The sequence below is a fragment of the Demequina sp. TMPB413 genome (genome assembly GCF_020447105.2).
Lineage (GTDB): Bacteria > Actinomycetota > Actinomycetes > Actinomycetales > Demequinaceae > Demequina.
In genome coordinates, this window is record NZ_CP096184.1 from 787,918 (window position 1) to 903,260 (window position 115,343).

Annotated in this window: 103 protein-coding genes, 1 tRNA gene and 1 other RNA gene (2 of these 105 only partly in view); 50 read left to right on the plus strand and 55 right to left on the minus strand. The window is 64.7% G+C overall.

All coding sequences use genetic code 11. The features are described from left to right. Positions 1-1,718, minus strand: the 5' portion of a protein-coding gene (aceE, locus tag LGT36_RS03875; RefSeq protein ID WP_226264716.1) for a pyruvate dehydrogenase (acetyl-transferring), homodimeric type. 997 nt of this gene lie to the left of the window's left edge; the window shows 1,718 of its 2,715 coding nt (coding positions 1-1,718); the start codon lies at positions 1,716-1,718; its stop codon lies beyond the left edge, outside the window. A gap of 255 nt (positions 1,719-1,973) precedes the next feature. Here aceE and LGT36_RS03880 point away from each other — a divergent pair, with 255 nt between their 5' ends. The 8 genes from LGT36_RS03880 to LGT36_RS03915 all read left to right on the plus strand — a co-directional run bounded on the left by LGT36_RS03880 (position 1,974) and on the right by LGT36_RS03915 (position 6,666). Continuing rightward, positions 1,974-2,402, plus strand: a complete 429-nt coding sequence (locus LGT36_RS03880) for a DUF3052 domain-containing protein (RefSeq protein ID WP_226094511.1) — start codon at positions 1,974-1,976, stop codon at positions 2,400-2,402. Further along, a complete protein-coding gene (locus tag LGT36_RS03885; protein ID WP_226264715.1) occupies positions 2,399-2,854 on the plus strand; it encodes a redoxin domain-containing protein in 456 nt (151 codons plus the stop codon). The genes LGT36_RS03880 and LGT36_RS03885 overlap by 4 nt, the downstream gene beginning before the upstream one ends. A gap of 60 nt (positions 2,855-2,914) precedes the next feature. After that, positions 2,915-2,988: transfer RNA gene (locus LGT36_RS03890), tRNA-Val, on the plus strand. Positions 2,989-3,002: 14 nt separating this feature from the next. After that, a complete protein-coding gene (locus LGT36_RS03895) occupies positions 3,003-3,773 on the plus strand; it encodes a potassium channel family protein (RefSeq protein WP_226095005.1) in 771 nt (256 codons plus the stop codon). 2 nt (positions 3,774-3,775) lie between these two features. Then, positions 3,776-4,609, plus strand: coding sequence for a Nif3-like dinuclear metal center hexameric protein (locus LGT36_RS03900; RefSeq protein WP_226095006.1), 834 nt, complete (start codon positions 3,776-3,778; stop codon positions 4,607-4,609). Positions 4,610-4,612: 3 nt separating this feature from the next. Further along, positions 4,613-5,353 (plus strand): zinc ribbon domain-containing protein, encoded by a 741-nt coding sequence (locus LGT36_RS03905; RefSeq protein WP_226095007.1) that lies wholly within the window; start codon positions 4,613-4,615, stop codon positions 5,351-5,353. Next, positions 5,350-6,138: a histidine phosphatase family protein gene (locus tag LGT36_RS03910; RefSeq protein ID WP_226095008.1), complete on the plus strand. Its 789-nt coding sequence runs from the start codon at positions 5,350-5,352 to the stop codon at positions 6,136-6,138. The genes LGT36_RS03905 and LGT36_RS03910 overlap by 4 nt, the downstream gene beginning before the upstream one ends. 21 nt (positions 6,139-6,159) lie before the next feature. Then, positions 6,160-6,666, plus strand: coding sequence for a hypothetical protein (locus LGT36_RS03915; protein WP_226095009.1), 507 nt, complete (start codon positions 6,160-6,162; stop codon positions 6,664-6,666). Here the strand turns inward: LGT36_RS03915 and LGT36_RS03920 are convergent. Continuing rightward, positions 6,663-7,436: a YaaA family protein gene (locus tag LGT36_RS03920; RefSeq protein WP_226095011.1), complete on the minus strand. Its 774-nt coding sequence runs from the start codon at positions 7,434-7,436 to the stop codon at positions 6,663-6,665. The two genes, LGT36_RS03915 and LGT36_RS03920, sit on opposite strands and share 4 nt — an antisense overlap. Before the next feature lie 28 nt (positions 7,437-7,464). On the opposite strand from LGT36_RS03920, the gene rnpB reads away from it, so the two are divergent. The 5 genes from rnpB to pntB all read left to right on the plus strand — a co-directional run bounded on the left by rnpB (position 7,465) and on the right by pntB (position 12,315). Continuing rightward, an RNA gene (rnpB, locus tag LGT36_RS03925) (RNase P RNA component class A) lies at positions 7,465-7,834 on the plus strand. A gap of 54 nt (positions 7,835-7,888) precedes the next feature. Next, complete coding sequence (locus tag LGT36_RS03930; RefSeq protein ID WP_226097385.1) at positions 7,889-8,647, plus strand: SDR family NAD(P)-dependent oxidoreductase; 759 nt, start codon at positions 7,889-7,891, stop codon at positions 8,645-8,647. Positions 8,648-8,736: 89 nt separating this feature from the next. Beyond that, positions 8,737-9,120: a PilZ domain-containing protein gene (locus tag LGT36_RS03935; protein WP_226097386.1), complete on the plus strand. Its 384-nt coding sequence runs from the start codon at positions 8,737-8,739 to the stop codon at positions 9,118-9,120. A 175-nt stretch (positions 9,121-9,295) separates the two neighbouring features. Then, positions 9,296-10,864 (plus strand): Re/Si-specific NAD(P)(+) transhydrogenase subunit alpha, encoded by a 1,569-nt coding sequence (locus tag LGT36_RS03940; protein WP_226097416.1) that lies wholly within the window; start codon positions 9,296-9,298, stop codon positions 10,862-10,864. Positions 10,865-10,869: 5 nt separating this feature from the next. Continuing rightward, positions 10,870-12,315 carry a Re/Si-specific NAD(P)(+) transhydrogenase subunit beta gene (pntB, locus tag LGT36_RS03945; protein ID WP_226097387.1) on the plus strand — a complete coding sequence of 482 codons (1,446 nt, stop codon included), beginning with the start codon at positions 10,870-10,872 and terminating at the stop codon, positions 12,313-12,315. A 16-nt stretch (positions 12,316-12,331) separates the two neighbouring features. On the opposite strand, the gene LGT36_RS03950 is transcribed toward pntB, so the two are convergent. After that, positions 12,332-13,210 (minus strand): formate/nitrite transporter family protein, encoded by an 879-nt coding sequence (locus tag LGT36_RS03950; RefSeq protein WP_226097388.1) that lies wholly within the window; start codon positions 13,208-13,210, stop codon positions 12,332-12,334. 343 nt (positions 13,211-13,553) lie between these two features. Between LGT36_RS03950 and LGT36_RS03955 the strand changes: the two genes are divergently transcribed. Beyond that, on the plus strand, positions 13,554-14,549 hold the full coding sequence (locus LGT36_RS03955) for an LCP family protein (protein WP_226097389.1): 996 nt from the start codon (positions 13,554-13,556) through the stop codon (positions 14,547-14,549). 31 nt (positions 14,550-14,580) lie between these two features. Here the strand turns inward: LGT36_RS03955 and LGT36_RS03960 are convergent, their stop codons facing one another. From LGT36_RS03960 to map, 12 genes are all read right to left on the minus strand, one after another. After that, on the minus strand, positions 14,581-15,450 hold the full coding sequence (locus tag LGT36_RS03960; protein WP_226097390.1) for an oxygenase MpaB family protein: 870 nt from the start codon (positions 15,448-15,450) through the stop codon (positions 14,581-14,583). Positions 15,451-15,494: 44 nt separating this feature from the next. Then, complete coding sequence (locus LGT36_RS03965; protein ID WP_226097391.1) at positions 15,495-17,969, minus strand: glycogen/starch/alpha-glucan phosphorylase; 2,475 nt, start codon at positions 17,967-17,969, stop codon at positions 15,495-15,497. A 128-nt stretch (positions 17,970-18,097) separates the two neighbouring features. Further along, positions 18,098-18,682, minus strand: coding sequence for a GNAT family N-acetyltransferase (locus tag LGT36_RS03970; protein WP_226097392.1), 585 nt, complete (start codon positions 18,680-18,682; stop codon positions 18,098-18,100). A 46-nt stretch (positions 18,683-18,728) separates the two neighbouring features. Then, entirely contained in the window at positions 18,729-20,534 is a 1,806-nt protein-coding gene (locus LGT36_RS03975) for a long-chain fatty acid--CoA ligase (protein ID WP_226097393.1), read from the minus strand. A 130-nt stretch (positions 20,535-20,664) separates the two neighbouring features. After that, positions 20,665-22,557 carry an ABC transporter permease gene (locus LGT36_RS03980; RefSeq protein ID WP_226097417.1) on the minus strand — a complete coding sequence of 631 codons (1,893 nt, stop codon included), beginning with the start codon at positions 22,555-22,557 and terminating at the stop codon, positions 20,665-20,667. Positions 22,558-22,562: 5 nt separating this feature from the next. Next, positions 22,563-23,318 (minus strand): ABC transporter ATP-binding protein, encoded by a 756-nt coding sequence (locus tag LGT36_RS03985; RefSeq protein WP_226097394.1) that lies wholly within the window; start codon positions 23,316-23,318, stop codon positions 22,563-22,565. Positions 23,319-23,464: 146 nt separating this feature from the next. After that, a complete protein-coding gene (locus LGT36_RS03990) occupies positions 23,465-24,781 on the minus strand; it encodes a phosphotransferase (RefSeq protein ID WP_226097395.1) in 1,317 nt (438 codons plus the stop codon). Continuing rightward, positions 24,778-26,472 carry a maltose alpha-D-glucosyltransferase gene (treS, locus tag LGT36_RS03995; RefSeq protein ID WP_226097396.1) on the minus strand — a complete coding sequence of 565 codons (1,695 nt, stop codon included), beginning with the start codon at positions 26,470-26,472 and terminating at the stop codon, positions 24,778-24,780. Before treS ends, LGT36_RS03990 begins: the two co-directional genes overlap by 4 nt. Before the next feature lie 68 nt (positions 26,473-26,540). Continuing rightward, positions 26,541-27,206 (minus strand): response regulator transcription factor, encoded by a 666-nt coding sequence (locus LGT36_RS04000; protein WP_226097397.1) that lies wholly within the window; start codon positions 27,204-27,206, stop codon positions 26,541-26,543. Further along, positions 27,203-28,483, minus strand: a complete 1,281-nt coding sequence (locus LGT36_RS04005) for a sensor histidine kinase (RefSeq protein WP_226097398.1) — start codon at positions 28,481-28,483, stop codon at positions 27,203-27,205. The genes LGT36_RS04000 and LGT36_RS04005 overlap by 4 nt, the downstream gene beginning before the upstream one ends. Further along, the gene (ppgK, locus tag LGT36_RS04010; RefSeq protein ID WP_226097399.1) at positions 28,480-29,343 is read right to left on the minus strand and encodes a polyphosphate--glucose phosphotransferase; all 864 of its coding nucleotides are present in this window, start codon (positions 29,341-29,343) and stop codon (positions 28,480-28,482) included. Before ppgK ends, LGT36_RS04005 begins: the two co-directional genes overlap by 4 nt. Continuing rightward, positions 29,340-30,221, minus strand: coding sequence for a type I methionyl aminopeptidase (gene map / locus LGT36_RS04015; RefSeq protein WP_226097400.1), 882 nt, complete (start codon positions 30,219-30,221; stop codon positions 29,340-29,342). Before map ends, ppgK begins: the two co-directional genes overlap by 4 nt. Before the next feature lie 32 nt (positions 30,222-30,253). Here map and LGT36_RS04020 point away from each other — a divergent pair, with 32 nt between their 5' ends. Continuing rightward, positions 30,254-30,451: a hypothetical protein gene (locus LGT36_RS04020; RefSeq protein WP_226097401.1), complete on the plus strand. Its 198-nt coding sequence runs from the start codon at positions 30,254-30,256 to the stop codon at positions 30,449-30,451. Then, positions 30,420-31,007 (plus strand): hypothetical protein, encoded by a 588-nt coding sequence (locus tag LGT36_RS04025; protein ID WP_226097402.1) that lies wholly within the window; start codon positions 30,420-30,422, stop codon positions 31,005-31,007. Before LGT36_RS04020 ends, LGT36_RS04025 begins: the two co-directional genes overlap by 32 nt. Here the strand turns inward: LGT36_RS04025 and LGT36_RS04030 are convergent. The 4 genes from LGT36_RS04030 to LGT36_RS04045 are packed head-to-tail and all read right to left on the minus strand — an operon-like array spanning position 30,961 to position 34,822. Next, positions 30,961-31,452 (minus strand): hypothetical protein, encoded by a 492-nt coding sequence (locus tag LGT36_RS04030; protein ID WP_226097403.1) that lies wholly within the window; start codon positions 31,450-31,452, stop codon positions 30,961-30,963. The two genes, LGT36_RS04025 and LGT36_RS04030, sit on opposite strands and share 47 nt — an antisense overlap. Positions 31,453-31,498: 46 nt before the next feature. Beyond that, complete coding sequence (locus LGT36_RS04035) at positions 31,499-32,347, minus strand: NAD(P)-dependent oxidoreductase (RefSeq protein ID WP_226097404.1); 849 nt, start codon at positions 32,345-32,347, stop codon at positions 31,499-31,501. Positions 32,348-32,366: 19 nt separating this feature from the next. Then, the gene (gene panB, locus LGT36_RS04040; RefSeq protein WP_226097405.1) at positions 32,367-33,176 is read right to left on the minus strand and encodes a 3-methyl-2-oxobutanoate hydroxymethyltransferase; all 810 of its coding nucleotides are present in this window, start codon (positions 33,174-33,176) and stop codon (positions 32,367-32,369) included. Then, positions 33,173-34,822, minus strand: a complete 1,650-nt coding sequence (locus tag LGT36_RS04045) for an NAD+ synthase (RefSeq protein ID WP_226097406.1) — start codon at positions 34,820-34,822, stop codon at positions 33,173-33,175. The genes panB and LGT36_RS04045 overlap by 4 nt, the downstream gene beginning before the upstream one ends. A 74-nt stretch (positions 34,823-34,896) precedes the next feature. Between LGT36_RS04045 and LGT36_RS04050 the strand changes: the two genes are divergently transcribed. From LGT36_RS04050 to LGT36_RS04060, 3 genes are read left to right on the plus strand one after another with little or no spacing between them, the layout of a single operon-like run. Continuing rightward, positions 34,897-36,231 (plus strand): glutamine synthetase family protein, encoded by a 1,335-nt coding sequence (locus tag LGT36_RS04050; protein WP_226097407.1) that lies wholly within the window; start codon positions 34,897-34,899, stop codon positions 36,229-36,231. A 41-nt stretch (positions 36,232-36,272) separates the two neighbouring features. Next, the gene (locus tag LGT36_RS04055) at positions 36,273-39,275 is read left to right on the plus strand and encodes a bifunctional [glutamine synthetase] adenylyltransferase/[glutamine synthetase]-adenylyl-L-tyrosine phosphorylase (protein ID WP_226097408.1); all 3,003 of its coding nucleotides are present in this window, start codon (positions 36,273-36,275) and stop codon (positions 39,273-39,275) included. Continuing rightward, positions 39,272-40,147, plus strand: coding sequence for a hypothetical protein (locus LGT36_RS04060; protein WP_226097409.1), 876 nt, complete (start codon positions 39,272-39,274; stop codon positions 40,145-40,147). The genes LGT36_RS04055 and LGT36_RS04060 overlap by 4 nt, the downstream gene beginning before the upstream one ends. Positions 40,148-40,158: 11 nt before the next feature. On the opposite strand, the gene LGT36_RS04065 is transcribed toward LGT36_RS04060, so the two are convergent. The 8 genes from LGT36_RS04065 to glnA form a co-directional block, all read right to left on the minus strand. Then, a complete protein-coding gene (locus LGT36_RS04065) occupies positions 40,159-42,810 on the minus strand; it encodes a cation-transporting P-type ATPase (RefSeq protein WP_226097410.1) in 2,652 nt (883 codons plus the stop codon). 145 nt (positions 42,811-42,955) lie between these two features. Further along, positions 42,956-44,605, minus strand: a complete 1,650-nt coding sequence (locus LGT36_RS04070; protein WP_226097411.1) for a glycoside hydrolase family 13 protein — start codon at positions 44,603-44,605, stop codon at positions 42,956-42,958. A gap of 62 nt (positions 44,606-44,667) precedes the next feature. Beyond that, entirely contained in the window at positions 44,668-45,561 is an 894-nt protein-coding gene (locus tag LGT36_RS04075; RefSeq protein WP_226097412.1) for a sugar ABC transporter permease, read from the minus strand. Next, on the minus strand, positions 45,561-47,117 hold the full coding sequence (locus tag LGT36_RS04080; RefSeq protein WP_226097413.1) for an ABC transporter permease subunit: 1,557 nt from the start codon (positions 47,115-47,117) through the stop codon (positions 45,561-45,563). Before LGT36_RS04080 ends, LGT36_RS04075 begins: the two co-directional genes overlap by 1 nt. A gap of 97 nt (positions 47,118-47,214) precedes the next feature. Beyond that, on the minus strand, positions 47,215-48,462 hold the full coding sequence (locus tag LGT36_RS04085; RefSeq protein ID WP_226097414.1) for a maltose ABC transporter substrate-binding protein: 1,248 nt from the start codon (positions 48,460-48,462) through the stop codon (positions 47,215-47,217). Between the two features lie 376 nt (positions 48,463-48,838). After that, the gene (locus LGT36_RS04090) at positions 48,839-49,873 is read right to left on the minus strand and encodes a LacI family DNA-binding transcriptional regulator (RefSeq protein ID WP_226264713.1); all 1,035 of its coding nucleotides are present in this window, start codon (positions 49,871-49,873) and stop codon (positions 48,839-48,841) included. A 63-nt stretch (positions 49,874-49,936) separates the two neighbouring features. After that, positions 49,937-51,607 carry a glycoside hydrolase family 13 protein gene (locus LGT36_RS04095; RefSeq protein ID WP_226095992.1) on the minus strand — a complete coding sequence of 557 codons (1,671 nt, stop codon included), beginning with the start codon at positions 51,605-51,607 and terminating at the stop codon, positions 49,937-49,939. Positions 51,608-51,791: 184 nt separating this feature from the next. Further along, positions 51,792-53,225: a type I glutamate--ammonia ligase gene (gene glnA / locus LGT36_RS04100; RefSeq protein WP_226095991.1), complete on the minus strand. Its 1,434-nt coding sequence runs from the start codon at positions 53,223-53,225 to the stop codon at positions 51,792-51,794. Between the two features lie 187 nt (positions 53,226-53,412). Between glnA and LGT36_RS04105 the strand changes: the two genes are divergently transcribed. Then, positions 53,413-54,069, plus strand: a complete 657-nt coding sequence (locus tag LGT36_RS04105; RefSeq protein ID WP_226095990.1) for an HAD-IA family hydrolase — start codon at positions 53,413-53,415, stop codon at positions 54,067-54,069. A gap of 3 nt (positions 54,070-54,072) precedes the next feature. On the opposite strand, the gene LGT36_RS04110 is transcribed toward LGT36_RS04105, so the two are convergent. Continuing rightward, entirely contained in the window at positions 54,073-54,801 is a 729-nt protein-coding gene (locus LGT36_RS04110) for a DUF4191 family protein (RefSeq protein WP_226095989.1), read from the minus strand. A gap of 165 nt (positions 54,802-54,966) precedes the next feature. Between LGT36_RS04110 and LGT36_RS04115 the strand changes: the two genes are divergently transcribed. Together LGT36_RS04115 and LGT36_RS04120 are read left to right on the plus strand one after the other, a co-directional pair. After that, complete coding sequence (locus tag LGT36_RS04115; RefSeq protein WP_226095988.1) at positions 54,967-55,902, plus strand: hypothetical protein; 936 nt, start codon at positions 54,967-54,969, stop codon at positions 55,900-55,902. 54 nt (positions 55,903-55,956) lie between these two features. After that, complete coding sequence (locus LGT36_RS04120; protein ID WP_226095987.1) at positions 55,957-56,151, plus strand: DUF6199 family natural product biosynthesis protein; 195 nt, start codon at positions 55,957-55,959, stop codon at positions 56,149-56,151. Positions 56,152-56,158: 7 nt separating this feature from the next. Here LGT36_RS04120 and lipA read toward each other — a convergent pair whose 3' ends face one another. Together lipA and lipB are read right to left on the minus strand one after the other, a co-directional pair. Next, the gene (gene lipA / locus LGT36_RS04125) at positions 56,159-57,160 is read right to left on the minus strand and encodes a lipoyl synthase (RefSeq protein WP_226095986.1); all 1,002 of its coding nucleotides are present in this window, start codon (positions 57,158-57,160) and stop codon (positions 56,159-56,161) included. Continuing rightward, positions 57,157-57,861: a lipoyl(octanoyl) transferase LipB gene (gene lipB, locus LGT36_RS04130; RefSeq protein WP_226095985.1), complete on the minus strand. Its 705-nt coding sequence runs from the start codon at positions 57,859-57,861 to the stop codon at positions 57,157-57,159. Before lipB ends, lipA begins: the two co-directional genes overlap by 4 nt. Before the next feature lie 52 nt (positions 57,862-57,913). Between lipB and LGT36_RS04135 the strand changes: the two genes are divergently transcribed. After that, complete coding sequence (locus LGT36_RS04135) at positions 57,914-60,088, plus strand: MMPL family transporter (protein ID WP_226095984.1); 2,175 nt, start codon at positions 57,914-57,916, stop codon at positions 60,086-60,088. Between the two features lie 70 nt (positions 60,089-60,158). Continuing rightward, the gene (locus LGT36_RS04140; protein WP_226095983.1) at positions 60,159-61,358 is read left to right on the plus strand and encodes a hypothetical protein; all 1,200 of its coding nucleotides are present in this window, start codon (positions 60,159-60,161) and stop codon (positions 61,356-61,358) included. A gap of 35 nt (positions 61,359-61,393) precedes the next feature. Here the strand turns inward: LGT36_RS04140 and LGT36_RS04145 are convergent, their stop codons facing one another. The 3 genes from LGT36_RS04145 to lpdA are packed head-to-tail and all read right to left on the minus strand — an operon-like array spanning position 61,394 to position 65,653. Further along, positions 61,394-62,287: a TIGR01777 family oxidoreductase gene (locus tag LGT36_RS04145; protein WP_226095982.1), complete on the minus strand. Its 894-nt coding sequence runs from the start codon at positions 62,285-62,287 to the stop codon at positions 61,394-61,396. A gap of 3 nt (positions 62,288-62,290) precedes the next feature. Continuing rightward, complete coding sequence (sucB, locus tag LGT36_RS04150; RefSeq protein WP_248642169.1) at positions 62,291-64,249, minus strand: 2-oxoglutarate dehydrogenase, E2 component, dihydrolipoamide succinyltransferase; 1,959 nt, start codon at positions 64,247-64,249, stop codon at positions 62,291-62,293. A gap of 18 nt (positions 64,250-64,267) precedes the next feature. After that, the gene (gene lpdA / locus LGT36_RS04155; protein WP_226094772.1) at positions 64,268-65,653 is read right to left on the minus strand and encodes a dihydrolipoyl dehydrogenase; all 1,386 of its coding nucleotides are present in this window, start codon (positions 65,651-65,653) and stop codon (positions 64,268-64,270) included. Positions 65,654-65,684: 31 nt separating this feature from the next. Here lpdA and LGT36_RS04160 point away from each other — a divergent pair, with 31 nt between their 5' ends. Next, the gene (locus tag LGT36_RS04160) at positions 65,685-66,083 is read left to right on the plus strand and encodes an oxidoreductase (RefSeq protein ID WP_226094774.1); all 399 of its coding nucleotides are present in this window, start codon (positions 65,685-65,687) and stop codon (positions 66,081-66,083) included. A 50-nt stretch (positions 66,084-66,133) separates the two neighbouring features. On the opposite strand, the gene LGT36_RS04165 is transcribed toward LGT36_RS04160, so the two are convergent. Further along, complete coding sequence (locus LGT36_RS04165; RefSeq protein ID WP_226264693.1) at positions 66,134-67,585, minus strand: leucyl aminopeptidase; 1,452 nt, start codon at positions 67,583-67,585, stop codon at positions 66,134-66,136. A gap of 31 nt (positions 67,586-67,616) precedes the next feature. Here LGT36_RS04165 and LGT36_RS04170 point away from each other — a divergent pair, with 31 nt between their 5' ends. Continuing rightward, positions 67,617-68,633 (plus strand): quinone-dependent dihydroorotate dehydrogenase, encoded by a 1,017-nt coding sequence (locus LGT36_RS04170; RefSeq protein WP_226094715.1) that lies wholly within the window; start codon positions 67,617-67,619, stop codon positions 68,631-68,633. A 174-nt stretch (positions 68,634-68,807) separates the two neighbouring features. Here the strand turns inward: LGT36_RS04170 and LGT36_RS04175 are convergent, their stop codons facing one another. Beyond that, positions 68,808-69,824: an aldo/keto reductase family protein gene (locus LGT36_RS04175; RefSeq protein WP_226094717.1), complete on the minus strand. Its 1,017-nt coding sequence runs from the start codon at positions 69,822-69,824 to the stop codon at positions 68,808-68,810. 209 nt (positions 69,825-70,033) lie between these two features. On the opposite strand from LGT36_RS04175, the gene LGT36_RS04180 reads away from it, so the two are divergent. Together LGT36_RS04180 and LGT36_RS04185 are read left to right on the plus strand one after the other, a co-directional pair. Next, the gene (locus tag LGT36_RS04180; protein ID WP_226264694.1) at positions 70,034-70,525 is read left to right on the plus strand and encodes a GyrI-like domain-containing protein; all 492 of its coding nucleotides are present in this window, start codon (positions 70,034-70,036) and stop codon (positions 70,523-70,525) included. Continuing rightward, entirely contained in the window at positions 70,522-71,328 is an 807-nt protein-coding gene (locus LGT36_RS04185; RefSeq protein WP_226096765.1) for a MerR family transcriptional regulator, read from the plus strand. Before LGT36_RS04180 ends, LGT36_RS04185 begins: the two co-directional genes overlap by 4 nt. A 57-nt stretch (positions 71,329-71,385) precedes the next feature. Here LGT36_RS04185 and LGT36_RS04190 read toward each other — a convergent pair whose 3' ends face one another. Then, entirely contained in the window at positions 71,386-71,952 is a 567-nt protein-coding gene (locus tag LGT36_RS04190; RefSeq protein ID WP_226096766.1) for a DUF3043 domain-containing protein, read from the minus strand. Positions 71,953-71,998: 46 nt separating this feature from the next. Continuing rightward, complete coding sequence (nadA, locus tag LGT36_RS04195) at positions 71,999-73,204, minus strand: quinolinate synthase NadA (RefSeq protein WP_226096767.1); 1,206 nt, start codon at positions 73,202-73,204, stop codon at positions 71,999-72,001. Between the two features lie 73 nt (positions 73,205-73,277). Between nadA and LGT36_RS04200 the strand changes: the two genes are divergently transcribed. After that, complete coding sequence (locus LGT36_RS04200) at positions 73,278-74,252, plus strand: glycerate kinase (RefSeq protein WP_226096768.1); 975 nt, start codon at positions 73,278-73,280, stop codon at positions 74,250-74,252. 93 nt (positions 74,253-74,345) lie between these two features. Then, positions 74,346-74,699 carry an iron-sulfur cluster insertion protein ErpA gene (erpA, locus tag LGT36_RS04205; RefSeq protein ID WP_226096769.1) on the plus strand — a complete coding sequence of 118 codons (354 nt, stop codon included), beginning with the start codon at positions 74,346-74,348 and terminating at the stop codon, positions 74,697-74,699. Between the two features lie 5 nt (positions 74,700-74,704). Here erpA and LGT36_RS04210 read toward each other — a convergent pair whose 3' ends face one another. Further along, on the minus strand, positions 74,705-74,953 hold the full coding sequence (locus LGT36_RS04210; RefSeq protein ID WP_226096770.1) for a sulfurtransferase TusA family protein: 249 nt from the start codon (positions 74,951-74,953) through the stop codon (positions 74,705-74,707). Continuing rightward, positions 74,950-76,086, minus strand: a complete 1,137-nt coding sequence (locus LGT36_RS04215; RefSeq protein ID WP_226096771.1) for a cysteine desulfurase family protein — start codon at positions 76,084-76,086, stop codon at positions 74,950-74,952. The genes LGT36_RS04210 and LGT36_RS04215 overlap by 4 nt, the downstream gene beginning before the upstream one ends. 32 nt (positions 76,087-76,118) lie before the next feature. Between LGT36_RS04215 and coxB the strand changes: the two genes are divergently transcribed. Genes coxB through LGT36_RS04230 form a run of 3 tightly spaced genes read left to right on the plus strand, consistent with a single transcriptional unit; the run spans position 76,119 to position 79,106 of the window. Further along, positions 76,119-76,982, plus strand: coding sequence for a cytochrome c oxidase subunit II (gene coxB / locus LGT36_RS04220; RefSeq protein ID WP_226096772.1), 864 nt, complete (start codon positions 76,119-76,121; stop codon positions 76,980-76,982). Between the two features lie 53 nt (positions 76,983-77,035). After that, positions 77,036-78,694 (plus strand): cytochrome c oxidase subunit I, encoded by a 1,659-nt coding sequence (ctaD, locus tag LGT36_RS04225; protein WP_226096790.1) that lies wholly within the window; start codon positions 77,036-77,038, stop codon positions 78,692-78,694. Between the two features lie 10 nt (positions 78,695-78,704). Next, entirely contained in the window at positions 78,705-79,106 is a 402-nt protein-coding gene (locus LGT36_RS04230) for a cytochrome c oxidase subunit 4 (protein WP_226096773.1), read from the plus strand. A 93-nt stretch (positions 79,107-79,199) separates the two neighbouring features. Here LGT36_RS04230 and LGT36_RS04235 read toward each other — a convergent pair whose 3' ends face one another. Then, positions 79,200-79,559, minus strand: coding sequence for a hypothetical protein (locus LGT36_RS04235; RefSeq protein ID WP_226096774.1), 360 nt, complete (start codon positions 79,557-79,559; stop codon positions 79,200-79,202). Between the two features lie 335 nt (positions 79,560-79,894). Between LGT36_RS04235 and LGT36_RS04240 the strand changes: the two genes are divergently transcribed. After that, positions 79,895-80,371, plus strand: a complete 477-nt coding sequence (locus LGT36_RS04240) for a GNAT family N-acetyltransferase (protein ID WP_226096775.1) — start codon at positions 79,895-79,897, stop codon at positions 80,369-80,371. An 18-nt stretch (positions 80,372-80,389) separates the two neighbouring features. Here LGT36_RS04240 and LGT36_RS04245 read toward each other — a convergent pair whose 3' ends face one another. Continuing rightward, positions 80,390-81,373 carry a quinone oxidoreductase gene (locus LGT36_RS04245; protein WP_226096776.1) on the minus strand — a complete coding sequence of 328 codons (984 nt, stop codon included), beginning with the start codon at positions 81,371-81,373 and terminating at the stop codon, positions 80,390-80,392. 40 nt (positions 81,374-81,413) lie between these two features. Beyond that, complete coding sequence (locus LGT36_RS04250; RefSeq protein WP_226264696.1) at positions 81,414-83,813, minus strand: excinuclease ABC subunit UvrA; 2,400 nt, start codon at positions 83,811-83,813, stop codon at positions 81,414-81,416. Positions 83,814-83,917: 104 nt separating this feature from the next. On the opposite strand from LGT36_RS04250, the gene LGT36_RS04255 reads away from it, so the two are divergent. Beyond that, positions 83,918-84,343: a pyridoxamine 5'-phosphate oxidase family protein gene (locus LGT36_RS04255; RefSeq protein ID WP_226096778.1), complete on the plus strand. Its 426-nt coding sequence runs from the start codon at positions 83,918-83,920 to the stop codon at positions 84,341-84,343. 64 nt (positions 84,344-84,407) lie between these two features. Here LGT36_RS04255 and LGT36_RS04260 read toward each other — a convergent pair whose 3' ends face one another. The 7 genes from LGT36_RS04260 to LGT36_RS04290 all read right to left on the minus strand — a co-directional run bounded on the left by LGT36_RS04260 (position 84,408) and on the right by LGT36_RS04290 (position 91,667). Beyond that, on the minus strand, positions 84,408-85,649 hold the full coding sequence (locus LGT36_RS04260; protein ID WP_226096779.1) for an alkaline phosphatase PhoX: 1,242 nt from the start codon (positions 85,647-85,649) through the stop codon (positions 84,408-84,410). A 177-nt stretch (positions 85,650-85,826) separates the two neighbouring features. Then, on the minus strand, positions 85,827-86,423 hold the full coding sequence (locus LGT36_RS04265; protein ID WP_226096780.1) for a hypothetical protein: 597 nt from the start codon (positions 86,421-86,423) through the stop codon (positions 85,827-85,829). Positions 86,424-86,784: 361 nt separating this feature from the next. Continuing rightward, on the minus strand, positions 86,785-87,402 hold the full coding sequence (locus tag LGT36_RS04270; RefSeq protein ID WP_226096781.1) for a superoxide dismutase: 618 nt from the start codon (positions 87,400-87,402) through the stop codon (positions 86,785-86,787). A 139-nt stretch (positions 87,403-87,541) separates the two neighbouring features. Next, on the minus strand, positions 87,542-89,215 hold the full coding sequence (locus LGT36_RS04275; RefSeq protein WP_370634349.1) for a cytochrome bc complex cytochrome b subunit: 1,674 nt from the start codon (positions 89,213-89,215) through the stop codon (positions 87,542-87,544). 5 nt (positions 89,216-89,220) lie between these two features. Beyond that, positions 89,221-90,246 carry a ubiquinol-cytochrome c reductase iron-sulfur subunit gene (locus LGT36_RS04280; RefSeq protein ID WP_226096783.1) on the minus strand — a complete coding sequence of 342 codons (1,026 nt, stop codon included), beginning with the start codon at positions 90,244-90,246 and terminating at the stop codon, positions 89,221-89,223. Beyond that, positions 90,243-91,025, minus strand: coding sequence for a c-type cytochrome (locus LGT36_RS04285; protein WP_226096784.1), 783 nt, complete (start codon positions 91,023-91,025; stop codon positions 90,243-90,245). The genes LGT36_RS04280 and LGT36_RS04285 overlap by 4 nt, the downstream gene beginning before the upstream one ends. A gap of 9 nt (positions 91,026-91,034) precedes the next feature. Next, entirely contained in the window at positions 91,035-91,667 is a 633-nt protein-coding gene (locus LGT36_RS04290) for a heme-copper oxidase subunit III (protein WP_226096785.1), read from the minus strand. A 112-nt stretch (positions 91,668-91,779) separates the two neighbouring features. Here LGT36_RS04290 and LGT36_RS04295 point away from each other — a divergent pair, with 112 nt between their 5' ends. After that, positions 91,780-92,208, plus strand: coding sequence for a hypothetical protein (locus LGT36_RS04295; RefSeq protein ID WP_226096786.1), 429 nt, complete (start codon positions 91,780-91,782; stop codon positions 92,206-92,208). A 40-nt stretch (positions 92,209-92,248) separates the two neighbouring features. Then, positions 92,249-93,289 (plus strand): anthranilate phosphoribosyltransferase, encoded by a 1,041-nt coding sequence (gene trpD / locus LGT36_RS04300; RefSeq protein ID WP_226096787.1) that lies wholly within the window; start codon positions 92,249-92,251, stop codon positions 93,287-93,289. A 13-nt stretch (positions 93,290-93,302) separates the two neighbouring features. On the opposite strand, the gene LGT36_RS04305 is transcribed toward trpD, so the two are convergent. Next, positions 93,303-95,018 (minus strand): DEDD exonuclease domain-containing protein, encoded by a 1,716-nt coding sequence (locus LGT36_RS04305; protein WP_226096788.1) that lies wholly within the window; start codon positions 95,016-95,018, stop codon positions 93,303-93,305. A 274-nt stretch (positions 95,019-95,292) separates the two neighbouring features. Then, positions 95,293-97,092: a long-chain fatty acid--CoA ligase gene (locus tag LGT36_RS04310; protein WP_248642171.1), complete on the minus strand. Its 1,800-nt coding sequence runs from the start codon at positions 97,090-97,092 to the stop codon at positions 95,293-95,295. An 81-nt stretch (positions 97,093-97,173) separates the two neighbouring features. Between LGT36_RS04310 and LGT36_RS04315 the strand changes: the two genes are divergently transcribed. The 4 genes from LGT36_RS04315 (at position 97,174) to LGT36_RS04330 (ending at position 101,559) form a co-directional block, all read left to right on the plus strand. Continuing rightward, positions 97,174-98,148 (plus strand): ROK family glucokinase, encoded by a 975-nt coding sequence (locus LGT36_RS04315; RefSeq protein WP_226264698.1) that lies wholly within the window; start codon positions 97,174-97,176, stop codon positions 98,146-98,148. 19 nt (positions 98,149-98,167) lie between these two features. Then, positions 98,168-98,878, plus strand: a complete 711-nt coding sequence (locus tag LGT36_RS04320; RefSeq protein WP_226096570.1) for a 1-acyl-sn-glycerol-3-phosphate acyltransferase — start codon at positions 98,168-98,170, stop codon at positions 98,876-98,878. Between the two features lie 96 nt (positions 98,879-98,974). Further along, positions 98,975-100,174: a pyrophosphate--fructose-6-phosphate 1-phosphotransferase gene (locus LGT36_RS04325; RefSeq protein ID WP_226096571.1), complete on the plus strand. Its 1,200-nt coding sequence runs from the start codon at positions 98,975-98,977 to the stop codon at positions 100,172-100,174. After that, positions 100,171-101,559, plus strand: coding sequence for a class II 3-deoxy-7-phosphoheptulonate synthase (locus LGT36_RS04330; RefSeq protein WP_226096572.1), 1,389 nt, complete (start codon positions 100,171-100,173; stop codon positions 101,557-101,559). The genes LGT36_RS04325 and LGT36_RS04330 overlap by 4 nt, the downstream gene beginning before the upstream one ends. Positions 101,560-101,566: 7 nt before the next feature. Here the strand turns inward: LGT36_RS04330 and pknB are convergent, their stop codons facing one another. Further along, entirely contained in the window at positions 101,567-103,525 is a 1,959-nt protein-coding gene (gene pknB / locus LGT36_RS04335) for a Stk1 family PASTA domain-containing Ser/Thr kinase (protein ID WP_226096573.1), read from the minus strand. Between the two features lie 57 nt (positions 103,526-103,582). After that, positions 103,583-104,875: a lytic transglycosylase domain-containing protein gene (locus LGT36_RS04340; RefSeq protein ID WP_226096574.1), complete on the minus strand. Its 1,293-nt coding sequence runs from the start codon at positions 104,873-104,875 to the stop codon at positions 103,583-103,585. Between the two features lie 127 nt (positions 104,876-105,002). Here LGT36_RS04340 and LGT36_RS04345 point away from each other — a divergent pair, with 127 nt between their 5' ends. After that, on the plus strand, positions 105,003-105,344 hold the full coding sequence (locus tag LGT36_RS04345) for an Rv2175c family DNA-binding protein (protein WP_226096575.1): 342 nt from the start codon (positions 105,003-105,005) through the stop codon (positions 105,342-105,344). Positions 105,345-105,397: 53 nt separating this feature from the next. Here LGT36_RS04345 and LGT36_RS04350 read toward each other — a convergent pair whose 3' ends face one another. Next, positions 105,398-106,468 carry a polyprenyl synthetase family protein gene (locus LGT36_RS04350; RefSeq protein WP_226096576.1) on the minus strand — a complete coding sequence of 357 codons (1,071 nt, stop codon included), beginning with the start codon at positions 106,466-106,468 and terminating at the stop codon, positions 105,398-105,400. Positions 106,469-106,576: 108 nt separating this feature from the next. Here LGT36_RS04350 and LGT36_RS04355 point away from each other — a divergent pair, with 108 nt between their 5' ends. The 8 genes from LGT36_RS04355 (at position 106,577) to LGT36_RS04390 (ending at position 115,303) form a co-directional block, all read left to right on the plus strand. Continuing rightward, entirely contained in the window at positions 106,577-107,611 is a 1,035-nt protein-coding gene (locus LGT36_RS04355; protein WP_226096577.1) for a DUF4192 domain-containing protein, read from the plus strand. 38 nt (positions 107,612-107,649) lie between these two features. Continuing rightward, complete coding sequence (locus LGT36_RS04360; protein WP_370634350.1) at positions 107,650-109,032, plus strand: RNA polymerase sigma factor; 1,383 nt, start codon at positions 107,650-107,652, stop codon at positions 109,030-109,032. Between the two features lie 121 nt (positions 109,033-109,153). After that, complete coding sequence (locus tag LGT36_RS04365) at positions 109,154-110,446, plus strand: EAL domain-containing protein (RefSeq protein WP_226096579.1); 1,293 nt, start codon at positions 109,154-109,156, stop codon at positions 110,444-110,446. 111 nt (positions 110,447-110,557) lie between these two features. After that, complete coding sequence (locus tag LGT36_RS04370; protein WP_226096580.1) at positions 110,558-110,905, plus strand: hypothetical protein; 348 nt, start codon at positions 110,558-110,560, stop codon at positions 110,903-110,905. 3 nt (positions 110,906-110,908) lie between these two features. Beyond that, entirely contained in the window at positions 110,909-111,400 is a 492-nt protein-coding gene (locus tag LGT36_RS04375; RefSeq protein ID WP_226096581.1) for a GNAT family N-acetyltransferase, read from the plus strand. Positions 111,401-111,455: 55 nt separating this feature from the next. Then, positions 111,456-113,552 carry a type IIA DNA topoisomerase subunit B gene (locus LGT36_RS04380; protein ID WP_226096582.1) on the plus strand — a complete coding sequence of 699 codons (2,097 nt, stop codon included), beginning with the start codon at positions 111,456-111,458 and terminating at the stop codon, positions 113,550-113,552. Between the two features lie 35 nt (positions 113,553-113,587). Next, on the plus strand, positions 113,588-113,965 hold the full coding sequence (locus tag LGT36_RS04385) for a hypothetical protein (protein WP_226096583.1): 378 nt from the start codon (positions 113,588-113,590) through the stop codon (positions 113,963-113,965). A gap of 69 nt (positions 113,966-114,034) precedes the next feature. After that, positions 114,035-115,303 carry a threonine/serine exporter ThrE family protein gene (locus tag LGT36_RS04390; RefSeq protein WP_226096584.1) on the plus strand — a complete coding sequence of 423 codons (1,269 nt, stop codon included), beginning with the start codon at positions 114,035-114,037 and terminating at the stop codon, positions 115,301-115,303. A 26-nt stretch (positions 115,304-115,329) separates the two neighbouring features. Here LGT36_RS04390 and LGT36_RS04395 read toward each other — a convergent pair whose 3' ends face one another. Continuing rightward, positions 115,330-115,343 carry the end of a DNA topoisomerase (ATP-hydrolyzing) subunit A gene (locus LGT36_RS04395; protein ID WP_226096585.1) on the minus strand. Its footprint extends 2,449 nt past the window's final position, so only the last 14 of its 2,463 coding nucleotides appear in the window; its start codon lies off the right edge, out of view; it ends in the stop codon at positions 115,330-115,332.

Consider the following 115,343-nt stretch of genomic DNA (forward strand, 5'->3'; position numbering starts at 1 on the left):
TGCATGATCTGGCCGGACTCTGACTCCTTGTAGCTGAGCATCAGTTCGCGGTCTACCGGCAGGTAGTTCTGCCCCTGGGTGTTGAAGATCTTTGCCGACGGGAAGATCGCGTCGAGTCCAAAGGTGCGCGCCTCGTCGGGAATGATCGGCACAATCCGGTGCCCGAAGCTCTTGTCCTTGATGAGGTCCTTGAGCAGGCGGACGAAGGCCATCGTCGTCGCAACTTCTTGCTTGCCAGATCCCTTGGCCAACAACTCGTAGACGGAGGCATCCGGCAATTCGATCGGATCGAAAGACCCACTTCGCTCGGGTACGAAACCGCCGAGCTCTTCGCGGCGCCCCAGCATGTACTTGATCGCCGGGTTGTCGAAGCCTGGGTGGTAGTAGGGCGGGTTGTACGGGTCCTCGTCGATCTGCTCGTCAGTGAACGGGATGTCAAACGTGTCCCTGAGCACCTTGAGGTCCGCGGCCGCCAGTTTCTTCATCTGGTGGGTGGAGTTGCGGGCGGCGAAGTTGGTGCCGAGACCGTAACCCTTGATGGTCTTCGCGAGGATGACGGTGGGCTTGCCATTCTTCTCATGAACGGCGCGGGCGTAGGCGGCGTACAACTTGCGGTAGTCGTGACCACCACGCTTGAGCGCCCAGATCTCGTCGTCGGTCATGTCGTTGACGAGTTCCTTGGCACGCGGGTCGCCACCAAAGAACTGGTCGCGAATGAATGCGCCAGACTCGGCCCTGAACGTCTGGAAGTCGCCGTCGGGCACCGTGTTCATCAAATTGATGAGCGCACCGTCGTGGTCGCGGGCGAGCAGCGGGTCCCAGTTGCGGCCCCAGATCACCTTGATGACGTTCCAGCCAGCACCCCTGAAGAAGGCCTCGAGTTCTTGGATGATCTTGCCGTTGCCTCGCACGGGCCCGTCAAGACGCTGAAGGTTCGCGTTGACGACGAACGTCAGGTTGTCGAGCCGTTGATTGGCCGCGAGCTGGAGCATTCCGCGCGACTCCGGCTCATCCATCTCGCCGTCGCCGAGGAACGCCCAGGTGTGCTGTTGCGACGTGTCCTTGATTCCACGCAAGTGGAGGTAGCGGTCGGTCCACGCCTGGTAAATGGCCGACGCGGGGCCGAGACCCATCGACACGGTCGGGAACTCCCACAGTTCCGGCATGAGACGCGGGTGAGGGTAGGAAGAGAGCCCACGGCCGGCAGCTGACTTCTCTTGGCGGAACGAGTCGAGGTCCTCTTCGCTGAAGCGGCCCTCGACCAGGCCGCGGGCGTACACGCCTGGCGCAGCGTGACCTTGGAAGTAGATGTGGTCGCCACCGCCCGGGTGGTTCCTGCCTTTGAAGAAGTGGTTGAGGCCCACTTCGTACAGGGTGGCGACGGAGGCGTAGGAAGAGATGTGTCCGCCCACGCCTTTGCCCGCGGCCTGGGCGCGCGTGACCATGACCGCTGCGTTCCAGCGGATCCAACCGCGGTAGCGACGCTCGATCTCTTCGTCACCGGGGAACTCGGGTTCCTCGTCGGCATGGATGGTGTTGACGTAAGGAGTATTGAGGCTCAAGGGCACCATGAGCTGCTTCGACGCCGCGTGTTCGACCATGCGATCGATGACGTACTCGGCGCGGGTAGCGCCGCCCTCTTCGATCATGCCATCGAGCGATTCGAGCCACTCGCTGGTCTCTTCTGGATCCTTGTCGATCGCGCCGTGCTGTGCCACAGGGGACCTTCCGTTTCGGCGCGAGGTGTCGCGCTCATGTCACATATCGGGGGGTTGCGGGGGTGCCGCTTACCAGATCATTCTTGCCTCATCCCGGTCCAATGTCACGCCAGGGGGCTTCGCTAGCAGCGTGATCGCGACGGCGGCGACGCGGGCGGGGTGGGGCTGCGCCGTTGCGACGTGCATGCCGGGACCCGTACTGTGGTCCAATCGAGCGCGAACCGTGCGCTCTTGGACGAAAGGAGCAGGCGGGCCGTGGCCACGACAGAGGGCTCGGAAGCGCTCGACATCGCAATGGTGTCTCGCCTGGGGTTGACCCGGGAAATGGTTGTACAGGAATTCGGTTACGACAACGATGTGTGCGACGCGCTTCGCAGAGCGATCATGTCCGTTACAGGTGAAGACCTGGTGGACGAAGACTACGGTGACGTCACCGACGCGGCGATTGTGTGGTTCCGCGACGGGGATGACGATCTGGCTGACCTGCTGATGGACGTCCAGTCCCTGCTTGATGGCAGTGCGCAGGTGGTGCTTCTCACCCCGAAGGCTGGCCGACCGGGACACGTGTTGCCCCGCGACGTCGAAGAAGCGTCCTCGCTTGCGGGGCTGCACGCGACATCGACTTTTGTGGTTGACGAGTCGTGGACGGCTACGCAGCTCGGAGAAAAGGGCCGCTCGAAGTGACCCACCCCTTGGTGGGTCACACCGCTCCTGAGTTCACGCTCAGCGACCAAGACGGGATCAACGTCTCGCTGTCGTCGTTGCGGGGGAGCGACGTTCTGCTCGTGTTTGTGCCATGGGCTTTCTCGCCAGTGTGCACTTATGAGTTGGAGCAGTTGCGCGACGCCGACGACTTGCTCAAGTCCGACGCCAAGGTGATGGTGGTCAATTGCGACTCGAAGTTCGTCAACCAAGAGTGGGCTTACCAGAACGAGTTCGCTGGCACCCTGCTCAGCGACTTCTGGCCTCACGGGTCGGTGAGTCGCGAGTACGGAGTCTTTGACGAGGAACTGGGCCGTTCCAGGCGCGGCACGTTCCACATCAACGCGGAGGGCGTCATCGACTGGGCACTCGTGAACCCGACTGGCGATGCGCGCGACCTCGACCAGTACCGCAAGGTGTTGGGACTCATCTAGACCGCTCGCACCATGTGCTGCGTCGCGTGGACCCCTTGTTGATAGGGAACAATGGGGCAAGGGCCCTTAGCTCAGTTGGTTAGAGCACTGCGTTTACACCGCAGGTGTCATCGGTTCGAGTCCGGTAGGGCCCACGGAGGGAGTCACGATGGCGTTGGGGCAGGTCCGTGAGTTGTTCAGCGGCAGCAAGTACGACGCCTACGCCAAGCGCACCGACGCCATCTTGCTCGCGCTGGGGCTTCTGTTCCTGGTGCTGTGGACGCTCGAGACCGTGCAGCCAGGGCTGCCAAGCCCTGTTCCCGGCCTGATCGGGTCGCTGCTGGGTGTGATCTGGCTCGTGTTTCTTGTCGACGTGGCGATCAGAATCTCGCTAGCCCGCAGCTCGTGGCGATTCGTCGTGCGACACCCAATCGACGTCCTTGCAGTGTTCGTCCCTGCGCTCCGCCCGCTCAAGATACTGTCCGTCTTCACCAACGGCTCCAAGATGCTGCGCGGCCGCGGGGCATTGAACGCGACGCGAGCTGTCGTGCTCTCGGCTGCGTTGCTGATCTGGATCGCGGCCGTCGCAATCTTGGGCTTTGAACGTGGCGCTCCAGGCGCGAACGTCGAGAACTTTGGCGACGCACTGTGGTGGGCTCTCGTGACCACGACGACCGTCGGCTACGGCGATTTCTACCCGGTGACGCTTGAAGGACGCGTCGTGTCTTCGGCGCTCATGGTCCTCGGTATCTCCCTCATCGGCGTGGTCACCGCATCCGTGGCCGCATGGTTTGTGCGCCTCACCACGGCGGAGTCGGACGAACGCGACGAAGCCTCCATCGCCAAGAATGAGCAGGAAATCAAGCGGCTCCACGACAAGATCGACGCGCTCGAGACCAAGATTGACCGCGCGCTCAAAGCGCGAGAATCGGGGGACTGACCATGACCACTGTCGCCGACGTCGTCGCTTGGCTTGAAAGACGCTACCCGCCGCGCCTTGCCGAAGCATGGGACGCCCCAGGCCTGGCGGTGGGGGACCCCGCCAGGGACGTCCGGCACGTGCGCTTCGCCGTCGATCCCACGCTTGAGGTCATTCGCGAGGCGATCGCGGCGGGAGCCGACCTGCTGATCACTCATCATCCGCTGATGCTGCGCGGCGTCACCTCCGTCGCGGCCAACACCGTCAAGGGTGCCGCCGTTCACGCACTGGTGAAGGGGGGTTGCGCGCAGCTGGCCGCTCACACCAACGCCGACGCTGCCGCCGACGGTGTGGCCGACGCTCTCGCCCAGGCTCTCGGAGTGCGGGTGGAAGGCCCCTTGGTAGCCGCGAGTGGCGAGCCACACCCCGTCGGTTCTGGGAGGGTCGGCACGATCGAGCCGACCTCCTTGAAGGATTTCGCGGCCGTCGTGGCCGCTGCGCTGCCGGCAACGGCTGCTGGAGTGCTGTACTCAGGGGACGCCGATGGCGTCATCACCACGGTGGCGGTCGTGGGTGGCTCAGGAGATGCGTATCTTGCCGACGCGGCGGCGGCAGGCGTCGACGCCTACGTCACCGCCGACCTCCGTCACCACCCTGCGTCGGAGGCGCGCGAGGCCGCGCTCCTCGACGATGGCAGGCCGTACCTGATCAACGTCTCCCACGCGGCCTCCGAGTCTTTGTGGCTTGCCGCCGCCGCGAGCGAGCTCGCCGAGGCGTTCTCGGTGACCACTTCGGTGAGTACGCTGAACACCGACCCCTGGACCGGCCGCGCGCCGTCACCCTCGTTCAAGGAGTAAACAGTGCCTCAGGCCCCCGTGGCTGACCAGCTCACGCTGCTGACAGTGCAAGACCTCGACACCAAGGTCGACCAGGCGCGGCACAGGCTCGCGAGTCTTCCTGTGCGTCAGGAACTGGCCGAGTTGACTGCCAGGCTCGCTTCGCTTGAGGAGAGCCGCGTGGAGGCCGCGACGGCGGTGACGGATGTGCGCCGCGAGGTCACCAAGGCAGAAGACGACGTGGCTACGGTCCGCGCGAGAGCCGACAGGGACAATCAGCGCATGCTGTCTGGCGCGGGCCTGGCCTCCAAGGAGTTGCAGGCGCTACAGAGTGAACTCGAGGTCCTTGCGAAACGCCAAGGTGCCCTCGAGGAGATCGAGTTGGAGGCGATGCAGCGGCTTGAGGACGCCGAGGCCGAGGCCGCTCGCGTCGCCGCGGAACTCGACCAGGTGGGCGCGCAAGTGGCAGATGCGCAAGCTCGACTCGACGACGAGGCCGCCACTATCGAAGCCGAGATCGTCTCGCTCAGTGCTGGTCGCGCGAACGCGGCGGCTGGGCTCGATGAGGCGCTCCTCGCACTCTACGAGAAGCTGCGCGCCGCCCAAGGTGGCACGGGAGCCGCCGCCCTCAAGCACGGCGCCTGCCAGGGATGTCACATGAGCCTCAACCCAGGTGACCTGGCGCGCATCGAGGCGGCGCCCGCCGATCAGGTGGTCCGCTGTGAAGAATGCGGAAGGATTCTGGTGCGCGGAGCCACATCGTGACCGATCCTGATGCCGCCGTCGTCGGGGACACACCCGTCGCCCGCAACACACCGAGCGCCCTCCCTCGACCGTCGTCTCCGCTCTTCCAGGTGGCGGGCGTCGAACTGCTGAACCCCTTGACGCTCGTCCTGGTGCGGCACGGGGTGACGGACATGACCGTCACCCACCAGCTGTCGGGTTCTGGCGTCCCAGGCCCTTCCCTGAACGCCGTCGGACGCGTCCAGGCCGCGAAGGCCGCCGATGCTATCCATGCGATCGGTCGACGCCGGTGGCCCTCCGTCGCGAAGGTGAGCAGGGTGATGGCTTCGCCGTTGGTGCGTACTCAAGAGACGGCGGCCGCTATTGGCAGGCGACTCGGGATGCATCCAGAGACGGAAGGCCGTCTAAGGGAGATCCACTTTGGCGCCTGGGAGGGTCGGACCGCGGAGGAGATCGCGGCCGAGGATCGCGACATCATGCACCGCTGGCGCTTTGGCGAGATTCCGGCCGAGGGCGGCGAGTCCTTCGCTGACGTGGCCGACAGGGTCGACGCCCTTCTCGTGGATCTCGCTTCCCAGCACGCGCAAGCGGCGTCCGCAGGCGAGGACGCCGCGCGAACGTGGGTGGCTGTCTCGCACGCCGTGGCCATCAAGTGCGCAGTAGGCGTGTCGATGGGAATGCCGATGGACAGGTGGGGGGCGATCTGGCCCGTTCCCGCCTCGTTGACCGTCTTGCAATTGCGCGTGTCACGTGAAGGCAGAATCGTCGAAAGGCATCTGATGTCCGTAGGCTCACCCACGGATTAGGGTCAGCCGCTAAGGAGGCACATGATGTCCAATGCTTGGAATGGGCCGGTGACGGTGTGGACGGAGCCGACGCTGGCGTCGGTGGTGCGCGTCGCGGGCAGGGGCCTCCTTGCGGCGGTGTGGGGAACCGCGGCCATGCTCGTGCCATGGGCGCTGCTATCGACGCTGTTCTGGGTCTTCTCTGCGGTCGCGTTCCTCCATGCCGTGCTCGCCATCGTCAACCTCGTTCGCAATGGCGGAGTCTTGCTGAGACTCACCAGCGAGGGAACCCTTGAGTGGCCGCAGTCCTATCAGGAAACCTGGTTGCGCAGGCCGCGCGAATGGGTGGACGGAAAGGTGATCACGGTCGTGGAGCACCCCACGCTGCCCGTGAAGTCACACGTGGAGCCGCGCGTGACGCTCAAGGGCGAGACGCATGACTTGCTGAACCTTCCGCTCCACCGAGCCAGCCCCATTGACTTTGCGAAGACTGTCAACGAGATCGTTGCCGAGCAAGGCATCGTCCTGAAGGCCTACGGCAAGCCTTAAGCGCCGACCACCAGGGTCAGTTGATCGGGGCCCTTGCTCCGCTCCTCCAGGACGACGTCCACGAGAGCTGCGCCGATGAGGCCAGCGGCTGCGTCGGCAACGTCTTGGGGTGTCTGTGGGGCGGTCTCGTAGCTCATGAGGTGAGCCGTGAGCAGTCCGCGGGTGTGCTTGGCCATGTGACTGACCACGGTGCGGCGCCCGTCGAGTTCACGCAGCACGCGCACCGCGACCCACGGCGTGTCGCGGGGAGTCCAGGCCGCCGCGTTGGAGCTCGAACGGCAGTCCACCACCACGGAGCCGGCGGCCAGGGCGGTGAGATGAGGGTCGAGGCGCTTCTTCCAGAGGGTCGCCAAGCCGCCGACGCGGGGGAGGGACGTCGACATCGACAGCCGGTAGGCGGGGATGAGGTCGGCGGGGGAGACGGCTCCCCAGAGCGCCGAGATGATCCTGATGCGTTGCTGGGCGCGCAGCATTGTGGCGTCGTCCCACTCCGACATGTGTGCCGCGTCGTAGAGAACCCCCGAGTACACGGCGGCTGCGGGGGCTGCAGGCTCTGACCATAGGCGGGTATTGCGCGCCACGTCGTCGGCGAGCGAGGGGCCCACGTCGAGAACCTTCAGCGCGTTTCTTTGGCCGCTGACCTTGGCGAGGGTGTCGCCGACCCGGCGCCTCGCATCGGCGAGTCCTGCGTGGCTGAGCGCGCTCAGATCGACGGGCTTGCCCACAGTGGCTGGGGTCTTGCCTTCGGAGGGAGGGAGCAGCACGAGCACGCGCTACACCCTATGCTTGAGCCGCGGATGAGTTGGCCAGGCGGTCGCGTTGTGGGGAAACCCGCACCGAGGAACGTCCGGGCTCCGTAGAGCAGGGTGATGGCTAATGACCACCCGGGGCGACCCGCGGGAAAGTGCCACAGAAAACAACCGCCTCCGGCCTCGGCCGGCGGTAAGGGTGAAAAGGTGAGGTAAGAGCTCACCGCGGCGCTGGTGACAGCGTCGGTCAGGGTAAACCCCACCCGGAGCAAGACCAGACAGGATGCGTTTGAGGGCTGCTCGCCCGAGCATCCGGGTAGGTTGCTAGAGGCGTGCGGCAACGTACGTCGTAGATGGATGGCCGCCCGTTACCTCCTTGGAGGCAACGACAGAACCCGGCGTATCGGCCAACTCATCCGCCTGATCGCTCACCACAATTCACGTCCTCCTTGGCGACGGGGCACAGTAGTGGCATGAGCGACTTCGATATCAGCGGCAAGACCATGGTGATTACCGGCGCTACGAGCGGAATCGGTAGGGGCTTGGTCGACTACTTCGTGGACCGCGGCGCGGTGGTTGGGGCGGTCGGCGGCCATGAGGAGACGACGGAGCGGCTCAGGCACGAGTTGGCTCAGACGGGGCGTACGGCGCAGGCGTACGCTGCCGATCTGCGCGACGTGGCCAATATTGGACCACTCTTCGACCGAATCGCGGCGGATCTCGGGAGTATCGACGTCTTGGTGAACAACGCGGGTATGGGGCGGCCCATCGCGGCGATCGACGTCACCGTTGAGGACTGGGACACGATGATGGACCTCAACCTCAGAGCGGCGTTCTTCTGCGCGCAGGCCGCAGCGCGCCACATGCTTCCCCGCGGCTACGGCCGCATCATCAACATGAGTTCCCAGATTTCCGTCGTGGCGAACCAGGATGAGGTTGTGTATTGCGCCTCTAAGGGCGGCCTGAATCAAGTGACAAGGACGCTCGCCATCGAGTGGGGCGGCGCGGGCGTCGTCGTGACAGGGGTGGCGCCTACGTTTACGTACACGGCAGGCACTGCGGAGCGCCTCGACACCCCCAGCTTTCGTGACGCCGTGCTATCGAAGATCCCTCGCGGACGCTTCGCCACGATTGACGACATCGCGGCAGCCGTGCAGTACCTCGCGAGTGACGCAGGGGAGATGGCCAACGGGTCGACGCTCATGGTCGACGGAGGGTGGACGGCCGTGTGAGGGACGGCGGTCAAGGTCCATCCCCATGCATGTGGGCTTTTGAGAGTGGGGCGAGTGATCCTCGGCGGAAGGTCCGTTAAGGTCGCATCATGAACAAACGGGAGTTCGAGCGAGTGCAGTCGCACTTCCCTGTGGAGGTGGAGTGCGGCGGCAAGACAGTCGCGGGCGAGACGCGCGACATCGGATTCGCTGGTTTGTGGTTGCCGACGTCCGATCCCTTCGCTGAGCGGGCAGAAGGCACAGTGACCGTTCACCTTGCCGAGACGATCAAGATCCGCGCCAAGGGCCTGGTGGTTCGCTCTGAGGACGACGGCTTCGCTGTCCAGTTCCTCGAGTTGCTCGACCTCGAAAGTTACGGCCACTTGCGCAATCTGATCCTCTACAACTCCTCCGACCCTGCGACGGTTGACGAAGAGATCGACAGGCACTTTCGTCTGCGCAATGGCACCGCGCCGCGGCTTCCTTGCGAGTAGCGCGGCGTCACTCTAGTCCCTAGTACCCAGGACTTTCGTAGGAGTTTCGTCCGGGGTTTCACCCCACAAATGCCCGGTAGGGTATCGCTGGGTACGAGTCCGTCGATGCGAAGAGGCCAGCACCATGTCCGAAGTGAGCGCGAAGCGCACCGGGGCCGAAGACGCCGCCGCCCCGATGACCCTGGGGATCCCCGCTGAGACCAAGAAGGGCGAGCGGCTCGTGGCGGCGAGCCCCAAGACGGTCGGTCAGCTAGTGGCCCTTGGCTACGAGGTCATCGTCCAAAGTGGCGCAGGCCAGCAAGCGACGTTTACCGACGAGGATTACGCCGACGCTGGAGCCACGGTCGGTGACGCGAAGGCGGCGTGGCGCGCAGACATCGTGACGGCTGTGAACGCGCCGGGCAAGACGCAGCTCGCCAAGATGCGCAAGGGGTCGATCCTGATCTCGATGATGAGCGCGCCGTCCAGCCCCGACTACATCGCCGACCTCGCCGAGCGCGGCATCACAGGAATGGCGCTCGACGCTGTTCCGCGCATTTCGCGGGCCCAATCGATGGACGTGCTGTCGACGATGTCAAACGTCGCGGGTTATCGCGCCGTCATCGAGGCGGCTGAGAACTTCGGTGGCATGTTCACGGGACAGGTGACGGCGGCGGGCAAGACGCCCCCGGCCCACGTGTTCGTCATTGGCGCGGGCGTGGCGGGCCTTGCGGCGATCGGTACCGCAGCCAGCCTTGGGGCTCAAGTACGTGCCTTCGACGTTCGACCGGAGGTGGGGGAGCAGATCGAGTCGATGGGCGCGACCTTCGTACAGGCGGAGGCGGCCCAGCAAGAGGTGTCTTCCGACGGCTACGCGAAGGAGCTCTCGAAGGAGCAAGAGGCGCTCACCGCGGCCATGTACGCGGAGGAAAGCGCCAAGGCCGACGTCGTGATCACCACCGCGCTCGTGCGTGGCAAGGCCGTGCGCACCATCTCAGCCGAGATGGTCGCCGCCATGAAGCCTGGATCCGTCATCATCGACCTCGCTGCCATTGGTGGCGGCAACTGCGAGCTGACCGTCCCCGGCGAGCGCATCGTCACCGACAACGGCGTGACGATCGTGGGGTACACGGATCTGACCAGCAGGATGCCGCAACACACCTCGCAATTGTTCGGAACCAACATCGTCAACGTCATGAAACTGATGACCCCAGGCAAGGACGGAACGGCCGTCCTCAACTTTGACGACGAAGTGGTGCGCGGCATGACCGTCGCGCACGCAGGCGAGGTCATGTGGCCGCCGCCGCCGGTGAATGTGTCGGCCGCAGCGGCTGCCGAGGAAGCGCCGTCGGTGCCGCCAGCGACGTCCATGAGCCCAGAAGAGCAAGCCAAGGTCCTCGCCGAGGCTGCCGCGAAGAAGGCCACAAGGCGCATGGTCACTTCCGGAATTGCGGCTGCACTCGTGGTGCTCGCCGTGTCGTTCTCGCCGTTGTCGTTCGTGTCTTACTTCACGATCTTCGCGCTCGCCGTGGTGGTGGGCTTCTACGTCATCTCTGGCGTCTCGCACTCCCTCCACACGCCCTTGATGGCGCAGACAAACGCGATCTCGGGGATCATCCTGGTGGGCGCTCTCTTGCAACTCGGGTCCACCAACATCGCGGTACTCGTCATGTCGTTTGTGGCGGCGGCAATCGCCTCCATCAACATCTTCGGCGGCTTCCTCGTGTCCTACCGAATGCTCGGCATGTTCCGAAAGGAGGCCTGACAGCCATGACCATCATCGGACTGATTCAGGGCCTGTACATCGTGGCAGGCATCATGTTCATCCTGTCGCTCGCCGGGCTGTCAAAGCAGAGCACGGCGCGAGGCGGCAACCTCATCGGCATCATCGGCATGGCGCTCGCGCTCCTCGCCACGGTGGGCTACTCGATCTACTTGTCGGCGGAATTCCCTGAGGACAGGCAGCCCGTGTGGTTGACGGCCCTCCTGATCGCCGCGGTCTTGGCCATCGGCGCCGCCGTGGGCACGCCTATCGCCCGCCGCGTCGAGATGACGCAAATGCCAGAACTGATCGCTGCCTTCCACTCCTTCGTTGGCCTCGCCGCGGTGCTCGTCGGCATCAACTCCTACATCGCCGACCATGGCGGCGGCTCCGTCCACCTCGTCGAGGTGGCGCTCGGTGTCCTGATCGGCGCGTACACCTTCACGGGATCCGTCGTCGCGTACCTGAAGCTCTCCGCGAAGATGAGCTCTGCCCCCCTCGTGCTTCCGCAACGCAACCTGCTGAACGTCGGCGCATTCGCGCTGTTCCTTGCCCTGATGATCTGGCTGGTGTCCCTCGGCGAGGGAAACCAGACGCTCGGCGTGGTGCTGGTCGTGGCGATGACCGTGATCGGCTTCGCCCTCGGATGGCACATGGTGGCCGCTATCGGCGGCGGCGACATGCCCGTGGTGGTCTCCATGCTCAACAGCTACTCCGGCTGGGCGGCGGCAGCGGCAGGCTTCTTGCTTGGTAACAACCTGCTGCTCATCACCGGCGCGCTCGTCGGCTCCTCCGGCGCAATCCTCAGCTACATCATGTGCCGCGCCATGAACCGCTCGTTCATCTCGGTGATTCTTGGCGGATTCGGTTCTGACGGTGGTGCGCCGGCCAAGGACGATGGCGGCCCAGAGGGGGAGTACACCGAGATCTCCGTCGAGGGCGCGGCCGAAGCGCTCGCTACGGCCAGGTCGGTCATCATCACTCCCGGCTACGGCATGGCCGTAGCGAAGGCTCAATACCCGGTAGCGGAGCTCACGTCGCGCCTGCGCGCAGCCGGTGTGACAGTACGCTTCGGCGTGCACCCCGTTGCGGGACGCCTGCCTGGCCACATGAACGTGCTGCTCGCAGAGGCGAGGGTGCCCTACGACATCGTCCTCGAAATGGACGAGATCAACGACGACTTCTCTGACACCGACGTCGTGCTCGTGATTGGCGCCAACGACACCGTCAACCCCGCTGCCAACGACGACCCGTCGTCGCCCATCGCGGGAATGCCAGTGCTCGAGGTGTGGAAGGCCCGCCACGTCATCGTCTTCAAGAGGTCCATGGCGACCGGCTACGCAGGCGTGCAGAACCCGCTGTTCTTCAAGGACAACGCGGACATGCTGTTCGGCGACGCGAAGACTCAGGTGGAGGCCATCGTCGCGGCCCTGCCCGTCGCTCAGAAGGTCTGATCGACGCCTCTCGTTTTCACGGTTGCTCGGGCGGAGTGCCCACGCTGCCTTCACGACCAGTGAGTCGGCGCAAGTACTTCCGATCGTCGTTCGCGTACGCGTAGTACAGGCCAATCAAGACGCCGCCGCCGACGAAGTTTCCCAGCAAGACGATGCCGACTTGGGCGAGGGCCGCGCCGACGTTGAGCCCTCCTTGGAGGCCGACGATGCTGAACAACACTGTGTTGGCTACGGAGTGCTCGAAGCCGACAAACGCGAACACAAACACGCTCACGATCATCACGAATGACTTGGTGACGTCGTCCTTGATGAGGCCGTTGTAGACCAGCAAGATGGCCAGATTGATCATGAAGTTACACAGGATGGCGCGCACAAAGAGGTCGGACCAGCCCGCGAGGCCGCCAGCCACGAACTCCAACTTGTGCTCGACTCCAGCGTCGATCTGGGTGCCGACGGCGCCGTCGCCCAGCGTCGACCCCAACACCAGGATCGCGACGGCGAGGCCGCCCACAAAGTTGCCCCCGTAACACAAGACGAGAATTCGCAGTGACCGCCAGGCGGTGACGCGTCGGTAGTAGCCGCCGATCGACACGATCATCATGTTGGACGTGAGCAACTCTGAGCGGCTGTAGTAGATGAACACGAGGGCAACTCCGAAGACGAGACCGCCCACCATGCGGCCGATGCCCGACCAGTCCTCGCCGCCTGCCTGGTAGAACGCGCTCAAGACCGCGTAGTACGTGAGGTACATGACGCCGATGATGACGCCAGCCATTCCGGCTCTCATCAGGTACACGCGCGCCAGGCCACCGCTCATGGCCGACTTCGTGTCGAGCGCGTCGATCACGGTGGAGATGAAGTGTTTGCCAGGGAACAGCGCGCTCTGATCGGTCATGGGACAACGGTACTCACGTCGAAGTACCAGGGGCTCCGATTTGGTCCTCTTCGGCGTGCTGAGCGCGCAGAAGCGCGGATCGCGGGGTTACCCTCGCCAGGTGAACACACCGGGCGGCGGGGGCCGACACGATGGCGACGGCAGACCAACGGGACCGCGCAGGCCGATGCCGCCGTCCATTCCCCCTAAGGGGCGCCCCACACCGCCTGCTGTTCCGCCGCGCAGGGAGCCCTTGCGCGATCGCGGTAGCGCTGCACCTCAGCGAAGCGGAGGCGCACGACGCCCAGCGCAGGGCGGCGCTGGGGCTCAGCCCCGCCGTTCCCCAGCCGATGGCGTTCCCGTCGTGCGTCGGGCGCCCGGCGGCGCAGACGGGTCGGGCGCCGGCCAGCAGGCTCGCCGCCCAGCGCCGCGCAAGCGCCACCGCATCCGCACGGCGCTGCTGAGCCTCGTAGCGGTCTTCGTGATTGCGCTCGGCTCTCTGTGGTGGTGGGTCGAGGGCAAGATTTCCCATGTGGACGCCCTCAGCGGCGCGCCGGGGACCCCTGGCCAGACCTACTTGATCGTGGGCTCCGACTCGCGCGAGGGTTGGGGAGAAGACGGCACGGTGGGCGCTCGCACCGACACGATAATGCTCGTCCATCAACCCGAGAGCGGGCCGACGGCGATGATCAGTATCCCGCGCGACACCTACGTCGAAATCCCCGGTTACGGGGCGAGCAAGGTCAACGCAGCCTTCGCGTACGGAGGGCCGCAACTGCTCGTGCAGACCGTTGAGCAACTCTCGGGCCTCACGATCGATCGTTACATCGAGGTCGGTTTCCTTGGCGTCACCGGCATTGTCGACGCTGTGGGGGGAGTCGAGCTGTGTTACGACCGCAGCGTCAACGATCCGTACAGCACCTTGGTGTGGGAGGCAGGCTGTCACCAGGCGGACGGTGCGACGGCGCTCGCCTTCTCCCGGATGCGGTACGAAGACCCGCTCGGCGATATCGGGCGCACCGCCCGTCAGCAACAGGTCGTCTCGGCGGTGGCAGAGAGCGTCCTCACCCCGTCCGTGGTGCTCAACCCCACCAAGCTACTTCCCGTGGCGTCGACGGGCCTCGACTCCTTCAGGGTCAACGACGGCACGGGTGCGCTCGATTTGGTCAGGATGGCGAGGGTGGTCAACGCGGCCAGAAGCCCTGACGCCGTGACGGGCACGCCGCCGATCGCGAGTCTCGACCATCGGGTGGAAGGTGCTGGCTCGACGGTGTTGCTCGACCCCAACACGATCGAGGAGTTCTGGCGCACCATCGAGGTAGGCGGCTATCCGCCCGGCACCCAGGTGGGCGGGATCTAGCGAGTTCCTCGCGCGAGGACCCGAGGCAACGTCACAAGGTGGGGTAATCGGGCAGAGAGGCGCTCAGGCCCCAGCGAATTGCGCGTGTCGCGAGGGCGCCCCCCACAGGGCCGACGACGCTGTTGGCGCCACCGCCCACCTGCAGTTCAGTTCGCGCCCAGGCCGGGAGCAGAGCAACGGCGCCCGCCGCCATGAGCGAGTAGGGCACCTTTGCCGCGGCTGGCAACGGCGGCTCGTGGAGCAGAAAGCGGGTCGTGTCGAGCGCCGCGGGCGTGGCCTTGAGTTCCGGCCGATACGACTCGAGGCAATCGGCGAGACCAGCGACGGTCGTGGGCACGTCGGTGGCGCCAAGGGCGCTGGCGACCCGCGCCGCCTGCGCCAGGTACTCGTCGGCGCGCTCTGGGGTCAAGGGCTTTGCACCGTAGCGTTGGTGAGCCGACAGGAATGAGTCGGCCTCGGCCACGTGGACCCACCTCAGCAAGTGAGGGTCGCTCGCGTGATACGGCCTGCCGTCTGGCGCCTTGCCACGTACCCTGTCGTGAATGGTCCGCACGCGCTCGATCATCGCCTCCGCGTCGTCGGCAGCGCCGAACGTCGTCATCGCGATGAAGGTCGAGGTCCGCTCGAGGCGGCCCCACGGATCGCCTCTGTAGCCCGAGTGTCCGGCAACGCCGGCCATGGCGAGCGGGTGGAGGGCCTGCAACAGCAAGGCCCTCAAGCCGCCCACCCACATGGAAGCGTCGCCGTGGACGCGCCGAATGGCGCTGCCCTGCGGAAACCACCGAGGCCCCGGAGTGCCGTGGACGCGTTCCCGCGCGGCATGGCCGTCCTTGCCGGCCACCCTGGCGAACAAGGCCTCGCCCACTCGCGCGCGGGTTCTCGTGAGGGGGTTTGAACTCATTGTCCCAGTATCACCCCGCCGCTTGGCGGGGCCTGCCACATGCTCTAGGACGTCTGGCGAATGGGCCGTGCGCCCCAAATGCGATCCAGGTAGTCCTGGATCGATCGGTCGGAACTGAAGTAACCGGTGCGGGCGACGTTCAGGACGGCCGAGCGGCTCCACGCCTCGTGGTCGAGGTATGCGGCCTCCACACGCGACTGGGCGTCCATGTACGAACGGAAGTCGGCTAGGGCCATGAACCGGTCGCGCTCGGTGAGCGAGGCGAAGATCGACGCGACGGCGCCGCCCTTGTCACCGTTCGTGAACAGCCCCGACGCGATGAGGTCGAGTGCGGCCTTGAGCTCTGGGTCGGACTCGTAGTAGGTGCCAGGGTCGTACCCGCTCGCCTGCAACGCCGCCGCTGCAGGCTCGTCCATGCCGAACAAGAAGAAGTTGTCATCGCCGACGAGCTTGCGAATCTCGACGTTGGCGCCGTCATCGGTTCCCACGGTGAGCGCGCCGTTGAGGGCGAACTTCATGTTGCCCGTACCCGAGGCCTCCTTGCCAGCCAAGGAGATCTGCTCAGAGAGATCAGAGGCAGGAATCAGCTTCTCGGCAAGAGTCACGTTGTAATTGGCAGGGAAGGCTACCTTGAGACGGCCCTTGAGCGAGGCGTCGGCGTTGATGGTGCGACCCACCGCATTGATGAGCTCGATCGTCTCTTTGGCGCGCACGTAACCAGGTGCTGCCTTCGCGCCGAACACGAAGGTGCGCGGGGTGACGCTGTCGAGCGGAACGCGACCGGAGCGAATGCCCTCGTAAAGCGACACGATGTGAAGGAGCTTGAGGCTCTGACGCTTGTATTCGTGCAGGCGCTTCACCATCGCGTCCACCATGGCGTCTCCCGCAATCTCAATGCCATCCCTTGCGGCGAGCACGTCGGCGAAGTGCTGCTTGTTGGCGGCCTTCACCTCGCGGAAGCGGAGCCTGAACTCCGCATCGTCAGCGAGCGGCTCCAACTCACGCAGCCGCTCAAGGTCGGTGATCCAGCCGTCGCCGATCGCCTCGGTGATGAGCGAAGACAGGCGCGGGTTCGACAGTCGCACAAAGCGGCGAGGGGTCACCCCGTTGGTCACGTTCGTGAACTTCTCCGGCCACAGTTGAGCGAAGTCGTGGAGCACCTTTTCCGCCAGGAGTTCAGAGTGGAGCTCGGCGACGCCGTTGACCTTGAACCCCGCGACGGTGGCCAAGTGGGCCATGCGTATGGCGCGCACTGGCTGTTCAGCGATGATCGACATGCGGCGCATGCGCAGGATGTCGTCTGGGTAGCGATCTTCGACCTCTTCCAGGAACTCCTCGTTGATGCGGTAGATGATCTCCAAGTGGCGGGGCAGTAGCTTGCCCAAGAGATCCACTGGCCACACTTCGAGCGCCTCGGGCAAGAGGGTGTGGCACGTGTAGGCGAAGATCTTCTGGCAGACGGCCCAGGCGTCGGCCCATTCCCAGCCGCGCTCATCGATCAGCATGCGCATCATCTCTGGCACCGCAATAACGGGGTGAGTGTCGTTGAGCTGCCAGGTGATGCGGTCCGGCAAACGCTTCAGGTCGAAGTCTTCCGGGAGGACGTTTTCCAGGAAGTCGCGAATGGAGGCGGCGACAAAGAAGTACTGCTGCTGGAGGCGCAGTTCCTTACCTTGAGGCGTGGAGTCTTCCGGGTACAGCACCTTGGAGATGTTCTCGGCAAACGTGCGGGCGCGCACCGCCTCGACGTAGTCGCCCGAGTTGAAGGTCTGGAGATCGAACTCCCTGGTAGCGCGAGCGGACCACAGGCGCAGCGTGTTGACGCGGCCGTTGCGATAGCCAGGCACCATGTAGTTGTACGGCACCGCAGTGACGCGCCAATCAGGCGTCCACGTCCGCGCGCCGTCGGGACCGCCGTCGGCCGGGCCCGTGCTACCGCCAAAGCCCACCTCGACGGAGTTTTCCGGGTGAGGGATCTCCCACGGCGACCCCAACCGCAGCCAGTGGTCGGCCCGTTCTACTTGCTTGCCGTCTTCAAAGGTCTGGCGGAAGATGCCGTACTCGTAGCGAATGCCGTAGCCAATCGAGGGAACGTCAAGGGTCGCGAGTGAGTCGATGAAGCACGCCGCGAGTCGCCCCAGCCCGCCATTGCCGAGACCGGGCTCGATCTCTGCGCTTCGCAATTCGTCGAGGCTGACGCCCAGGTTTGCGAGCGCCTGCGACGCAATCTCCTCGAGGTCGGCCGCCAACATGCTGTTCTCAAGTTGCGGTCCCAGGAGGAACTCGGCGGACAGGTACGCGACCACCTTGGCTTGATCGCGGTACTGGTTCCGCAGGGTCTCGAGCCACTGCGTGGTCAGGTAGTGGCGAACCGTTCGCGAGAGAGCCAAGTACTTGTCGTTGACCGAAGCGCGATCGAGGTCGACGCCTTGGCCGAAGTTGAGCTCACGAAGAAACTCGTGGGTGAAACTCTCCACGGTGTAGATGCGGCCGGAGACGGGGGGATTATTGGCGTTCACACCACAAAACTTAGCGGCTCTCGGGCGACACGAAACCCCATTTCTGGGGATGTTTTCGCGGTTGGTCCAAGTACCTGGGGTGATGCACCGGCACGGTAACGCAAGCGCTTGCATTCGGTCGCGGAGTACTAGCTAAGCCGTGACTCAAGTCCCCTCCGCACGGTGGCCCATTCGCAGTCAAGGATCGAGAAGACGACGGTGTCGCGCACCGTTCCGTCCTTCCAGACCATGTGGTTGCGCAGGACTCCATCCTGCTTCGCGCCGAGGCGCGCAATAGCGGCACGTGACGCGTGGTTGTGCCAGTGGGTGCGCAGCTCGACCGCGATGCAACCGAGGTCGTCAAAGGCCCTGCTCAGCAGGAGCAACTTGGCCGCTGGGTTGACCCCCGTTCGTTGGGCTTCCTTGCCGAGCCACGTGCTGCCGATCTCGAGGCGGCGATGCGTGGGATCCAGGTTCATGAACGTGGTCATGCCCACCGGGCGTCCCGTGGAGCGGGCAACTATCGCCCACGGCGCCATCTCGCCGTTCTTCTGCAGCGTCAGTCGCCTTTCGATCTCCTGTTTCATCTGGTCCGGCGACGGCACGCTCGCGTACCAGGTAGTCCAGAGGTCGCCCACGCTCACGGCCGCGCACAAGTCGTCGTGGTGGTGCAGCGCGAGCGGCTCGAGGCGCACCAGCGGGTTCTCAAGGACAGAGGTGACGGAGAAATCCATGGCAGAACTCTAGGCGCATCGCACCCCAAGAGTCCGCGGGCGGCCGCTACCGACGGGGCGTTGCGTAGATCTGCTCGACGACGTCGGCGAAGTGTTCAATGACCACCTTGCGACGCACCTTCATCGATGCCGAGAACTCGCCTTCAGCCTCCGTCAACTCGCGAGGCAGCACTCGCCACTTGCGGATCGCCTCGGCCTTCGAGACGTGGGCATTCGCCGCAGCGACGAGGCCCTTGAGGTGTGCCTTCACGTCTGGACTCTCTGCGGCTTCAGCAATCGTCATGGCGGGCAAACCCTTGGCCTTGAGCCATGCCGCCAACATCTGACTGTCCAGCGCGATCAGCGCCCCGATGAACGGCTGCCCATCGCCCACCACAATCACCTCTTGGACGATCGGGTCAGGCCGGATGGCATCCTCAAGCACTGCTGGCTGCACGTTCTTGCCAGCGTCGGTGACGATGATCTCCTTCTTGCGGCCGGTAATTCGCAAGTAGCCGTCGGCGTCGAGGCTGCCGAGGTCCCCCGTGGCGAACCACCCGTCTGCCAGTACCTCGGCAGTGAGGTCCTCGCGGTGGTGGTAGCCCGCAAACACGTTGGGTCCCTTGATGAGCACCTCGCCGTCGCCGGCGATACGTACCGTGCAGCCGGGTAGCGGGGGACCCACCGTGCCGACGCGGGGGGCGTCTTGCGGATTGCACGTCGCGGGCGCCGACGATTCGGTGAGCCCGTAGCCCTCCAGCACTGTCACGCCAAGGCCTGAGTAGAAGTGGGCAAGGTCTGGCGACAGGCGGGCACCTCCCGACACGACGAACTGCATATCGCCACCCATGGCGTCCCGCACCTTGTGCAGTACGAGCGCGTCGGCGACGCGCCACTGCACGGAAAGGAAGGGGCCCAGCCGCCCACTCTGACGGGCAGCAGACGCTCGTCGGGAGATCTCAGCCGCCCACCGGAAGAGGCGCTGCTTCGCCCCGCCGCCGGTGCGCGCGTCGGCCGTGTTGTAGAAGGCCTCGAGCACCCGAGGAACGGCGAGCATCCAGTGCGGCTTGAACGACTTGAGGTCGGCGGGAAGGGTAGCGGGGGAGGGCGCGAAGCCCAGCGTCATCCCCGACGCGAGGGTCAGGATTTCCAGGTGGCGCGCCAGCACGTGAGCCAACGGCAGGAACAGCAAGATGCGTTTGCCTGGAGACGTGAGCTTCTGTAGCTCGGGGTAGGCGGCGGCGTTGAGCGCGTGTTCCACGAGATTGCGGTGAGTGAGCTCGACTCCCTTGGGGTTTCCCGTGGTGCCCGAGGTGTAGACGATCGATGCGACCTCGTCAGGGGAGACGTGTGATGTGCGGGACGCGAGCTCGGCGTCGGAGATGCCCTCGCCGGCGACGACCAGCGCGTCGACCGCCGGCGAGTCGCCGTCGATAGCGAGGACGGTGAGAGACTCGGGCGCGATCTTCGCTGCCTTGGGGCTTTCTACGACGAGGAGGGCCAGTGCCGCGTCCTCAGCGATCCACGCCACTTGCGTTGCCGACGAACTCGGATAGATCGGTACGGTCACCGCCCCAGCGGCCATGATCGCGAAGTCGAAGAGCGCCCACTCGAATCGTGTTGACGCCATGAGGCCGACGCCGTCGCCCGGCCCCACGCCAGACGCCACGAGTCCCTTCGCCACCGCGGTGACGCGCGCGGCGAATTCGGCCAGTGTGACCGGGATCCATTCGCCAGAGCGCGACTTGTACTCGCAGTACAGCCTGTCGGGATGTTCCTTGGCTCGTTCGCTGAGCAGCGCGGTCGTGGAGACGTTGTCTCCCACGGTCACCAGCGCAGGGATACCAAACTCTGTCTTCGTTGACGTCTCCACCATTGGCATTTTAGTGAGCGCCGTACGCGACGCTGGGACCGTGGTCCCTGGCACGGTGCGCCCGCCGCGACCCGGGTGGGGGTTTGCGGCGGGCGCACCGATGTTCGCCAAAGGAGCGTCGTGGCTCGATTCATACCTTCTCTCGGAGGCGAGCTCCTGCCATGCCCGCGAACGCGATCAGGGTGACCGCGGCGGCCAAGCCGCCGAACAGTGCGGGATCGACGCCGACGCTCAATCGGGGTAGCAGAGCTAGGGAGGCCGCGGCGAGCCCTGGGAGAGCCGTCGCGGTGCCGATGGTGATTGCGCCGAGGGCCACGAGGGTCGACTCAATGCCGAGCATTGCCCTCAGTTGTCTGCCAGTGGCTCCTAGCCGACCAAGAAGCACCAACTCGCCCTTCCGCGACCGCGTCGCGATGACGAGCGCATTCGCGGCGGCGATGCAGACGAAGGCGAGCAGCACCATGAGCAAGGTGTCTGACAGCCGGTCCCCGCCACCGGCGGAATCGACGTAGGAGTCGACGTAGTCTCCGGTGGGCGTGAGCGTGATCCCTCGGTCGCTCGCTTCCTTGACGACGGCGTCGCGCCCTCCGTCACTCACATCGACGATGACGGTGGCCGACCCTGTGTCGTCTGCCTGCGCGGGGAAGCCAGCTGATCCCACGATGAGAGGACCCAAGGCGAGCCCGTTGTCGTAGACAGCGACAATCGTCGGCGCGGTTGCCGACCCATCGGGGAAACGCAGCTCGATCGGGTCTCCCACGCCCTTGCCAGTGCCAACCAAGGCATCGGAACTCACGGCGATCGTGTCGGGCTCGGCGAGCGCCGCAAGGTCGCCCTTGGCCACCCCCGCGTCAATGAGCTTCTCGCCAGTGACGCTCTCGATGAGACGAAGCGACGTCGCCTCCCACGCCAAGCCTTCAAGCAAAGGCGCGTCCTCATCGGAAGCCTCGAACTTAGCTTGGACGAGCGCGACGTCCGTGAGTGTTGCAGCAGTCACGCCTGGCACATCGCCGATGCTGGTCGCCGTCTCGCTCGCGGCCTGCCTCTCGCCTTGCCAGACCAACTCGCCCTGCAGCGCTTCGCGGAGCTGGTGGGCACCAGCGTCGGCGATGATGCGGTTGGTCCCCGTCTGGATGATGCCGAGTGACATGACGAGCGCGAGCGGGACCACAGCCGCGGTGAGTCGCCGCGAGTAGCCGCGCGCATTGACCGTAGCGAGCACAGGCGCGGCGCGGCCCTGCAGCGCCTTGCGACGTGCGAGCCACGTGCTGCCGCGCAGCACCAGTGCGGGACCAGCGAGCGCCACGGCGGTGATGAGCAGGAGCGACGAGGCGGCGCCGGTGGCTCCTCCCATGGTCCCTGGGACGAACAGGGGCGAGGCGGTGGCGGCGACGCCCGCCGCAGCGCAGATCCACGCCGCGATGATTCTGCCCTGACCAAGGACCCGCGAGTCGGCCGCGGTGGTGTTGACCGCCGCCGTGGGGGACATGCGCGCCATCTCCCGCGCCGCGAGCCTCCCGGCGATCCATGCGGCTGGCAACAGCAATGCTGCGGCACCGAGCAGGGGCCACGGCGAGATCACGGGAGCGAATCCCTCGTTGACGATGCCGCTTGAGCGCAACAGTGGCACGAGAGCGCGCGCACCGAAGAAGCCTCCGATGCCCCCGAGGAGCACGGCGGGGAGCGAGATCATCATCACTTCTGTCGTGACGAGGGCGCGCACTTGCCGCGACGTCGCGCCCACGGCTCGAAGCAAGGCGAACTCGCGCCGGCGGTCCCGCAGTGCCGCCGCGAAGGAAGAAGAGACCACGAAGACGGCGATCATCACCGCGACGCCGCCAAAGGAACTCATGAGCGCTGGCAACAGCACCGCGGTAGTCGAGAAGGGGTCGCTCTCACGCAGCCCCGACTCCAACAGAGTGCCTGATCCAGACACGAGTGACGCCGCGAGAAGCATGGTCAGGAACACGCCAACGGCGCTTGGCCAGTGCGCCCTGAGGGCGCGCAAAGAGATCTGTCGCATGTCGCTCACCGCCCCAGTTCCAGCACGCGCTGGGAGATCTGTGCAGCCGTTGCGCCCTCGGCGCGGTCAACGACCGCCCCATCGGCAAGAAAGACCACCTCGTCGGCGACCGCCGCGACCTGAGGGTCGTGTGTCACCAGGACGAGGGTCTGGTGGAACGTGGCGACTGCCGTGCGCAGCACCTCAAGGATCGTGGCGCCGGTGTGCGAATCGAGAGCTCCCGTCGGCTCGTCGGCGAAGATCACGTCAGGGCGGTTGGCGAGCGCGCGAGCGATGGCGACGCGCTGAGCCTGACCGCCAGACAGTTCGGACGGTAGGCGTTCCGACATCCCAGCGAGGCCGACGGCGTCGAGGAGTTCGGCCTCGCGACCGGAGTCCTGCTGCTTGTTGTCGAGCCACCAGGGCAAACGCAGGTTTTCGCCAACGCTCAGGTGAGGCAACAGGTTGTATGCCTGGAAGATGAAGCCGACGCGTCGGCGCCGAAAGACGGTGAGGTGGTCTGCCGACAGGTTACTGATGTCGGTATCGCCGATCACGATGCGACCAGACGTGGGAGTGTCGAGGCCTGCCGCGCAATTCAGCAGCGTTGACTTACCCGAGCCTGAAGGTCCCATCACCGCGGTGAAGGAGCCGGGCGCGACGGCGAGACTGACCGACTTCAGTGCGTGAACAGGGCGGCTGTCAGAGCCGTAGGTTTTGTGCACGTTGGTGAGGCTGACTGCCGTACGCGCAGGGGCCTGGATGGTGGATGGACTGCTCATGAATCTCTCCTTGGTTCTGTCCGGCGTGGGTGATGCCGGCTAGTGCCAAGGTAGAAATTCAGCGGGGCTCGGCTCTAGAGCCAAAGGGAGGCACCCGACAGGTTCCACCTTTAGATGGAAGGTGCCTGAGCGCAACGTGGGCGTTGCTAGAGCAGCCGTTCCAGCGCGCCGAGCGGTATCGGCAACCAATCGGGACGATAGTTCGACTCGTAGACCACCTCGTAGAGCGCCTTATCGATCTCGTAGGCGTGGAGCAGTGCGAGAGCCGCATCGGAGGCTTCGTGCCCGTACCCGCGCAAGAAGGCGATGCGATTGCGCCGCACCCAGTCGTCGATGTACTCGGTGTCCTCGATGCCAGACACGATCGCGACGGAGTGTGCGGCGTAGTCGAGGGAGCGCAGTAGTCCCGCGATGTCTCGCGCGACAGAGTCGAGTCGCACCCGGTCCTCAAGCGGCTGCGCCGGCTCGCCCTCAAAGTCGATAATCATCCACCCGGAGGTGGTGCGAAGAGTCTGTCCCAAGTGGAAGTCGCCGTGGACTCGCTGCACCGGCACCTGCACCGAGGAGTCGACCGCCGCATACGCCTTGCGCACGCGATCGGCGTACGCCGCGACGCTGGGTTGCATCTGCACCGCAGCGTCGAGACGCTCCGTGAGGCGGTGAACGAACGCTCCAACCTCCGCGGAGCCCCACGACCCAGTGGGAAGCGTCTGGCGCATCTGTTCATGCACCACGGCGAGTGTGGTGCCGAGTCGTTCTGACTCCCCGGCAAAGTCGCCTCCTGCCTCCCTTGCTCGCACGGCGTCATCCTGCAGCGCCCGCACGCTTGCCCTCGCCGATTCCCAGCCGTCGGTGGCCGTCCGCTCGTAGACGCCAACCATGGCCAGGTCGATATCGCCGCTGGTAATCCAGCCCAAGAGGGGGGAGATCTCTTCCGAACCCAAGCGTGTCAATGCCGCTTGGACCTCAATGTCAGGGTTGCGACCAGGGGAGAGCTTGCGGAAGAACTTCACCAAGGCATCGCCGACGATCACCGAGGTGTTGCTTTGCTCCGCGGACATCAGCACACTGTCGGCGTCCTGCTCGATGGCAAAGTCGCCCAGCCGCGAATACTCGACCTCCGAAGGGTGAGCGGCGTCTTCGGCGAAGCCGGCGAGAAGGATGCTGCGCGCCTCAGGATCGTGAAGAGCGTCGTAGACGTAGAACACCTCGCCGTCGAGCGAGCCTGCCCCGATGAAGCCATAGGACAGGTCCTCGCGGGGGTGCTGTCGATACGACAGCGGCACGTTGAACAGCGCCCCCGCACGCACAATCTCGAAGCGCACCCCGAGGCCTTGCGCCGGGTCGCTTAGCCACGCCAGTTCCTTCACCTCGGTGATGGCGACCTCATCCTTGCCTTGGCCGAACCACCGTTGCCGTGCCATGTAGGAACTCAGTTCCTGACGGTCTATCCACTGACTCATGGGAGCGTTCCTTCCGTCAAAGCAGGCCGGGTGATCCGGAACCAGTAGAACCCATGCCCCGCCAGCGTGAGCAGGTAGGGCAGTTCTCCGATGGCGGGAAACTCGACACCGCCAAGCATTTCCACCGGGCGTGAACCGCTGAACTGATGGAGGTCGAGCTCGACCGGTTGCGGGAAGCGGGAGAGGTTGTTAACGCACAGCATCACGTCGTCCCCGTCTTGGCGCAGGTAGGAGAATACTGTCGGGTTCGATCCGCCGAGGTCGAAGAAGCTGCCGCGCCCGAACGCCGAGTGCTGACGCCGCACGTGGATCATGCGCCGAGTCCACTGTAAGAGCGAGGAAGTGTTCGCCTGTTGCGCCTCGACGTTGATCGCCTGGAAGCCAAACACGGGATCCATCACGAGCGGCAACGACAGCCGGCCCGGGGTGGCCGTCGAGAAGCCGGCATTCCGATCGGGAGTCCATTGCATGGGCGTGCGCACGCCGTCCCTGTCGCCCAACCAGATGTTGTCGCCCATACCGATCTCGTCGCCGTAGTAGAGCACCGGCGATCCCGGGAGGCTGAGGAGCAGGGCGGTGAAAAGCTCCATGCGGTTGGTGTCGTTGTCGAGCAGGGGAGCGAGGCGCCTGCGGATGCCGATGTTGGCCTTCATGCGCGGGTCAGTGGCGTACTCCTGCCACATGTAGTCGCGATCCTCGTCGGTGACCATCTCGAGCGTCAGCTCGTCGTGGTTGCGCAAGAAGATGCCCCACTGGCAGTGTTCAGGGATTTCTGGAGTCTGGTCGAGAATCTCCGAGATGGGGTAGCGGGACTCGCGACGAACGCCCATAAAGATGCGCGGCATCACGGGGAAGTGGAAGCACATGTGGCATTCGTCGCCGCCGACGGCGGGGTCGCCAAAGTAGTCGACCACGTCGGCTGGCCATTGGTTTGCCTCGGCAAGAAGGACGCGTCCCGGGTAGTTGTCGTCCACGTACTTGCGGACCTTCTTGAGAAATTGGTGCGTGCGAGCGAGGTTCTCGCCGTTGGTGCCTTCTTCTTCATACAAGTAGGGCACCGCATCAAGCCGGAAACCATCGACTCCCTTGTCGAGCCAGAACCTCAGCGCCTCGAGCATGGCCTCGTGCACCGCTGGGTTCTCGAAATTGAGGTCGGGTTGGTGGCTGTAGAAGCGGTGCCAGAAGTACTGCTGGCGCACTGGGTCCCACGTCCAGTTCGAGCTCTCCGTGTCCACGAAGATGATGCGCGCGTCCTGATACGCCTCGTCCGTGTCGTGCCAGACGTAGAAGTCGCCGTAGGGGCCGTCAGGGTCCTTGCGAGACTCTTGGAACCACGGGTGCTGATCGGAGGTGTGGTTCATGACCACGTCGATGACGATGCGAATGCCACGGGAGTGGGCCGCGTCGAGCAACTCCTGAAAGTCTTCGATAGTCCCGATGTCTGGCGCTACGGCCGTGTAGTCGGCGACGTCGTAGCCGCCATCCTTGAGTGGTGAGGGAAAGAATGGCGGCAGCCACAGGCAGTCGACGCCCAGCCATTCGAGGTAGTCGAGCTTCTCAGTGAGGCCGCGCAAATCGCCGACGCCGTCGCCAGACGAGTCGCGGAAGGACCTGATCAAGACCTCGTAGAACACCGCCGACTTGAACCAGTCGACATCAGTGCGATCGAGGGCGTTCTCGACGTGATTCATGCTTCTACCGTATGCACTGGAGCGGGCAAGGGCGAACTGAACGCCGCTTTGGTAGTCGCGAACAGCGCTCAGTTCTCCACAGTGACGATGCGGTTGCGATAGGCCCACACGACCGCTTGCAGACGCGAGCTCACCCCGATCTTGGGCAGCATTCGAGACACGTGAGACTTCACCGTGGACACCTCAAGCACGAGTGCGCGCGCGATCTCCTCGTTCGACATCCCTTGAGCGAGCAGTAGCAAGATGTCGAGTTCGCGTGGAGACAGCAGGTCCGAGCCCTCGGCCACGGTGATGGGTTGCATGCTGCGGCGCCTGGCAAACTCGCTGATGACCGATTTGGTCAGTGAGCCGTCAAGAGTGCCGTCTCCCGCCGCAACCGCTCGCACGGCGGCAACGATCTCATCCGGTTCGGAGTCCTTGAGCATGAACCCCGACGCACCGGCCTCGAGCGCGCCGAATACGTAGTCGTCAATCGCGAAGGTCGTCAGGATGAGCACGGGTATGTGGAGTGGACCATCCGTGCGGCACAGTTCACGGGTCACGCTGATGCCGTCTCTGCCAGGCATGCGCACGTCGACGCACGCGACATCGGGCGCGAGCTGCAGGGCCAAGGCGACGGCCTCGTCTCCGTCGGAGGCGGTAGCCACGACCTCGATGTCTGGCTCAGCGGACAGGAGCGCGGCGAGCCCCGCGCGTACGAGCGCCTGGTCGTCGGCGATGAGCACCCTGATCACGGGGCGTCCCCCGAGTCCGCCGTTGCCTCGGGCACCGACTCCCTCGGCACGCGCAAAGCGACACGCCAGCCGCCGTCGTCCGTGGGTCCGTAGTTGAGCCTCGCTCGAGTGAGCGCCGCCCTCTCCTCCATGCCCCGCAAGCCAAAGCCGCCCTGTCCATCGCCTGATGGCAGCGCAGCGGCGTCGTGCGCATTCGTGACCACAATCTCAATGGCGGTGCCGAGGTCGCTCAGCGTGACGGCGCAACGTGCATGAGGGGCGTGACGGGCCGCATTGGCGAGGGCCTCCTGGACGGTGCGATACGCCGCGAACTGCCCCAATGGACCGATTCCTTGGGCGAGAGCACGTAGCGACGTACCCGCTGGAACGGACAGCGTGACATCGAGCCCGCGCGCGGCCGCGGCCGGGATGAGGGTCTCAAGCCCCGCGAGTGACTCGACCTCGACCGCGGCACAGTCGTCGTGTCTCAGGAGCGCCACGAGCCCGCGCAACTCGTCGAGCAAGGTTCGCGTTTGCGCGCGCACGTCGGCGAGCGAGGACTTCGCAGCGCCAGGGTCAGTGTCGATCTGCTGAGAGATGGCTGAGGCCATGAGCGCGATGCCTGACAGGTGATGGGCGGCGATGTCGTGGAGCTCGCGCGCGATGGCAGTGCGTTCTGCAGAGAGCGCCGCCTCGACCCTCGCCTCGTGCTCATGGGCGCGAGCGATGAGCTCACGCTCGCGCGCGTCCCGCGCCGCCGCGCGCACTCCGAGAGTGGATCCTGCGAGTGTTGGCAGCCACACGATCACGGCGGCCTGGAGGACGGCCGCGCCCGTCTCAACGAGTTGGCTCTGATCGCCGCTACGCAGCGATGACAGCGTCCCAGCCAAGGCGGCCAAGGCGGTGGCAAGGATCCAGGGCGTCCAGGAGTCAGTTGCCGCCCGCCGACGCGCTGCGACATAGGCAGCCGGCGCTACGGCGAGGAGGACGATGCCAGCGGCCCCACCGAGGGGCACGATCGCGATCGCCGCCGCAAGCGCCGACACGGCGATGAGGCGATGCTGTGGGGGAGCGGAACTCCAGGCGAGGCATGCGCTTTGCGCGAGCACTCCGCCGAGCGCAAGCCACCATGGCCAGTCCGAAGGGCCCGGTGTGGAGACGGCGATATCGGGCTCCGTCTGCGCTACGAGCGGTAAGAGCAGGAGCATTGCAAGGCAAGAGGCCGCGACAAGGCCTGCCAGCACGACGTCGGCGCGGCGTGGGACGCGGCTCACACCGCCTCCACCGCTCGCGCTCATGAATCCTCTGCTGCGGAACCCTTGCCCTCGCTCGGGTCCTTCTTGCCTTCGCGCTTGGAGGCTGATTTCGCCTTCTTGGCCTCCACCTTCGCCTTGGCCTCTTGGCGTTCGCGGAAGTGCGCAGCGGCCGCAGCGGCCCCGACGATTCCGGCGCCATTCAAGAGTTCTGCGGGAACGATGGGAGAGCGCAGCGCGAGCTTCGGCAGGAAGTCCTCGTGGTACTTCGACACGCCGCCCCCCACGATGATGAGGTCCGGCCAGATGAGACGCTCGACCTCCGAGAAGTACTTCTGCAGGTGGCCGGCCCACTGGCCCCAATCCAGGTCGTGGCGCTCGCGCGCCGACTCGGCCGCGTACTCCTCGGCGTCCTTGCCGTCGATGATGAGGTGGCCAAGCTCCGTGTTGGGCATCACCTCGCCGTCGACGATGACGGCGCTACCGATGCCGGTGCCGAGCGTGCACAGGAACACCACACCGTCGCGGCCGTGCGCGGCACCGTACAAGTACTCGCCATAGCCTGCGGCGTCGGCGTCATTCAGGGTGTGCACGTAGCGGCCGATGTAGTCGCGCATCACGTCGTCAATGTTGACGCCGATCCAGGACTGGTCCATGTTAGGGGCAAACTTCACCACTCCCTGCTGGACGACCCCTGGGAACGTGATGCCGATGGGCGTCTTCTTGGACGGCGAAAACTTGGAGACCACCTTGGCGACGGCGCTGCCAACGGCGTCTGGCGTCGCAGGCTGAGGGGTCGATACTCGGTAGCGCTCATCGGCGAAGGAGCCCTTTTTGAGATTGACAGGCGCGGCCTTGATGCCACTGCCGCCAATGTCGACGCCGAGTGCGATGTGTTTGCTCATGGGATGGTCAACACCTCCGGCCCGTCAGGGGTGATGTAGATCGTGTGCTCAAACTGGGCAACCCACGAACCGTCCTTGGTGACGACCGTCCAGCCGTCATCCCACTCAAGGTTCGCCTCAGAGCCGGCCACCAACATCGGTTCAACAGTGAACACCATGCCGGGCTCGATCAGGTCATCGTGGTAGGGCGCGGAGTCGTAGTGCGGGATGACGAGACCGCTGTGGAACGCCGGGCCCACGCCGTGGCCCGTGTAGTTGCGCACCGACTCGTAGCCGAATCGCGCTGCGTACTTCTCGATGACCCTGCCGATCACGTTGACCTGGCGTCCTGGCTGCGCCGCCTTGATGCCGCGCATGGTCGCCTCGCGCGCCGTCTCAAGAAGGTGGCGCGCCTGATCGCTGCCCTCGCCCGCGATGAAGGAGCCGCAGTTGTCGCCATGCACGCCGTTCTTGAAGGCGGTGACATCAATCTTGACGATGTCGCCGTCCTGGATCACGGCGTCGTCAGGGATGCCGTGACACACGACCTCGTTGACGGAGGCGCACAGCGCCTTGGGAAACGGCGGCCGGCCTGCGGCTCCGGGGTAGCCGAGCGTCGACGGGTAGGCCTGGTGGTCCATCAGAAACTCATGCCCCACCCTGTCGAGCTCGTCGGTTGTCACGCCAGGGGTCACGTGGCGGCCCACTTCCGCGAGGGCCTGAGCGGCGATCTTTGCGCTGATGCGGATCCGCTCGACGAGTTCATCTGAATGAACGTCGCCGCCCTCCCAGGGTGCTGCCTTCTTCTTGCCCACATATTCGGGCCGGGGAATGCTGGCGGGGACGGGGCGCATCGGGGAGACTGAGCCCTTGATCATGCTCTCGCGTACGGGGGCCATACTTTGCAGTCTAGGGGCGCAGGAGGCGGAACATGCACGAGGCGAGCGAGAACACCGAGTACTACTTCAATACCCAGACTCGCATGGTCGAGAAGGGCCGGCTCAGCCCTTGGGAGCACCTCCTGGGGCCTTACGACTCCTTTGAGAAGGCATCGCGGGCCCTCGAGACGGCGGAGAAGCGATCAGAAGCTTGGGACGATGCCGATGCTGCCTGGCGGGATGACGGCTAGTGGGCAGATACCGCAGGACTTCGAATCCTTGGTGAGTCCGAGGCGCTTCTGGCTTGGCGCCACGGCTTTCCTCTTCCTGGTCGTCGGTGGTGTTGACGCCGCCGCGTGGCTGATTCCTGGGGGCATGCTCGCCCTCGCGATGACCGTGTTCGGGTCTCCGTACGTCTTCCTCGCGAGCTATGCGCTGTCCGCTGCGTTTGTCGCGACAGTCCTGTTGCAGGCGTACTGGTGCGGCCGCATGATTCTGGGCTGGTTTCGCGCCCGCCGCGGAGACGTCCATACAGTCGTGAACTTCGGATCTTCGGGCGTGCGCTTCGCCGCGCGAGGCGTGGCCGTGGTGAACTCAGTGATGGCGATAGCGGCCCTTGTGATCACCATCGGCGGCGAGTACCTCCCGGTGCGTGGCGCGATGGCGTGTGTTGTCGCCGCGTCGAGCGTGTGGGTGGGGTTCTACGTGCATGCCGGCCGACGGTGGGACGGACGCAAACTCGGCCGGTCGTGCTCCGTCGTCAAGGCGGCGGACTTGTCGACGGGGACAATGCGTCGGGAGGTGTGAGCCCGGCACCACTGCGAGGCCATGTCGCCACAAAGCCCACGCCGGAGGCAACTGCGACGCCTATCAGAAGGTTCACGGAAAAGCCCAAAGCCAGCATGGCGAGCCCGCCACCGCTCGCATTGACATCGTGCGACATCATGGCGGCCGCGACGAACCCGACGACGGAAGCGACGATTCCCGTGATATGCGGCCAGCGCCGCCCCTGTGGTCCCATCTTTGCCGCGAGGACAGTCGCTAGTATGCCGACGATGCCGGTCGCGATGATCACTGCGTGGACGAGACCGGAGTCGGGCAGGCCAGCGGACCTTCCCATGTATCCCGCGTCGTTACCGATCGGGTCGGGAGAATACGACAGGGCGTAGAGCAGGCCAGCCACTGACTGTCCGACCACCGCTAGGGAGGTAAAGCATCCCGTGGCGACACGGCGCTTTGTCTCGCTCTCCATGAGTTCCCCCACCACAAGAAGACGGGCACAGCCTTGTGGCCACCCGCTAGATAGTATCCCGCCAGGAGTGCTGCGGCTCGTAGCCGAGGACGCGTCGTGCCTTGTCGATGCTCAGCATCGTCTCGTGTTCGCCCAGTTGCTTGGTGACGGGCACGTTCGGGAACTGCTCGGCGGCGAGTTCCGCGCTCGACCGCGACATCACGGTGTCGGCGTTCGCGATCACGAAGGCCTCGAAGCCTGGCTGAGCATACTCGAGCGATCTGATGACGGCCTGGGCGCCATCGCGGGCGTCGATGTATCCCCACAGGTTCCACCGCCTGGCGGTGGCGTCGGCGTCGAACGCGGGAAAGCCTGCGTACTCCTCTGGGTACATGACGTTGGAGAAGCGCAAGGCGATGATGCTGAGGGCAGGGTCCCAGCGGCAGAATTCGGCGGCCATGGTCTCTTCGAGGTGCTTGACCAGCGAGTAGTTCGACTCGGGGCGGCTGACGTCCTCATCGACGGGGATGTACGGCGGGTCGATCTCAAAGGGCAGGCCCAAGACGGTCTCTGACGAGGCGTAGACGACCTTCTTGATGCCTGCTCGCTTGGCGCCCTGGAACACGTTGAACGTCGCCGGCATGTTGTTGTGGAAGGTGGCGACATCCGTCACCTGCCCAGGAGCAGGGACGGCGGCTAGGTGAACGACTGCATCGACTGTGCCGTAGCGATCCTGCACGCCGAACATCGCATCAACAGTCTGCCCGTAGTCGGTGAGATCGATGCGGGTGTAGTCATGCGAAGGCGGCGACGGTTGGCTGTCGAGGCCATGCACGTCGTAGCCTGCGGCGGCCAGTTCGGCGACGACGACGCGGCCCAGCTTTCCCTTGCTTCCCGTAACGATCACGGTGGTCATGGCAGGCCCTCCTTGAGCGCTATTCGTCGAAAGTGTGGTCGGCGCTGGGGAACGTCGCGCCCTTGACCTCGTTCACATATGACGCGGCAGCGTCGCGCATGGCCTTGCCCACTTCACCAAAGTGCTTGGAGAAGCTGGGGCTCCAGTCCGACATTCCCAGAGCGTCGAGCCACACGAGCACTTGGCCGTCGGTATGGGGGCCAGCGCCGATGCCGATGGTGGGGATGTCCAGCGCGGCCGTGATCTTCTCTGCAACAGGCGAGATCACCATCTCGAGCACGATCATGCAGGCACCGGCCTCTTGCAATGCCACGGCGTCGGCGAGCATGTCGTCGTACGCGCCGTCGCCGCGACCCTGAATGCGTCGCCCGCCCAGCATGTTCTCTGATTGCGGCGTGAACCCGAGGTGACCTACGAAGGGGATACCGGCGTCGGTCAAGGCCTTGACCTGGGGTGCGATGCGGCGCCCGCCCTCAAACTTGATGGCGTGAGGCTGGGCTTCCTTCATCATGCGGATGGAGGACTCCACCGCCTGCTGAGGCGACACCTCGTACGTGCCGAACGGGAGGTCGGCCACCACAAACGCCTTCTGCGCTCCTCGCGCCACAGCGCGTGCCAAAGGGATCATCTCGTCGAGGGTGACGACGCCCGTGTTGTCGTGACCAAGGATGTTGTCGCCGAGCGAGTCGCCCACGAGCAGGATGTCCACTCCCGCCTCGTCGAAGAGTTTCGCGGTGGGGAAGTCGTATGCCGTGAGCATCGTGATCTTCTCGCCGCGAGACTTCATCTCGCGGAAGTGGTGGATGCGCACCTTTTTGCGGTCGGTCATAGTTCCACTTTCTCACGCCAACGGCTGGTAATCGGCAGTCTCCTGTCGCGGCCGAATGCAAGGGCCGTCACCTTGGGGCCTGGCGGGTACTGACGACGCTTCCACTCGGCGCGGTCGACGAGGGACAGCACCTTGTCGACGACCTGCTCGTCGAAACCGCGCGCGAGCAACTCAGCCCTGCCCTCGGCATGCTCCACGTACGCGTCGAGCACCTCATCCAAGAGGTCATAAGCGGGTAGCGAGTCCTGGTCGGTCTGGCCGGGGCGCAATTCAGCGCTGGGAGCTTTGACGATCGAGTTGACGGGGATTGGCTCCACCTCGCCGCGGGCCGCCGCAAGCCGGTTACGCCACCTGGCAAGCTCCCACACCCGGGACTTGTCGACGTCCTTGAGTGGCGCAAAGCCGCCGATGCTGCCGGCGTCGTAGATGGTCGCGTAACCGGTCGCGAGCTCCGACTTGTTGCCGGGGGCGATGACCATGTGGCCCTCGCGGTTCGAGATCGCCATCAGCACGACGCCGCGCACTCGCGCCTGCAAGTTCTCTTCCGCAACTCCTGCCAAAGCGAGCTCTTGCTGGAAGGAGTCGACCATCGAGGCGATCGGTTGCACCCTGTAGTCGGCGCCGATGCGCTTGGCAAGATCCGCAGCGTCGTCCCTGGAGTGCTCCGAGGAAAAGGTCGACGGCATCGACACGCCCACGACGTTCTGACCGCCTAGTGCGTCGGCGGCAATGGCGGCGGTGAGTGCAGAGTCGATACCGCCAGAGACCCCGAGCACCACCGACGTGAAGCCGTTCTTGGTCACGTAGTCGCGAAGGCCAGTGACGATGGCGCGGTAGACCTGCTCGTCGTCGGAGGCAAAGTCGACAACGGACGACGCCGTGGGAGCCTTACCGGCTGCCGGCAGCTTCCAGGTGAGCAGGGCGTCGGCGAAGCCTGCGGCGTTCGCCATCCACTCGCCATCGGCAGCGACGATGAAGGAGTGGCCGTCGAAGACCAGGTCGTCTTGACCGCCCCACATGTTGACGTAGGCAAGCGGCGCCCCCACTTCGGCGGCGCGTCGGCGCGCGAGCTGGGTCCGCACACGACCCTTGCCTTCCTCAAACGGTGACCCGTTGATCACCACCAGGAGGTCGATGCCAGCGTCGGCCATGTCCGCTGCCGGGCCGCCGTCCTGCCAGATGTCCTCGCAAATGACCACCCCGACGCGCCTGCCGTCGACCTCGATCACCAGGCCGTCTGAACCCTGAGCGAAGATGCGGCGCTCGTCGAATACCCCGTAGTTGGGCAGGTGGTGTTTGTTGTAGCGCGCCTCGACCTGCCCGTGGCGAAGTACAGCCGCCTGATTGAAGGGCCTGCCGCTCTTGCTCACGCCAAGAGTCCCGACGATGACCGCGATATCCCCGAGCCCGTCTGCCTCGAGGCCCTCGGCGAGGTCAAGCACCGCGCGCTCCGCGGCACGCTGAAAGCTCTCCCTCAGCGCGAGGTCCTCGATCGGGTAGCCCGTCATGACCATCTCTGGCAAGGCGACTAGTTTGGCACCGGCGCTGGCCGCTTGACGGACAGAGTCGCGCACAAGAGCAGCATTACCAGCGATATCGCCGACGCATGGGTTGACTTGGGCGAGGGCAATCGTGAGGCCAGGCATGCTGTCAGCCTACGCGGCGCGGGCTATGGAGGTATGTCACACGATCGTCATCTTGATGGGGCAGGATAGGGCCTATGGATAAGCAGCAGGAGTATGTGCTTCGCAGCGTCGAGGAGCGCGACATTCGCTTCATTCGATTGTGGTTCACCGATGTGCTCGGGATCCTCAAGTCGGTGGCGATTGCCCCGGCGGAGTTGGAGAACGCCTTTAGCGAGGGCATCGGCTTTGACGGTTCCGCCGTCGAGGGTCTGACGCGCGTGTATGAATCCGACATGCTTGCCAAGCCGGACCCGACGACGTACCAGGTGTTGCCGTGGCGCGGCGAGCGCCAGGGTGCCGCGCGTATGTTCTGCGACATCGGCTTGCCGGATGGTGAGCCCGCGCTTTCCGACCCCCGCCAGGTACTCAAGCGCACTCTCGACAAGGCCTCCGAGCAGGGGTTCTCGTTCTACATCCACCCTGAAATCGAGTTCTACCTGTTCAAGCCCCTCGAAGAGGGTCAGCCGCCCAAGCCTGTTGACCAGGCCGGCTACTTTGACAACGTGCCGCGAGGCACCGCGCACGAGTTCAGGCGCACGGCCATCACGACGCTGGAAGAGATGGGCATCTCCGTCGAGTTCAGCCACCACGAGGCGGGACCGGGCCAGAACGAGATCGACTTGCGTTACGCGGACGCGTTGACGGCGGCCGACAACATCATGACGTTCAGGACCGCCATCAAGGAGGTGGCTCTCGAGCAGGGGCTGTATGCCTCGTTCATGCCCAAGCCGCTGCACTACGCACCCGGTTCCGGCATGCACACCCACTTGAGCCTTTTCGAAGGCGACCGCAACGCGTTCCACGACCCCGCAGCAGAGTTGGGTCTCTCACCGGTCGCGCGCCAGTTCATGGCTGGACTGCTGAGGCACGCGCCAGAGATCACCGCCGTCACCAACCAGTACGTGAACTCGTACAAGCGACTGTGGGGCGGGGCGGAGGCGCCTTCCTACGTGTGCTGGGGCTCCAACAACCGTTCCGCGCTCGTACGCGTGCCGATCCACAAGCCCAGCAAGGGTCAGTCGACTCGCGTCGAGTACCGCGCAGTGGACTCCGCTGCCAATCCCTATCTGGCCTTCTCCGTCATGTTGGCGGCGGGGCTCAAGGGAATCGAAGAGGGCTACGAGTTGCCTCCCGGTGCAGAAGACGATGTGTGGGAACTCAGTGCCGCCGAACGCAAGACGATGGGCTACGAGCCACTGCCGTCGTCGCTGTCTGAGGCCGTCGCCGTGATGGAGAAGTCGGAACTGGTCGCCGAGACCCTTGGCGAGAACGTGTTCGACTTCTTCTTGCGCAACAAGCGTGAGGAGTGGTCTGGCTACCGCGCCCAGGTCACGCCTTTCGAACTCGAACGCCACCTAGGTGTTCTCTAGCAGGCGGTTCGTGCCTTGAGCGGCGTCCAGAGGGTCAAGCCGTGACGGCCAGGGAACTCAGCCCTGCCGCGCACTTGTTGCGCGCTGGCGTGAGCGACCCCGAGAGAGCCTTGCGGCTCATCAGCGAGATCGAGGACATCACCGGGGTCACCATCGAGGACATCCCGAGTGCCTTGTCCTATCTGGCTGAACCCGACGTCGGTCTGCTCAACCTGCTGCGGCTCGCGGAATCCGCTCAGCGCCACGGTGTTCTCGATGAGTTCGTGTCGCTCAAGGAGACCCGCGCAGGGGCCACTCTGGCCATGCTCCTAGGGGCTTCTGCTGCCATTGGCGACTTCTTGGTGAGGCACCCCCAGTACGTCTCCGATGCGAACGACTGGGACGTGTCGGAGGCGCCACAGGCCGCCGGGGCCAGGGCCAAACTGCTCGAAGCCGTCGGTGCGGACGCCGATGCCCCCGTGCCCGTCGCGACGGTGACGGGCGATGCGGGTATCGACGCCATGCGCATCGCGTATCGGCGTGCGCTCGCGCACGTGGCCGCCGTCGATGTTGCGGCATCGAATCCTCTCGCTGTCTTGCCACATGTGGCGACCGCTCTCGCCGACCTCGCGGGAGCGGCGCTCGAGGCGGCGATCGCGATTGCGCGTGGTGAGACTCCTGGTCACGAGTCTGCGCGACTGACAGTCATGGCGATGGGCAAGTGCGGCGCACATGAGCTCAACTACGTGTCCGACGTTGACGTGGTCTATGTGGCCGAGCCCGCTGAGGGCGCTGACGAATCGCAGGCCCTGAGCGTCGCGACCACTCTGGCTATGCGCGTCGCGGCCGTGTGCTCGGCGCCGTCAGGGGAGCCGCCGCTGTGGGAAGTCGACCCCAACCTGCGTCCGGAGGGCAAGGACGGAGTCTTGGTGAGGCGCGTGGATTCGCATCGCGCTTACTACGAGCGCTGGGCAGAGTCCTGGGAGTTCCAGGCATTGCTCAAGGCTCGCCCCGTCGCGGGAGACATGGAGGTGGGGCAGGCGTACCTCGACGCGGTGTGGCCATACGTGTGGACGGCAGTGGAGCGTGACGGTTTCGTGCAGTCTGCCCAGGCCATGCGCAGGCGAGTGGAGGCTCACATTCCTGCCAAAGAGGCCGACCGCGAGATCAAGCTCGGCCCGGGCGGGCTGCGAGACGTCGAATTCACGATCCAGCTTCTGCAACTCGTGCACGGACGGTCAGATGAGTCGCTCCGCGTGCGCGGCACCCTCGATGCCCTTCGGGCGCTGCGCGACGGCGGCTATGTGGGCCGCACGCAGGCAGCCGGTCTCGAGAGGTCGTACCGCCAGCTACGGGTGTGGGAGCACCGCCTGCAGTTGCGCAAGCTCAGCCGCACGCACCTCATGCCGGACACGGAAGAGGGCAAGCGCACCCTTGCACGGGCTTCTGGTTTTGCGACTGTCGGCTACATGGAAGAGGTGTGGGAAGACGTCCGCCGCGACGTACGGGCCATGCACCTCGAGATGTTCTATCGCCCCATCCTGGGGGCCGTCGCGCAACTGAGCGCGGACGAGGCTTCGCTCGATGCCTCCGCCGCCCGTGCGCGGCTGGCCGCCATTGGCTTCCGCGACCCGGAAGGCGCTCAGCGCCATATCGCCGCGCTGACGCAGGGCTTGCGCAGGCGCGCGGCGATCCAGCGCCAGCTCTTGCCGGCCATGATCGGGTGGTTCGCCTCCGGCGTCGACCCCGATGCTGGCCTGCTTGCCTTCAGGCGGCTTTCGGAGCAACTGGAGGAGTCGCAGTGGTTCCTCAAGTTGCTGCGTGATTCTGGCACCGCGGCAGAACGACTCGCGACACTACTGTCTACCTCTGGCTTTGTGACGAACGCGCTGCTCACGTCGGCCCATGACATCACGTGGCTGGACAACGACGATGACCTGGCGCGGGTGCCGATTGAGCGGCTTGATCGCGAGGCCGAAGCCATCGTCTCGCGATCAGACAACGAGGAACAGTGCATCACCTCGCTCAGGGGCTTGCGGCGCCGCGAGGTCACCAGGACCGCTGCGGCCAATGTGCTCGCGCTTCAAGACTCCGTGGGCGCCGCAAGAGCCGTCACGGATGCAGCCGACGTGCTGATGCGGTCAGCGCTTCGCCTAGCGGTCGCGGTCGTGACCCAAGACAAGGGCCTTGACGAACCGGAAGCCGACGTCGTGGTGATCGCGATGGGTCGCTACGGCGGGGAAGAGATGGGGTACACGTCCGACGCCGACGTCCAGTTCGTGTTCGAGGCTCGCGAAGGAGCCCAGGACGCGGCTGGCTTCGCTGTGGCGGTCGCGACGAAACTGAGGGACTTGCTCCAACGGCCCAATCAGCAGGCTCCACTGGCCGTCGACGCCGACTTGCGTCCCGAGGGCAAGAACGGGCCGCTTGTGCGTTCCTTCGAGTCGATGATCGAGTACTACCGCCGGTGGTCCGACCCGTGGGAGATTCAAGCGCTGTTGCGCGCTCGCCCCGTCGCCGGCCCCCCCGAATTGCGTCAGCGCTGTGCGGAGGCCATCGACGCCGAGAGGTATCGCCACGAGGTGACGGACGACGCGCTGCGGCAAATGCGTACCCTGAAGGCCCGCATGGAAGCCGAGCGCCTGCCGCGAGGCATCGACCCCAGGCGTCACCTCAAGCTCGGTCCTGGCGGCCTGTCCGATGTGGAATGGACGACCCAGTTGCTGCAGTTGCGCCACGGCCACGCAGTCCCTGGCTTGCGTACCACCCGCACGCTGGAGGCCATACAAGCCGCCCAAGAGGCTCAAGTTCTCGGAGCGCACGACGGCCTTGTGCTCACTCTCGCGTGGCGTCTGGCTACCGATCTGCGCGGCGCGATCGCGCTCAGGGGCACCTCGGGGGACAGCGATGTCCTGCCTGGCGACATCGGCGAACTCACCGTCCTGTCATCCATCCTTGGTGGGGGCGAGACCGGCCAAGAGCTTGACGAGCGTTACGCGCGCACGTCCAGGCGTGCGCGCGCCGTGACGGAACGGGTGTTCTTCGGCTGGGAGGCGGGGGCATGAGGGCGCTACGGACTCTCGCGTCTGCTCTTGCGATCCTCGCAGGCGCAACCTTGGTGGTGCTGTGGCTGCTGTCGTGGATGACTATCAAGGCCATCGAGGACGGCGCGGCGACCGAGAGCATCGTGCTGGTGGCGCTGAAGAATCCAGAGGTGACGGGCAAGATCGGCACCGAGATGAGGGACAGGGCCTTTGACGCTCTTGCGAATCAAGGCGTCGACCTTGAGGTGTGGGGTCTCGGCGACACCGCGGCCGAGAGCATCACGTCGCTCGTTGAGACGGAAGAGTTCCGCGACAGCGTGCTCGAACAGATGGAGTCCGCCAGGGGTCAGTTGCACGATGCCTTGACCGATGCCGAGCGGGAGCCGGGGCCCTTCGCCGTCGCTTTTGACACGAGCGACGTGATCAACGACAGGATCGATCAGATCGCGGTCGTGGGTTCCGAACTGCCCGAACTGTCAGTGGCTCCGCTGCGCATCGAGATCGTGTCGGCCGAGACCTTTGAGAAGGCGCGCACCGGGTACGAACGAGTGGAGTTCGCCGAGCGCTACTTCTTGTGGGCGGGTCTCGCTCTCATCGTGCTCGGCATGATCGTGTCGACGCGCAAGCGCTTTGTGATCGCCAAGTTCCTCGCAGCCGTAGGCGTGTTCTCGCTGGGCGCCTACGCTGCGCTTGCATGGATGGGACCGGACAGGATCGCGTCGTGGCTACCGGGAGGAGACGACGGTGGCTGGGCGCGCGTGCTCGGCGATGTGGTGGCAGAAGAAGCGTTGCCGTCGCTGACGGGAAGGTTGCTGTTGGCAGCGGCAATTGCCCTCACAGGAGCTGCGGTCGCCACTGGTATCGGCATGCTCGCTGGTGGGCCGCGCCGCTGAACCGACCGCCGCTACTGCACGCCTGCGCGCCGCTGCAGTTGCCTAACGGCCTGCCCTGCCACCAGGGGAATGAGGCTCATGATCAGCACAAGACCCCACGCCTCGCCGCTCAGCATGTGAGTCTGCAACACATCCGACAACACGGGCACGTATACCGCCGCGACCAGCAGGACGATGCACAACGCGATCGCCCCCCACACCCACGGGTTGCGAGTGATCTCGTTGCGGAGCACCTTGGAGCCGGGGCTTCGCAGAGCGAACGTGAACCATAGCTTGCTGAAGGCGAGCGTGAGGAAGGACACGGTGACAGCCTCCGTGGCGCTCATGCCGAGCCAGTGCTGAGCCAGGAGTAGCCCCGCGAGCACGGAAGCAGCCACCACGGCCGCAAAGCCGATGATCTCCCGCCAGTTTCGCCGGTTGAGTACCGACTCCTGCGGGTCTCGCGGCGGCTGCTTCATCTCTTGGCCGCTACCTGGCCCCACGCCGAGTGCGAGGGCGGGGAAGACGTCGGTGACCACATTGAGATACAGAATCTGCAGGGGCAGGAGCGGAAGCGGCCAGCCGGCCACGGTGGCCGCGGTGACCGCGAGCACCTCGGCCACGTTCGTGGTCAACATGAAGATGACCGATTTGCGGATGTTTCCAAACACGACCCTGCCGTGCTCGACGGCCGCAACGATGGAATTGAAGGCATCGTCGAGCAGCACCATGTCGGCAGCCTGCTTGGCCGCCTCGGTGCCACGCATCCCCATTGCCACGCCGATGTCGGCCTTCTTGAGCGCGGGCGCGTCGTTCACGCCGTCGCCCGTCATCGCGACGATCTCGCCGTTGTCTTGATACCGCTGGACCAAAGTGAGCTTCTGCTCAGGACTGACGCGGGAGAAGACGTTGACCTCAAGAACGCGTGCGTGGTCGACATCCCTGTCGGCCTCAAGGTCCTTGCCGAGCATGACTGCGGCCTCTGGGTCACCCTCGTCACCCACGATGCCCACTGCATGCGCGATCGCGAGGGCGGTGGGAGCCTGGTCACCCGTGACCATCTCGACCCGAATTCCCGCCGACTGGCACTTGTCGATCGCGTCCTTCACGCCATCGCGGGGCGGGTCGAGAAGCCCCACGAGCCCGAGGAAGCGCAGTCCTTCATAGGGACTCACGTCATCGGAGTCCGCCTGCTTGTCGGCCATGGCCAGGATGCGCAGTCCTTCCCCTGCAAGTGCCTCGGCGCGGGAGGCCCACTCCTGGCGCTTATCTTCGTCGAGGTCCTCAGAGCCGTTGTCTGCATCCGCACCCCGGATGGCCGAGCACGCCTTCAGTACCTCTGCAGGCGCTCCCTTGACCGCTACCAGAACGCCGGAGTCCTCCTCGTGGAAAGTGGCCATCATCTTCACTCGAGGGTCGAAATCCTCGATCCTGGTCTGCAGGCGGTGCTCCAGCACGTCCGATCGGTCGATGCCCAACGTCGCGCCAGCGGAGAGCAGCGCCACCTCCGTCGGGTCGCCGACCGCGTCGTCGTCCTCGCCAGTGGCAAGCCTGGCGCTGTTGCAGAGCACGCCTACGGTCAGGAGGTGCTTGGTCGCTTCGTCGGCCTCTGAGTCAGCCCCGTCGTCGTCGAAAGTGAATGCTCCCATGGGTGTCTCGACGGCGCGCAGTGTCATGCGGTTCTCGGTGAGCGTGCCCGTCTTGTCGGTGAGAATCACCCTGGTCGCGCCGAGCGTCTCGACCGCCGTGAGTCGATTGATGAGCGCATTGCGCTTGGCCATCCGGTACATGCCGCGCGCGAGCGCAATGGTCGCAACAATCGGCAGACCTTCCGGGATCGCCGCGATGCCAAGGGCGAGGGACGTCTCGATGACGAGCGTCGTGTCTTGCTGACGCACCAGAACTCCGATGGCGGCCACCAACACGGCGATAGCCATGGTGAGAAGCGCCAAGCGGCGCCCCAACTGGTCGAGGCGCCGTTGAAGCGGTGTGGCGCTGGCCTCTGCGCTGTCCGCCAGCTCGGAGATGCGGCCCAACTCGGTGTCCACACCGGTCGCGACGGTGACCCCGACCGCACTGCCGTCGGCCACGGTCGTGCCCTTGAAGAGTAGGTCGACCCTGTCCGCGAGTTGAGCGTCCTCTTCCACGGCGTCTGCGGTCTTGTTCACCGGTACCGACTCGCCCGTCAGCGGCGCCTCATTGACTCTCAGGCGGTCCGCACTCACCACCCTGAGGTCGGCAGGAATGAGGTCACCTGCCTCGACAATCACGATGTCTCCAGGGACCAACTGGGGGGCGTCAATCTGCTGATCGGAGCCTTCCCGTCTCACCGTGGTGGAGTGCTCGCCCATCTCCCTTAGCGCGGACATGGAGCGAACGGCCTTCCATTCGCTCACAAAGCCGATCGCGGTGTTGACGGCGATCACCGCGCTGACGGCGATGCCTTCTGGCCAGCGCGCCGTCGCAAAGGCGAGGATTGCGGCGCCAGCCAGCAGGTAGACGACGATGCTGCGAAGTTGCTCGACGAGGATGCTCCACCACGGACGCGACTCGGCCGCCTTCAGTTGATTCGGGCCGTGTTCGCGTAGCCGGTCCGCCGCCTGAGCGTCGCTGAGCCCTTGATCGGGATCCACGTCCCAGTGATCGAGGGTCGCTTCGATAGTTTCGGCGTGCCAACTCGTCATCGAAACTCGCTTCCCCTTGAGGGGCGCATGCCCCGACGGCAACGGCGCGACCGCGTTCACAAAGGGAGTGTCTTGCCTCCGCACCGTGGCGACAGTGCGATCCTGACCGCCGCCCGTTTCAGGGTAGCGAGAATGCGCGCGGACTTCAGACCCGCAACCACACCGCGGTGTCGTGAGGGAGAACTCCCGCTACCGGCGCCGACGCGAGCAGCACGTCGGCGTGGGGCAGGGCAAGACCTTCGTCCGACATGTTCACGAGTACGCGCACATCGCCCACCGTGAAGTCCAGCACGTCGTCAGGGGACTCATTCCACGCGACGTTCGCGGTGCCAAGGGCGTGATCGCGACGCACTCTCAGCGCCTCCTTGTACATCTCGAGCGTCGATCCCTCGACGCCCACCTGGACGGAGGCCGCGTACTCGGCCCACGACGCCGGCTGAGGCAACCACGATGCGCCAGTGGGGGAGAAGCCGTACGCTGGCGCGTCGGCTTCCCACGGCAGCGGGACACGACAGCCATCGCGCCCGTAGATGCCTTCTGGCGTGCTGAAGAAGGTGGGGTCCTGGCGGGCGCTGTCAGGGATGTCGATCGCTTCAGGGAGGCCCAGTTCCTCACCCTGGTAGAGATACGCCGAACCGGGAAGGGCCAGCATGACGAGCGTGGCGGCGCGGCCCCTTGCGAGCGCGGGCTCCTCGTCAGGGCGGTCGGCGCTCTTGGGCCCGATCCCGATGTTGTGGGGTAGCGGCTCCTTGACCGCCAGCCGCATGGGGTGGCGAATCGTGTCGTGGTTGGACAGCACCCACGTTGACGGCGCGCCGACTCCGGCGAAGGCCGCGAGTGACTCGTCGATCACTGCGCGCAGTTCGACTGCGTCCCACGGGGTCATCAAGTAGCCAAAGTTGAAGGCTTGGTGGAGTTCGTCATGCCTGACCCAACGGGCCATCTTGCTAAGCGGCGTGACCCACGCCTCGGCGACCAGCGCGCGATCGCCGTCGTAACTGTCGGCGATGGCGCGCCATCGGCGCCAGATGTCGTGGACCTCGGTGCGACCCCAGTACGGGTGGTCGTCAGATGCCCACTCGCCGCCGGTGCGCAGCGGGTCGACCTCGTAGTCGGGCAGTTGTGGCGCCTTGGCGAGGCCGTGGGCGACGTCGATGCGGAAACCATCGACTCCTCGGTCAAACCAGAACCTGAGCACTTCGTCGAAGCGATCGGCCACCCAGGGGTTGTTCCAGTCGAAGTCGGGCTGAGTCGTGTCGAAGAGGTGCAAGTACCAAGGACCAGGTGTGCCGTCAGACTCGGTGATGCGAGTCCATGCAGGGCCACCGAACATGGAGAGCCAGTTGTTGGGCGGCTGGGACCCGTCTGGCCCGCGGCCCTCGCGGAAGATGTAGCGATCACGCTCCGGCGAACCCGGCCCGGCGGCGAGCGCCTCTTGGAACCAGCGATGCTCGCTCGACGAGTGGTTGGGCACCACGTCGACGATGACGCGAAGGCCTAGCTCGTGAGCGCGCGCGATGAGCGCATCGGCGTCTGAAAGGGTGCCGAAGAGCGGGTCGACATCGCAGTAGTCGGAGACGTCGTAGCCCGCGTCGTTCTGGGGAGACGGATAGAAGGGCGACAGCCAGATGGCGTCGACACCGAGGTCAGCCAAGTGCTGCAGGCGCGACGTGATACCTGGCAAGTCGCCAATACCATCGCCGCTCGAATCGGCAAATGACCGGGGGTAGACCTGGTAGATGACGGCGGTGCGCCACCACTCGGGGACGGCGGGGACAAGGGGCGACGTTGACATGTGACCAGCCTACGGCCGTCTCAAGCGCTCGTGCACGCGCTTGCGCTTGCCTACCAGGCGCATCATTTGGTGGCTCCAGCAGTGAGCCCGCCCACGATGTACTTCTGGAGGAAGAGGAAGAGAGCCACGACCGGAAGCGAGGCCATCACCGCTCCCGCGGCAAAGGCGCTCCAGTCTGCGTAGTTGGGGTTTGAGACCATCCGGTAGAGGCCGACGGCGAGCGTCTGCCGCTCGGGATCGATCAGGACGACGGACGCGATGACGAAGTCATTCATGCTCGCGATGAAGGAGAGCAGTCCCACGACCGCAAGAATCGGCGCGACCAGTCTCAAGATGATGGTCGTGAAGATCCTGAAGTGCCCCGCTCCGTCCACTCGCGCCGCCTCGTCGATTTCGGTGGGAATCGTGTTGAAGTAGCCGTACATGAGGTAGGTGTTCACGCCAAGAGCGGCGCCAAGGTACACGCAGATCAGCCCAGCCTGGGTGTTGAGGCCGATGGCGGGGACAAGCTCGCCGATCCGGGTGAGTAGCAGGAAGATGGCGACGACGGCGAGCAATTGGGGAAACATCTGAACCAAGACGATCGTGAGTAGCCCTGTGCGGCGCCCACGGAATCGCATGCGGGAGAAGGCGTAGGCGGCGAGTGCACCCAGGAAGACCGAGAGCACTGCGGTGGTCAGGCCGATGACGAGTGAGTTCTTGAACCAGGTGAGAAACGGGAACTGATCGGACTCGAGAAGCCTGCGGAAACTATCGAGGCCGACGACGCGGAACAGGCGATTGGATCCCGTGAGGGTGCCCGTCGGGTTGAGCGATGCGGAGACCACATACAGCAGCGGCAACAGTGCGTAGGCGGATAGCACGAGCGCCACGACGTGGCGCAGGAGGTGCGGCTTGCCTCGACGCGGTCGAGACGGGCGGCTGGGACGCTTGACTGCGGTGTCGACAGTGGACATCAGTTGATCTCCTCAAGGGTCTTGGTGCGGCGGAAACTGATGATGGAGATCGCCGCGACCACGATGAAGATGATGATCGAGAAGGCCGAGGCGAGCCCGTAGTCCCTGTTCTGTCCAGTGAAGGCAACCTTGTAGACCAGCGAGATGAGGATGTCCGTGTGGCCCACCGGTATGCCGGCCCCCGTGTCTCTCGGTCCGCCACCGGTGACCAGATAGATCACGTTGAAGTTGTTGAAGTTGAAGGCGAACGTCGCGATGAGGATCGGCGCCATGGAGATCAGAAGCAGAGGCATTTCAATGTGCCGCAACATCTGCCACCGCGACGTGCCGTCCATCCGGGAGGCCTCGCGCACCTCGCTCGGGATCGCTTGGAGCGCTCCGGTAGCGACGAGGAACATGTAGGGGAAGCCGAGCCACAGGTTGACCATCAGTACCGAGATTTTGGCGAGCGTGGGATCGGTGAGCCACGGTATCGATGCGCCACCGAGGAGCACTTGGTTGACGAACCCGAAGCTTTGCGACAGCATCCCTGACCACACCATGGCCCCCAAGAAGGCCGGGAAGGCGTACGGAAGGACCATGACAATCCGGTATGCGGTGCGGCCCCGCATCGTGGGGTCATTGAAGAGCAACGCCATGAACAGTCCCAGCGCAAAGATGAGCGCCACGGACAGTGCCGCGAAGGCGATCGTCCACGCGGTGACATAGACGAGCGGCCCGCGGATGGAGGGCTCGGTCACTGCTCGTGCAAAGTTGTCGAGGCCGACGTTGACCTGCCACCCGGGCAGCACTTCGGTACCGTCTTCGCGAACGAATGCGCCCTCGCCGCCATCGCGGAATGTCTCGCCAGCGGTGGTATCGGTCAGCGTTCCCGAGGCTTCATCGAAGGACAGGCTCGACGTGTACTCGTAGGCGAGACGGCCATCGAGCGTGCGAAGGGAGCCGTCACCCGCGTCGTCTGACAGCGGAATAGCGAGCGAAGAGACTTCGTCTTGGCGCTGAAGAATGTCAGCGAAGCGCAGCGACGCATAGCCGTCTACCGCGACCGCCTGGCCGTTGGTGAAGGTCGCGTCGACTGGTTCGAGAGGGCTGTTTTGTGTGCCCAAGAGCGCGGAGCCGTCGGGGGTGGTCACGAGGAAGCCAAGCTCGCCGTCCGCCTCCACAACGGTCACGGGATATGAGGGTGAATCGGGAAGCCTGCTCTGCGATTGGCTCAGCAATGCCTCGACTGCTTGGTCTTTTGTGAGCACGTGGCCAGTGGAGTAGTTGGTGAAGGCGATGTACACCGTGTAGCCGATCACAAACACTTGGAACACGGCGAGGAACGCCAGCCCTGGGGCGATGTACTTGGCGGGCAGCAGGCCGTCGCCCAGGTAGATCAACGTCAACACGATGGCCGCCACCACGACGACCCCCGCGATCACGTAGTCGCCGCGACCAACCAGTACGGCAGCGAGGAACACCGCGAGGGCGTCGAGGCCGCCGAGCACGACGATTTTGGCAACAAGTGTGCCCATCCCTGTCGATCGGGTCGGCGCGCTTTGCAGGTCAGTCACGAAGTTCTCCCAAGGTCAGCACATGCTCGTTGAGGATGGAGGGCGGTGTTCGCAGGGGGCCGGACGATGTGGTGTCCGACCCCCTGCGCCGGGTTGGTTACGCGCCGTCGATCGCTGACTGGACGTCGGAGGTGAGCTTCTCCCACGTGGCGACGGGGGCCTCGCCATTGAGAACGCTCGCCTCGGCGATGCCCCAGAACTCCCACACGCGACCCATCGCAGGGATTGCCGGCATGGGAACGGCTTCCATGCCAGCGGCCTTGAAGCCAGCGATGATCGGGTCAGAGGAGACCGCGTCGGCAGCGGCGGTGAGCGCGGGAAGCACGCCGCCTGACTCGAACAGGGCGACCTGAACATCAACGGTGCCCAAGTAGTTCACCAGGAAGTCGTTCGCAGCAACCTTGTTCTCCGAGTACTGGTTGACAAAGAAGCCCTTCACGCCAGCGAAGGGTTGAGCCGGCTCAGAACCGGGGGAGGGGATGGCGTCAACGGCGACGTTGATGCCAGCGTCGACGGCGGCGTTCACGTTCCACGGTCCCGTCAACCAGAAGGCAGCCTGACCAGTGGTGAACTTCTCCTTGGCGATGTCTCCCGTGATTTCGGTCGACATGGTGTTCGCACCCTGGCTTCCTTGCGAGTGCAGCCACTCGGCAAAAGCGGTGCCCTCACCGAGGGTGAGCTGGCTGGGGTCGTATGAACCGGCAGCATCGCGGCCGAAGACGGGGGCGCCGAAGGCCGTCTGGAACGGGTACAGGTGATAAGGGTTGCCGTTCTCGCCTTGCTCCACGACGAACGGGAACTCCACTCCAGCTGCCTGGCCCTTGGCGATCATGTCGTCGAAGCTGGAGGCCGGCTCTGGGACAAGATCAGCGTTGCGGAGCATCGCGAGGTTCTCGACCGCGTATGGCAGCTCGTAGACGGTGCCGTCGTACGTCGAAGCGTCGAGAGCCACCGGCAAGAACTCGGAGGCCTTGTCGCCCAACTCAAGCGGCGCAATCACGCCATTGGTGGTCAGTTCGCCCAGCCAGTCGTGGGCACCCATGACCACATCGGGCCCAGAGCCGGAGCTGGCCTGCTGGATGAAGTCGTCCTTGAGCGTGGAGTTGTCTCGAGCGACGATGTCGACGGAGATGCCGGTCTGTGCTTCGTAGTCAGTGGCCGCCTGCGCGAGAGCGTCGGCGCGTTCGGCGTCCACCCACACGGTGAGGGTGCTCGTTGAGGCAGTCTCAGGAGCGGCGCTGGCGTCGGACGAGGCGGGGGCATCGGAGGAGGTCGAGCAGGCCGTCGTGAGCAGTCCCACGGCGAGCAGTGCGCCCGCGGCCATCGACTTCTTTGTCATGTGCATCAGGTATGTCCTTTGGCGAAGTTGGCGAGGAATCGTCGCCGACTTGGCGGGACAAAGTCCACACCGTCGCCCAGAGACCATTCTCTCGGCCAGCACCGTGAGTGCAAGCGCTTACAAGGTAGCGATTGCCCGGGCTTCACGCAAGCAGGGTCGATCACGGTTTGATTACGACGGACGTATAGTCCAAATAGCAGGGGTAATAGCGATGAGGATCTCGCTGCGCATTGGCGGTCGGCGAGTCCTCTTATGTTGCCGGTTGAGCGAAAATGTTGACCGCTTGCATTGCGCTAGCGCGCCGGCGCTGCAGGGCGTAGGGGCGACGGCGAGGACGCGGACGCGCCAGCGGACCCCGCGAGAGCGCGCGGTACTGGGACGGCTATTGCTCCGTGGGGACGCTCGTGGAGCGTCGGACCACCAGCTCGAAGGGCAATGCCACGTTGTGCGCGACCGAGGGTTCGCTATCGAGCGCCCGCAACACCGCCTCCGCGGCCAAGCGGCCCTGAGTCTCTGGGAACTGCGAGACCGTCGTCAGTCCGAAGAACTCGCCCAACTCGTGGCCGTCGATGCCGATGATTGACAAGTCTTGCGGAACGCGTTTGCCCAAGTCGCGAGCGGCCATGATGGCGCCCATCGCCATCTCATCGGACGCAGCGAAGAGTGCAGTGGGTGCGACACGAGGATCGCCAAGCAACTGCAGTGTTGCCCGGTAGCCACCGGTGATGGTGAAGTCGGCGACCCTCACCATGAGGGGGTCCGGCTCGAGCCCTCGTGCGCGAAGCGCACTCTCATAGCCGTCGCGGCGGTGCGCGGGAAGGTGGAAGTCAAGGTCGAGCGCAGGGTCTCCACCGATGTGCGCGATCTGGCGATGGCCGAGCGACAGGAGGTGATCCGTCGCGAGCCGCGCGACTGCGGCGTCGTCAATGCTGAGCGTCAGGGCACCAGGAATGGGTCCGCCGATTCCCACCGCAGGCTTGCCGATCGCCTCAAGCCCCGCGAGCTCGGCATCGCTGAGCTCAAGAGAAACGGCGATGAAACCGTCGACTCGCTGCCGACGCAGGAACTCGTCGAACAGGCGGGCCCTGCGCGGATTCGCGGGCGCTCCCGGCGCGGCCACCGACTGGTCGAGATGGTAGAGCGTGAGGTCGTACCCGGCATCAGACAACGCTTCGTGGGCACCTTTGAGCACGCGAGTGTAGAACCAGCCGTCAAGAAACGGCATCACGACGCCGATATTGCGCGTGCGTCCGGATGCGAGGCTCGAGGCAGATGACGAGACGACATAGCCGAGCTCCTTCGCGGCGGACTCGACTCTCAGCTTCGTCGCCGCCGAGACCGTCGTCTTGCCCGCCAAGGCGCGCGAGACCGTCGCAGTCGACACTCCTGCCAGTGCTGCGACCTGCTGGATGGTCATGGCTGCGTTGTCCTCACGCACGTACCCTATCGAGTTACCAGGGTCGCACATGTGGATCCTCCCCTAAACGGCGATCCAAGCAGCCGTTGACGGTGGGATGACCGAGTGCACCGGAGCGGAACTCACCAACACCCTGCCGCTGAAGGGAACAGGGTCGGCTGAGAGATTTGCGATGACGCGAATGCCGTTGTTGTCGAACGCGACCACGTCCTCACCGAGCTCGACCCACTCCACACTCCCGTCGCCCAGACCGCTTGTCCGCCGGTGAGCGAGGGCCGCCTTGTACATGCGCAACGTCGACCCCTCGGTGGCATCCTGAACGTCCCTGGCGAGGTCCTCCCACTCACGAGGCTGCGGCAGCCACGTTCGCCCTGAACTGCTGAACCCGAACGTCATCTTGGCTGAGTTCCATGGCAACGGGACGCGGCAGCCGTCCCTGCCGTAGCGTTCGCCGTTGGTGCGCCTCCAGGTGGGGTCCTGGCGCGCCTCGTCCGGAATGTCGATGTGCTCTGGCAAGCCGAGCTCTTCGCCTTGGTAGATGTATGAAGAGCCTGGCAGTCCGAGCATCACGAGGGTCGTCGCCCGCGCCCGCTGCAGGCCGACGACTCGATCAGGCTTGAACTCGGAGAGTGGGCCGATTCCGTGCCCCTGCGGGTTCTCGCCGAACACAGCGAGACGACTTGCGTGGCGGACCACGTCGTGATTGGACAGCACCCACGTGCTCGGCGCTCCGACCGCGCCGAACTCCGAGAGCGACCGGGAGATCACGTCTCGCATCGCCGCCGCGTCCCACGGGCACTCAAGGAAGGAGAAGTTGAAGGCCTGGTGCATCTCGTCTGGACGTACCCACTCCGCCATGCGGCTGAGCGAACGAATCCACGCCTCTGCTACCAGGATTCGGTCGGGACCGTACTCAGCGACGACGGCGCGCCATCTTCTCCAGACATCGTGCACGCCTTGTTGTCCGAAGTAGGGCGTTGCGAGTTCCTCATCGCCACCCATCGATCCGCCCGACGGGTCCGGCGTGTAGTCGGGCAGCCCTGGGGCCTTGATGAGCCCGTGCGCCACGTCGACTCGCATCCCATCGATTCCCCTGTCGAGCCAGAAGCGCAGGATGTCATCGAACTCCTCCCTGACGGCCTCGTTCTCCCAGTTCAGATCCGGCTGGCTGGAGTCGAACAAGTGCAGGTACCACTGCCCTTGGGTGGCGTCGGCCTCGGTCACGCGGGTCCAGGCAGGGCCGCCGAAGACTGACTGCCAATTGTTGGGTGGCAGTTCGCCGCTCTTACCCTTTCCTTCGCGAAACAGGTACCTGTCTCGAGCGGGGGAGCCAGGCCCTTCGGCGAGCGCCTCCAGGAACCAGGCGTGATCGGACGAGGTGTGGTTGGGCACGATGTCAGCGATAACCCGTAGGCCCAGGCCGTGAGCGGTGTCGATGAGGTCGTCGACGTCACTAAGTGTGCCGAAGAGGGGGTCGACCTGTCGGTAGTCGGCGACGTCGTAGCCTGCGTCTTTCTGCGGTGAGGCATAGAACGGCGACAGCCAGACGGCGTCGACGCCGAGATTGACAAGGTCCGTCAGGTGCTGGGTGACGCCGCGAAGGTCGCCGATGCCGTCGCCGCTCGCATCGGCAAAGGACCGCGGGTAGATCTGGTAAATCACGGCTGAGCGCCACCAGTCATGCGCCTTGTCGGCAGGGGCGGCTACGGGGGCGAGGGATTCAGAAGTCTGCACAGCGGCCTCTCTTGGTGCGGATGCTCATTCGAACGAGGACGCCGCGGTGGGGAGAGTGGAATCGAGCGCCTTCGGCCCAAATGTAAGCGCTTGCAGTCGGAACTGGCAAATCGATCGGCACGACCCGAGAGACGCGAAAGGGGCCGCCCAGATGGACGGCCCCTTTCGCGTGCTGAGTGACGACTTAGCAGTCGTAGTACAGCTCGAACTCGTGCGGGTGCGGACGGAAGCGCAGGGGGTCGATCTCTGCCGTGCGCTTCAGGTCGATCCACGTCTCGATGAGGTCTGACGTGAACACACCACCCTCAAGCAGGAATGCGTGGTCGGCCTCAAGGCTGTTGAGCACGCCCTCGAGGGTCGACGGCACCTGAGGAATCCGTGCGTGCTCCTCGGGAGGCAGCTCGTACAGGTCCTTGTCCACCGGCGCGGGGGGCTCGATGCGGTTCTTGATACCGTCAAGGCCAGCCATGAGCAGCGCAGCGAAGGCGAGGTACGGGTTGCCCGACGAGTCAGGAGCGCGGAACTCGATGCGCTTGGCCTTGGGGTTCGATCCCGTAATCGGGATGCGAACGGCGGCCGAACGGTTGCGAGCCGAGTACACCAGGTTCACCGGGGCCTCGTAGCCTGGCACGAGGCGGTGGTACGAGTTGACGGTCGGGTTCGTGAACGCGAGCAGCGACGGCGCGTGCTTGAGGATGCCGCCGATGTACCAACGCGCCATGTCGGACAGGCCGCCGTAGCCCTTCTCATCGAAGAACAGGGGAGTGCCGTCCTGCCACACGGACTGGTGGACGTGCATTCCTGAGCCGTTGTCGCCAAAGAGCGGCTTCGGCATGAACGTGACGGTCTTGCCAGCGTTCCATGCGACGTTCTTGACGACGTACTTGAACTTCATGAGGTCGTCAGCGGCGTGCAGCAGCGTGTTGAAGCGGTAGTTGATCTCTTGCTGACCGGCGGTTCCCACCTCGTGGTGCGCGCGCTCGAGTTCCAGTCCGACCTGGCCGAGCACGGTGCACATCTCGTCGCGCAGGTCAGCGAACTGGTCGGCTGGGCTGACGGGGAAGTAGCCGCCCTTGTAGCGGGTCTTGTAACCGCGGTTGGGGGTGCCGTCCTCTTCGTACTCGACGCCAGTGTTCCACGCCGCCTCTGAGGAGTCGATGTGGTAGTAACCCTCGTGCTGGTTGGTCGCGAAGCGCACGGAGTCAAAGATGAAGAACTCGGCCTCTGGAGCAAAGTAGGCGGTGTCGCCAATGCCGGTGGTCTTGAGGTACGCCTCTGCCTTGGCTGCGACGTTGCGCGGGTCGCGGGAGTAGGGCTCGTTCGTGAACGGGTCAACGATCGAGAAGTTGATAATGAGCGTCTTGGCAACACGGAACGGGTCGATGTAAGCGGTCGCCACGTCGGGCAGCAGCTTCATGTCGGACTCGTTGATGGCCTGGAATCCGCGGATCGATGATCCGTCGAACATAGCGCCATCCTTGAACACGTCTTCCGTGAACTGGGCGGCGGGGATGTTGAAGTGCTGCATCACGCCAGGCAGGTCGCAGAAGCGGATGTCGACATACTCGACGCCCTCCTCCTTGACGTAGGCGAGCGCCTCTTCGGCGGTCTTGAACATCGGATTGCTCCTTGAGGTAGGTCAGGCCAACTGTGGCTCCACCCAACCTAGTGGCAGGGCATTACCCGTGCGTATTCCGGGTGTTACGAGGACGTTACGAGGTGGCGGTCCTGGTAGCACGGTTCTCAACCAGGTCTCGGGCTCCAGCACTGCGTGGGTACGCTGGCTCCGTGACGGAGATCTTGAGATGACGGGGCACCTTGACGTCCAGGTGGACGCGGCGCTTTTCGACATGGACGGCACGCTTGTCGACTCGAACGCGGTGGTCGAGCAGATGTGGTCGGCTTTTGCGAACGAGCAGTCACTGAGCCCCTCCGACGTGATCGCGTTCGCGCACGGTGTGCCGTCCATGTCCACGCTGCGCCGCTTCGTGCCGGATTCCGCCGACATTGAGGCGTGGTTTGCGCGGATATCGCGCTGGGAAGAAGAACACTTCGACGAGGTCACTCAGATGCCGGGTGCTGGCCAGCTGCTCGAGGCGTTGCCGGCCGACGCTTGGGCGGTGGTGACGTCCGCACTGAGGCTACCGGCGCTCAGGCGCCTTGCGGCCGTTGGCTTTGCTACCCCGGCGGTGCTCATCGGCGCGGACGACGTTGGCATGGGAAAGCCTGACCCCGAGGGTTACGTGGCCGCCGCACGAGCGCTTGGCGTCGACCCCAGCCGTTGCGTTGTCTTCGAAGACACCGTCGCTGGAATCCTGGCGGCACGTGCTGCTGGCGCCATACCCGTCGTGATGGGGGCCGTGCGGCACGAGGCGATGGAAGGCATCGCGCGGCTCAGTGACTGGCGCGGCGTGCGGGTCGAACAGGGGACTGAGGCGCGACTGCACCTCCTGAGCGACTAGGGCTCAGCGCCCCCGCATCGCCTTGCGGTCGGCCCTGGCCTTGGTGGGGTCAATGCCCTTCGGCACTGCCATTTGCGGTCCGCCCATCGCGCGCAGCCGTGCCCGCACGGTCTCGGCGTCGGACGCCGACAAACCTTTGCGCAAGCCCCGGCCGAACTGCTTAGTCCTCACCGACTTGATTTCCTTGGTGAGCCGCTTGAGAGGCACCTCGCCTTCGCCGTGACCGACGTAGATCGGGGTCACCGGCACGCCGGGGACGAGCTTGCCCAAGCGAGCGACCGTCTGGTTGACCTGCCGCTTGGCGGCTTGGCCGCCCTCGACAAGCAACACCACGCCGCCGTTGCCAACGCCCTGGAAGACGACCGAGCGGGACTTCTGGTCGACAGCGATGGGCTCCTCGGCAAACTGCCAGTTTCTCGTGACGGACTGGGCGACCGCGAGCGAACCGCCCATGACCCCGTCCATTTGCTGGAACATCTGCTTCTCGAAGCGCTTGGTCAGCACGTACAGCGATGCAACAGCGCCGACCATGATTCCCGTGAGCGGGCCGTAGATCTTGGCGGCGAGCCCGTCACTTAAGAGTCCGGCAACAACGCCGACGATGATCGGCACCAGGATGAGGCTGCCGAGGATCCACGGCAGTTTCTTGTCCGTCCTCGCCGTGACCGTGTAGGCCTGCCAGAGGGTCTTGTACCAACGCTGCTTGGGTGCGGGGGGTGCTTGCTTCGCCATAATGGGCCCAGTCTAGCGGCGCCACTCTCTGCCGGGGTTCCTCTAGGTCTTCCGGAAGCGGTTGCACCAATCGCCGAGTTTCGAAAACTACTGTTGCGGTTGCAGCTCAAAGATCCGGGGGGTACGTTTTTATTTGCTGGCGGATGCGCAGTAATTCGAAGGAACATGGGGGAACTGATGGTTGTCGGGAGACTACGCAAGGCTGCGTTGGTTGTGGCGATTGCTCTAATAGGTGGGGCAGCTTCTTCGGTCGCCGCGGCCGCAGTCGAGGACGGCGACGTGTCCGACTGGTCGGGAATTGCTTACGACAAGATTACCCTCGAGCAATTAGCGACAATTGAGCATGCTTCTGTTGTTGAAGACGGCGAACGCATTACCGTCGAGTTCGACGTCCAGGGTCGTAGCTTCGTGATCGTTGCGATGAAGTCCAAACGAGTTGCCGTCGAGGGCGCTGCGACTGCGTATGAGACCGCCCCCGAAGCGAACGGCCGCGGCTTCAATCTAGTGGTTGACGGCGGCAAGTTCGTGGCTGGTGTTGCCTTCGCTTCCAACGTCGCACCTCAACACTTCGGATTCGATGATCGCTTGGCGTTCACGATCGGAAGTCAGCAAGACTCAAAGGCTGAGGCACGCGGGTCGGGACAGATCGCTGCTATATCGGACGCTGTCGCTCATCTGAAGCAGGGCCGTTCGACCGGTCTGTCCCCAATTGTGGGTGGGAACGCGGCACTCGCGCCGAATGCATGGGGCTCGGCGCACGTGCTCGTCGACAACACCAGCATACCGTTCATCTTGGCTGGAGGATTCTCGGAGGGTTGGGTTGATATCACGCCCTCTGGTCCGAAGACGCACATCGTCTCAAATCTTCGTTACAGCATATCGGCCAATTGGGGATCGGACGGCGTATCGCTCTGGTACAACGGGCAAACTAACTCGCGTGCATACCGATCACCGACCTGGCCCAGCGGAGGACTTCAATACGTTTCGGGAAGTTGGAGCATGAATACCGACTATGCGAGTTTGTTGGCGGAGAATACATACAGTTTGCTTGTGAAGTACATCCCGATCATGTATACGCGCTACGACAACGCAAGCGTATAGGCCCGCGTGACGAGCGCACTTTGATGTCGCGCTCTCGAATGGAGAACAGACGACGTGTGGTTCGTTGCGGTAGTCCTGGTCGCAATCGGCATCGTGGACGCGATCTGGCCCAAGACCGGCTGGTGGTTGTCCAATTGGTGGAACGTCACGTCCGACTCCGAGCCGACGGACTTTGCGCTTGTCGCCCACCGCTTGTTCGGCGCGATTGTTGTGGTTGCTGCCGTGGTGTGGCTGGCAACGGCGAACTAGCCCGGCCTTACCTCGCGAGCAGCGAAGATGCCTCTTGACGGGCCGCCATCGGCTTGGCGAGGTGGCTCAGTTGCGCAGGAATCTCGCGGCCCTTGCGGGTCATGGCCTGGGCCCACAGCCGTCCGGCGCGGTACGAGGACCTCACGAGCGGCCCCGACATCACGCCAAGGAATCCGATCTCCTCGGCAGCGTCGGAGAGCTCAACGAACTCTTCCGGCTTGACCCACCTGTCCACGGGGTGGTGGCGAGGGCTCGGGCGCAAGTACTGGGTGATGGTCAGCAAGTCGCAACCGGCGTCGTGAAGGTCGTGCAGCGCCTGGATCACTTCATCGAAGGTCTCGCCCATGCCAAGGATGAGGTTGGACTTCGTGACAAAGCCGTCGGCCTGGGCGGATGACAGCACTGACAGTGAGCGCTCGTACGTGAACGCCGGGCGAATGCGCTTGAACACGCGCGGCACCGTCTCCACGTTGTGGGCGAGCACCTCAGGGCGTGAGGAGAAGACCTCCGCCAACTGGTCGGGTTTCGCATTGAAGTCTGGGATCAGGAGCTCGACGCCCGTTCCGGCATTGAGCGCGTGAATCTGGCGGACCGTCTCCGCGTAAAGCCATGCACCGCCGTCGGCGAGATCGTCGCGTGCGACTCCGGTCACCGTCGAGTACTTGAGGCCCATCTCCCGCACAGACTCGGCAACCCGGCGCGGCTCGTCCCTGTCGAGGTCAGAGGGGCGACCGGTGTCGATCTGGCAGAAGTCGCAGCGCCTGGTGCATTGCGAGCCGCCGATGAGGAACGTCGCCTCGCGGTCCTCCCAGCACTCAAAGATGTTGGGGCAGCCGGCCTCCTCGCAGACAGTGTGGAGCCCACCGCCCTTGACGAGCGACTTGAGTTCCTTGTACTCCGGTCCCATGGTCGCCGTGGTGCGAATCCACTCCGGCTTGCGCTCGATGGGGGTCTCGGCGTTGCGGGCTTCGACCCGCAGCATCTTGCGGCCTTCAGGGGCGAGAGTCACGCGATCTCCTGGGGTTGCGGGGCTTCGTCGGTGCGGCGCGGTGGGGTGGCCGCGCCCTCAGACTCCCATCGTATGTCGGCCAGAGCAGTCTCCAGCGCGGCCAGCGTCGCAGGCACTACCTCGGCCAGGTCGACCGAGCGGCCAAGTTCGGCGCTCAGCGAGGTGACGTCTGCGTCGGCGATGCCGCAAGGCACGATCTTGTCGTATACCGCGAGGTCAGGCGAGCAATTGAGCGCAAAGCCGTGCATCGCGACGCCCTTGGCCACGCGCACACCGATCGCGCAGATCTTGCGTTCCCTGCGGGTCTCCGTAGCGGGGAGCCACACCCCTGAACGGTCCTCAATGCGGACGGTCTCCAGCCCGTAGCCGGCGCAGACCTCCATGATCGCCTGCTCAAGGCGCCGCACGTATTCGACCACGTCGAGCGGCTCTCTCAAGCGCACAATCGGGTAGCCGACGAGCTGACCTGGACCATGCCATGTGATGCGTCCGCCCCTGTCAACGTCGATCACTTCGGTGCCGTCTACTGGGCGGTCCCAGGCCGCTGTGCGCTTGCCCGCGGTATAGACGCTGGAGTGCTCCACCAGGATCGTCGTATCGGGCCGATCGCCAGCGACTACCTCCGCGTGGATCTGGCGCTGGAGCGCCCACATCTCGCGGTAATCCCGGTGTGCGCCGTCAAGCAGGTTGAGGATCTGCATCTGATCAGGCTAACCCGGGAATGCGCTGGCCCCCCGCGTGTTAGATAGTCACATGAAGAGTCGCGCCTGGTTGAGACCAGTTTTGGTTGTTGTGGGAATCGCCATCTGGCTGGCGGTCGGGGGCGTAGGAGGGCAAACCTTCGGCGTGCTCAGCTCGGTGCAGGAGAACGAAAACTCCGCGTTCCTGCCGTCATCAGCCGAATCGACTCAAGCGGCCCAGGCCCATGCCGAATTTGTGCCGTCGGACGCGGTGCCAGGCCTATTCGTCATCGAGGGGATAGGCCCCGAGCGTTCTGCTGAGGTGCAAGCCTTCGTTGACGAGGTGGTCGCCGATCCGCTGGAGGGCGATGAAGACGGCCGCACCGTCGGCGACGTGCTGGCGTCTGAACCCCAAGTGGTGCCTGCAGAGGACGGCGAGGCGATGCTCGTCATTTTCGATGTGGACGCCGCACTGTTCGGCGAGACGTCAGGCGAGGCGACCGTCGGCGAGTTGTTTGCCGAGACTGTTCGCGGGACGTGGGCAGAGCAAGAAATCGACGCCGACGGCTATTTGACTGGCGCTGTTGGCCTGGTCGCCGACCTGGTGGCGGCCTTTGCGGGAATCGACGGGATCCTGCTGGTCGTCGCTCTGCTAGTCGTCTTGGTCATCTTGCTGATCGTGTACCGCAGCCCCGTGCTGCCGCTGCTGGTTCTCACGACCGCAATGATCGCCCTGTCCGCCGCCATCGTGCTCGTCTACGCACTGGCGAAGGCCGACGTCATCACGCTGAACGGCCAGTCGCAAGGAATCATGTTCATCTTGGTCGTCGGTGCGACAACCGACTACGCGTTGTTGCTGGTCGCTCGCTATCGGGAGGAACTACTGCACCGGGCGAGCCCCTATGATGCGATGTGGGTGGCCTGGCGCAGGTCCTTCGCAGCGATTGCGGCCTCGGCAGGGACAGTGATCGCGGGGCTGCTCGTGCTGCTGCTGTCCGACCTCAAATCGAACGCCTCACTCGGCCCCGCGGGTGCGATCGGTATCGCGAGTGCGTTCCTCGCAGCGCTCACGCTGCTTCCTGCGTTGCTCCTCATCGGCGGCAAGCACGCACGCGGCGTGTTCTGGCCCGCTCGCCCTCGCTACCTTGGGGATGACGACGAGGACGCCACCACGGTTGAGGCGGTCGAGAGTCGTTCGGGCGTGTGGGGCCGCGTGTCCCGCGCAGTTGACGCTCGTCCACGCCAGGTCTGGATCGGCGCGGGCGCGCTGTTGCTCGTGATGGCAGCCGGATTGACGCAACTCGAGGCCGATGGCCTCGGCGACCGCGACGTCTTCCTCACCACCACAGAGTCCGTCGAGGGTTTCGACTTGCTGGAGGAGCACTTCGCCGCAGGGGCCACCGCGCCCGTGAGGATCATCGTGGACGAGGCGGACGCTGAGTCCGTACTGGCAGCCGTCGAGGGCGTCGAAGGCGTGCAAGACGCATACCTGCTGACGCCTGCAGTCATTGAGGGCGCGCCTGGTGGCACGGTTCCTGAGCCTCCCGTGGTGGTCGATGGTCGCGTCGAGATCGATGCGGTCACAGAGGCGTCGTCGACCGCTCGCGCTGCGCAAGACGTGGTGGCGCAGATTCGGGACGTCGTTCACCCGCTGTCCGAAGGGGCCCTCGTGGGCGGATCGGCGGCCGAGTCGCTCGATACGCGCCTGACAACAGACCGCGACATCAAGGTCATCATCCCCGTCATTCTCGTTGTCATCTTTGTGGTGCTCGCGCTCCTCTTGCGATCGTTGGTGGCGCCCGCCATCATCGTGCTGGCCAACATCCTGTCGTTCGCCGCTGCGCTCGGTGTGTCCGCGCTCGTGTTCACGCATGTGTTCGGCTTCCCAGGGATGGATCCTGGCACGCCGTTGCTTGGCTTCGTGTTCCTCGTGGCGCTCGGTGTCGACTACTCCATCTTCTTGATGTCTCGCGCAAGGGAAGAGGCTCTTGTGCACGGAACGAGCCAAGGCGTCAGGCGCGCTCTTGCGGTGACGGGAGGCGTGATCACCTCGGCAGGCATCGTGCTGGCGGCGACATTCGCGGCTCTCGGCGTCTTGCCACTCATCTTCCTGGCGCAGATCGCGTTCATCGTCGGCTTTGGCGTACTGGTCGACACGTTTGTGGTGCGTTCCCTGCTGGTGCCTGGGCTCGTCTCCGACATCGGCAAGGCCTCCTGGTGGCCCTGGGCAGGCGCCTTTCGCAACTGACGCCGCCCCGGGCCAGAAGACGCCCTGTGGATAACGCCCACGCGGGGCCCTGAGCGGGCACCGTAGGGGGATGAGCTCTCTTGGTACAGCGGAGCCGCTCCGCCATGAACGGGTGGTCGGACACGGTCACGACGCTTACGAGGCGTTGCGAGCGAGGGTCGCGGCGCTCGCGGGTGCCGCACACCCCGGCCTGGACCTGCCGTCCAGGGTCACGATGCTGCCAGGAGAGGCCGTCGCCGTCGCAGAGCACGGTCATGAGGCGCTCGCATTGCGGGAAGTGCTCGACTCCCGTGGATCTCTCACAGCGGGGGAGTGCGTATGGGTGGGAATGGCCGTCGCGGAGGCGTTGGCCGCGTTGCATCGGGTGGGTCTCGCCCATGGGACGGTCTCGGCAAGCGCCGTACGCTTGCCTGCTGGCAACGTCTTGCTTTCGCAGCTTGTCGATGGCAGTGCCGAAGCGACGGCGGCCGACGACGTTGCGGCTTTGGGACGGATGCTCGAGTCGTGCGCGAACGGTCAAGACGCTGAGCGGGTGCGCGCCTGGACGGAGCCCATGACGCATGAGGACGCGTCCATGCGTCCCACTGCGTCCATGGTGGCGAGGGCCCTCGGCTCGTGCGCTCCTGCGGAGCCTCTTCAGATTGCTCCGCGCGGCGTCGCGTCATCGGTCAGGGCCTCTCTCGCCCCGCCCGAAGGCGTGAGGCGGCTGGCGGAGGCTCGCACCTGGCGGTGGCGCAGGGACGCGCGAGCTTGGGCAGTCAGGTTCGCCCCTCCTGTCGTTGCGGTCGCGGTCATTGCCATCGCGCTCTGGGCGCTCGTGGGTTGGTGGGCCGGTCGCGGCGAGTCGTTCGCCCTTGCCGCGAGCCCGATGCCTGGGCGCGAAGACCCTCTATGGGTGGCGCGGCAGGCGACATGGGCCCGCTTCGACGGCCTTACCTCTGGGGAACCTGAAGGTCTCGTGAATTGGACCGCGAGCGACTCGCCAGCGCGGGCAGAGGCGGAATCCACCGCCCAGGCGGTGCGATCAGGACGAATGGAGGTCGAGGGCCTGGTCGCTTCCATCGCGCAGTTGAACGAGGTGCCCTTGGCCCCGCCGCAACCGGATGCTGTGGTGGTCCGGGTCGTCTACTCGCTCAGCGACCACGTCGTCACCCTCGACGGTAGGGCGACGCCATTTGACGGCTACACGCAGACGGTCGACCTTGAGTTGGTGCATGGCAACGACGGATGGACGGTGTACTCCGCCGCTGATGTGGCACCAGGCGCGTAGGGCCCAACGACTCGGCGTACGTTCAGGTCGGATAGCTACCGCGCGTCTTCCGCCACATAGCGAGCGACCGCCTCAAGAGTGGGATGCGACCACTCAAAGTCGAGCGACGTGAGGGCGCCTGGCACTCCGGCCTGCGATGAGAGCAAGTCATCGGCGGCCTCGCCGACCACGACGCGAAGTGCCCACGACGGGACAGTGAAACCCCGGTGCGAGCCAAAAGCATGCGCCAGCGCACCGATGATCTGAGCCATCGTGGCGGGCTTCGGCGCGACCAGGTTGGCCGGGCCTTCATGGCGCTTGTCCATGAGGAGGCGCATGGCGCGGACCTCGTCGTCCAAGGAGATCCATGACTGCAGCGCATCGCTGCTGCCGAGCGACCTCAACAGACTGCGCTTGACCAGAGGAATGAGCCGCTCGGCGAAGCCTCCATGGCCCGCAAGTACCAGACCGGTACGCAGATACGCCACCTTCGCGCCAGCCTCGACGGCGGGAGCCGCCGCCGCTTCCCAGTCCCGACTCACCTCGGCGAGGAAGCCATCCCCTGGGGGGAGGTCCTCCGTGAGTCGAGTTGTTCCTCGATCGCCGTAGTAGCCCATCGACGAGCCCTGAAGCAGCAACACGGCAGGATTGGCCGCCGCAATGGCGCCAGCGATCGTGGCCGTCGAGTCGAGACGCGATTGCTTGACGACGCGTTTGTAGCTGTCTGTGAGCCGCTTGCCGCCGATGGATGCGCCGGCAAGGTTGACGACCACATCAGCAGAGGCGATCACGTCAAAGTCGATCTGGTGCGCAGCGGGATCCCACGACGATTCGATCTCACGACGAGCCTCGCGTCGAACGAGCGGGATGACCGTGTGGCCGTCGGCGCGCAACGAGTTCGTCAGGGCTGTTCCGATCAGCCCTGACGAACCCGAAATGATGACGCGCACGGGCTACAGCTCGAGGGAAGACGCGAAGTCGCCGCTTTCGATGAGTCCCTTGACGGTCTGGAGGAAGCGCGCCGCGTCCGCGCCATCGACGATGCGGTGGTCGTAGCTGAGCGGCAAGTAGCACATCGGCTTGATGGACAGCACGTCTTCGCCGTTGGCGCCCTTGCTCACCACCACTCGCTTTTCGATGATCGTGGTGGCCAGGATGCCCACTTGCGGAGACGGAACAATGGGTGTGTCGAGCAGCGTCCCGCCGGAACCGGTGTTGGTTACCGAGAACGTGCCGCCGCTGATCTCGTCAGCCTTGAGGCCGCCCGAGCGTGCGCGACCAGCGAGGTCCGCAATCTGCTGAGCGTGTGCCGCGATCGACTTGTCCTCTGCATTGCGCAGCGTGGGCAACATGAGGCCCTTCTCGGTGTCGACCGCGAGCGAGAGATTGACCTCGCCGTGGTAGACGATCGAGTCGCCGTCAACAGAAGCGTTGAGGTTGGGGTGCTCGACCAGGGCGTCGGCAACGGCCTTAGTGAAGAACGGCAGGAAGGTGAGCTTCGCGCCGTGCTTCTCCTCGAACGCCGTCTTGCTCTTGGCACGCAAGGCCCAAATGGCCGAACAATCGACCTCGACGACGGTGGTCAGTTGTGCCATGCCGTGAAGCGACTCGAGCATCTTTTCCGCAGTGATCTTGCGGATGCGGGTCATCTTGACCGTGGTCCCGCGCAAAGAGGGCTTCTGCTCACCCGAGGGTGCAGCAGGCGCCGCCGCAGGTGCTGGCGCCTCTTGGTTGCCCTGAGGAGCCGGAGCCTGCTCGGCTGGCTTCTCGGGTGCAGCAGGCTGCGCTGACAGCACGTCCTCCTTGCGAATGCGCCCACCAACGCCGGTGCCCTCGACGCGCGCGAGATCGACGCCGCGTTCAGCGGCAAGTTTGCGCACGATGGGGGTGACGTAGCCAGACGCGCCGCCGGCCGTCGAGTCACCGTCTCCGCCCGACGTGCTCTGTGGTGCGGGCGCAGACTCAGGCTGCGGGGTAGGGGCCTGTGCCGCTGGCGCGGCGGGAGCCTCTTGCTGCGCTGGCGCGGCGGGAGGTGCTGGCGCTGGCTCTGGGGACGGCTCTGGCTGAGGTGCCTGCGTCGCAGGCGCTTCGGCAGGAGCGGACTCTTGGGCGGCGGGCTGCTCTTGGGCGGCGGGAGCCGACGCAGGTGCGCCGGAGCCGACCTTGGCCAGTACGGTGCCGACCTCGACGGTCTCGTCTTCGCCGACGAGGATCTCGAGCAGAGTGCCTGCGGCGGGGGACGGAATCTCGGTGTCGACCTTGTCGGTCGAGACCTCGAGGATGGGCTCGTCGACGGCAATCTCGTCACCAACGGCCTTGAGCCACCTCGTGACAGTTCCCTCTGTCACAGACTCGCCTAGCGCGGGCAACGTGATGTCAGTCGCATCGTCGGACGACGCCTGTGCCTGTGGCTCCGCGGGAGCGCTCGACGCCGCAGGTGTCTCCGCGCTGGGAGCGGGAGTTGCCGGCGACGCACCGGGCGGTGACGACGGCGCCGCAGGAGGCGCAGACGGCGGCTCTGGGGCAGTTTGTTGCGGTGCGGCGGGAGCAGGTTCTGGCGCTGCCTGCTGCTGCGCTGGCGCCTGTTCCGCGGCGGGAGCAGCTGGCTGGGAAGGCGCCTGCTCTTGCTCGGGGGCAGACTGCTCAGGCGCGGCGGGAGCCGAACCCTGCTCATCCGCGTCGCCTAGGCGCGCGAGTACGGTGCCCACCTCGACGGTGTCGTCTTCGTTCACGAGGATCTCGAGCAGGGTGCCAGCGACGGGCGAGGGGATCTCGGTGTCGACCTTGTCGGTAGACACCTCGAGGAGGGGCTCGTCAACAGCCACTGTGTCCCCTACTGACTTCAGCCAGCGGGTCACGGTGCCTTCTGTAACGGACTCTCCGAGCGCTGGGAGGGTGACGTCGGTGCTCATTGCGTGTCTCCTTGAGGCCTAGTCGTGCGCGTGAAGCGGCTTGCCGGCGAGCGCGAGGTGCGCCTCACCGAGCGACTCATTTTGGGTGGGGTGGGCGTGAATCAGTGGGGCCACGTCCTCTGGATGGGCGTCCCAGCTGACGATCAATTGCGCCTCGCCAATCTGCTCGCCCACGCGGGAGCCGAGCATGTGCACGCCAACGACGGGGCCGTCGATAACCCGTACCAACTTGACGAAGCCTGCTGTGCCGAGGATCTGGCTCTTGCCGTTGCCGCCGAGGTTGTATTCAAGCGACTTGATCTTGTCTGCGCCGTACTGCTCTTTGGCCTTCGCCTCGGTGAGACCGACAGAGGCGACCTCCGGCTCGCAGTACGTGACCCTCGGAATGTTGGCCTCGATGATGGGGGCAGGGTTCAGTCCGGCAATCTGTTCCGCGACGAAGATGCCCTGTTGGAAACCGCGGTGCGCAAGCTGCAGACCAGGGACGATGTCACCGACGGCGTAGATGTTGGCGATGCCGGTGTGGAGCTTCTCATCGGTAAGGACGAAGCCGCGATCCACACGCACTCCTTGGTCTTCGAAACCGAGCCCAGCGGTACGGGGACCGCGGCCAACGGCGACGAGCAGCACGTCGGCCTGGATGCTGGTGCCGTCCTCGAGAGTGACGGTCACGCCGTTGTCATCCTGAGTGACTTCCTTGAAGCGCACTCCGAGCTTGAAGTCGATGCCGCGCTTCCTGAATGCGCGCTCCAGCCCCTTTGAGAGGGACTCGTCTTCGTTGGGCACGAGGTGTGGCAGTGCCTCGATGACGGTGACGTCGGCCCCGAACGACTTCCAGACCGACGCAAACTCGACGCCGATGACGCCGCCGCCGAGCACAATCGCCGACCGTGGCACCCACTCCATGGCGAGAGCCTGGTCGGACGTCATCACGCGCCCGCCAATCTCAAGGCCTGGAAGGCTGCGCGCATACGAGCCGCTCGCGAGGATGACGTTCTTGCCGGTGTAACGCTCGCCGCGCACCTCGATCGCGTCGGGCCCTACAAGGGTGCCGTGTCCCTCGATCACCGTGACCTTGCGCGACTTGACCAGGCCCTGAAGACCCTTGTAGAGGCGGTCAATCACGCCTTGCTTGTACGCGTTGACCTTGGGCATGTCGATCGAGTGGAACTCGGTGTTGACACCGATGGACTCGCCGTGGCGGGCATGGTCTGCGACTTCCGCGGCGTGCAACAGCGCCTTGGTGGGGATGCATCCCCAGTGCAGGCACGTGCCGCCGACCTTTGCCTCTTCGACCATTCCCACGCTCAGACCGAGCTGGGAGGCGCGCAGGGCCGCGGCGTATCCGCCGGAACCGCCGCCGAGGACGAGAACGTCAAACGAGTGGGGGCTGGACTCGGTCACGGGACTCAATTCTCCTTGTAAGGATGCGGGTATGTCCCATCTTGCCACTCGTGGCGCACCGCGCGAACTCGACAACCGCGACTACGCTGTGAGCATGAGTTTTTTGGGGCGCCTCTTTGGCCGTGGCAAGTCGACCGTGACACCAACGGGTTCTGGATCGCGCGAGGCGCAAGCCAAGACGATGCAGCACTTCAAGGAGTTCGTGTCTCAAAGGGACGGCTGCGAGGCGTTTATCGAGCCAGCCACCAGGGTGACGCAGACGACGCTTGTGGTGGTCGCGGGCACAGGGGAGTGGACCCGTCGCAAGGTTCCGGATGCCGCAGCGGCGCGCAAGGTCGCGAAGGACCTGTCCGTGCCGGTGTTCGACGTGAACCTCTCCGGATACCCGTCGCGCATGCGCGAGTGGAACGAGAAGCACCGCCAGCTCTAGCGGACGCCGGAAGTCCGACGCCCGCTGGCTGGTGACAACGGTACGAGTCGCTACGCGCTACGGCGCTCGAGGAACTCGAACAAGGTACGGACCGCTGCCCCCGTCGCGCCCGGCACGGTGTAGCCGTAGGCGCCGCCTTCGTGGAAGGCGGGCCTGGCGATGTCGAGGTGCACCCACGTGGCGTCCCCTACGAACTGCTTCAGGAACATTCCAGCGCTCAGCATGCCCGCAGCGCCGCCGGGATCCCCAACGTTCTTGAGGTCAGCCACCTTGGACTCGACCATCTCCAGCAGGTAGTCCCGCAGCGGCATGGGCCACATGTCTTCGTCAATGGCTTCGGCGGCAGCCACAATCTCCGCTTGAAGGTCCGCGGAACCCATGACTCCTGACGTGCGGGTGCCGAGTGCGACACCTTGGGCGCCCGTCAGAGTGGCGACGTCGATCACCGCGTCGGGCTTCTCTTCGATCGCGCGCACCAGGCCGTCGGCGAGCACCAAGCGGCCCTCTGCGTCCGTGTTGAGCACCTCTACGGTCTTGCCGCCATAGATGCGGATGATGTCCGACGGGCGCTGCGCCGTCCCTGATGGCATGTTCTCGGCAAGGCATAGCCAACCCGTCACGGCAATGGGAAGTTTGGCGCGAGCGGCAGCGAGCACGGTGTGCAGGACGGCGGCGGAGCCGGACATGTCGGACTTCATCGTCTCCATCGACTTCGGTGGCTTCAGCGAGATGCCTCCCGTGTCGAACGTGATGCCCTTGCCCACGAGCGCGATCGTCTGCGCGGCGTCGGCAGGCGTCCAGGCAACACGTACTAGCCGCGGTAGGCGAGACGAGCCCATGCCCACGGCCAAGAGGCCGCCGAAGCCCTCGTCGGCGAGTTGCTGGGGCTCCCACACCTTGACGTCGCAACCCAGTTGAGAACCGAAGCCCTGTGCAATCTCGGCGAAGGACGCGGGGAACAGGTCGAGCGGGGGAGTGTTGATGAGGTCGCGGGTCGCCGCAACTGCGCCCGCGATGATCTTGGCGCGCTCGATGGCGGACTCGGAGGCTCCCGCAATCGCCCAGCTCGTGAAGGACTTCTCGTCGTCATCGTCGGCGTCTGACTTGTAATCAGTGAAGACATACGCACCGAGCAATGCGCCCTCCGCCACGGCCGACGCCGCGCGGTCGCTGTTCGTGGGGATGCCGACGACGACGTTGCCGGGCTTCTTCCCGCAGGATCGGGCAGCGGCTCCCGCAGCAAAACGAAGGTCGCCGTCGGAAGCGTCACCAAGCCCAACAAGCACGACACGGCGAGCAGCGGTCCCGGTCCCAGGCAGCACGGTGACCGCGCCCCGCTTGCCGGTGGCGTCGAGCATCGCGGCGGTCTGCGACAGGGAATCTTGGACGTCGGCGGGCAATTGGGGGTGTCCCAGCACTGTGCCTGCCGCATCGACGCCGAGGATGAGGGCGTCGCATGCGAGGGTGGACAAGGTCTCATTTGTGGTGGAGATAGTGGTCATAGTCCCGAGCCTATCCCGCTAGGTTGATCGCATGTACGGGCTCTTGTTTCGCTGGGTCATCCTCAGGATGAGCGCTGAGCGAGCGCACCATGTGGCGGTCGCCGCGTTCCGCTGGGGGTGGCCGATCGTCGCAGCGGCACGGTGGCTACGGATCATGCCGCCAGCGCCAGCAGCGGCCTCGGTGGAGGCGATGGGCCGCACCTTCCCTGGCCCTCTCGGCCTCGCTGCGGGGCTCGACAAGGACGCCACCGCGGTCAAGGGGCTGTGGCTCGCTGGCTTCTCTCACGTCGAGGTGGGGACCATTACGCCCAAGCCGCAGCCGGGGAACGAGTTGCCGAGAGCGTGGCGAGAACTCGACGTGCGCGGGCTGCGTAACCGCATGGGCTTCAACAATGAAGGGGCCGACGCTGCGGCACGAAGCCTGGCTGCCCTCCGTCGCTCGAGTGTGGGCAAGTCGGCCGTGGTCGGCGTCAACATCGGTAAGAACAAGACGACGCCAGCTGAGGAAGCGCCCCTCGACTACGGCTACTGTGCCCGCGTGTTGGCGCCTTATGCCGACTACCTTGTGGTCAACGTGTCGTCGCCGAACACGCCGGGGCTGCGCGACCTACAGTCCGTCGAGACGCTCCGACCGATTCTGGAGCACGCGCGTGCGGGCGCGATCGAGGCCGTGAGGGGCCGCAAGGTGCCGCTCCTCGTCAAGATCGCGCCGGATCTCGCGGATGAGGACATCGACGCGATTGCCGCGCTTGCACAGGAACTTGGACTCGACGGCATCGTCGCCACCAACACGACCATTGGTCATGACAGGGGACCGGGTGGACTGTCCGGCCCCGTTCTGCTGGACCGCGCCGTAGACGTCATCGCGAGGCTGCGCGTGCGAGTAGGTGCCGATATGTGCCTCATCGGTGTCGGAGGTGTTGTCACGGCCGACGACGCGAGGGCGATTCTCGACGCCGGAGCAACTCTCGTTCAGGGATACACGGCGCTGGTGTACGAAGGACCGTTCTGGCCGTCCAGGCTGAACCGGCAGCTCGCGACGCGGTAGTGCTCACGTGGGTGTGAGAAAAGCCACCAAAAATGCGGGAACCAAACCGCCAAAGTTGCCGTTGTAGAAGGTGTACGCACCTGCCAGGCGTACGCAACGCATTGTTTTCTCCTTTGAAGCACGAGGGCCCCGGAACCACTTGGTTCCGGGGCCCTCGTGTCGTTGGTGGAGGAATCAGGATGGACGGCCAGCGGGGGCGCCAGCCTTCGTCAGTGCCGGGTCACGTTCGACCACATCGCCCAGCACCTCGTCAATCTTGATCATGAGCTCTGCAGGGATGCGGACCCCGGACGCCTTGGCGTTCTCGTGAACCTGTTCTGGCCGTGAAGCACCGATGATGGCGGCGGCGACGTTGTCGTTCTGCAACACCCACGCGACGGCCAGTTGCGCCATCGTGAGGCCGAGCTCGTCGGCAACCGGCTGGAGCGCTTGCACGCGCTCGAGAAGCACTTCGTTCTCAAAGAACCGGCCGATGAACTTCTGGCCGCCCTTCTCGTCGGTGGCGCGCGACCCTGCTGGCGGCGGCTGGCCAGGCTTGTACTTGCCCGTCAGGACTCCTTGCGCAACGGGAGACCACACGATCTGACTGATGCCGCTTTCCTTCGAGGCAGGCACCACCTCCTCCTCGATGACTCTCCACAGCATCGAGTACTGAGGCTGCGACGAGATCAACGGGAAGCCGAGTTCCTTCGCAAGCGCGGCGCCGGCACGAATCTGATCTGCCGTCCACTCGCTCACGCCGATGTAGTGGGCCTTGCCCTGGCGGACGACGTCGGCGAAGGCCTGCATCGTCTCCTCGAGTGGCGTCTCGGTGTCGTAGCGGTGGGCCTGGTAGAGGTCGACGTAGTCCGTTTGGAGGCGCGTGAGGGAGCCGTTGATCGACTCCATGATGTGCTTGCGGCTCAACCCCGAGTCGTTGGCGCCACCTGGACCGGTTGGCCAGTAGACCTTGGTGAAGATTTCCAAGCTCTCGCGCCGTTCACCCTTGAGGATGTCCCCGAGCACGGTCTCAGCCTTGGTGTTGGCGTACACATCCGCGGTGTCGAACGACGAGATGCCGACGTCAAGCGCGGCCTTGACACAGGCAGCGGCCTGTTCGTTCTCGACCTGCGAACCGTGGGTGATCCAGTTTCCGTAGGTGAGTTCGGTGATCTTGAGTCCTGAGTTGCCCAGGTAGCGGTAGTTGATCATGACTCCACACTAACGCCGACGCACTTCCCGTGTCGTAACGTTTCGATCAGTTCGCCGGGGGATTCGGCGGCGCGGATCTGCGAGCCCGCAACCGTCGCTCCGTGGGCCGGGTCGTGTCGGCAACCACGTCCCCTTGACTCTGCCCTTGGGACAAGGTGTTGGCTGACCGTGGCCCATCCGAGGTCCGGGTGGCGACCAGGAGGAAGTTGATGACCGATTTCATTGTCGAACAACGGCCGGAACGTCCCTGGGTGGGCGTGTCGATGACGGCAGAGCTAGCGCACTGGGATCGTGTGAATGCGCACGTCCCCCGCATCTACGGAGCGCTGGCCACCGCAGGCGGGGTTCCGTTGGGCGGGCCGATCTACCAGTACCGCCGCCTGCAGACTGCGCAGGATCCGATGGAAATCACGGTGAGCGTGCCGGTATCAGCGTGCATGGAGATTGGGGAGGGATTCGATACAGGTGCCTTGCCCGCGGGCAACTACCTGGTCGCGCAGCCAGCAGGGGGCCCCGACGCTCTCGCGCATGTGCATCGGGAAATGTGGGAGTGGGCGCAGGTCCAGGGGTTGGACCTCGCGATTGACGAGCGTTCTGACGGCATCCACTGGCAATGCCGCACCGAGCAGTTCCTCACGGATCCGCAAGAGGAGCCGGACCGGAGCAAGTGGGCGATCGAGGTCGCATACTTGTTGAGATGAGCGAGACCAACGCGAGGTTGTCGATCGGGGAATTCAGTCGTGCCACGTGGCTATCCGCCAAGGCGCTCCGCATCTACGAGCGACGGGGCCTGCTTCTCCCGGACGTGGTCGACGAGTACACGGGATACCGCTACTACCGGTCATCGCAAGCGCAGCGTGCACGCTTGATCGCGCTGTTGCGCCGGGCGGGAATGCCGCTCGACCGCATCGGCACGGTCCTCGACGCCTCGAACGCCGAGCGTTCCGCCCTGCTTGAGGAGTATCGAATTGACGTGGCTCGAGCGCATGCTCGTGCGAACGCCCTGCTCGACAGCCTCGCGGTTGGCCTTCTCGACCAGCCGTCGGCTTCGATCGGCGAGGGACCGGCGATATCGACTCGGCGCGTGCCTGAACAGGCCTATCTGGCTCACGGCGTGCGCACGACCGCAGGTGATCTTCCCTCGCACATCGAGCGTGCTGTGGCGCTCCTGACCCAGAGGGCGCGTGCGAGCATCGACAGGAGTCGGCCGCTTGTGGTGGTGTACCACGGGGAGGTGAGTTGGGAATCGGATGGGCCTATCGAGGTGCGCGTGCCCGTCCATAATGGCGCGGCAGCAGATGGTGTTGATCCCTCAGGTACGGAACTGTTCACGGAGGTTCCGTACGGTGAGGTTCAGTTCCCGACCATTGTGCGGGCCTTCGATGCGGTGAGGGCCGCCGCCCACGAGGGCGGACGGCACCCATCAGGCTCGCCTCGGGAGATTTACTGGGAGGGCGAGCCCTTCCGATGCCAGGTCGCGCAACCCTATGTCTCGGCGCAGTGACGTCCGACACCTGACTTGTTCCTCGGGCCCGGCGCGCAGGCGCGAGCTTGCCGCCTGCTAGACCGGGTACTCGCCGCGCTTGACCACAGGACGCGGCACGCGCAAGCGACGCAGGTTCATGAGGCGCGCTGCTGAGTACAAGCGCCAGCCACGCCCAAGAGCGTCGGCGCCGAACTTCTCGGTGATGCGCCTGCGCATCGCGCGCATCGCCCACAGGGTGTCGCCGATGGCGGCAAAGACGAGCGCGTAGAACCCGAAGATGATGATGCCGCCCACCGTGGGGTTCGAGTTGAAGAACAGTGACGCGACGACGAAGGCGATCGAGCCAGGCAAGGCGAACTCGCCGAGGCTTGTACGGGCGTCGATGTAGTCGCGGATGTACTTGCGCACGGGACCACGATGCTCCACGGGCATGTGGCGCTCGTCGCCCGTCAGCATGGCTTGCTGTTCCTTGGCGCGCTGCTCGCGAATTCTGGCGCGCCGCTCCTTCGCTCCCGACTTGGGGTCAGCGATCAACGCACGACGCTGAGCGGCCTCCTGCTCACGACGCTTGGGAGTGGGACGGCCCTTGCCCGCTGCAGCTTCCTCGACGGTGAGGTGCTCTGGGTTTTCTTTGCGTGCCATGTGCTGGTGGTCCTCTCTTGAGCCGTGCCTGGCGTGGCGGCGGCTGTCAGTCCTTTGCCGGCTGCGCCGCCGGCAGGGCGAGCATGCGGTCGAGCGCGACCCTGGCCTGCTCTTGGGTGGTCTTGTCGACTTCGATGCGGTTTGGCACGTTCCCTGCCAAGAGGGACTCGAGGGTCCACACCAGATGCGGCAGGTCGATTCGGTTCATGGTCGAGCAGAAGCACACCGTGTCTTCGAGGAAGTGCACTTGCTTGTCAGGGTGCGCATTCGCGAGGCGGCGCACCAGATTGAGTTCGGTGCCGATTCCCCAAGAACTCCCTGGCTCGGCCCCGTCGAGAGTGTTGATGATGTACTCGGTGGATCCCACGTAGTCAGCACTGGTGACAACCTCGTGAGTGCACTCGGGGTGAACAAGGATGTTGATCCCCGGCACGTTCTGGCGCAAAGCATCCACGTTGGCCTTGCGGAACCGCCCGTGCACCGAGCAGTGGCCCTTCCACAGGATCACGCGCGCCGCCGCAAGCTGTTCGGCAGTGTTGCCTCCCAGCGGCTTGCGTGGATCCCACACCACACAGTCGTCGAGGCTCAGGCCGAGCTTGAGCACCGCCGTGTTCCGACCGAGGTGCTGATCCGGCATGAAGAGGACTTTGCCCTGACCATCGACGCCGCCCACCTGATCGAAGGCCCATCTGAGAGCCACCTCGGCGTTTGACGACGTGCACACTGCGCCGCCGTGACGACCGCAGAACGCCTTGATCGCGGCGGTTGAGTTCATGTAGGTGACGGGCACTGTCGCGGAGGCGACTCCGGCCTCGTCCAACTGGGCCCACGCGTCTTCGACTTGGCTGATGCCAGCCATGTCGGCCATAGAACAGCCAGCAGCCATGTCCGGCAGCACCACAGCCTGCTCATCTGACGTCAGGATGTCTGCGCTCTCCGCCATGAAGTGCACGCCGCAAAACACGATGAACTCGGCCTCTGGCCTGTTCGCGGCGTCACGCGCCAACTTGAAGGAGTCACCAGTGACGTCGGCGAATTGAATGACCTCGTCACGCTGGTAGTGGTGACCAAGAATGAAGACCCTGTCGCCGAGCGCTTCTTTCGCCTTGTGCGCACGCTCCACCAGATCGGGGTCAGACGGCGCGGGCAGGTCCCCAGGACAGTCCACGCCGCGCTCGGACACGGGGTCGTTGCGCCTTCCCAAAAGGAGCAGCGCTGGCGATGCCTCAGGTTCGTGGAACGTCTGCGTCATGAGTCCATTGTTTCATGCGTGAAGGACAGCGGATCGTCCGTGGCCTACGCCCACAGCGTGCAGACTTATCGACATGCGAGTAGTGGCGGCGGTGAACGAGTGGCCGGGGGAGCCTGTCCTTAACGGAACCACCGCAGCCACCGTGGTCCTTGAAACGTGGCGGGAGGCCGCCCCAGCGTCGGAAATTGTCGCGATTGCCCAGGGAGACGGTGGCCCGCGCACGGCCGACGCCTGGGAGGGCACACGCAGCGTGGTGGGAGGGGCGGTCGTCACCCCTCGCAACGGAGCGCTGTGGCTTTCCCCAGCCCAAGGCGGCGTGCGCTGGAACCCGTTGGACCTCTCTGCCGCGCTGCTGGGACTCGCGGCGACTGGCGCCACTGAGACCGTCGTCGTCCCTGTGGGTGACGTGCCACCGGCCGGGGACGCTGCCGACCTCTGGGGCGGCGCTTTGGTGGCGGTTAAAAAGGCCCTTGCCGGACTTGACGTGGTGGCGCTCGCCACGTCTCGCCGACCGCTGCTGGGATTCCACGGCATGAGCGCCGCTCTCATCGATGGCAGGGAGGGCGACGCGGCCCTCGCGGTGTCCGCCCAGGCCCAAGAGGAGCGCTGGTCGAGCCTCGCGCTTGAGGCGGACGCGGTCGCGGCGCGCAGTTCGTTGCTAGGGCCGTCGCGGCTTTCGGACCACCCGGGCAGCGGAGCCGCAGGCGGCCTTGCCTATGCCTTGGCCGCGCTGGGCGCACGAGTTCTCCCCGCCTCGCACTATCTCGCGGAGGCCTCTGGGCTCGCCGCCGCGGCAACAGACGCCGACCTCGTGGTGGGCATTGGAGGCCCGCTCAATCCCGCGGCGCTCGACGAGGGCGTGGCGTCGAGCATTGCCGCCGTCGCGGCGCGTGGGGGAGTGCCAGCGACGATGCTGAGCACGGCGGTCATGGTGGGTCGCAGGGATCTGATGGCCGCGGGCTTGGCTTCTGCGCACGAGGCGCCTGCCGGGCGTGCGGGCCTGGCGGACGGCGTGCGGCGCGTCGCCCAGACATGGGTGCGCGAGTAGCGGGCACAAAGTCACACGACACGGCGTTGGGGTTCACAGGGCGGCGCGCGGCGTCGTACCCTAGTGGGAACTTGTATTGGAAGGAGTCGCCATATGACAGACACCGTTACTGAGACTTCGGCGCACGGCGTGGTCATCACCGACGCGGCTGCAGCGAAGGTCAAGAGCCTCCTCGCGCAGGAGGGTCGCGACGACCTTCGTTTGCGTCTGGCTGTGCAGCCTGGCGGCTGCTCAGGCCTGATCTACCAGCTCTACTTCGACGAGCGCAAGCTCGACGGCGACGCTGTCAAGGAGTATGACGGCGTCGAGGTGGTCGTCGACAAGATGTCTGTCCCGTACCTTGACGGTGCGAAGATCGACTTCGCCGACACCATCGAGAAGCAGGGCTTCACGATCGACAACCCCAACGCTCAGAGTTCGTGCGCGTGTGGTGACTCGTTCAGCTGATCATTTCAGCTTCGCAAACGGACGGTGAGGGCTAACGCCCCGCCGTCCGTTTCGCTTTCCCCCACAAAGTCGTTCCCCGTCATCCGCGCCCACGCTGGCACGTCGAATCGCGCCGCGACGTCGGTCGCGAGCACCGTGAGCTCCGAGCCTCCCGGACAGTCTTGAGCGCGCCTCGCCAGCATGATGATGGGCATCGGGCATGCCGTGCCGCGTGCATCGACAACGAGCGGCTTGGCGGCGTGGTCATCGTTCATGAGGTGATGCGTGGAGCGCCGATGCGTTGGCGCACCGTGTCGAGTGCGTCGGGAAGTTCCGCGAGAAAGCGGTCGATGTCCTGGTCCGCAATTCCTGGGTGCAGCGCCAACCGCACGTTCCCGTGAGTGAGCGCGCCTATGGCGGCCAGCACTCTCGACGGCTCGAGGGTTCCAGAGACGCACGCCGAGCCGGAACCGACGGAGAATCCGCGCCTGTCGAGTTCGCCAAGCAACACCTCGCCGTCGACGTACAGGCAACTGAAGGTAAGGACGTGAGGCAGCCTCTCGTGAGGATCGCCCAACACGTCGACGCCGGGAAGTTGAGCGACGTTCGCCCTGATCTTGTCCACGAGCCCCCATAGCCGTGCACTCTCGGTATCGCGGGCCTCTTGACGTTCTTGGAGGGCGACGGCCGACGCGAGCGCAAGGGGCACGCTCACGCCGCCAGGGGCCCAGTCGTCACCATCTGGCCAGGCCGGCAACCACCGTGTGTGCGGCTCAAGCGCGAGGACGCCGATGCCGGCCGGGCCTCCCCAGTCGGCGGGGTGCGCGACCAAGGCGTCCCAGTAGGCAGGGGGATCCATGTGGCCGATGCTCGACGTGGCGTCAACGAGCAGCGGAACTTCGGCGGATTGAGTCGCTCGTGCCACGTCCTCGAGCCGTTGCACTGTGCCGAGTTCCTGATTCGCGTGCTGGACCGCAGCGAGCGCAACGTCCTGTGATTGAAGCGCCAACGTCAGAGCGTCGATCGATACATGGCCTGCGGAGTCGACAGGGACGGTGTCGACCGCATGCGGAGCAACAAAAGTGGCGGCGTTGACGAGGGCGTCCCGCTCGATGGCCGAGACGACGATGCGACCCCGGCCGCGGCGAGCGGCGTGAACTCCGGCGAGGCAGCGTGCGAAGGCGTCGTGCGGACTTGAGGTGAAGTGCACCAGCTCGGGGCGGGCCCCCAAGGCGTCGGCAATGGCCTCTCTGGAGCCGTCGACGAGCGAACGCGCGCGGCGCGATTCGGCACTCAACCGAGCCGGATTGGCCCATCCGTCGGCAAAGCCAGCGCGCAATGCGTCCGTGACTCGACGCGAAAGGGGGGCAGAACCCCCAGAATCGAGGTAAACCCGGGACCTTTGCATGGCATAACGGTATCGCGCGATAGTATGCACGGGTGGCTACCTTGTCCCCAGTAGCGCTTCGTCGTCTACGCTCCGCAACCCTCGTCGTAGGGGCATCGTCCCTGCTCGCGGGCTGTGCGGGCCAGGCCGAGGCCAACGGTCTTCCCAGTCAACCCGGCGTCACCAACCACACGGGTCGCATCATCGACCTGTGGAACTATTCGTGGCTCGCGGCGATCGCTGTCGGCGTGATCACCCTTGCCCTCATCTTGTGGTCGATCACGGTGTATCGCAAGAAGAAGGGCGACGAGAAGTTGCCCATGCAGACTCGCGCGAACGTACCGCTTGAGTTGATGTACGTGATGGTTCCGCTGCTCATGATTGCGGTGCTCTTCCGTTGGACCGTCACCGATACTGCCGCGGTGACCGATGTGTCCGGCGATCCCGATGTGCGCATCCAAGCCATCGGCAAGCAATGGGCGTGGGACTTCAACTATCTCGACGACGACGTATACAGCGTGGGCGTTCAGGCGACTCTGACCGGCGAGGAAGGCGTGGAAGAGACGCTGCCAACCTTGTACCTGCCGGTGAATGAACTGGTGGACATCCAGGTCGACTCTCGCGACGTCATCCACTCGTTTTGGGTGCCGGCGTTCCTTGTCAAGAGGGACATGTTTCCAGGGCGCACCAGTCACATACAGTTCATCCCGCAAGAGATCGGGACCTACCAGGGCAAGTGCGCGGAACTGTGCGGCGAGTACCACTCTTCGATGTTGTTCAACGTGAAGGTGGTCTCCCGTGAGGAGTACGACGCCTACATCGAGACGCTTCGCGACGCTGGCCAGACAGGTTCCATCGGTCTCGAGTACAACCGGCTTCAGGACGCCAACAACCAGCCGAGCGGCGAGGAGGGTTAGGCGTGTCTACTGCAACTTTTGAATCCGGTGCTGGTGGGGGAACCGCCCCGGCCATTGCTCGACGCCGAAGCGGCTCCGTCGTTGTCCGCTGGATCACGTCGACTGACCACAAGGTCATCGGCTACATGTACCTCGCAACGTCCTTCGCCTGGTTCGCCATTGGCGGTGTGTTGGCGCTGCTTATTCGCGCAGAGCTCTTTGAGCCAGGAATGCAAGTGGTCCAGTCCGCGGAGCAGTACAACCAGTTGTTCACGATGCACGGCACCATCATGTTGCTGTTGTTCGCGACACCGCTGTTCGCGGGATTTGCGAACGTCATCATGCCGCTGCAGATCGGGGCACCTGACGTCGCCTTCCCGCGGTTGAACATGCTGGCGTACTGGTTCTACCTCTTCGGTGGCCTCATCGCCGCCGCCGGTTTCTTCACGCCCCAGGGCGCAGCGTCGTTCGGCTGGTTTGCGTACGCCCCGCTGTCCAGCACCGCGTACTCGCCAGGCATCGGCGGAGATCTCTGGGTGTTCGGCCTGGCACTCGGTGGATTCGGGACCATTCTTGGTGCAGTCAACTTCATCACGACGATCGTCACGATGCGGGCGCCCGGTATGACGATGTTCAGGATGCCGATCTTCACGTGGAACACGTTGGTGACGTCCATCTTGATCCTGGTGGCCTTCCCCCCGTTGGCGGCAGCACTGTTCGCCCTGGGCTCCGACCGCGTGCTCGGCTCCCAGATCTTCAATCCCGACTTCGGTGGTGCCGTCTTGTGGCAACACCTCTTCTGGTTCTTTGGACATCCCGAGGTCTACATCATCGCGTTGCCGTTCTTCGGTATCGTCTCGGAGATCTTCCCCGTGTTCAGCCGTAAGCCGCTGTTCGGTTACCACGGGCTGGTCTACGCGACTGTGGCTATTGCGGCGCTGTCCGTGTCGGTGTGGGCGCACCACATGTACGTCACCGGCGCCGTATTGCTGCCGTTCTTCGCGTTCATGACCATGCTGATTGCCGTGCCGACAGGCGTGAAGTTCTTCAACTGGATCGGGACGATGTGGCGGGGAAAGATCGTCATGGCCACGCCCATGTTGTGGTCGATCGGCTTCCTCATTACCTTCCTCTTTGGCGGACTTACGGGCGTGATCCTGAGTTCACCAGTGCTCGATTTCCCGGTGTCCGACAGTTACTTCGTGGTGGCCCACTTCCACTACGTCGTGTTCGGCACGGTGGTGTTCGCTATGTTCGCTGGCTTCTCCTTCTGGTGGCCAAAGTTCACCGGGACCATGTTGGACGAGCGCCTCGGCAAGCTGCACTTCTGGTTGCTGTTCATCGGCTTCCACACGACGTTCTTTGTGCAGCACCTGCTGGGTGCAGGCGGCATGCCGCGACGCTATATGGACTACCTCCCTGAGGATGGCTTCACGTTCCTCAACCAGGTCTCGACCTTTGGCGCCTTCCTGCTCGCCGCCTCCACGTTGCCGTTCTTGTGGAACGTCTACAAGACGGCGAAGACGGCGCCTCGGGTCACCGTTGATGACCCGTGGGGCTACGCAAACTCCCTCGAGTGGGCCACCAGCTGTCCGCCGCCTCGCCACAACTTCGTGTCGATCCCGCGCATCCGCTCGGAACGGCCAGCATTCGACCTGCACTACCCGCAGATTGCCGCACTCGACCACCAAGCCGCTGACGACCCTCAGGTCGACAAGCCGGCCGTGAGCTAGGAGGAATCCGATGAAACCCGAATCGTTTGTCTTCCTGCTTCCAGGAGCGTTCTTCCTGGTGGTGGGCACGATTTACGGCACGCTGACCTCGTTCCGTGAGTTGGTGGGATTCCCAGCCCTCTTGCTCGCGGCTGGCCTCGCGCTCATGGTGGGCATCTACTTCCGAATGCTTGGCAAGCGCCATGGCGAGCGCCCAGAAGACAGGGAAGACGGCCGCATTGCCGAGGAGGCCGGCGACCAGGGTCTTTACGCTCCTTGGTCCTGGTGGCCTTTCGTGGTGGCTCTCGGCTCCGCGCTCGGATTCGTCGCACTCGCGGTGGGCTGGTGGATCATGGTGCCGGCGGCGATGGTCTCTCTCGTGGGCCTGATCGGCTGGGTGTTCGAGTACTCGACGGGCCGCTTCGCTCACTAACGTATCCGGGGGCCCATCGGGGCGCCCGCCACACTCAGAACCCCGGCTTCGCAACGGCGCGAACCGGGGTTCTGGCATGTCTCTGCCAAGCTGCTACAGCCAGTTCCTCACGTCGTCGCTCAGTACCAGCCTGTACGGGATGTGCGAGATTTCCTCGGCGCACGTCTGCACTCTGCGTCGGCGAGCCAGTCGCACCAGGCAGTCCCACGGACGCTCAGGATCGATCGCTGATAGTTCTGGCAACACGATCGACCTCATGGCGCGCAGCAGCGCCTCCTCACACACCTCATCGTGTACATCGCCGCAAGGTGTCACGATCGTGAACTCGAGGCGCTCGCGCAGCGGCACGCGATTGCCGTCTTCAAGCACGAGGTACTCGCGGACCGCGAAGCTTTGGCAATCCTTTGACGTCGACGTGGTGGGCACCAGGTGGCACTCTGCGGTGATCTCCACCGGGCGCGGAGACCCGTCGCGCCGGGCAGGGGGAATGGGCCCGGAGGTCGCCAAGGCGAATCGTCGCGGGTGGGTACTCCACCGTGCTGCCGGAGGCAAGGTCTCTCCTCGATGCTCGTCGCTGAGCGGACACACTTCTGCCAGTGCAGAGTGGACAGGGATAGGCCCATAGTCTCAGGTGCGCTCGCCCGCTCAACCGGGACTTTGGCCCTCCACCCGCTCCCTTGCGCTGCGGGGCACTCACGCACCCTCAACCGCCGCCAACGCCTGCTGCGGGGCACTCACGCCCCCCGCCACGCGCAGGAAGCCCGTGCCCACCGTGCCACCATGGGCTCATGCTGATCCGTGCCATGACCGGCGACGACCCACTCATGCCCTTTCTGCTCGCGGCGATGAACTGGCGGGATGAGGGACACTGGACAGAGGACTTGGTGCTGGAGAGGCCCGAGGTGGCCCACTACGTCACCGGATGGATGCGGTCCGGTGACTGGGGTGTCATCATGCTTGACCAAGAAGCGCCCGTGGGTGCCGCGTGGTGGCGCATCTGCACAGGAGACGACCCCGGCTACGGCTACGTCGGCGACGACATCCCGGAGGTCGGCCTCGCCGTGCTCCCCGGGCTGCGCGGGCGGGGTCACGCGTCGTCCCTCATGCGGTGGCTGTTGGCGTCCGCGCGAGCTCAACGCATGCCAGCGCTCAGCCTGTCAGTGGAGGATGGCAACGTGGCGGCGCGCGCGGTGTATGAGCGTTTGGGGTTCGTCAAGGTCGGCAGGACTGGCAACTCGGACACCCTGGTGCTTCAGCTTCTCTGACCCCGAGCACGGGACAGGTCAGGGGGTGAGCAACACCTTACCCGTGGTCTTGCGGCCTTCGAGAGCCCGATGCGCCTCAGGCGCCTCCTCAAGTGGGTACGTGGCGCCGATGCGCACCTCGAGGCTTCCGTCGGCTATGGCGCCAAACAGTTCGCCGCTACGCCATTGGCGCTCTTCGTCGGTGCGCAAGAAATGCCCAAGCGACGGTCGCGTGACGCTCAGTGAGCCCGCCGCGCTCAGCCGTTGAAGATCGAAGGGAGGCACCTGCCCTGATGATCCGCCGAACAAGACGAGCATGCCACGCACGGCGAGCGAACCAAGGGAGGCATCGAACGTCGACTTGCCCACGCCGTCGTAGACAACATCCACGCCGCGACCGTCCGTCAACTCCGTTACCGTATTCGGCACGTCGACGGCAAGGTTAGCGAGCCGGTCGTATCGAATCACGTGAGTGGCGCCAGCGTTCCTGGACAGTGACGCCTTCTCGGACGTGGAGACTGTGGTGATGACTTGTGCCCCGCGTGCAACAGCCATCTGTGTGAGCAACAGCCCCACGCCGCCTGCGCCGGCATGGACCAGAGCCGTGTGGCCCGACGCAAGCGCAAAGGACGACGTCGACAGGTAGTGGGCAGTGAGGCCCTGCAGCATTGCCGCAGCGGCGACCTCCGTCGCCACGTCGTCGGGAAGGGCGTAGCAATCGCTCTGAGCGATGGTGACGTATTCGGCGTAGGACCGGGACGCGAAGGCCCATGCGACGCGATCGCCTACCCGCGCCCAGGTGACCCGTTCTCCCACCTCGATGACCGTCCCAGCGCCCTCGCTGCCAGGAGTCATGGGGAAGTCGACGGGGTACACGCCGGAACGCCTATAGATGTCGATGAAGTTCACACCGGCCGACTCGACGCGCACCAACACCTGATCCGGTGGACACTCCGGTACCGGAAGGTCGTGCAGTTCCATGACGTGGGGGTCGCCCGGTTGGGACGCGACGATAGCCTTCATGCCTCCATCGTGGCACGAAGGCCACTCAAGCAGCCGTCGCTCAGGCGACGTAGTCCTTGAGGTGTCGGGCGGTGAGTGTCTTGCCGTCGGCCACCATGTCGGTTGCTGTTCCCTCGAACACCACCGTTCCGCCGTCGTGGCCAGCGCCGGGACCAAGATCGATGATCCAATCCGCGTGAGCCATGACGGCTTGGTGGTGTTCGATCACGATCACCGTGTTGCCGTCGTCGACGAGGCGATCCAAGAGGGCCAAGAGGTTGTCCACATCAGCAAGGTGGAGCCCTGTGGTGGGCTCGTCCAAAATGTACGTCGTGCCCTTCTTGGCCATCTGAATGGCGAGTTTGAGGCGTTGACGCTCGCCCCCCGACAAGGTGTTGAGCGCCTGGCCGAGGCCGATGTAGTGCAAGCCGACGTCGTTGAGACGCGCAAGAATCGCGGCGGCCGGGCCATCGGCGAAGAACTCGAGTGCCTCTGCAACGGACATCTGGAGGACCTCGTGGATATTCCTGTCGCGCAACCTGTACTCGAGCACTTCGTCCGTGAAGCGCTTGCCCTCGCACGCCTCGCAGATGGTGCTGACCGTCGCCATCGGGCCGAGGTCGGTGAAGATGAGGCCAGCCCCTTTGCACACGGGGCAGGCGCCTTCAGAGTTGGCGCTGAAGAGGGCCGGCTTCACCCCGTTTGCCTTCGCAAAGTCCTTGCGGATGATGTCGAGCAGGCCCGTGTACGTGGCGGGATTGGACCGGCGTGATCCCTTGATCGCACTCTGGTCAACGACGACCACCTGATCGCGCGAGGCGAGGTTGCCGTGAATCAGCGAACTCTTGCCGGAACCGGCCACACCGGTGACCACCGTCAGGATCCCTGTGGGCACGTCAATGTTGACGTCGCGCAAGTTGTGCTGGGTGGCACCCCTGATCTCGAGTGCGCCGGTCGCTTTGCGCGGATGGGCGCGCAACTCAGCGCGGTGGTCGAGATGGCGCCCCGTGAGCGTGTCGGAGGAACGCAACTGAGCGACGGTGCCGGTGAACTCGACCTGCCCACCGTCCTTGCCTGCCCGCGGTCCGAGGTCGACCACGTGGTCGGCAATGGCAATCACCTCTGGCTTGTGCTCGACCACGAGGACGGTATTGCCTTTGTCGCGCAGGCCCAGCAGGAGGGTGTTCATGCGCTGGATGTCATGCGGGTGGAGGCCTGCAGTGGGTTCGTCGAACACATACGTGACGTCGGTCAGGGCGGAGCCAAGGTGTCGCACCATCTTGACGCGTTGAGCCTCTCCGCCCGACAACGTACCTGCGGGCCGGTCGAGGCTGAGGTAGCCGAGGCCAATCTGCACGAGCGCGTCGAGGTTCTCTTGTAGCCCATTGAGGAGGGGAGCGACGGAGGGCTCGTCCAGTCCCCTCACCCATTCGGCGAGGTCGGAGATCTGCATGGCACAAGCGTCGGCGATGTTGACGTGACCAATGCGCGAAGACCGTGCCGCCTCCGCGAGCCGCGTGCCCTCGCAGTCCGGGCATGTGGTGAAGGTGACCGCCCGCTCTACGAAGGCCCGGATATGCGGCTGCATGGCGTCCACGTCTTTGGAGAGCATCGACTTCTGGATCTTGGGCACCAGGCCCTCGTAGGTCATGTTGATCGACTCGATCTTGACCTTGGTGGGTTCCTTGTAGAGGAAGTTGTCTCGCTCGCGTTGGCTGGAGTCGCGGATGGGCTTGTGGGGGTCGAAGAATCCAGACTCGGTGAAGATGCGAACCATCCAACCGTCGGCCGTGTAGCCGGGGATGGTCAGGGCGCCCTCCGCAAGGGACTTCGAGTCGTCGAATAGCTGGGTCAGGTCAATGTCGTTGATCGAGCCCATTCCTTCACAGCGCGGGCACATCCCGCCAAGTACCTTGTATTCGCGCTTCTCGGCCATGACAGCGCCGCCTTTTTGCACCTTCACCGAACCGACACCAGTGGAGGACGGCACGTTGAACGAAAACGCCTGCGGTGGCCCGATATGAGGCTGGCCCACCTTGCTGAACAGGATGCGCAGCAGCGCATTCGCATCGGTCGCGGTGCCCACGGTCGAGCGCGAGTTGGCGCCCATGCGCTCCTGATCGACAATGATCGCCGCGCTGACGCCACGAAGTGAGTCCACGTCCGGGCGGGCGAGCGACGGCATGAAGCCTTGGACGAATGCGCTGTAGGTCTCGTTGATGAGGCGCTGAGACTCGGCGGCAATCGTGCCAAATACCAGGGATGACTTTCCCGAGCCCGAGACGCCGGTGAAGACCGTCAGCCGTCTCTTGGGGATGGTGAGCGAGACGTCTTTGAGGTTGTTCTCGCGCGCTCCCTTGACCTCAATGAAGCCGTGAGAGTCAGCGGGATGGGCGCGGTCGGAAGAGTCGGGCAAGGCTGGCTCCTTGGATGCAGGCGGAATGGGGACGATGCCTGACATGAGTCTAGAACGCGGCTCCGACGAGTGGCCTGGCCGGGCGCGACGGGCCGACGCTGGGCCAAAGTTCCCGCTCGAGACCACCCGAGGCCCGCTACGGTCGCGACATGGATATTGACCCGCGGAACCCTGCACCTGTCGCTGCCTTTGCCCGTCAGGAGCGCCTCGTCGTCGTGTCCACCGTCTCGCCCACTGGCGACCCAGAAGCGGCGCTCGTCGACATCGCGGCCGACGATGAGGGCACCTTCTTCTTCAACGCCTACAAGACCGCGCGCAAACTCAACAACCTACGCGCCAACCCGAAGGCTGCCATGGTCATCGGGACCAGGGGAGAGGTGTCGCTCCAACTGGAGGGTCCGGCGTACGTCGCCGAGGGCGAAGAGAAGGCGTACCTCGCGGCCGCACATGTCGCCCACTACCCAGGCTCGCGCGCAGAGCACGAGGACTTCGAGATGGTCGTCATCCGCCCCACCTGGGTGAGGCACTACGACGCCTCGACAAGGCCGCCCACGGTGGTCGAGGTGACCTGGTAGCCGCCAGCGAGCAACGCCAAGGGCGGGCCTCCCGTTTCCAGAAGACCCGCCCCGTGCGTCGTCGTTACTTGTTCTTCTTGGAGATGGCCCAGATGCCGTCGGCCAGGTCCTTGTCGGGGTGCTGAACCGACACGTACATCACCTTGCGGTCCTTGCCAAAGTAGATGCCCGTGGTCTCCGCTCCCTCGTCCTTCAGCGAGGCGAACAGCGAGACGGAGTCGGCCGCGCCGTCGCCATTTGCGTCCATCGTCGCCTGGTAGATGTCGGAGTAGTCATTGTCTTCGACAATCCACAGGGTGCCGTCTGGGCCCTCTGCGAGGTTGTCTGGGCCATTGAAGCCCGTGACGGAACCCGCGACCTCGACCGGCACGTTCAGGCCAGCCTTGACGAAGGTGGAGACGGTCTGACCTTCCAGGTCAATCGCGATGACGCGGTCTTCTGACGTGTTCGCCACGTAGAGGGTGTCATCAATGATTTCGATGTCCTCGGGACGGCCAAACTCGGTCGCATTCACAGCGTTCGCGGCGGCGTCTCCATCAATCTGTGCCATCGCCTGGTCCAGTTCGACCCACTCAAAGGCGCCCACCTTGGAATCCACGTTGCCAGAGTTCCACACCTGCTGCTCGTCCGTGAGGCCCGTGAGCTTGAGCGCGTACAGCGTTCCTTCGGACAGGTCCTCCTTCTCGGAAGGGACAAAGCGGAAGATCGATCCACCGTTGTATTCGTCGATCACGTAGACCGCGCCGTCTTCACCCACATCGATGCCTTCGTGTCGCAGACTGCCGAGCGCGCCGCGCTCCACCACCTCGACAACCGCCGTCGGGTCGTGCTTCTCGAGGAAGATCTCGTAGACCTTGCCGCCGACCGTTTCCTCGGTAATCAGTAGCGTCTTCCAGGGCGTCCACCGGATGCCGTCCAGGCGGTTCCAGTCGAAGCCCCAGTCGGCGCCGCTCACCAAGACTGATGCCTCACCCGTCTTGAGGTCGGTGACCCCGACGGCGCCGCCAGAGCCGACCTCATAGGTGTTGTACATGTAGCGGCCGGAACGGTGGCCACGTTCGTTCTGAGTGTTCATGTCGTGCAGGTCGTCAACGCCTGGGTAGACGTCCAGTACGGTCTCGTCCTTGACCATCCACTGGTTGTAGCCCTCAGGGACCACGTAGGGGACATCCCACGTTGTGGATGCTTGCCCATAGGCAGAGGCCTCCAGAGGCTCGTACTCCCAAGGGCCGTTGTACGGGTTGGCGAAGGCGATGCCACCGAGGGCCACCGCGCCAATGCCTACTGCAGAAAATGACGTGCGCATGTGTCGTTCCTTCAGGTTGTGCGGGAGGGGACAACCAGAACGTAGCGAAGCGCACTACCGTCGACGCTGAACGCGAGGTGTCCGGTTTATGGCACTTTGGGAAAGGTCCAGGAAACACGCCAAAGCGCCGACGCACGACACGCCGTGAATGCGTGGGTTGGTCCGCGCGAGGGCCGCCTAGTCGGACGTGAAGCTGATGGAGTCGGCTACGTAATACCAGGCCGAACGCGCGGACTCGTCACTCTGGTAGATCGTGGGCGTGCCGGGGGTCATGATCCATTTGTGCTCGCCAGCATCGATCAGCAACCGGGTGGGCGGCTCACCTTCTGCGTATGCCGTGGCGCCCGCGATGGTTGGCTCCCACGTGGACAGGTCGGCTGGCGCTGACACGTCTGCGGTCTCGACAATGTCGAAGTAGAACCCCGCGCCGAGATCGATCACATCGGGGGTGAACGCCCAGGTCAGGCGGAACCCGCCGTCGATTGACTGGACGTCCACCTCTTCAGGGACGATGAGCCCCAGTTCAGCTGCGTCGGCGCGCGCCTCTTCATCTGGAGACGAGCGCCCGAACATCAGCCACGCTCCCAAGGCAGCGATCACCAAAACTAGCGCCATCGCTGCGAACAGAACCTCCCGATGCGGACGGGTACCGAGGGGCTCCATTCCGTCGCCTCCGGCCGTGACTCCTCCAACGCGCGGATCCCTCGTGGGCGTGGATCCGTGGTGGGCGGCCGGCCCGTTGTATCCGCCCATGCGTCCGTTGTACGGGTCCACGTATTGCCCCCTTTTGCGTCGCTCCGATCATTGTAGGCACACGGTAGCGAGGCCACCGCTGGAACCCATGTGCGCGGAGTCCCGGGCGTCGGCGGCCCATCCGAGCGCCAGCGTCGGCCGGTACGAATCAAGCCACTGGCGGGATTAGTGGGTGAAGGCCGGTACGAATCAAGCCACTGGCGGGAGATGGGTGCCGAAATCGGTACGAATCAAGCCATTTCGAGGGGCGGAGGGGCGGACGGGCGGGCCGGAAACGACCTCGGGCGGGCCAGCCGTTTCCGGTAGGCCCGCCCGAGGCGGGGGAGACGCCGACCGGGCGAACCCGGGAAGGGGGACAGCGTCTCTGTGAAGCAGAGGGTCTCTAGACGAGCAGGCCCTGGGTGCCAGAGGCACGGGTGAAGCGCTGCTGGACGTTGGCCCAGTCAACGACGTTCCACCAGGCCTTGACGTAGTCGGCCTTCACGTTCTTGTACTGCAGGTAGAAGGCGTGCTCCCACATGTCGAGCATGAGCAGCGGGATGAGGCCAACGGGCACGTTGCCCTGCTGGTCGTACAACTGCACGATGACCAGCTTCTTGCCGATCGTGTCGTAGGCGAGGATCGACCAGCCGGAGCCCATGACGGTCATGGCGTTGTGGGTGAAGTGAGCCTTGAACTTGTCGAAGGAGCCAAAGTGCTCGTCGATCGCGGTGGCGAGGTCGCCCGTGGGCTTGTCGCCTCCATCTGGCGACATGTTGGTCCAGAAGATCGAGTGATTGGTGTGTCCGCCAAGGTTGAAGGCGAGTGCCTTCTCGAGGCCGGCGATTGCCGCAAAGTTGTCGGTGTCGCGAGCCTCTGCCATCTTCTCCAGAGCGGTGTTCGCGCCAGCGACATAGGCGGCGTGGTGCTTGGAGTGGTGAAGTTCCATGATCTCGCCCGCGATGTGCGGCGCGAGTGCTGCATAGTCGTAGTTGAGGTCCGGCAGCGTGTAGTCAGCCATTCTTCCTCCAGTGCGCCCCGGGGCTTCCGAGACTCTCGTTGTGGCGCGTACCAGGAGGTACGCGTTTGTCCTTCAGAGTCAACGTGTGTGCGTCGGTGACCATTCCATTGTGGTGCGAAAGGCCCGCGCGCGCGACCGGTCAGGGGTGAACGGCAGGCTCTTCCGGCTTCGCTTTGGCCTTCTCTTCCAACTCGTGCGCGTGGTGAGCCTCCGCCGCCTTGAGCTCTGCAGGCGTGACGGGCTCAATGCGGTCCTCGAAGTAGAAGCGCGATACGGCGGCCTTGAAACGATCCCACCGGTAGCCCTTGCGGCGCACTCCGCGGTGGTTGTGCTCGGGAGCCAACTCGCGCGGCTTGAGTGCGTCGTAGGAGACCCTGACCCACCGCTCCTGCTCGCTCAGCGGCTCGTGCACCTCGATGTACTCGCCGTTGTCGAAGCGGACGATGCGTCCCGTCTCATGACCATGCAGCACCAGTTCGCGGTCCTTGCGCTGCAAGCCCATCGCGATCCGTTTGGTCACGATGAACGCGACAACGGGCAGCACGATCACCGCAATACGGAACATCCACGTGAGAGCGTTGATCGACAAGTCGAACAGCGTGGCGACGATGTCGTTCGAACCCTCGAGCACGAGCACCACGTAGAACGTGATGAGTGCGACTCCTAGCGAGGTGCGCGTGGGCGCGTTGCGAGGGCGGTCCAACACGTGCTTCTCGCCGCGGTCGCCGGTGGCCCATGCCTCGATCCACGGGTAGAGGGCGAGGAACCCGAAGAAGAGGCCCGGCACCACCACGGCGGGGATGAGCACATTGAGCGAGAGCGTGTATCCGCCGATCACGTACTCAAGGTTCCCTGGCATGATGCGCAGCGCACCGTCGATGAACAACATGTACCAGTCTGGCTGGGTTCCTGCAGAGACGGGGGAGGGGTCGTACGGTCCGTAGTTCCACACAGGGTTGATCTGGAACACGGCGGCGAGCAGGGCGATCACGCCAAACACCACGAAGAAGAAGCCGCCAGCCTTGGCCGTGTAGACGGGGAACAGTGGCAGCCCAACGACGTTCTTGTCGGTGCGCCCGCCTCCCGGGTACTGCGTGTGCTTGTGGAGGAACACCAAGAAGAGGTGGAGTGCGATCAGCCCAAGAATGATGGCGGGGATCAGCAAAATGTGCGCAGTGAACATGCGTGGAATGAGCGCTTCGCCGGGGAACTCTCCGCCAAAGAGCCAGTAGGAGATGTACGAGCCGGCGATGGGGATCGACTTGATTACGCCGTCGATAATCCGCAGCCCGTTGCCCGACAACACGTCGTCGGGAAGCGAGTAGCCGGTGAAGCCCGCCGCGAGCGACAGGATCATGAGCGTGAAGCCCACCACCCAGTTGATCTCGCGCGGCTTGCGGAACGCGCCGGTGAAGAAGATGCGCGCCATGTGGGTCACGATCGAGGCGGTGAAGATCAGCGCGGCCCAGTGGTGAATCTGGCGCATGAGCAAGCCGCCTGGTACCTCGAAGGACATATGCACGGTTGACTCGAAGGCCCTCGACATCTCGAGGCCTTCCAGCTGCGGGAAGTCGCCCTCGTAGTGGACGATGTCCATCGACGGGACGAAGAACGCGGTCAGGATCACGCCTGAGAGCAGCAGTACGACGAATGAGTACAGCGCGATCTCGCCGAGCATGAACGACCAGTGATCGGGGAAGATCTTGCGCGCGATGAACTTGGTGAAGGCGCCGATGGAGGTGCGCTCGTCGACGTAGTTGGCTGTGGCGCCTGCCGCTCGGTTGAGACGGGTGTCCGTGGGCGCGGTCTTCACTTCGGTCACTTGAGGCGCTCCCAGTAGCTCGGGCCGATCGGCTCATTGAAGTCATCGGTGGCGATGATGTAGCCCTCGTCATCGACGGCGATGGGCAGCTGCGGCAGCGGCCTGTTGGCGGGACCAAACACCACCTTCGCACCGTCCGCGACGTCGAACGTCGACTGGTGACAAGGGCACAGCAGGTGATGCGTCTGCTGTTCGTACAGGGCCACGGGGCAACCAACGTGGGTGCAGATCTTCGAGTACGCGACGATGCCGTCAAAGGACCAGTCCTCGCGACCCGGCTGGACCTTGAGGTCTTCTGGACTCATGCGGATCAGCAGGACGACGGCCTTGGCCTTCTCTTCGAGCTGGTGGTGTTCAAGCTCCAGGAGGCCATCGGGGATGACGTGAAAGACCGATCCGATGGTGACGTCCGAGGCCTTGATGAGGCTGCCATCAGGGTCCTTCGCCAGGCGAACGCCCTGCTTCCACATGGTGTGGCGGAACTTGGAGACGTTCCAGTCGCCTCCAAGGTTTCCGATGGCGGGGACAAGGACGGACAGGGGAGCGATGGCCAGCGCGGTCACCAGGGAGCCTTTGAGCAGGCCACGGCGCCCCACGCCGACGCCGGCGTCCTTTGCGCCTTCCTTCAGGTTGTCGATGGCGCCAGCACGCGCTTCTTCCGACGAGCGCAAGGGGTGGCGCTCCTCCACCATGTCGTGGTCGCGCATGAGCGTTTTCGCCCAGTGAATGGCACCGACGCCGATGCCGATCATGGCGAGGAAGATGCCGAGTCCCATGAACATGGTGGTGTTCTGCACACCAGCGATGTTGTCGCCTCCCACGTCTCCCATGACGTAGGCGGCGATCGCGATGATGGCGCCTAGTACCGACAGTCCGAACATTGCGGCCACTTGACGCTCGGCCCTGTCGGCGGCCTTGGGGTCGACGTCGGCACGGCGTGGCCTGTGTTCGGCAGGCACGCCAGGATCGGTGAACTCCTCGTCGACAGCGTCGCCTTGGTGCTCCACGTTGTCGGTGCTCATGAGGAACGGACTCCAATCCACACGGTAAATGCCACGATCAGACCCATTCCGAGCAGCCAGGCCCACAGTCCTTCTGCGACGGGGCCAATGGTGCCAAGGCTCAGGCCGCCAGGTGAGCCATCGCGCTGCTGCTCAAGGAACGCGATCACGTCGCGCTTGTCTTCAGGCGTCAGGTTCGCTTCGTTGAACACCGGCATCGATTGGGGGCCCACCAACATGGCTTCGTAGATGTGAGTCGGCGTGGTCTGCCACAACGCCGGAGCGTACTTGCCTTGGCTCAGGGCGCCGCCGCCGCCCACCGAGCCGTGGCACATCGCACAGTTGGTGCGGAACAGCTGCATGCCGTTTGCTGGGTCGCCGAGCGAAGCGTCGACGGCTTCGGCATCCGGCACGGAGGGCCCGGGGCCAAGTGAGGCGACGAACGCGGCCAATTGCGCGATCTGCTCCTCATTGAACTGGACGTCCTTGGCGATGGCCTGCGGCCCAGAGGCCTGCATCGGCATCCGGCCGGTTCCTACCTGGAAGTCGACGGACGCGGCACCCACGCCCACGAGCGACGGTGCGACACCCACTTGGCCCTGGGCGTCGAGGCCGTGGCAGGTGGCGCAGTTTGCCGCGAAGAGCTTCTGGCCTTCTTGAATCGCGTCCTCTGATGCGACGGTTGCTTGTGCGGGCTGCGACCGGGCGAATGATGCCGCCATGGTGAGCCCAGCCAAGAGGACAAAGAGCAAGACGAAAGGTGCCGCGCGGTGGTGACGCTTCAAGGCAACGGTGCGCATGATGTCCCCTTACTGCAAACCGTAGATGACAAGGAACAGTGCAACCCAGACCACATCGACAAAGTGCCAGTAGTACGACACGACGATGGTGGTCGTTGCTTCAAGCGTGCCGAACTTCTTGGCGACGAACGACCGCCCGAGCACGAACAGCATGGCGATCAGACCGCCGAGCACGTGGAGTCCGTGGAAGCCAGTGGCCAGGTAGAACGCCGAGCCATAAGGCGAAGACGAAATGGTGAGGCCCTCGTGCACGAGTTCGGTGTACTCGAAGACCTGGCCGGCGATAAAGATCGAGCCCATGATGTACGTCAGCACGAACCACTCATGGGTGCCCCACGCGCGGAAGTGCAGCAGCGAACCAGTGCGTCGGCGTTGGTAGCGTTCGGCCGCCCACACGCCCGCCTGGGCCGTGAAAGACGACGCGACCAGGACTGCGGTGTTCACCAGCGCAAACGGCACGTTGAGCAAAGACGTGCCGGAGGCCCACTCGCCGGGAGCCTCGCCGCGCAGGGTGAAGTACATGGCAAAAAGGCCAGCAAAGAACATGAGTTCTGAACTGAGCCAGACTATGGTCCCGACCGCCACTCTGTTGGGGCGCGTAGCGTGGATCGGGGAGGACATCGCCGCTGGTGCGTGGGACATGTCTTCATTATGCCTGTCTTCTGCATGCCCGCGAGCAAAGGTCCCGGGTGTCGGCGTGGCACGCCGCTGTTGACCGGACGCGACCGGTGTTCGGCATGCCAGAATGGACCGCATGAACGACGTCACTGTTCGCCAGGGCGATTCCCCTGCGCTCCCGCCAGTCAGCATCCTGCTCTACAGCGACGACGTCACGGTGCGTGACAAGGTCAAGCTCGCCGTAGGTCCCACGACTGCGGGTAGGTCGGTGGAGTGGACCGAGACCGCGACTCACGAGGGCACCGTCTTGCAGGCCGACGCGAACGATTTTGACTTGATGATTCTCGATGGCGAGGCGGCGAAATCCGGCGGTATGGGCCTTGCCAGGCAGTTCAAGCACGAGCTCTTTGTCTGCCCGCCCATCCTGCTGTTGGTAGGCCGCATGGGCGACGCCTGGCTGGCCACCTGGTCGGAGGCCGACTCGGCCGTCGCGCACCCGCTCGACCCGTTCGTCGTCAAGGACGCTGTCGACGCATTCTTTGCTCCGGCCGCCGCGAGCGCCTGAGGCTGAATCCCCCCACCGACGCACCACCAAAGGAATCCTCATGGCAACGTGGCCCGACATCCTGATGCGCCTTTCGTTTGACGAGGACCTGAACGCCTCTGACACAGCTTGGATGCTTGACGAGGTGTTCAGTGGCCGTGCGACTGATGCCCAACTGGGTGCGTTCCTGATGGGAATGCAGACCAAGGGTGCGACTGCTGCCGAGGTCAATGGCATGGTCCAGACGATGTTGGCCCACGCGGCCCCCATCGCGATTCCCGGTCGCAGCGTGGACATCGTGGGCACGGGAGGGGACAAGGCCAACACCGTCAACATCTCCACGATGGCCGCGATCGTCATCGCGGGCGCTGGCCTTCGTGTCGTGAAGCACGGCAGCAAGGCGGCCTCCTCGACCACAGGATCCTCGGACGTGCTGGGCGCGTTGGGCGTGAACCTCGACCTCGAGCCGGAGCGCGTTGCGCAGGTGGTTGACGAGGTGGGAATCACCTTCTGCTACGCCATCAAGTTCCATCCGGCCATGCGCTTCGCTGGGCCGGTGCGCAAAGAGCTTGGCATTCCGACCATCTTCAATGTGCTTGGGCCACTGGCGAACCCTGTGCAGCCGACCGTGAGTGTCATCGGTGCATCCTCTGAGCCGCTCGCCCCCGTCATCGCCGAGGTGCTCGCGATGCGCGGCCGTGAGGGCATGGTGTTCCGCAATAACGACGGCCTCGATGAGCTTGCGGCGACTTCTTCGACACGCGTGTGGGTGGTCCGCAACGGAGTGGTGACCGAATCCGTGATCGACGCGGTCGAGGATCTGGGCCTTCACCCGATTCCGATCGAGGCTCTGCGCGGTGGCGAGTTCGACGAGAACGCCGCGGTCGTGAGGTCGGTTCTTGCGGGCGCGAGCGGCCCTGTGCGCGAGACGGTCATCGCGAATGCCGCCTTGGCCATTGCGGCCGACGGAACGCTCCCTGGCACCGACGCAGACGACCTGCTGACCCGTATCAGGGCAGGTATGGTTGCCGCCGCTCATGCGATCGATTCCGGCGCGGCTGAGGCGACTCTCCATCGTTGGGCGAAGGCCACTCAGTCCTGAGGGCTAACAAGGTCTAGCGCCGCAATTGCTCAACGCTCTCGCGATCTGAGTTGCGCGCTGCGACCCAGCGCACGTGCCTCGCCGCTCCCATCGCTGGACTGCTCCACTCTCCTTCGATGAACACCAGCCGCGTGCCATCCGATTCGAGCCACTTCGCGATCATCTCCCGTTCCTCGACCAAGGCATCGGCGGGGGCCTCGTCCCATTCGTCCTTCAGACGGGCGCAAGCGGCCCACACGCCCTTGGAGACGTGGGCAGAGCCGGCAAGCACGCCGTCAACGACGCACACCACGTCAAAACCGTGACCCGCGCGCTTGACCGCCACGAGCCTTACACCTCTCAGGGATTGCAGGCGTTGAGCGCGCATCGACCCATCCACCAGCGCGGAGATTCCGTCTCGCAAGTGAGCAGCCCGCTCAAACTCCAGTTTGGACGCGTGTTCCTCGATGGCAGCGGCAATCGCAGAGATCACTGGTGAAGGGTCTGCAGTGAGTGCCGAGGTGGCAGCAGCCACCGTGGCGTCGTACCCAGACGACTCACCGTCGACGCAAGGCGCGGCGCACTGACCTAGATCCTTTTGCAGGCACGCCCTGGCACCTGCGCGCGGCACGATGGTCAGGCGCGTCGTGCAGGTGCGCACTCCCAATGCGTGCTGAACCGCCTCAATAGCCGCTTGCGACTCGCCCGCTCCGCGCATCGGCCCCACGAGTGCGCCGCCTCCTGCCGCTGAACGGGTCACGCGGAGGCGAGGGTAGCGCTCGTCGGTGAGGCCGATCCACGCGGTGCGCTCCGGCCGGACCGATCGGCGGTTGTAGCGAGGGCGATGCTGATCGATCATGCGAACCTCGACGACTCTGGCTTCGAGGTCGGTCGCACATACGTACGTGTCGACGCCTACGGCAAGTTCGAGCATCTCCCTGATCTGACGACGCTGCTCGCCGCGCGTGAAGTAGGTCTTGACTCGCGAGCGCAGGTTTTTCGAGGTGCCAACGTACAGGTGTTCGCCCCGGGGGCCCCTGAACACGTACACACCCGGCTGGGCGGGAACCTTGTCCGCCATCGTCGCCTTTTTGCGCAACTTTTCGGGGACGGGGTTGCGCAAAGCGTCAAGGTCTTCTCGGTGCGTGATGCCGAAGCGCGCCAGGCGTTCAAGCATGTGATGGAGGATTTCCGACGTGGCCCTGGCGTCCTCCAGCGCCCTGTGGTTGGGGGTGACGACCGTGCCGAAGGCCCGCGCGAGGGTCGACAGTTTCTTGTTGGGCGCCTCTTCTTTTGTGGTGGCTCGTCGCGCAAGGGTGACTGTGTCGACCACCTCATTGCCTGGCCAGCTGTACGAGTGTTGCCTGCACGCCGCCTTGAGGAAGCCGACGTCGAAGGGGGCGTTGTGCGCCACGAGCACAGCGTCGCCAAGGAATTCGAGGAAGCTAGGTAGCACCTGCTCGATCGTTGGCGCTGCCACCACCATGGCGTCGGTGATGCCAGTGAGCGCCACGATCATCGGCGGGATCGGGAGGCCAGGGTCCACGAGGGTCTGGAACTCGCCGATGACCTCACCTCCGCGAGTCTTCACCGCGCCGATCTCGGTGATCGCGCTTGACGCAGGGGAGCCGCCGGTCGTTTCAAGGTCGACGACCACGAAGGTGGTCGAGTGAAGAGGCTCACCGATCTGGTCGAGCCCCACCTGCACGCCATGAAGCTGGCTGCTCAAGTTGGGGGCATCGATCGTCATGGGTGAGACGGTACGTCACCGGTCAGACAGCGGACTCCGCCGATGCTCGCGGCGAGATGTCAGGGGGCGCGGATAGCGTGATTGTCATGTTGATCGAATGTGATGAGTGCACGGCACGCGGCCCAGCGTGCGGCGACTGCGTGGTGTCTTTTCTCACGATCACGCAGCGTCCCCGAACCATCGAGGTAGACGACGACCAAGCGGCGGCCATCTCCGCGATGTCTCAAGGCGGGCTCTTACCGCCATTGCGACTCGTGCGGAATGAACGCGCCAGTTAGGAAGTCGGGCCCGATGCGTACAAGTCCTCGATGCGCTCGTGGAAGTCCGCGATCACGCGGGAGCGCACCACCTTGAGGGAAGGGGTGAGATAGCCGTTCGCGATCGTGAAGTCGTCCAGTACCACCTCGTACTTGCGAATGGACTCGGCACGGGAGACGGCCTTGTTGGTGCGCTCGACGGCCCTGTCGAGGTGCTCGCGCACCGTCGCGTCCTTCGAGGCCTCTGCCACGGTCATCTCCGGAAGACCCTTGGCGCGCAGCCAGCCTGGTAAGGCCTCCGCGTCGAGAGTGATGAGGGCGGCGATGAAAGGCTTGCCGTCACCTACCACCACGCATTGCGACACCAGGGGATAGGCCCTGAGGCGGTCCTCAAGCATCGCAGGGGCCACGTTCTTGCCACCCGCCGTGACGATGAGCTCCTTCTTGCGGCCGGTGATGGTGAGGTAGCCGTCCTCGTCTTCCACCCCGATGTCACCCGTCATGAACCAGCCGTCGTGGGACGAGGCCGCCGTTGCCTCGGGGTTGTGGTGGTAGCCGGCGAACAGAGACGGTCCGCGCAACAGGATCTCCCCGTCGTCGGCGATCTTCACCTCGATGCCAGGCAGCGGTTTGCCCACCGTGCCGATCTTGGAGCGCGAAGGCCTGTTGACGTGGGAGGCCGCGTTGGTCTCCGTGAGTCCGTAGCCCTCCAAGACGACCAGGCCGAGTCCACGATAGAAGTGCCCGAGCCTCTCGCCGAGCGGCGCGGACCCTGAGATGGCCCAGTGACCGTTGCCGCCGAGCACGTTGACGATCTTGTGGAGCACCAAGCGGTGAGCGATGCGGTGGCGCAGCGTGAGGGCGGTGGAGGGCCCCTGAGGCGTGTCGAGAGCCTTTGAGTAGTCGATCGCCTGCTTGGCCGCCCAGCGGAAGATCTTCACTTTGCCGCCTGCAGCGGCCTTCTGTTCGGCGGCCGTATAGACCTTCTCGAACACCCGCGGCACGGCAAGGATGAGCGTCGGCTTGAACGTGCCCATGTAGGGCACCAACTTGGCGGGGTCGGGACAGAAGCCCATCACCGTGCCAGAAGCAACCAACGCCACCTCGACAAGCCTCGCGAGGGAGTGTGCGAGCGTGAGGAACATGACCGTCGAGGCGCCGTCCTCGAACAACACATCGCGCAGTTCCTCGTGAATGCCAGCGACGTGGACCGTGTAGTTGCCGTGCGTCAGTCGCACGCCCTTGGGGCGCCCCGTCGTGCCCGACGTGTAGATGATGGTGGCGAGGTCTTCCGGACCCGCAGCCGTACGCCGCGCCTCGAGCTCGGCATCCGTCACGCTCGCGCCCTCAGCCTTGAGAGCGTCGAGTGCACCCTTGTCGATCACTTCGATCGCGGTGAGTGGAGACTCCGTATCGGAAGCCACCTTGCGGGCTAGCTCCGCGTGGGCCTCGGTTTCCACGAAGAGCGTGGTGATATTTGCGTCCGACGTGATCCAGTCGATCTGGGAGGACGACGACGTGTCGTATACCGGCACGGGAATGGCGCCAGCCGACCACAAGGCAAGGTCGAGCACGGTCCACTCAAAACGCGTGCGGCACATGATGCCCACGGTGTCGCCAGGGCCGATTCCGCGCGCGATCAGGCCCTTCGCTACGGCGTCGACATGCTCGCGCGCCTGACGGCCCGTCACATCGATCCAGTCATCTGCAGGGTCGGTGTAGCGCATGACCACTCGGTCTGCATTGGTGGACCACGAGTCGGTGACAAGCGCCATGATGTTGCGTGCCGTGGATGCTGGGGACGAGGCATCACTCATGTTGACTCCGTTGGCAAGGTGACTGGTTGCGCTCACGATACCCTCGGTGGGATTGCTTGTGATACATCTGAAAGGACTGACGTGGACGCGGTAGGTGTCGATATTGGGGGAACCAAGATCGCTGTGGGAGTTGTCGACAGCGCTGGCACCATCCTGACGAAGGTGCGTCGTCCGACGCGGCCGCAGAACCCTGGCAGCATCGACGCCGCCATCGCCGACGCGGTGGCAGAGTTGTCAGGTCAGTACGACGTGCGAGCCGTAGGCCTTGCTGCAGCAGGTTTCGCGAGTTCCGACCGCAATCACATGAATTTCGCGCCCAACATCGCGTGGCGCGACTATCCCTTGGGTGACAACGTGCGGGCGCTGATGGGCCGCGACGACGTCACGGTGGTGGTGGAAAACGACGCCAACGCCGCGGGTTGGGCCGAATACGTCTACGGCGCAGGCAAGGGCACCGGCACCATGGTGATGCTCACGATCGGAACGGGCCTTGGATCGGCGATCGTCGTTGATGGGGAACTCGTGCGCGGTGCTTACGGCTTTGCCGCTGAGCTCGGACACTTGCGCATGGTGCCAGGGGGACAGCCGTGTGGCTGCGGCCAGAAGGGGTGCTGGGAGCAGTACGCCTCTGGCTCCGCGCTGACCCGCGAGGCGCGTAAGGCGGCTGTCGATCGCCCCGTTCGCGCCGCTGGACTCATCGAGCGAGCGGGCGGTAACCCTCTGGCGATCTCTGGTCCAGATGTCACCGCCGCCGCACTTGAGGGCGATGAACTCGGGCTCGAACTCCTCGCCGACGTCGGCCGCTGGATCGGCGAAGGCTGTGCCCAGGTCGCTGCCGTTCTCGATCCAGAGGTGTTTGTCATCGGCGGGGGAGTGATTGCCGCTGGAGACTTGATGCTTGCTCCCGCACGCGAGGCGTTCGCCGAGCACTTGACGGCGCGTGGCCACCGGCCGGTGCCCCCCATCCTTGCCGCTGACATGGCAAATGATGCTGGAATCGTGGGGGCGGCAGCGCTGGCCCGCGAAGCAGTGCCGCTTGACATGACACCCCGCTAGAACGAACACGAGGAGAGCCATGTACTACCAACTGTTCAAACACGTCCTTCTTGGCCCGGGGCTCAAGGTGTACTACCGGCCCTGGGTTGAGGGAGCCGAGAACGTGCCCGACTCTGGTGGAGCGATCCTCGCCTCTAATCACCTGTCGTTCTCGGACTCGGTGTTCTTGCCCTTGGTTCTCAAGCGCAAGGTGGTCTTCCTCGGCAAGTCTGAGTACTTCACCGGCAAGGGCGTCAAGGGCGCCGCTACGAGGGCCTTCATGCAGGGAGTCGGCACCATTCCCGTCCACCGCGGTGGCGGAAAGGCCTCTGAAGCGGCCCTTCGCACTGGCATGCAGGTTCTGGGTGGTGGCGAGTTGCTCGGCATCTACCCCGAAGGAACTCGTAGCCCAGACGGCAGGCTGTATCGCGGCAAGACCGGCGTGGCGAGGCTTGCCATCGAGGCGGGCGTCCCGATCATCCCCGTGGCGATGATCAACACGGATGTGGCACAGCCGGTCGGCAAGAAGGTGCCTTCGCGAGAAGACATCGGTGTGCGCATCGGCGCCCCCATCCACATCAGTGCGTATCGGGGTCGCCAGGAGGACCGGGAGGCCCTCCGCGAACTCACCGACACCGTCATGAGCGCCATTCGCGAGATGTCGGGTCAGGAGTACATCGACCGCGACTCGGCGCAATACAAGCGTGAACTCGCGAAAGCCGAGCGCGAGGCGGACTCCACGGAGTCCTGAACCCAGCGTCGTCGCCCCGCGGGACCTGCGTCGCGCAGGAGCCCTTGCCCCGCCCCTAGAATGAGCGGGAAAACCCTCACCTGAAAGGCCTATCGCATGTCCGTTCGTCGTGTCGCGTTGCTCACCGCAGGAGGCTTTGCCCCTTGCCTGTCGTCCGCCGTCGGTGGCCTCATTGGCCGCTACACCGAGGTGGCGCCCGAGGTGGAGATCATCGCTTACGAGCACGGATATTGGGGCCTCTTGCAGGGCAAGAAGGTCGTCATCTCTGACGCGGTGCGCGACAAGGCAGGCATCCTGCACGAGTTCGGCGGTTCGCCCATCGGCAACTCGCGCGTCAAGCTCACGAACGTTGCAGACTGCGTGAAGCGCGGACTCGTCAAGGAGGGTCAGGACCCGCTGGCCGTCGCGGCCGAGCAGCTCAAGGCCGATGGCGTTGATGTCCTTCACACCATTGGTGGCGATGACACCAACACGACAGCGGCCGACCTTGCCGCTTACCTTCACGACAACGGCTACGAGTTGACCGTGGTGGGGCTTCCCAAGACGATCGACAACGACGTGGTTCCAATCAGGCAGTCGCTCGGTGCATGGTCGGCCGCCGAGCAGGCGTCCGTGTTTGCCCAGAACGTCATCGGCGAGCACCGCTCCGGACCCCGCATGCTCATCATCCACGAGGTCATGGGCCGCGCCTGCGGCTGGCTGACGGCCGCGACCGGCATGAAGTACCGCCAGTGGCTCAACACCTTGGAGTTTGTGCCGGAGATCGGCCTGACCAAGGAGCGTTGGGACATTCACGCGCTATACGTGCCGGAGCAGTCGATCGACCTCGACGCAGAAGCCGAGCGCCTGAAGGTCGTCATGGACACCGTCGGCAACGTCAACATCTTCCTGTCGGAGGGTGCTGGCGTTCCCGAGATCATCAAGGAGATTGAAGAGGCGGGCGGCGAGGTCGCACGCGACCCCTTCGGCCACGTGCGCCTTGACGACATCAATCCCGGCGCATGGTTCGCGAAGCAGTTCGCCGAACGCCTGGGTGCCGAGAAGGTCATGGTCCAGAAGTCCGGCTACTTCTCCCGCTCTGCCCGTGCCAACAAGGAAGACCTGCGCCTCATCAAGTCGATGACCGACTTCGCGGTGGAGTCGGCCCTGCGCGGCGAGCCTGGCGTCATCGGCCACGACGAGGAGGACGGCGGCAGGCTCAAGGCCATCGCGTTCCCGCGCATCGCGGGCCACAAGCCTTTCGACATCACCACGCCCTGGTACGTCGATCTCTTGGCTGACATCGGACAATCATGACCACCGCGGACGAGAAGCTCGTCGCCGCTGGGGTTGACGACTACCTCGCCTGTGAAGCGTTGCAGCAGCCTGCTTGGCCTGACCCAGTGGCGCTCCAGCGCGCCGTTGACAGGCTCAAGTTGGTGCCGCCGCTCGTGTTCGCTGGCGAAGCCGACGTGCTGCGCGGCCATTTGGCCGCTGCAGGCGCAGGCGAGGCCTTCGTGCTGCAGGGGGGCGACTGCGCCGAGATCTTCTCTGAGGCAACGGCAGACCGCATCCGCAACAAGATCAGGACCATCCTCCAGATGGCCGTCATCCTCACGTACGGCGCGTCAACGCCGGTGGTGAAGATCGGTCGTATGGCTGGTCAGTACGCCAAGCCGCGCTCTTCCGATTCGGAGACGCGGGACGGGGTGACGCTACCGGCCTACCGCGGGGACATCGTCAACCACTCGTCTTTTGATCCAGAAGCGCGGATTCCGAATCCAGAGCGGCTGGTGGACGCGTACCACGTATCCGCCTCGACCCTCAATCTGATCAGGGCGTTTACTACCGGCGGTTTCGCCGACCTTCGCCGCGTGCACCAGTGGAACCGCGGTTTTGCGGCGAACCCCGCCTACGCCGCGTACGACAGAGTCGCAGGCGAGATCGACCGTGCGGTGCGGTTCATGGAGGCGGCAGGCGGGGATTTCGAGGCGCTCAAGACGGTCGAGTTCTTTTCGAGTCACGAGGCGCTGCTTCTCGACTACGAGCGTGCGCTGACGCGTATCGACTCAAGGTCTGGGCTCCCGTACGACTGCTCGGGGCACTTCTTGTGGATCGGGGAGCGTACGCGTCACCTCGACGGTGCTCACGTCGAGTTCATGTCGAAGATTCACAACCCCATCGGCATCAAGCTCGGACCGACGAGCACGGCGGCCGATGCCCTCGCTCTGGCCGAACGCCTGAACCCCGAGAACATCCCTGGCCGCATCACGTTTGTGGCCCGCATGGGGGCCGACAAGGTGCGCGACGTGCTCCCTGGGTTGGTTGAGGGAGTGCGGGACGCGGGCGTTGCCGTCACGTGGTTGACCGACCCGATGCACGGGAACACGTTCACCTCCGACTCCGGCTTCAAGACCAGGCGCTTCAACACGATCCTCGACGAGGTCAAGGGATTCTTTGAGGTGCACCGCGCCCTCGACACCGTTCCCGGTGGCTTGCACGTCGAGCTCACCGGCGACGACGTCACCGAGGTGATGGGCGGCACGGCGGAGATCGACGACGAGGGCCTCGCCAGGCGCTATGAGACCAAGGTCGACCCTCGGCTCAATCACGAGCAGTCGCTCGAGATGGCCTTCCTGGTCTCCGAACTGCTGTCGCAGCGCAATCAGCCACCGCTCGAGCAGTTGAACGTCGACGACTAACTGTCGACTAGCTGTCGTAGTAGAGGACGATCGTGGTGCCCTCTTCGACCTGCTTGCCCTCGTCGATGCTCTGACGGGCGACGAACTCCTTCTTGGTCCACGGGAAGGCGTTGTCCGCCTTCCACTCGACCACGAGCCCGAGATCGTCGGCCCTCGCCTGCGCGACATCGGTGCGCAGTGTGACAAAGTTCGGCACCTCAACCAACGGCTTGCCTTCTGACACTCGCAAAGTGACGGGCGCAGTGCGAGTCGATTCGGAATCGGGGGCGGGGTCGGTCGCGTAGACCTCACCCTTCTCAACGTCGTTGCTGCGCCCGTACTCGACCGTGACTTCCATGGCGAAGCTCGAACCCGTCAGAAGTTCCTTAGCCTTCTCTTCGGTCAGACCGATGACGTTGGGAACCACGATCGGGAGCGGCCCCTTGGATATCTCGAGGTCGATCGGGGTGTTCCAGGGCACGGATTCTTCCGCCGCTGGCGAGGTCGAGATGACCTCTCCCTCTGGCGCCGTATCGGACCATACGCCTTCGGTCTCGCCCACGCTGAAGCCGGCGTCGCTCAGCATCTGAATCGCGTCTGACTCGAGCACACCCACCACGCTAGGGACGATCTCCATGCGCTGGCCCTTTGACACAAAGAGCTTGACCGTCTCTCCCTTGCCAATCTGCTCCTGCGCGGCGGGGTCGGTGCCGATCACCAGGCCGGTTGGCACGTCGTCGGAAAACTCGGACACCGTGATCACGCCAAGGTCGGCGCTCGTGAGGATGTTCCGAGCGTCTTCTGCCGTCTCGCCTGCCACGGGCGGCACTGTCGTGTAGGCGCCAGGGCCCTGGGTGGTGTACCACCACGCGCCAAGGCCGAGGAGCACGATCAACGCCGTGACGATGGCGCCGACCCACAGCCCGACCCTGCGGTTTTCCCCGATCGGCTCGAGCGCCTCTGGATCGTCGTCGATGATGTCAACGTCGATGGGAGCGAAGGCAGGCATGCCGGCGCCGATGGGGAGGGCGATCGTCGAGCCTGAAGGTGCGGAATCGAGAATCGTCGTCTCATCGTCGACAACCGGAACCTGGCCAGAGGGCGGATCGGCCCTTCGGTCGAGGGTGGGGTCGTCAATCATCGCGCGGGTCTGACGCAACAGCGCTAAGGCAGCCCCAGCGTCGGCCGGGCGGTTGTCAGGTTCGCGCGCGGCGAGCGCAAGCACGAGATCATCAATCTCGGTAGGAAGCCACGGCACGTAGGTCGAGGGAGCAGGAATGTCCTCGTGGACGTGGCGTGCCGCGACTTCGATGTCGCTCGGCGCCGTGAAGGGCTGACGGCCAGTGAGCGCCTCGAACAGCAAGATGCCCGTCGCGTACACGTCGGTGCGGGCATCAGCAGTGCCACGTGCGACCAGCTCTGGGCCAAGGTAGGCGACCGTGCCCATGATGGTTCCTGTGGAAGTGGAGGTCACCTCTGTGACGGCGCGAGCGAGTCCAAAGTCGGCGAGTTTTGGCCTGCCATCCTCGTCCATCAACACGTTTTCTGGCTTGACGTCGCGGTGCACAAGCCCCTGACGGTGGGCCGCCCCGAGAGCGTCGAGCACGGCCTCCACAATGCCGAGCGCTTCACCGACGGGCAGGGTGACCTCGTGGTGGAGGCGGGCGCGCAGGTTCTCGCCCTCGACGTATTCCATCGTGAGGTAGGAGATGTCGCCGTCTGTGCCCTGGTCGTAGACCCGCACCATGCCCGGGTGGGTGAGCCGCGCGGACGCTTTGGCTTCACGCCGGAAGCGGGAAGCGAACTCTTGCCGCTCGCTGTCGGTACCGAGGTCGGCGTGCATGACCTTGACTGCCACGAGTCTTTCGAGGCGTCGATCAAGCGCGAGGTACACGGTCGCCATGCCGCCAGCGGCGACGCGTTCGCGCACCTCGTAGCGGCCGTCGATTAGACGGCCGAGCATGGGGTCGGTAATCGTCTCGGCCACAGTCACATTCTAGAGAGTCGGTAGGGGCAAACGGTGGGAGGCCGTTCCGATCGTGATCTAGTCGAAACGCTCCATCAATGATTTCACAGAGGCAACGTACCGGACGGTGTCTGAGTTCATTCCTCTTGTGCGAACGGAGGTTTCTCCCTGGTAATAGCCCGCAATGGCGATGTCGAGCTCGGTGCCGTTGCGCTGCAGTTGGCGGAGGATCGCCACGCCCGCCGTGACATTGTCCTCAGCGATCAGCAAGTTGAGATCGCGTCCCACAAGGTCTGACGCCCAGTCGCCGGAGGTGGGGATGACCTGCATGGTCCCCACCGCATTAGCAGGGGAGACGGCCCGCTGGTTGAAGCCGGACTCCTGGTAAGCGATCGCCTGGGCGAGAGCAGGGTCGACTCCCATTGCGTTGGCGGTATCGATCACCATCTGCTGCATCCGAGAACGGCTGGGCACGTCCATGGAGTTGAGGGTCGCCTTGTTGACGTTAGCGGCCGCCACGACGTCCTTGGGGTAGGTGCGCCCTAGGAAGGTGTCGCCGACGAGCCCCGTGGGGGCGCCTCCAGGCACAGTCAGCACTTGGCCTATCCGAATCACCCCAGCGTCAGCCAGGGAGTTGGCCGTGGCGATGGCGCTCACGGTGGTGCCGTGGCGGCTCGCGATCGAGGAGACGGTGTCACCAGCCTGCACCACGTAGGTGCCGCCGAATGAGGGGGTGGATGTGATTGTCGCGGGGGTGGCCAGGGCAGGCGAGCCACCGGTCGACGGGACCGTGATCGCCTGACCGATGCGAATGAGCGAGGGATTGCTCAGGCCGTTGCTCTCTGCCAGCGCAGACACCGTCGTGTTGGCGCCACGAGCGATGGACCACAGCGTGTCTCCTGCCTGCACCACGTACGTCGTGGACTGCGTCGCGGTAGGCGCCGCCGCGGGAGTAGCGGCGTGGGGGATGGTAGCGCCGGGAACGACGAGCGTCTGGCCGATGCGGATGGTCGCGGCAGCATTCAAGGAGTTGGCGCGGCGCAAGTCGGAGACCGTCACGCCGTAGGTCTCGGCGAGATCCCAGGCGGTGTCGCCCTTGACGACGACGTGGGTGACCTGGTTGGGCGCGGGCATGGCCGTGGGGATGGTGAGGTGCTCGCCGACGTAGATGGTGGCGGCGGCGTCAAGCTCGTTGGCCTCGATGATGCGGGTCGACGGCACGCCGTACTTGGCGGCCAGTCGCGACACCGTGTCGCCTGGTTCAACCACATGATCGGTATCTGCATGTGCAGGTAGCGCGACCAGCGCGAGAGCGGCAGTGGTCGTCAGCGACGTGGCAATGGTTCTGAGGGTTCCGGTGCGCGCGTCCATGGCGCCTCCTTGCATTGAGCGCCGCCGCGGTGCTGAAGGGGCGCATGTGACACATGTGACAAATGTGACTGTAGTTCGTCTTCGCGTGAGGCACAAGAGAAGGCGGTCGCGTCGCTACGCTTGTGACGTGAGCGAATGGTTGAGCGTCCCCGAGTGCGCCGAGTTGCTAGGCGTCCCCTTGTCCCGCGTCAGGGAGTTTCTGCGCGAGCGCAATCTGATTGCCGTCAGACGCGGTGAGAACAATGCGCTCTATCTCCCAGCAGGGCAGATCGTCGAAGGCGAGCACGGGCACGAGGTGTTGGCGACGGTACGCGGCACCATCATCGTCCTGGCCGACGCCGGGCTGAGCGATGACGTCATCGTCGAATGGCTCACGACCTTCCATGAGGAACTAGGGGAAAGCCCGCTTGACGCCTTGAGGTCTGGCAAGCGGGCTCCCGTTCGCAGGCTCGCTCAGACGGTCTTCTAGCAGGCAGACGGTCTTCTAGCAGGCGCCGTACCGCTGGCACGCGCTCAGGAGGGCTAGGAGTTGCGCGCGACCGTTGAGTCGATGAGGCTCTCAAGACGGTCGCGATAGAGCCCGTCGACGGCAAGAACGTCGAGCGCCAGGCGTGCCTGGCTGGCGTAGTCCTCGATCACTGCCTCCGTGGCGTCGACCGCTCCCGAACTGCTCATCACGGTGATGGCCTCACTGAGTTGCGTCGCGCTTGCCGCCTCATTGCCGACCACTGCCGCGAGGGCTTCGCGACCCTCGGCATCGGCGCCGCCAAGGGCTAGAGACAAGAGCAGGGTGCGCTTGCCCTCACGCAGGTCATCCCCTGCGGGCTTGCCGGTGGTGTCAGGAGACCCGATGGCGCCCAGGACGTCGTCGCGAAGTTGGAAGGCGATCCCCAGCGGCACGCCCACCGCCGCCCACTGGTCCACGTGTTCTGGGCTCAGGCCGGCGAGGGCCGCGCCGAGCGCAAGCGGTCCTTCCGCCGTGTAGGAGGCCGTCTTAGCCCGCATCGTCGCAATGATCGCGTCTGTCTGGCCTTCGAGTGAGCCAAGTGGTTGCGCCGCGAGCCTGATGTCCAGATACTGGCCAGCGGTGCAGAGGCTCGCCATGGAGGAGAAGCGCTCGCCGACCGCAGTCGAGACGGCGCCAGGCAGTCCGGCGATGGCCTCTGTAAGCAACTGGTGGCACGCCATGAGCGCCAGGTCTCCCGCGAGGATCGCGCCATTCGTGCCAAACCGCTCGCCGTCCCCGAGCCATCCCTGCGACTGGTGGTGTGCCTCGAGGCTCCGGTGGGTCGATGGCAGCCCGCGCCGCGTGTCAGAGCGGTCCAAAACATCGTCGTGAATGAGGGCGGCCGTCTGGAAGAGCTCGACTGCACCGGCCAACTGGGCTGCGCGGGCGGGCTCCCGACCGCCGCACGCCTCGTAGGCATGGAGCACCAGGAGCGCACGGACCCTCTTGCCCTTTGCGGCCAGCGTCGCGACGGGTGCGAGGAGTTCTTCAGCGCTCGACGTGGCGGGCGCGATTGCGGCAGCGAGTCGGTCGAGTGCCCGCGAAATGGCCTCGTCAACGTCGGCCTTTCGTCGAGCATCGTCCATGCGCTCAGCCTAGAGGTCGCGTCGTCCCCAGACGCACGGCGAAAGGCTTGCTCACAGCAAACGGAGCCGCGCAAGCGGGACCCGAGCGGTAGCCGCGACTGTAGGTCCATGACACTTCGACTGAGCGACCCAGGCGAGCTGATCGCCACCATCCCCCTGATGCTGGGGTACACACCCGTCGATTCCGTAGTGATCGTGGGCTTGACCAGGTCCGGAAGAATGCATCCCTTGATGCGGGCCGACGCTGCCGAGTTCTCCATCAGCGACTGCTCTCGCGTGATGTGCTCGATCGCCGCAAGCCACTTGTCGGAGGCTGGCGCCAAACGCGCGATCGTGGTGGGGTACGGTGGCGCCGACAATCCTGACGGGACGCGTGCGGCTATCGCAGCCCGCGAGGCCCTTGCCGACCACATCGACGTGGTCGATGCGTGGGCTGTCATCAAGGATCGCTACCGATCTCCAGAATGCGTCGACCCTGAATGCTGTCCCGATGCAGGCAGGGTCATTCCTCGGGCGCCTGAGGGGGCGGTGCGGGCGTTCTCCGTGCGACCGCATGGCGAGTCACCAGCAGCGAAGGCTCCTGCGGAGCGACGACGCAAGGCCAGGAGGGCGCAGCAGCGGTCGTGGGCTGCGAGGGAGCGAGATCCCGAACGCTGGCGCACTCAACGGTTGGAGGCCTGGCGACGAGCAGTGGCGGCAATGTGCGAAGGGGACACGCCTTCAGATGCCGAGCTCGGCAAGATCGCGGCAGGTCTGCGTGACGTCGTCGTGAGGGACGCGATCGTCGTCGACATGGTTCCAGGAGAGGGGAGCGTCGCTGACGCGCTGTGCGTTGATCCTTCTGCGGCGGGCGTCAGGGAGGCGTTGGCCGTCATGCTGTTGCCAGCGTCGGCCGTTGCACCGCGGCCACTGATGGTGGCCGCCTTGGAAGAATTGGCTTCCGTGTTGCTTTGGCTGTGCCCAGAGGAGATCGCGCCAGCGATGACTCTGGTGGGGCTTGCGCGGTGGTGGCGTGGCGACGAGTCTGGTGCAGCAACGGCGGTGGCCATCGCACTGATAGACGAGCCCGAATACCGGCTTGCTGAGCTCGTGAAGTGCGCGATTGACGCTCACTTGCCGCCGGGCTGGCTCACCGCTGCATGAGCGTTACATGACATATGAGCCCTTTGCGCTCATGGGAACTGTCAGTGGGGTCGCCGACGTTGACAGAGGCGTTACACTTTAATGGATTTGCCGGCGGTGCTGAGAGCCGTGGCAGCCCCCCAAATGTGTTCGAGAGGACTCGTGTGCCGTCTGATCGTTCCGGCGTAGCTCGTGCAGCGCGAGCGGGTTCCCCCCGCACCACCGGAGAGTCAGGCAACCACTCGGCTCCCACCCCACTGAAGGAGAAGACCACGTCCGCTACTGCCCCCATCGAGGACCTCGCTCCCACGGCCGCCCCGCGCGCCACCAAGGGCGCCGGTCCCGTGCGCTCGAAAGCAAGCAAGGCCAAGGCTGCTGCCGAGGACGCTCCCGTCGCTGACGAGGAAGACGTGGTGCCGGAAGACGTCGAGCCCACGCCCGACGCTGAAGCGGAAGAGCCCGAAGAGACCGCAGGCTTCGTTATTACGGGGGAAGACGACGATGCCCCCGTTCAGCAGGTCATGACGGCTGGAGCTACCGCAGACCCCGTCAAGGACTACCTGAAGCAGATCGGTAAGGTCGCTCTGCTGAACGCCGAGCAAGAGGTTGACCTTGCCAAGCGCATCGAAGCGGGACTGTTCGCGGAAGAGAAGCTCAGTGGGGGAGACAAGATCACCCCCAAGAACCGTCGCGAACTGGAGTGGATCGCCAACGACGGTCGCCACGCCAAGAACCACCTGTTGGAAGCGAACCTGCGCCTCGTCGTCTCGCTCGCCAAGCGCTACACCGGCCGGGGCATGCTGTTCCTCGACCTCATCCAAGAGGGCAACCTTGGCCTGATCCGTGCGGTCGAGAAGTTCGACTACACCAAGGGCTACAAGTTCTCGACCTACGCCACCTGGTGGATCCGTCAGGCGATCACGCGAGCCATGGCCGACCAGGCACGCACCATTCGCATCCCCGTGCACATGGTCGAGGTCATCAACAAGTTGGCTAGGGTTCAGCGCCAGATGCTTCAAGACCTCGGTCGCGAACCCACGCCAGAAGAGCTCGCGCGTGAACTCGATATGACGCCAGAGAAGGTGGTCGAGGTCCAGAAGTACGGCCGCGAACCCATTTCTCTGCATACGCCACTTGGTGAAGATGGCGACAGCGAATTTGGCGACCTCATCGAGGACTCTGAAGCGGTCGTGCCGGCCGACGCCGTGGGCTTCACGCTGCTTCAGGAAGAACTCAGCAAGGTCATGGATACGCTCTCCGACCGCGAGGCTGGTGTGGTGGGAATGCGCTTCGGCCTGACCGATGGCCAGCCCAAGACTCTCGACGAGATCGGCCGAGTGTTTGGCGTGACCCGCGAGCGGATCCGCCAGATCGAGTCCAAGACGATGTCAAAGCTCCGTCATCCTTCCCGTTCCCAGGTGCTGCGCGACTACCTCGATTAGGCCGCTTTTGCCATTCCCTGACGGATGGCGCATGCCCGCCGATAGGTAGGCATAGCCACACTCAGGGAGGCGGAATGATGGTCAGACGCGCACGCTCATCCACCCGGAGAATGCCTGGACGATGACCGAGTCGAGCGACAGCGCACCGAGCGCCTCAGATGAGTTCGCCGCGATTCTGAACGAGCGCCAGGTCACGAGCGTCTTCCAACCGATCGTTGACTTGGCGACCGGTGAGGTCGTGGGCTACGAGGCTTTGTGCCGCGGGCCTGAAGGGTCCCGCTTTGGGTCTCCTGCGGAGCTCTTTCGTCAGGCGGAACTCGATGGGCTGCAGTCCATGCTCAACTGGATCTGTCTCGGCTCCGCCTTTGAGGGCTTCTTCAGTGCAGGCGCTCCAAGGTCCGCCTCACTGTTTGTCAACATGTCAGTGGGCTTGCGCATCGATCAGTGTCCCCCGGACATCTACGAGATTGTCGCGCGTGCGCAGTCGTCGCTGAGGGTGTTCATCGAACTCAACGACGCCGCACTCGCATCCGACCCCGAGGGCGTGCTGGCCACCGTCGACCGTGCGCGTCAGCTGAGTTGGGGCGTATCGGTGGATGACGTCTCCTCGAGCCCTGGGTGTCTGTCGGTGCTGCCTCTCTTGTCGGCGGACGTGGTGAAGCTCGACATGCGGATGCTCCAAAGGGATTCGCCAGGGGGTTTCGCACCATCGTTAGGCCCTCTGTTGAAGTACGTGGAAGCCAACAGGGTGACTTTGATCGTGACCGGCATCGAGACAGCGGCTGAGGCGAAGCTCGCCCGCGCCCTTGGCGCTACGCTCGGTCAGGGGTATCGCTTCGGCAGGCCTGAGGCGCTCTCCGGACCGCTTGCAACGCCGCGTACTGTGGTTCCCCTGCTTGACGTCGTCCGGCACTCCCCGCGAAACACGTCGCTGCGGGACATCATCGAGGATCACCCGTCCCAGACCATGACCGCCGAGTCTCTCCTTGAGATCGGCGGATTCTTCCTCCGACAGGCCATGACCGCACGCTCGCGTCCCGTCGTTCTCATCCGGCAACCGAACGGCCTGGCGCTCGACGCTGTGTTCCACGTGGGCACGCTCGATCAGTTGCGCGAAACGGCGGTGCTGTGCGCGATCTTCGGTCCTCATGGAGCGTCAAAGATTCTGCCAGGCTGGCGCCACGTGGTCGTGTCTCCTGGTGATCCGCTGAGGAACCGGGCTTTCTTGATTCTGCTGACGGACTCGCTCACGGTCGGCATCGTCGCCACCAGGTGGATGCCCCACGAGGAGCTCTTCGATGTGGTGCTCACCCAAGACGCGACAACCGTCTATCGATTGGCTGACCACCTCATTCGCCGCATGCCGTCGGAGCATGGTGACGAGATCGTGAGATTTGATTCCGGCGAGGACTGACGAGAACCAGGTACGAGGCCCGCATCCCCCCGAGGCACAACGTCGGCGGCGGCGAGGTCGGCGGGGACCGCTCCCGCGATACCATCGAAGGACACGTCCAGATAAGGAGCGATGGTGGAAGCCCTTCAGATCGTCTTTGTGATTCTGCACCTGGTTGGCATGGCCGCCATCGTTGGCGGTGCACTCGAGCAGTGGCGAGTGGGAGAGCGCGGCATCACTGCGGTGATGGTGTGGGGAGCCAGGGCGCAGATTGTCACAGGGGTGTTCCTCGCAGGGATGGCCTTCGGGGACGACGACGAGTCGCCCAATCATTGGAAGATCGCCGTGAAGTTCCTCATCGCGCTCGGTGTGGCGGGCATGTGCGAGACCGGATCGCGCCGGGAATCAGCCAAGCGCATGTGGGCAGGCGCCTTGGCGCTGACGCTCGTCAACGTGGCTATCGCCGTCGCCTGGCACTAAGCGGTGGCCTCTGTCACTGTGCGGCCGGCCGAGCCTGCCGACGCTGCCGAGATCGTCTATCTTGGTGCGCTCATGTATAAGGCTGTGGGCGCGAAGCCCACGCCCGCTTGGGCTCTCGACTCGACCTCGCTCGTGAAGGAGCGCCTTGGCAAGGACCTCTACGGCGTCGTGATCGACGCTGAGGAGGGTGGGCTTGCGGCGTGCGGGCTGATCAACATCGTTCCCCGCTTGCCACGCCCTGGCAGGAACGCGCACCGCGCAGGCTATGTCCAGTGGGTCTCCACCGCGCCGCAATACCACCGCAGGGGGTACGCGCGGGAGATCATGACGGCGCTGCTTGAGTGGACAGACGACCAAGGCATCGAGGTCATCGAGCTGCACGCCACGCCCGCTGGACGTGAACTGTATCGCGAGCTTGGCTTCTTTGTGAAGACGGACAACCTGGCCATGACGGCGTTGAGGGCCGATGCCGCGACGGAAGTTCCCGAGGTATAGCAGGCTTCGGGCGCGCCCGCTCGGGACCCGGTCAAACGCCGCTTAGACTCACCGCGTGAGCTCCGACTACTCTGCACGTCATCTGTCAGTCCTTGAAGGATTGGACGCGGTTCGCAAGCGTCCAGGCATGTACATCGGCACCACGGACTCGCGTGGATTGATGCACTGCTTGTGGGAGATCATCGACAACTCGGTGGACGAGGCCCTCGGCGGCCATGGCAATCGCATCGAAGTGATCCTGCATCCCGATGACTCGGTGGAGGTGCGCGACACCGCTCGCGGAATCCCCGTCGACATTGAGCCGAAAACCGGCTTGAGCGGCGTCGAGGTCGTCATGACCAAACTGCACGCCGGCGGAAAGTTCGGCTCTGGCTCTTACGCCGCTTCTGGCGGTCTGCATGGCGTCGGCGCCTCGGTCGTGAACGCGCTCAGCGAGCGCCTCGATGTGTGGGTGGACCGTGGCGGCAAGACGCACCACATGGCCTTCCGGCGCGGTGAGCCTGGCAAGTTCGCTGACCCCGCGAGCGGCCCGACTCCCGACGCCGAGTTCACGCCTTTCGTGACCGGTTCCGAGCTGGACGTCACGGGCAAGGTTGGCAAGGCGGTGACCGGCACGCGGATCCGTTACTGGGCCGACAGGCAGGTGTTCAACAAGCAAGCGAGCTTCTCGTACGACGAGTTGATCGTCAGGGCCAGGCAGACCGCCTTCTTGGTGCCTCAGCTCACGATGGTGGTGCGGGACGAACGCAATCCGTTGGAACCGAGCGAGCAAAGCTTCATGTTCGAGGGAGGATCCAAGGACTTCGTCGACTTCATCGCGCCAGACGCAGCCGTCACGGACACGTGGCTACTCAAGGGCTCCGGAACGTACACGGAGACAGTGCCGGTGCTCAAGCCCAACGGCCACCTGGAGTCTGAAGATGTTGACCGTTCATGTGAGGTGGACATTGCACTGAGGTGGGGCACCGGTTACGAGACCGAGGTGCGCTCGTTCGTCAACATCATCTCGACGCCCAAGGGCGGCACTCACCTGACAGGCTTCGAGCAGGGCCTCACCAAGGTGGTGCGCAAAGTCATCGAGGCAAACGCGCGCAGGCTGAAGCTGAGCGGCAAGGATGGCGCCGAACGCATCGAGAAGGACGACATCATGGCGGGCCTGACCGCCGTTGTCACCGTGCGCTTGCCAGAACCTCAGTTCGAAGGTCAGACCAAGGAGGTCCTCGGGACATCGCCTGTGCGCGCCATCGTCGCGAAGACAATCGAGACGGAGCTTGGCGCGATCCTCACCTCGACCAAGCGAGACTTCAAGGCTCAAGCGAACACCGTGCTGGAGAAGGTGGTTGCGGAAATGCGCGCCAGGGTGGCCGCCCGCAAGCAGAAGGAGATCTCGCGGCGCAAGAACGCGCTTGAGACATCGACGTTGCCTGCCAAGCTCGCCGACTGCCGAAGCAACGACGTCGAGCTCTCTGAACTCTTCATCGTTGAGGGAGATAGCGCCCTCGGAACAGCCAAATTGGCGAGGCAGTCTGACTTCCAGGCGCTCCTTCCGATTCGCGGCAAGATCCTCAACGTGCAGCGTGCCTCCGTCACCGACATGCTTCACAACGCCGAGTGCGCCTCGATCATCCAGGTGCTGGGCGCTGGCTCTGGGCGCACGTTCGACCTCGAGTCGGCTCGGTACGGGAAGATCATTCTGATGACAGATGCCGACGTCGACGGCGCCCACATCCGCACCTTGTTGCTGACCCTGTTCTTCAGGTACATGCGCCCGCTCGTGGACGCCGGCCGCGTGTACGCAGCGGTGCCGCCGTTGCACCGGATCGAGGTCAATGGTTCCGCCCGCCGCGCTCGGGAGCACATCTACACGTACTCCGAGAAGGAACTCCAGGAGACGTTGCGGGAATTGCGTCGAGCTGGGCGAAGTTTCAAAGACGAGATCCAGCGCTACAAGGGATTGGGGGAGATGGACGCCGACCAGTTGGCAGAGACGACGATGGACCCCGAGCATCGGACTCTGCGCCGCATCACTGCGGCAGACGCAGAATCAGCTGAGCGCGTCTTTGAACTCCTGATGGGCAATGACGTTGGCCCACGCCGAGACTTCATCGTCGCGGGCGCTGCGACCCTCGATCACAACAGGATTGATACGTAAGCCAGACCGAGCATCACGGAACTTGAGGAGGCGAGATGACCGAGTCAGCACATCCCAAGGGACAACCGCTCTACCAGGCAATGGCGCCGGAGTTGCCGGACATCGGGTGGTCTCGGCCGCTACCGAACCAGATTACAGCGGACGCCGCTCGCGCGATCCATGAGTCCACCGATGCGGCGGCGCTTGGCGTGATGCTCGGGATGCTCCGCTCCTTCTGGGGCGCGGCTGGCGGCGTGCTCATGAGCCCGCTCGCAGGACTGGCCGCCTGGGCACTGGGCTGGGAGATCCTGGCTGCCGTGATCTTCGCTCTGGGTGTGCCCGCAGGACTGGCCACGATTGAGGGACGCAGGCGGGCGCGTCAGTGGCAGGCAGTGATCGAGGCGCGCCTCGAGACGCTGGGTGCGCGCGGCTAGCGAGTTTCCAGCGGCGGTGTCGGGCCCGAGGTCGCAACCTTCTGCTCGTAGATGCGAAACAATGGCGGCGTGACATCCTCCCCGCCCCCTGCACAAGACATTGACGCCGACGAACTTGGGCGGCGTTCCAACGCCATCCTGCGGTTGGGCCTGCTCATGTTGGGTTCGGGCACCGCAAGCTACCGCGTCAAGCAAGGTATGAAGACCGTCGCGAAGTCCCTCGGTATTGAGGAACACTCCGAGCAGGTCACGCTGACGGAGATCACCACCACCTCCCGTGTGGGACAACTGTTCCGCACCGAAGTCTCTGAACTGCGACACAACTCCGTGAACGCCGACAGGATCGCGAGACTCGACCGGTTCAGAAGGCACTTGCCAAGCGTGATGACTCCCGCCGAGGTGCACCGCGCCCTCGATGAGATCGAGCGCCAGAAGCCCATGTACAACAGGTGGCTCAACTCGACGTTTGCCGGAGCCGCATGTGCAGGGTTCGCGGTACTCAATAGGGCAAGGATCCTTGAAGTCGTCGTCGTCTTTGTCGCTGCCTTCATGGGTCAGTGGGTGCGCCGCGAGCTCGCGCACCGCTCCTTTAACGCCTTCGGCACCGTGTTGGTCGCGGCCACCGTCGCGACGACGGTCTATATCGGCTCCCTCGCTCTACTCTCGTTGGCGGGAACGGGACTCGAAACACACGCCTCTGGCTACATCTCCTCCGTGTTGTTCTTGCTTCCAGGATTCGCCCTCATCACTGGTGCGCTCGACCTGGCCAAGAATGACTACTCGGCAGGCATCATCCGCGTGGTCCACGGAACGTCGCTGACTCTTGCCGCTGCCGCGGCGGTGTGGGGAGTTTCGCTGCTCAGCCCTCTGGATACGAGCGCCCGCCCGCCGATCGACGTCGGGCTTGTGGGCGACCTCGGCATCAAGTCCGTAGCCAGCTTCGTGGGTGTCCTCGGTTTCGCGTTGCTTTTCAACTCGCCATGGAGGATGGCGCTGACCGCCGCCCTCATCGGCCTAGTGAACGTGCCACGCATGGTGCTCATCGAGAACGGCATGCCCGTCCAGACGGCGACGTTCCTTGCTTGCCTCGTGCTCGGCGTGCTTGCCGCAACTGGCGCCAGAGGCGGTAGGTGGCCCGTCATCACCCTGCAGGTCCCGGCGTCGCTCGTGCAGATCCCTGGCGTGCTCGCCCACGAGGCCGTCGTGAGCCTGAATGAGGCGCGCTACATCGACGCGACAGCAGGCATCTTGCAAGTGCTTCTGACGGTGCTGGCCATCTTGATTGGGCTCGTGGTGGCCAAGTACATGACCGATAGACACTGGGCCTTCGAAAGTTAGGTGCCTTCGAGAGTGAGCTCGGACGCCTACCCGATGCCGT

Coding starts and splice junctions, on each gene's coding strand:
- LGT36_RS03895 (WP_226095005.1), top strand. CDS start 3,003: ATGGCGTTGGGGCAGGTCCGTGAGTTGTTCAGCGGCAGCAAGTACGAC.
- LGT36_RS03900 (WP_226095006.1), top strand. CDS start 3,776: ATGACCACTGTCGCCGACGTCGTCGCTTGGCTTGAAAGACGCTACCCG.
- LGT36_RS03915 (WP_226095009.1), top strand. CDS start 6,160: ATGATGTCCAATGCTTGGAATGGGCCGGTGACGGTGTGGACGGAGCCG.
- LGT36_RS03930 (WP_226097385.1), top strand. CDS start 7,889: ATGAGCGACTTCGATATCAGCGGCAAGACCATGGTGATTACCGGCGCT.
- LGT36_RS03935 (WP_226097386.1), top strand. CDS start 8,737: ATGAACAAACGGGAGTTCGAGCGAGTGCAGTCGCACTTCCCTGTGGAG.
- LGT36_RS03940 (WP_226097416.1), top strand. CDS start 9,296: ATGACCCTGGGGATCCCCGCTGAGACCAAGAAGGGCGAGCGGCTCGTG.
- pntB (WP_226097387.1), top strand. CDS start 10,870: ATGACCATCATCGGACTGATTCAGGGCCTGTACATCGTGGCAGGCATC.
- LGT36_RS03950 (WP_226097388.1), bottom strand. CDS start 13,210: ATGACCGATCAGAGCGCGCTGTTCCCTGGCAAACACTTCATCTCCACC.
- LGT36_RS03960 (WP_226097390.1), bottom strand. CDS start 15,450: ATGAGTTCAAACCCCCTCACGAGAACCCGCGCGCGAGTGGGCGAGGCC.
- LGT36_RS03970 (WP_226097392.1), bottom strand. CDS start 18,682: ATGGATTTCTCCGTCACCTCTGTCCTTGAGAACCCGCTGGTGCGCCTC.
- LGT36_RS03980 (WP_226097417.1), bottom strand. CDS start 22,557: ATGCGACAGATCTCTTTGCGCGCCCTCAGGGCGCACTGGCCAAGCGCC.
- LGT36_RS03985 (WP_226097394.1), bottom strand. CDS start 23,318: ATGAGCAGTCCATCCACCATCCAGGCCCCTGCGCGTACGGCAGTCAGC.
- LGT36_RS03990 (WP_226097395.1), bottom strand. CDS start 24,781: ATGAGTCAGTGGATAGACCGTCAGGAACTGAGTTCCTACATGGCACGG.
- treS (WP_226097396.1), bottom strand. CDS start 26,472: ATGAATCACGTCGAGAACGCCCTCGATCGCACTGATGTCGACTGGTTC.
- LGT36_RS04005 (WP_226097398.1), bottom strand. CDS start 28,483: ATGAGCGCGAGCGGTGGAGGCGGTGTGAGCCGCGTCCCACGCCGCGCC.
- ppgK (WP_226097399.1), bottom strand. CDS start 29,343: ATGAGCAAACACATCGCACTCGGCGTCGACATTGGCGGCAGTGGCATC.
- map (WP_226097400.1), bottom strand. CDS start 30,221: ATGGCCCCCGTACGCGAGAGCATGATCAAGGGCTCAGTCTCCCCGATG.
- LGT36_RS04020 (WP_226097401.1), top strand. CDS start 30,254: ATGCACGAGGCGAGCGAGAACACCGAGTACTACTTCAATACCCAGACT.
- LGT36_RS04025 (WP_226097402.1), top strand. CDS start 30,420: ATGCCGATGCTGCCTGGCGGGATGACGGCTAGTGGGCAGATACCGCAG.
- LGT36_RS04030 (WP_226097403.1), bottom strand. CDS start 31,452: ATGGAGAGCGAGACAAAGCGCCGTGTCGCCACGGGATGCTTTACCTCC.
- LGT36_RS04035 (WP_226097404.1), bottom strand. CDS start 32,347: ATGACCACCGTGATCGTTACGGGAAGCAAGGGAAAGCTGGGCCGCGTC.
- panB (WP_226097405.1), bottom strand. CDS start 33,176: ATGACCGACCGCAAAAAGGTGCGCATCCACCACTTCCGCGAGATGAAG.
- LGT36_RS04045 (WP_226097406.1), bottom strand. CDS start 34,822: ATGCCTGGCCTCACGATTGCCCTCGCCCAAGTCAACCCATGCGTCGGC.
- LGT36_RS04050 (WP_226097407.1), top strand. CDS start 34,897: ATGGATAAGCAGCAGGAGTATGTGCTTCGCAGCGTCGAGGAGCGCGAC.
- LGT36_RS04060 (WP_226097409.1), top strand. CDS start 39,272: ATGAGGGCGCTACGGACTCTCGCGTCTGCTCTTGCGATCCTCGCAGGC.
- LGT36_RS04065 (WP_226097410.1), bottom strand. CDS start 42,810: ATGACGAGTTGGCACGCCGAAACTATCGAAGCGACCCTCGATCACTGG.
- LGT36_RS04070 (WP_226097411.1), bottom strand. CDS start 44,605: ATGTCAACGTCGCCCCTTGTCCCCGCCGTCCCCGAGTGGTGGCGCACC.
- LGT36_RS04075 (WP_226097412.1), bottom strand. CDS start 45,561: ATGTCCACTGTCGACACCGCAGTCAAGCGTCCCAGCCGCCCGTCTCGA.
- LGT36_RS04085 (WP_226097414.1), bottom strand. CDS start 48,462: ATGCACATGACAAAGAAGTCGATGGCCGCGGGCGCACTGCTCGCCGTG.
- LGT36_RS04090 (WP_226264713.1), bottom strand. CDS start 49,873: ATGACCATCCAGCAGGTCGCAGCACTGGCAGGAGTGTCGACTGCGACG.
- glnA (WP_226095991.1), bottom strand. CDS start 53,225: ATGTTCAAGACCGCCGAAGAGGCGCTCGCCTACGTCAAGGAGGAGGGC.
- LGT36_RS04105 (WP_226095990.1), top strand. CDS start 53,413: ATGACGGGGCACCTTGACGTCCAGGTGGACGCGGCGCTTTTCGACATG.
- LGT36_RS04110 (WP_226095989.1), bottom strand. CDS start 54,801: ATGGCGAAGCAAGCACCCCCCGCACCCAAGCAGCGTTGGTACAAGACC.
- LGT36_RS04115 (WP_226095988.1), top strand. CDS start 54,967: ATGGGGGAACTGATGGTTGTCGGGAGACTACGCAAGGCTGCGTTGGTT.
- lipB (WP_226095985.1), bottom strand. CDS start 57,861: ATGCAGATCCTCAACCTGCTTGACGGCGCACACCGGGATTACCGCGAG.
- LGT36_RS04135 (WP_226095984.1), top strand. CDS start 57,914: ATGAAGAGTCGCGCCTGGTTGAGACCAGTTTTGGTTGTTGTGGGAATC.
- LGT36_RS04140 (WP_226095983.1), top strand. CDS start 60,159: ATGAGCTCTCTTGGTACAGCGGAGCCGCTCCGCCATGAACGGGTGGTC.
- sucB (WP_248642169.1), bottom strand. CDS start 64,249: ATGAGCACCGACGTCACCCTCCCAGCGCTCGGAGAGTCCGTTACAGAA.
- LGT36_RS04160 (WP_226094774.1), top strand. CDS start 65,685: ATGTCCCATCTTGCCACTCGTGGCGCACCGCGCGAACTCGACAACCGC.
- LGT36_RS04165 (WP_226264693.1), bottom strand. CDS start 67,585: ATGACCACTATCTCCACCACAAATGAGACCTTGTCCACCCTCGCATGC.
- LGT36_RS04170 (WP_226094715.1), top strand. CDS start 67,617: ATGTACGGGCTCTTGTTTCGCTGGGTCATCCTCAGGATGAGCGCTGAG.
- LGT36_RS04175 (WP_226094717.1), bottom strand. CDS start 69,824: ATGATCAACTACCGCTACCTGGGCAACTCAGGACTCAAGATCACCGAA.
- LGT36_RS04180 (WP_226264694.1), top strand. CDS start 70,034: ATGACCGATTTCATTGTCGAACAACGGCCGGAACGTCCCTGGGTGGGC.
- LGT36_RS04185 (WP_226096765.1), top strand. CDS start 70,522: ATGAGCGAGACCAACGCGAGGTTGTCGATCGGGGAATTCAGTCGTGCC.
- LGT36_RS04190 (WP_226096766.1), bottom strand. CDS start 71,952: ATGGCACGCAAAGAAAACCCAGAGCACCTCACCGTCGAGGAAGCTGCA.
- nadA (WP_226096767.1), bottom strand. CDS start 73,204: ATGACGCAGACGTTCCACGAACCTGAGGCATCGCCAGCGCTGCTCCTT.
- LGT36_RS04200 (WP_226096768.1), top strand. CDS start 73,278: ATGCGAGTAGTGGCGGCGGTGAACGAGTGGCCGGGGGAGCCTGTCCTT.
- erpA (WP_226096769.1), top strand. CDS start 74,346: ATGACAGACACCGTTACTGAGACTTCGGCGCACGGCGTGGTCATCACC.
- LGT36_RS04210 (WP_226096770.1), bottom strand. CDS start 74,953: ATGAACGATGACCACGCCGCCAAGCCGCTCGTTGTCGATGCACGCGGC.
- LGT36_RS04215 (WP_226096771.1), bottom strand. CDS start 76,086: ATGCAAAGGTCCCGGGTTTACCTCGATTCTGGGGGTTCTGCCCCCCTT.
- LGT36_RS04230 (WP_226096773.1), top strand. CDS start 78,705: ATGAAACCCGAATCGTTTGTCTTCCTGCTTCCAGGAGCGTTCTTCCTG.
- LGT36_RS04240 (WP_226096775.1), top strand. CDS start 79,895: ATGCTGATCCGTGCCATGACCGGCGACGACCCACTCATGCCCTTTCTG.
- LGT36_RS04245 (WP_226096776.1), bottom strand. CDS start 81,373: ATGAAGGCTATCGTCGCGTCCCAACCGGGCGACCCCCACGTCATGGAA.
- LGT36_RS04250 (WP_226264696.1), bottom strand. CDS start 83,813: ATGTCAGGCATCGTCCCCATTCCGCCTGCATCCAAGGAGCCAGCCTTG.
- LGT36_RS04255 (WP_226096778.1), top strand. CDS start 83,918: ATGGATATTGACCCGCGGAACCCTGCACCTGTCGCTGCCTTTGCCCGT.
- LGT36_RS04260 (WP_226096779.1), bottom strand. CDS start 85,649: ATGCGCACGTCATTTTCTGCAGTAGGCATTGGCGCGGTGGCCCTCGGT.
- LGT36_RS04270 (WP_226096781.1), bottom strand. CDS start 87,402: ATGGCTGACTACACGCTGCCGGACCTCAACTACGACTATGCAGCACTC.
- LGT36_RS04280 (WP_226096783.1), bottom strand. CDS start 90,246: ATGAGCACCGACAACGTGGAGCACCAAGGCGACGCTGTCGACGAGGAG.
- LGT36_RS04285 (WP_226096784.1), bottom strand. CDS start 91,025: ATGCGCACCGTTGCCTTGAAGCGTCACCACCGCGCGGCACCTTTCGTC.
- LGT36_RS04290 (WP_226096785.1), bottom strand. CDS start 91,667: ATGTCCCACGCACCAGCGGCGATGTCCTCCCCGATCCACGCTACGCGC.
- LGT36_RS04295 (WP_226096786.1), top strand. CDS start 91,780: ATGAACGACGTCACTGTTCGCCAGGGCGATTCCCCTGCGCTCCCGCCA.
- trpD (WP_226096787.1), top strand. CDS start 92,249: ATGGCAACGTGGCCCGACATCCTGATGCGCCTTTCGTTTGACGAGGAC.
- LGT36_RS04305 (WP_226096788.1), bottom strand. CDS start 95,018: ATGACGATCGATGCCCCCAACTTGAGCAGCCAGCTTCATGGCGTGCAG.
- LGT36_RS04310 (WP_248642171.1), bottom strand. CDS start 97,092: ATGAGTGATGCCTCGTCCCCAGCATCCACGGCACGCAACATCATGGCG.
- LGT36_RS04320 (WP_226096570.1), top strand. CDS start 98,168: ATGTACTACCAACTGTTCAAACACGTCCTTCTTGGCCCGGGGCTCAAG.
- LGT36_RS04325 (WP_226096571.1), top strand. CDS start 98,975: ATGTCCGTTCGTCGTGTCGCGTTGCTCACCGCAGGAGGCTTTGCCCCT.
- LGT36_RS04330 (WP_226096572.1), top strand. CDS start 100,171: ATGACCACCGCGGACGAGAAGCTCGTCGCCGCTGGGGTTGACGACTAC.
- LGT36_RS04340 (WP_226096574.1), bottom strand. CDS start 104,875: ATGGACGCGCGCACCGGAACCCTCAGAACCATTGCCACGTCGCTGACG.
- LGT36_RS04350 (WP_226096576.1), bottom strand. CDS start 106,468: ATGGACGATGCTCGACGAAAGGCCGACGTTGACGAGGCCATTTCGCGG.
- LGT36_RS04355 (WP_226096577.1), top strand. CDS start 106,577: ATGACACTTCGACTGAGCGACCCAGGCGAGCTGATCGCCACCATCCCC.
- LGT36_RS04365 (WP_226096579.1), top strand. CDS start 109,154: ATGACCGAGTCGAGCGACAGCGCACCGAGCGCCTCAGATGAGTTCGCC.
- LGT36_RS04370 (WP_226096580.1), top strand. CDS start 110,558: ATGGTGGAAGCCCTTCAGATCGTCTTTGTGATTCTGCACCTGGTTGGC.
- LGT36_RS04385 (WP_226096583.1), top strand. CDS start 113,588: ATGACCGAGTCAGCACATCCCAAGGGACAACCGCTCTACCAGGCAATG.